101 protein-coding genes, 1 other RNA gene and 3 pseudogenes (2 of these 105 only partly in view) are annotated in these 112,304 nt (G+C 72.0%); 55 read left to right on the forward strand and 50 right to left on the reverse strand.

Translation table 11 applies throughout. The features are described 5' to 3' along the window. Positions 1–333: the final stretch of an FAD-dependent oxidoreductase gene (locus tag ACGFRF_RS33515; RefSeq protein ID WP_393746466.1), read on the forward strand. It extends 1,314 nt beyond the left edge of the window; the window shows 333 of its 1,647 coding nt (coding positions 1,315–1,647); its start codon lies off the left edge, out of view; the stop codon is at positions 331–333. 73 nt (positions 334–406) lie between these two features. On the opposite strand, the gene ACGFRF_RS33520 is transcribed toward ACGFRF_RS33515, so the two are convergent. Then, positions 407–877 carry an RDD family protein gene (locus ACGFRF_RS33520; protein WP_393746467.1) on the reverse strand — a complete coding sequence of 157 codons (471 nt, stop codon included), beginning with the start codon at positions 875–877 and terminating at the stop codon, positions 407–409. Positions 878–1,089: 212 nt separating this feature from the next. Between ACGFRF_RS33520 and glnA (ACGFRF_RS33525) the strand changes: the two genes are divergently transcribed. From glnA (ACGFRF_RS33525) to ACGFRF_RS33540, 4 genes are all read left to right on the forward strand, one after another. Then, positions 1,090–2,499: a type I glutamate--ammonia ligase gene (gene glnA, locus ACGFRF_RS33525; RefSeq protein WP_208031859.1), complete on the forward strand. Its 1,410-nt coding sequence runs from the start codon at positions 1,090–1,092 to the stop codon at positions 2,497–2,499. 362 nt (positions 2,500–2,861) lie between these two features. Next, complete coding sequence (locus ACGFRF_RS33530) at positions 2,862–3,119, forward strand: hypothetical protein (protein ID WP_393746470.1); 258 nt, start codon at positions 2,862–2,864, stop codon at positions 3,117–3,119. A gap of 139 nt (positions 3,120–3,258) precedes the next feature. Then, positions 3,259–4,188 (forward strand): zinc metalloprotease HtpX, encoded by a 930-nt coding sequence (htpX, locus tag ACGFRF_RS33535; protein ID WP_393746472.1) that lies wholly within the window; start codon positions 3,259–3,261, stop codon positions 4,186–4,188. An 83-nt stretch (positions 4,189–4,271) separates the two neighbouring features. After that, on the forward strand, positions 4,272–4,856 hold the full coding sequence (locus tag ACGFRF_RS33540; protein WP_393746474.1) for a hypothetical protein: 585 nt from the start codon (positions 4,272–4,274) through the stop codon (positions 4,854–4,856). A gap of 16 nt (positions 4,857–4,872) precedes the next feature. On the opposite strand, the gene ACGFRF_RS33545 is transcribed toward ACGFRF_RS33540, so the two are convergent. Continuing rightward, on the reverse strand, positions 4,873–5,148 hold the full coding sequence (locus ACGFRF_RS33545; protein WP_393746476.1) for a hypothetical protein: 276 nt from the start codon (positions 5,146–5,148) through the stop codon (positions 4,873–4,875). An 837-nt stretch (positions 5,149–5,985) separates the two neighbouring features. Continuing rightward, positions 5,986–6,297, reverse strand: a complete 312-nt coding sequence (locus ACGFRF_RS33550; RefSeq protein ID WP_393746477.1) for a hypothetical protein — start codon at positions 6,295–6,297, stop codon at positions 5,986–5,988. A 220-nt stretch (positions 6,298–6,517) separates the two neighbouring features. Here ACGFRF_RS33550 and ACGFRF_RS33555 point away from each other — a divergent pair, with 220 nt between their 5' ends. Beyond that, positions 6,518–6,886, forward strand: a complete 369-nt coding sequence (locus tag ACGFRF_RS33555; RefSeq protein WP_393746479.1) for an arsenate reductase family protein — start codon at positions 6,518–6,520, stop codon at positions 6,884–6,886. 119 nt (positions 6,887–7,005) lie between these two features. After that, positions 7,006–7,719: a hypothetical protein gene (locus ACGFRF_RS33560; RefSeq protein WP_393746481.1), complete on the forward strand. Its 714-nt coding sequence runs from the start codon at positions 7,006–7,008 to the stop codon at positions 7,717–7,719. 3 nt (positions 7,720–7,722) lie between these two features. Here the strand turns inward: ACGFRF_RS33560 and ACGFRF_RS33565 are convergent, their stop codons facing one another. Next, the gene (locus ACGFRF_RS33565) at positions 7,723–8,610 is read right to left on the reverse strand and encodes an alpha/beta fold hydrolase (RefSeq protein WP_393746482.1); all 888 of its coding nucleotides are present in this window, start codon (positions 8,608–8,610) and stop codon (positions 7,723–7,725) included. A gap of 68 nt (positions 8,611–8,678) precedes the next feature. Between ACGFRF_RS33565 and ACGFRF_RS33570 the strand changes: the two genes are divergently transcribed. The 7 genes from ACGFRF_RS33570 to ACGFRF_RS33600 all read left to right on the forward strand — a co-directional run bounded on the left by ACGFRF_RS33570 (position 8,679) and on the right by ACGFRF_RS33600 (position 16,218). Continuing rightward, positions 8,679–9,143 (forward strand): MarR family winged helix-turn-helix transcriptional regulator, encoded by a 465-nt coding sequence (locus ACGFRF_RS33570; RefSeq protein WP_393746484.1) that lies wholly within the window; start codon positions 8,679–8,681, stop codon positions 9,141–9,143. Positions 9,144–9,339: 196 nt separating this feature from the next. Then, positions 9,340–10,371, forward strand: coding sequence for a glutamine synthetase (gene glnII, locus ACGFRF_RS33575; RefSeq protein WP_393746486.1), 1,032 nt, complete (start codon positions 9,340–9,342; stop codon positions 10,369–10,371). A 457-nt stretch (positions 10,372–10,828) separates the two neighbouring features. Further along, positions 10,829–11,422: a winged helix-turn-helix domain-containing protein gene (locus tag ACGFRF_RS33580; protein WP_393746488.1), complete on the forward strand. Its 594-nt coding sequence runs from the start codon at positions 10,829–10,831 to the stop codon at positions 11,420–11,422. Between the two features lie 62 nt (positions 11,423–11,484). Then, the gene (locus tag ACGFRF_RS33585; RefSeq protein WP_393746490.1) at positions 11,485–12,531 is read left to right on the forward strand and encodes an NAD-dependent epimerase/dehydratase family protein; all 1,047 of its coding nucleotides are present in this window, start codon (positions 11,485–11,487) and stop codon (positions 12,529–12,531) included. A 31-nt stretch (positions 12,532–12,562) separates the two neighbouring features. Continuing rightward, positions 12,563–13,849 carry a sensor histidine kinase gene (locus ACGFRF_RS33590; protein ID WP_393746492.1) on the forward strand — a complete coding sequence of 429 codons (1,287 nt, stop codon included), beginning with the start codon at positions 12,563–12,565 and terminating at the stop codon, positions 13,847–13,849. Continuing rightward, positions 13,834–14,487, forward strand: a complete 654-nt coding sequence (locus ACGFRF_RS33595; protein WP_393746494.1) for a LuxR C-terminal-related transcriptional regulator — start codon at positions 13,834–13,836, stop codon at positions 14,485–14,487. The genes ACGFRF_RS33590 and ACGFRF_RS33595 overlap by 16 nt, the downstream gene beginning before the upstream one ends. 174 nt (positions 14,488–14,661) lie before the next feature. Continuing rightward, the gene (locus ACGFRF_RS33600) at positions 14,662–16,218 is read left to right on the forward strand and encodes a DUF1996 domain-containing protein (RefSeq protein ID WP_393746496.1); all 1,557 of its coding nucleotides are present in this window, start codon (positions 14,662–14,664) and stop codon (positions 16,216–16,218) included. A 79-nt stretch (positions 16,219–16,297) separates the two neighbouring features. On the opposite strand, the gene ACGFRF_RS33605 is transcribed toward ACGFRF_RS33600, so the two are convergent. Beyond that, complete coding sequence (locus ACGFRF_RS33605; RefSeq protein WP_393746498.1) at positions 16,298–16,690, reverse strand: hypothetical protein; 393 nt, start codon at positions 16,688–16,690, stop codon at positions 16,298–16,300. A gap of 136 nt (positions 16,691–16,826) precedes the next feature. Here ACGFRF_RS33605 and ACGFRF_RS33610 point away from each other — a divergent pair, with 136 nt between their 5' ends. The 4 genes and pseudogenes from ACGFRF_RS33610 (at position 16,827) to ACGFRF_RS33625 (ending at position 20,688) form a co-directional block, all read left to right on the forward strand. Beyond that, positions 16,827–17,351, forward strand: coding sequence for a tetratricopeptide repeat protein (locus tag ACGFRF_RS33610; protein WP_393746500.1), 525 nt, complete (start codon positions 16,827–16,829; stop codon positions 17,349–17,351). A gap of 48 nt (positions 17,352–17,399) precedes the next feature. Then, a complete protein-coding gene (locus ACGFRF_RS33615) occupies positions 17,400–19,310 on the forward strand; it encodes a hypothetical protein (RefSeq protein ID WP_393746502.1) in 1,911 nt (636 codons plus the stop codon). Positions 19,311–19,366: 56 nt separating this feature from the next. Further along, positions 19,367–19,935: pseudogene (locus ACGFRF_RS33620) on the forward strand (flavin reductase family protein); the annotation flags it as partial. A gap of 36 nt (positions 19,936–19,971) precedes the next feature. Next, entirely contained in the window at positions 19,972–20,688 is a 717-nt protein-coding gene (locus ACGFRF_RS33625; protein ID WP_393746504.1) for a TetR/AcrR family transcriptional regulator, read from the forward strand. A 7-nt stretch (positions 20,689–20,695) separates the two neighbouring features. Here the strand turns inward: ACGFRF_RS33625 and ACGFRF_RS33630 are convergent, their stop codons facing one another. The 7 genes from ACGFRF_RS33630 to ACGFRF_RS33660 form a co-directional block, all read right to left on the reverse strand. Continuing rightward, positions 20,696–21,058: a 5-carboxymethyl-2-hydroxymuconate Delta-isomerase gene (locus ACGFRF_RS33630; protein ID WP_393746506.1), complete on the reverse strand. Its 363-nt coding sequence runs from the start codon at positions 21,056–21,058 to the stop codon at positions 20,696–20,698. 32 nt (positions 21,059–21,090) lie between these two features. After that, the gene (gene pulA, locus ACGFRF_RS33635; RefSeq protein WP_393746508.1) at positions 21,091–26,490 is read right to left on the reverse strand and encodes a pullulanase-type alpha-1,6-glucosidase; all 5,400 of its coding nucleotides are present in this window, start codon (positions 26,488–26,490) and stop codon (positions 21,091–21,093) included. A gap of 162 nt (positions 26,491–26,652) precedes the next feature. Then, positions 26,653–28,029 carry an alpha-amylase family protein gene (locus ACGFRF_RS33640; protein ID WP_393746510.1) on the reverse strand — a complete coding sequence of 459 codons (1,377 nt, stop codon included), beginning with the start codon at positions 28,027–28,029 and terminating at the stop codon, positions 26,653–26,655. Between the two features lie 133 nt (positions 28,030–28,162). Then, positions 28,163–29,848 (reverse strand): glycoside hydrolase family 13 protein, encoded by a 1,686-nt coding sequence (locus ACGFRF_RS33645; RefSeq protein ID WP_393746512.1) that lies wholly within the window; start codon positions 29,846–29,848, stop codon positions 28,163–28,165. A 168-nt stretch (positions 29,849–30,016) separates the two neighbouring features. Continuing rightward, positions 30,017–30,922, reverse strand: a complete 906-nt coding sequence (locus ACGFRF_RS33650; protein ID WP_393746514.1) for a sugar ABC transporter permease — start codon at positions 30,920–30,922, stop codon at positions 30,017–30,019. Positions 30,923–30,941: 19 nt separating this feature from the next. Then, entirely contained in the window at positions 30,942–31,946 is a 1,005-nt protein-coding gene (locus ACGFRF_RS33655) for a carbohydrate ABC transporter permease (protein ID WP_393746516.1), read from the reverse strand. A 106-nt stretch (positions 31,947–32,052) separates the two neighbouring features. Further along, the gene (locus ACGFRF_RS33660; RefSeq protein ID WP_393746517.1) at positions 32,053–33,327 is read right to left on the reverse strand and encodes an extracellular solute-binding protein; all 1,275 of its coding nucleotides are present in this window, start codon (positions 33,325–33,327) and stop codon (positions 32,053–32,055) included. A 345-nt stretch (positions 33,328–33,672) separates the two neighbouring features. Here ACGFRF_RS33660 and ACGFRF_RS33665 point away from each other — a divergent pair, with 345 nt between their 5' ends. Beyond that, positions 33,673–34,707, forward strand: a complete 1,035-nt coding sequence (locus tag ACGFRF_RS33665) for a LacI family DNA-binding transcriptional regulator (protein ID WP_393746519.1) — start codon at positions 33,673–33,675, stop codon at positions 34,705–34,707. A gap of 68 nt (positions 34,708–34,775) precedes the next feature. Continuing rightward, a complete protein-coding gene (locus ACGFRF_RS33670) occupies positions 34,776–35,654 on the forward strand; it encodes a phosphatase PAP2 family protein (protein WP_393746521.1) in 879 nt (292 codons plus the stop codon). Here ACGFRF_RS33670 and ACGFRF_RS33675 read toward each other — a convergent pair. Next, positions 35,636–38,635, reverse strand: a complete 3,000-nt coding sequence (locus tag ACGFRF_RS33675; RefSeq protein ID WP_393746523.1) for a bifunctional [glutamine synthetase] adenylyltransferase/[glutamine synthetase]-adenylyl-L-tyrosine phosphorylase — start codon at positions 38,633–38,635, stop codon at positions 35,636–35,638. The genes ACGFRF_RS33670 and ACGFRF_RS33675 overlap by 19 nt on opposite strands. Positions 38,636–38,928: 293 nt before the next feature. Further along, positions 38,929–39,816, reverse strand: a complete 888-nt coding sequence (locus tag ACGFRF_RS33680; protein WP_393746524.1) for a DUF72 domain-containing protein — start codon at positions 39,814–39,816, stop codon at positions 38,929–38,931. A gap of 131 nt (positions 39,817–39,947) precedes the next feature. Here ACGFRF_RS33680 and ACGFRF_RS33685 point away from each other — a divergent pair, with 131 nt between their 5' ends. From ACGFRF_RS33685 to ACGFRF_RS33715, 7 genes are all read left to right on the forward strand, one after another. Then, positions 39,948–40,835, forward strand: a complete 888-nt coding sequence (locus ACGFRF_RS33685; RefSeq protein ID WP_393746526.1) for an alkaline phosphatase family protein — start codon at positions 39,948–39,950, stop codon at positions 40,833–40,835. Position 40,836: 1 nt separating this feature from the next. Further along, positions 40,837–42,090, forward strand: a complete 1,254-nt coding sequence (locus ACGFRF_RS33690; RefSeq protein ID WP_393746528.1) for an MFS transporter — start codon at positions 40,837–40,839, stop codon at positions 42,088–42,090. Beyond that, on the forward strand, positions 42,087–43,106 hold the full coding sequence (locus tag ACGFRF_RS33695; RefSeq protein WP_393746530.1) for a TolB family protein: 1,020 nt from the start codon (positions 42,087–42,089) through the stop codon (positions 43,104–43,106). The genes ACGFRF_RS33690 and ACGFRF_RS33695 overlap by 4 nt, the downstream gene beginning before the upstream one ends. A 140-nt stretch (positions 43,107–43,246) precedes the next feature. After that, positions 43,247–45,631 (forward strand): Orn/Lys/Arg decarboxylase N-terminal domain-containing protein, encoded by a 2,385-nt coding sequence (locus ACGFRF_RS33700; protein WP_393746532.1) that lies wholly within the window; start codon positions 43,247–43,249, stop codon positions 45,629–45,631. 197 nt (positions 45,632–45,828) lie between these two features. Next, the gene (locus ACGFRF_RS33705) at positions 45,829–46,638 is read left to right on the forward strand and encodes a hypothetical protein (RefSeq protein ID WP_393746534.1); all 810 of its coding nucleotides are present in this window, start codon (positions 45,829–45,831) and stop codon (positions 46,636–46,638) included. A 58-nt stretch (positions 46,639–46,696) separates the two neighbouring features. Beyond that, positions 46,697–47,062 carry a phage holin family protein gene (locus tag ACGFRF_RS33710; protein ID WP_393746536.1) on the forward strand — a complete coding sequence of 122 codons (366 nt, stop codon included), beginning with the start codon at positions 46,697–46,699 and terminating at the stop codon, positions 47,060–47,062. Next, entirely contained in the window at positions 47,038–47,691 is a 654-nt protein-coding gene (locus tag ACGFRF_RS33715) for a DUF3618 domain-containing protein (RefSeq protein ID WP_393746538.1), read from the forward strand. The genes ACGFRF_RS33710 and ACGFRF_RS33715 overlap by 25 nt, the downstream gene beginning before the upstream one ends. 215 nt (positions 47,692–47,906) lie before the next feature. Here ACGFRF_RS33715 and glnA (ACGFRF_RS33720) read toward each other — a convergent pair whose 3' ends face one another. Further along, on the reverse strand, positions 47,907–49,268 hold the full coding sequence (glnA, locus tag ACGFRF_RS33720) for a type I glutamate--ammonia ligase (protein ID WP_393746540.1): 1,362 nt from the start codon (positions 49,266–49,268) through the stop codon (positions 47,907–47,909). Positions 49,269–49,573: 305 nt separating this feature from the next. On the opposite strand from glnA (ACGFRF_RS33720), the gene ACGFRF_RS33725 reads away from it, so the two are divergent. After that, positions 49,574–50,758: a globin domain-containing protein gene (locus ACGFRF_RS33725; protein ID WP_393746542.1), complete on the forward strand. Its 1,185-nt coding sequence runs from the start codon at positions 49,574–49,576 to the stop codon at positions 50,756–50,758. A 290-nt stretch (positions 50,759–51,048) separates the two neighbouring features. On the opposite strand, the gene ACGFRF_RS33730 is transcribed toward ACGFRF_RS33725, so the two are convergent. After that, the gene (locus tag ACGFRF_RS33730; protein ID WP_393746544.1) at positions 51,049–51,495 is read right to left on the reverse strand and encodes an RrF2 family transcriptional regulator; all 447 of its coding nucleotides are present in this window, start codon (positions 51,493–51,495) and stop codon (positions 51,049–51,051) included. Between the two features lie 179 nt (positions 51,496–51,674). On the opposite strand from ACGFRF_RS33730, the gene ACGFRF_RS33735 reads away from it, so the two are divergent. The 4 genes from ACGFRF_RS33735 to ACGFRF_RS33750 all read left to right on the forward strand — a co-directional run bounded on the left by ACGFRF_RS33735 (position 51,675) and on the right by ACGFRF_RS33750 (position 55,778). Further along, on the forward strand, positions 51,675–52,352 hold the full coding sequence (locus tag ACGFRF_RS33735; protein WP_393746546.1) for a DUF3105 domain-containing protein: 678 nt from the start codon (positions 51,675–51,677) through the stop codon (positions 52,350–52,352). Then, positions 52,349–52,981 carry a DUF305 domain-containing protein gene (locus tag ACGFRF_RS33740; RefSeq protein WP_393746548.1) on the forward strand — a complete coding sequence of 211 codons (633 nt, stop codon included), beginning with the start codon at positions 52,349–52,351 and terminating at the stop codon, positions 52,979–52,981. Before ACGFRF_RS33735 ends, ACGFRF_RS33740 begins: the two co-directional genes overlap by 4 nt. 210 nt (positions 52,982–53,191) lie before the next feature. Next, complete coding sequence (locus ACGFRF_RS33745) at positions 53,192–55,132, forward strand: protease pro-enzyme activation domain-containing protein (RefSeq protein WP_393746550.1); 1,941 nt, start codon at positions 53,192–53,194, stop codon at positions 55,130–55,132. Between the two features lie 322 nt (positions 55,133–55,454). Beyond that, a complete protein-coding gene (locus tag ACGFRF_RS33750) occupies positions 55,455–55,778 on the forward strand; it encodes a hypothetical protein (RefSeq protein WP_393746552.1) in 324 nt (107 codons plus the stop codon). A gap of 145 nt (positions 55,779–55,923) precedes the next feature. On the opposite strand, the gene ACGFRF_RS33755 is transcribed toward ACGFRF_RS33750, so the two are convergent. The 4 genes from ACGFRF_RS33755 to ACGFRF_RS33770 all read right to left on the reverse strand — a co-directional run bounded on the left by ACGFRF_RS33755 (position 55,924) and on the right by ACGFRF_RS33770 (position 60,773). After that, positions 55,924–57,150, reverse strand: coding sequence for an MFS transporter (locus ACGFRF_RS33755; protein WP_393746554.1), 1,227 nt, complete (start codon positions 57,148–57,150; stop codon positions 55,924–55,926). Positions 57,151–57,245: 95 nt separating this feature from the next. After that, entirely contained in the window at positions 57,246–58,160 is a 915-nt protein-coding gene (locus ACGFRF_RS33760) for an endonuclease/exonuclease/phosphatase family protein (RefSeq protein WP_393746661.1), read from the reverse strand. Positions 58,161–58,480: 320 nt separating this feature from the next. Continuing rightward, complete coding sequence (locus ACGFRF_RS33765) at positions 58,481–59,110, reverse strand: TetR/AcrR family transcriptional regulator (RefSeq protein WP_393746556.1); 630 nt, start codon at positions 59,108–59,110, stop codon at positions 58,481–58,483. 76 nt (positions 59,111–59,186) lie between these two features. Next, positions 59,187–60,773: an MFS transporter gene (locus ACGFRF_RS33770; RefSeq protein ID WP_393746558.1), complete on the reverse strand. Its 1,587-nt coding sequence runs from the start codon at positions 60,771–60,773 to the stop codon at positions 59,187–59,189. A 216-nt stretch (positions 60,774–60,989) separates the two neighbouring features. Between ACGFRF_RS33770 and panB the strand changes: the two genes are divergently transcribed. From panB to ACGFRF_RS33785, 3 genes are all read left to right on the forward strand, one after another. Continuing rightward, positions 60,990–61,856: a 3-methyl-2-oxobutanoate hydroxymethyltransferase gene (gene panB / locus ACGFRF_RS33775; protein ID WP_393746560.1), complete on the forward strand. Its 867-nt coding sequence runs from the start codon at positions 60,990–60,992 to the stop codon at positions 61,854–61,856. 227 nt (positions 61,857–62,083) lie between these two features. After that, the gene (locus ACGFRF_RS33780) at positions 62,084–63,109 is read left to right on the forward strand and encodes an ATP-binding cassette domain-containing protein (RefSeq protein WP_393746562.1); all 1,026 of its coding nucleotides are present in this window, start codon (positions 62,084–62,086) and stop codon (positions 63,107–63,109) included. Next, positions 63,106–63,915 carry an ABC transporter permease gene (locus tag ACGFRF_RS33785; RefSeq protein WP_393746564.1) on the forward strand — a complete coding sequence of 270 codons (810 nt, stop codon included), beginning with the start codon at positions 63,106–63,108 and terminating at the stop codon, positions 63,913–63,915. The genes ACGFRF_RS33780 and ACGFRF_RS33785 overlap by 4 nt, the downstream gene beginning before the upstream one ends. 13 nt (positions 63,916–63,928) lie before the next feature. Here the strand turns inward: ACGFRF_RS33785 and ACGFRF_RS33790 are convergent, their stop codons facing one another. Both ACGFRF_RS33790 and ACGFRF_RS33795 read right to left on the reverse strand, forming a co-directional pair. Next, complete coding sequence (locus ACGFRF_RS33790) at positions 63,929–67,180, reverse strand: BTAD domain-containing putative transcriptional regulator (RefSeq protein WP_393746565.1); 3,252 nt, start codon at positions 67,178–67,180, stop codon at positions 63,929–63,931. Positions 67,181–67,194: 14 nt separating this feature from the next. After that, the gene (locus ACGFRF_RS33795) at positions 67,195–67,683 is read right to left on the reverse strand and encodes a DUF6578 domain-containing protein (RefSeq protein WP_393746566.1); all 489 of its coding nucleotides are present in this window, start codon (positions 67,681–67,683) and stop codon (positions 67,195–67,197) included. Between the two features lie 109 nt (positions 67,684–67,792). Here ACGFRF_RS33795 and ACGFRF_RS33800 point away from each other — a divergent pair, with 109 nt between their 5' ends. Continuing rightward, entirely contained in the window at positions 67,793–68,593 is an 801-nt protein-coding gene (locus ACGFRF_RS33800; protein ID WP_393746567.1) for a site-2 protease family protein, read from the forward strand. Here the strand turns inward: ACGFRF_RS33800 and ACGFRF_RS33805 are convergent. Next, positions 68,583–68,834 carry a hypothetical protein gene (locus ACGFRF_RS33805; protein ID WP_393746568.1) on the reverse strand — a complete coding sequence of 84 codons (252 nt, stop codon included), beginning with the start codon at positions 68,832–68,834 and terminating at the stop codon, positions 68,583–68,585. The genes ACGFRF_RS33800 and ACGFRF_RS33805 overlap by 11 nt on opposite strands. 13 nt (positions 68,835–68,847) lie before the next feature. Next, positions 68,848–69,561, reverse strand: a complete 714-nt coding sequence (npdG, locus tag ACGFRF_RS33810; RefSeq protein WP_393746569.1) for an NADPH-dependent F420 reductase — start codon at positions 69,559–69,561, stop codon at positions 68,848–68,850. Positions 69,562–69,780: 219 nt separating this feature from the next. Between npdG and ACGFRF_RS33815 the strand changes: the two genes are divergently transcribed. Both ACGFRF_RS33815 and ACGFRF_RS33820 read left to right on the forward strand, forming a co-directional pair. Further along, on the forward strand, positions 69,781–70,377 hold the full coding sequence (locus tag ACGFRF_RS33815; protein ID WP_393746571.1) for a hypothetical protein: 597 nt from the start codon (positions 69,781–69,783) through the stop codon (positions 70,375–70,377). 99 nt (positions 70,378–70,476) lie between these two features. Then, on the forward strand, positions 70,477–71,745 hold the full coding sequence (locus ACGFRF_RS33820; RefSeq protein WP_393746663.1) for an MFS transporter: 1,269 nt from the start codon (positions 70,477–70,479) through the stop codon (positions 71,743–71,745). Positions 71,746–72,235: 490 nt separating this feature from the next. Here ACGFRF_RS33820 and ACGFRF_RS33825 read toward each other — a convergent pair whose 3' ends face one another. Beyond that, entirely contained in the window at positions 72,236–72,469 is a 234-nt protein-coding gene (locus tag ACGFRF_RS33825; protein WP_393746573.1) for a hypothetical protein, read from the reverse strand. 58 nt (positions 72,470–72,527) lie between these two features. Between ACGFRF_RS33825 and map the strand changes: the two genes are divergently transcribed. Continuing rightward, positions 72,528–73,385: a type I methionyl aminopeptidase gene (map, locus tag ACGFRF_RS33830; protein WP_393746575.1), complete on the forward strand. Its 858-nt coding sequence runs from the start codon at positions 72,528–72,530 to the stop codon at positions 73,383–73,385. Between the two features lie 116 nt (positions 73,386–73,501). On the opposite strand, the gene ACGFRF_RS33835 is transcribed toward map, so the two are convergent. Together ACGFRF_RS33835 and ACGFRF_RS33840 are read right to left on the reverse strand one after the other, a co-directional pair. Beyond that, positions 73,502–74,161, reverse strand: a complete 660-nt coding sequence (locus ACGFRF_RS33835) for a PhzF family phenazine biosynthesis protein (protein ID WP_393746577.1) — start codon at positions 74,159–74,161, stop codon at positions 73,502–73,504. Next, the gene (locus ACGFRF_RS33840; RefSeq protein ID WP_393746579.1) at positions 74,154–75,041 is read right to left on the reverse strand and encodes a hypothetical protein; all 888 of its coding nucleotides are present in this window, start codon (positions 75,039–75,041) and stop codon (positions 74,154–74,156) included. Before ACGFRF_RS33840 ends, ACGFRF_RS33835 begins: the two co-directional genes overlap by 8 nt. Positions 75,042–75,222: 181 nt before the next feature. Here ACGFRF_RS33840 and efeO point away from each other — a divergent pair, with 181 nt between their 5' ends. Genes efeO through ACGFRF_RS33860 form a run of 4 tightly spaced genes read left to right on the forward strand, consistent with a single transcriptional unit; the run spans position 75,223 to position 79,471 of the window. Next, positions 75,223–76,368 carry an iron uptake system protein EfeO gene (gene efeO / locus ACGFRF_RS33845; protein ID WP_393746581.1) on the forward strand — a complete coding sequence of 382 codons (1,146 nt, stop codon included), beginning with the start codon at positions 75,223–75,225 and terminating at the stop codon, positions 76,366–76,368. A gap of 15 nt (positions 76,369–76,383) precedes the next feature. Next, positions 76,384–77,643, forward strand: a complete 1,260-nt coding sequence (gene efeB, locus ACGFRF_RS33850) for an iron uptake transporter deferrochelatase/peroxidase subunit (protein WP_393746583.1) — start codon at positions 76,384–76,386, stop codon at positions 77,641–77,643. Between the two features lie 3 nt (positions 77,644–77,646). After that, the gene (efeU, locus tag ACGFRF_RS33855) at positions 77,647–78,519 is read left to right on the forward strand and encodes an iron uptake transporter permease EfeU (protein ID WP_393746585.1); all 873 of its coding nucleotides are present in this window, start codon (positions 77,647–77,649) and stop codon (positions 78,517–78,519) included. Beyond that, the gene (locus ACGFRF_RS33860) at positions 78,479–79,471 is read left to right on the forward strand and encodes a hypothetical protein (RefSeq protein ID WP_393746587.1); all 993 of its coding nucleotides are present in this window, start codon (positions 78,479–78,481) and stop codon (positions 79,469–79,471) included. Before efeU ends, ACGFRF_RS33860 begins: the two co-directional genes overlap by 41 nt. A 36-nt stretch (positions 79,472–79,507) precedes the next feature. Here ACGFRF_RS33860 and ACGFRF_RS33865 read toward each other — a convergent pair whose 3' ends face one another. The 5 genes from ACGFRF_RS33865 to ACGFRF_RS33885 form a co-directional block, all read right to left on the reverse strand. After that, on the reverse strand, positions 79,508–80,242 hold the full coding sequence (locus ACGFRF_RS33865) for a bifunctional DNA primase/polymerase (protein WP_393746589.1): 735 nt from the start codon (positions 80,240–80,242) through the stop codon (positions 79,508–79,510). 154 nt (positions 80,243–80,396) lie between these two features. Then, positions 80,397–81,011, reverse strand: coding sequence for a TetR/AcrR family transcriptional regulator (locus tag ACGFRF_RS33870; RefSeq protein WP_393746591.1), 615 nt, complete (start codon positions 81,009–81,011; stop codon positions 80,397–80,399). Between the two features lie 31 nt (positions 81,012–81,042). Beyond that, positions 81,043–82,038, reverse strand: coding sequence for a small ribosomal subunit Rsm22 family protein (locus tag ACGFRF_RS33875; protein ID WP_393746593.1), 996 nt, complete (start codon positions 82,036–82,038; stop codon positions 81,043–81,045). A 163-nt stretch (positions 82,039–82,201) separates the two neighbouring features. Next, the gene (locus tag ACGFRF_RS33880; protein ID WP_393746595.1) at positions 82,202–83,383 is read right to left on the reverse strand and encodes a serine hydrolase domain-containing protein; all 1,182 of its coding nucleotides are present in this window, start codon (positions 83,381–83,383) and stop codon (positions 82,202–82,204) included. Beyond that, positions 83,323–84,630 (reverse strand): multidrug effflux MFS transporter, encoded by a 1,308-nt coding sequence (locus ACGFRF_RS33885; RefSeq protein WP_393746597.1) that lies wholly within the window; start codon positions 84,628–84,630, stop codon positions 83,323–83,325. The genes ACGFRF_RS33880 and ACGFRF_RS33885 overlap by 61 nt, the downstream gene beginning before the upstream one ends. Positions 84,631–84,716: 86 nt before the next feature. Here ACGFRF_RS33885 and ACGFRF_RS33890 point away from each other — a divergent pair, with 86 nt between their 5' ends. Further along, positions 84,717–85,739: a Gfo/Idh/MocA family protein gene (locus ACGFRF_RS33890; RefSeq protein ID WP_393746599.1), complete on the forward strand. Its 1,023-nt coding sequence runs from the start codon at positions 84,717–84,719 to the stop codon at positions 85,737–85,739. 39 nt (positions 85,740–85,778) lie between these two features. Here the strand turns inward: ACGFRF_RS33890 and ACGFRF_RS33895 are convergent, their stop codons facing one another. After that, complete coding sequence (locus ACGFRF_RS33895; RefSeq protein WP_393746601.1) at positions 85,779–87,419, reverse strand: alkaline phosphatase D family protein; 1,641 nt, start codon at positions 87,417–87,419, stop codon at positions 85,779–85,781. 144 nt (positions 87,420–87,563) lie between these two features. On the opposite strand from ACGFRF_RS33895, the gene ACGFRF_RS33900 reads away from it, so the two are divergent. Beyond that, positions 87,564–88,334 (forward strand): SDR family oxidoreductase, encoded by a 771-nt coding sequence (locus tag ACGFRF_RS33900; protein ID WP_393746603.1) that lies wholly within the window; start codon positions 87,564–87,566, stop codon positions 88,332–88,334. Between the two features lie 276 nt (positions 88,335–88,610). Here the strand turns inward: ACGFRF_RS33900 and ACGFRF_RS33905 are convergent, their stop codons facing one another. From ACGFRF_RS33905 to ACGFRF_RS33915, 3 genes are all read right to left on the reverse strand, one after another. Then, complete coding sequence (locus tag ACGFRF_RS33905) at positions 88,611–89,798, reverse strand: D-alanyl-D-alanine carboxypeptidase family protein (RefSeq protein WP_393746605.1); 1,188 nt, start codon at positions 89,796–89,798, stop codon at positions 88,611–88,613. A gap of 103 nt (positions 89,799–89,901) precedes the next feature. Then, positions 89,902–90,885, reverse strand: coding sequence for an aldo/keto reductase (locus tag ACGFRF_RS33910; protein WP_393746607.1), 984 nt, complete (start codon positions 90,883–90,885; stop codon positions 89,902–89,904). A 58-nt stretch (positions 90,886–90,943) separates the two neighbouring features. Next, positions 90,944–91,270: a nuclear transport factor 2 family protein gene (locus tag ACGFRF_RS33915; protein ID WP_393746609.1), complete on the reverse strand. Its 327-nt coding sequence runs from the start codon at positions 91,268–91,270 to the stop codon at positions 90,944–90,946. A 128-nt stretch (positions 91,271–91,398) separates the two neighbouring features. Between ACGFRF_RS33915 and ACGFRF_RS33920 the strand changes: the two genes are divergently transcribed. Together ACGFRF_RS33920 and ACGFRF_RS33925 are read left to right on the forward strand one after the other, a co-directional pair. Further along, positions 91,399–91,953: a DoxX family membrane protein gene (locus ACGFRF_RS33920; protein WP_393746665.1), complete on the forward strand. Its 555-nt coding sequence runs from the start codon at positions 91,399–91,401 to the stop codon at positions 91,951–91,953. Positions 91,954–92,381: 428 nt separating this feature from the next. Next, a complete protein-coding gene (locus ACGFRF_RS33925) occupies positions 92,382–92,759 on the forward strand; it encodes a MazG-like family protein (protein WP_393746611.1) in 378 nt (125 codons plus the stop codon). Between the two features lie 300 nt (positions 92,760–93,059). On the opposite strand, the gene ACGFRF_RS33930 is transcribed toward ACGFRF_RS33925, so the two are convergent. Then, positions 93,060–93,233 (reverse strand): NADPH-dependent FMN reductase, encoded by a 174-nt coding sequence (locus tag ACGFRF_RS33930; RefSeq protein WP_393746613.1) that lies wholly within the window; start codon positions 93,231–93,233, stop codon positions 93,060–93,062. 346 nt (positions 93,234–93,579) lie between these two features. On the opposite strand from ACGFRF_RS33930, the gene ACGFRF_RS33935 reads away from it, so the two are divergent. Further along, the gene (locus tag ACGFRF_RS33935; protein ID WP_393746615.1) at positions 93,580–94,746 is read left to right on the forward strand and encodes a hypothetical protein; all 1,167 of its coding nucleotides are present in this window, start codon (positions 93,580–93,582) and stop codon (positions 94,744–94,746) included. Here ACGFRF_RS33935 and ACGFRF_RS33940 read toward each other — a convergent pair. The 7 genes and pseudogenes from ACGFRF_RS33940 to ACGFRF_RS33970 form a co-directional block, all read right to left on the reverse strand. Beyond that, positions 94,722–95,339 (reverse strand): hypothetical protein, encoded by a 618-nt coding sequence (locus ACGFRF_RS33940; protein WP_393746617.1) that lies wholly within the window; start codon positions 95,337–95,339, stop codon positions 94,722–94,724. The two genes, ACGFRF_RS33935 and ACGFRF_RS33940, sit on opposite strands and share 25 nt — an antisense overlap. A 182-nt stretch (positions 95,340–95,521) precedes the next feature. Further along, positions 95,522–96,337, reverse strand: coding sequence for a hypothetical protein (locus ACGFRF_RS33945; protein WP_393746619.1), 816 nt, complete (start codon positions 96,335–96,337; stop codon positions 95,522–95,524). Then, positions 96,334–96,756, reverse strand: coding sequence for an ATP-binding protein (locus tag ACGFRF_RS33950; RefSeq protein ID WP_393746621.1), 423 nt, complete (start codon positions 96,754–96,756; stop codon positions 96,334–96,336). Before ACGFRF_RS33950 ends, ACGFRF_RS33945 begins: the two co-directional genes overlap by 4 nt. A 511-nt stretch (positions 96,757–97,267) precedes the next feature. After that, positions 97,268–97,687, reverse strand: an RNA gene (rnpB, locus tag ACGFRF_RS33955) — RNase P RNA component class A. A gap of 115 nt (positions 97,688–97,802) precedes the next feature. Beyond that, positions 97,803–98,582: pseudogene (locus ACGFRF_RS33960) on the reverse strand (DMT family transporter); the annotation flags it as partial. Between the two features lie 19 nt (positions 98,583–98,601). Then, complete coding sequence (locus ACGFRF_RS33965) at positions 98,602–99,438, reverse strand: helix-turn-helix domain-containing protein (RefSeq protein WP_393746623.1); 837 nt, start codon at positions 99,436–99,438, stop codon at positions 98,602–98,604. 130 nt (positions 99,439–99,568) lie between these two features. After that, a complete protein-coding gene (locus ACGFRF_RS33970; RefSeq protein WP_393746625.1) occupies positions 99,569–101,002 on the reverse strand; it encodes an RNB domain-containing ribonuclease in 1,434 nt (477 codons plus the stop codon). Between the two features lie 74 nt (positions 101,003–101,076). Between ACGFRF_RS33970 and yaaA the strand changes: the two genes are divergently transcribed. Together yaaA and eda are read left to right on the forward strand one after the other, a co-directional pair. After that, on the forward strand, positions 101,077–101,859 hold the full coding sequence (gene yaaA, locus ACGFRF_RS33975) for a peroxide stress protein YaaA (RefSeq protein WP_393746667.1): 783 nt from the start codon (positions 101,077–101,079) through the stop codon (positions 101,857–101,859). Between the two features lie 75 nt (positions 101,860–101,934). Then, positions 101,935–102,597 (forward strand): bifunctional 4-hydroxy-2-oxoglutarate aldolase/2-dehydro-3-deoxy-phosphogluconate aldolase, encoded by a 663-nt coding sequence (eda, locus tag ACGFRF_RS33980; protein ID WP_393746627.1) that lies wholly within the window; start codon positions 101,935–101,937, stop codon positions 102,595–102,597. Here the strand turns inward: eda and ACGFRF_RS33985 are convergent. From ACGFRF_RS33985 to ACGFRF_RS33995, 3 genes are read right to left on the reverse strand one after another with little or no spacing between them, the layout of a single operon-like run. After that, positions 102,569–104,122: a bifunctional RNase H/acid phosphatase gene (locus ACGFRF_RS33985; RefSeq protein ID WP_393746629.1), complete on the reverse strand. Its 1,554-nt coding sequence runs from the start codon at positions 104,120–104,122 to the stop codon at positions 102,569–102,571. The two genes, eda and ACGFRF_RS33985, sit on opposite strands and share 29 nt — an antisense overlap. A 19-nt stretch (positions 104,123–104,141) precedes the next feature. Continuing rightward, positions 104,142–104,885 (reverse strand): zinc ribbon domain-containing protein, encoded by a 744-nt coding sequence (locus ACGFRF_RS33990; protein ID WP_393746669.1) that lies wholly within the window; start codon positions 104,883–104,885, stop codon positions 104,142–104,144. Continuing rightward, complete coding sequence (locus ACGFRF_RS33995; RefSeq protein WP_393746631.1) at positions 104,882–105,721, reverse strand: Nif3-like dinuclear metal center hexameric protein; 840 nt, start codon at positions 105,719–105,721, stop codon at positions 104,882–104,884. Before ACGFRF_RS33995 ends, ACGFRF_RS33990 begins: the two co-directional genes overlap by 4 nt. A 187-nt stretch (positions 105,722–105,908) precedes the next feature. On the opposite strand from ACGFRF_RS33995, the gene ACGFRF_RS34000 reads away from it, so the two are divergent. Further along, positions 105,909–107,159 (forward strand): hypothetical protein, encoded by a 1,251-nt coding sequence (locus tag ACGFRF_RS34000; protein WP_393746633.1) that lies wholly within the window; start codon positions 105,909–105,911, stop codon positions 107,157–107,159. A 96-nt stretch (positions 107,160–107,255) separates the two neighbouring features. Continuing rightward, positions 107,256–107,423, forward strand: a complete 168-nt coding sequence (locus tag ACGFRF_RS34005; RefSeq protein ID WP_393746635.1) for a hypothetical protein — start codon at positions 107,256–107,258, stop codon at positions 107,421–107,423. Positions 107,424–107,624: 201 nt separating this feature from the next. Here ACGFRF_RS34005 and ACGFRF_RS34010 read toward each other — a convergent pair. Then, positions 107,625–107,849 (reverse strand): annotated as a pseudogene (locus tag ACGFRF_RS34010) (short chain dehydrogenase); the annotation flags it as partial. Positions 107,850–107,937: 88 nt separating this feature from the next. After that, positions 107,938–108,795, reverse strand: coding sequence for a MaoC/PaaZ C-terminal domain-containing protein (locus ACGFRF_RS34015; RefSeq protein WP_393746637.1), 858 nt, complete (start codon positions 108,793–108,795; stop codon positions 107,938–107,940). 320 nt (positions 108,796–109,115) lie between these two features. Between ACGFRF_RS34015 and ACGFRF_RS34020 the strand changes: the two genes are divergently transcribed. The 3 genes from ACGFRF_RS34020 (at position 109,116) to ACGFRF_RS34030 (ending at position 111,986) form a co-directional block, all read left to right on the forward strand. Further along, a complete protein-coding gene (locus ACGFRF_RS34020; RefSeq protein WP_393746639.1) occupies positions 109,116–110,417 on the forward strand; it encodes a sensor histidine kinase in 1,302 nt (433 codons plus the stop codon). Between the two features lie 194 nt (positions 110,418–110,611). After that, positions 110,612–111,163, forward strand: a complete 552-nt coding sequence (locus ACGFRF_RS34025) for a putative immunity protein (protein ID WP_393746641.1) — start codon at positions 110,612–110,614, stop codon at positions 111,161–111,163. 181 nt (positions 111,164–111,344) lie between these two features. After that, on the forward strand, positions 111,345–111,986 hold the full coding sequence (locus tag ACGFRF_RS34030) for a response regulator (RefSeq protein ID WP_393746643.1): 642 nt from the start codon (positions 111,345–111,347) through the stop codon (positions 111,984–111,986). Between the two features lie 21 nt (positions 111,987–112,007). On the opposite strand, the gene ACGFRF_RS34035 is transcribed toward ACGFRF_RS34030, so the two are convergent. Then, on the reverse strand, positions 112,008–112,304 hold the end of the coding sequence (locus ACGFRF_RS34035; protein ID WP_393746671.1) for an MFS transporter. It continues 1,140 nt past the right edge of the window; the window shows 297 of its 1,437 coding nt (coding positions 1,141–1,437); its start codon lies beyond the right edge, outside the window; the stop codon is at positions 112,008–112,010.

A 112,304-nucleotide genomic window follows, 5' to 3' on the forward strand; every position in this document is an offset into this window, starting at 1 on the left:
GAACGGCTCTCCACACTCGATCTCTACGAGCGGTCGCTGGTGCTGCTCAGCGACGCCGGGTCCGGCGCGGGCGCCGCCTGGCACGCCGCCGCCCGCCGCATCGCCGACACCGACGGGGTACGACTGGACGCGTACCGGATCGGTGCGGGAGCGGACGCCGAGCTGGCGTACGACGCGGAGGGCGACGACTGGGCGGCGGTCCACGGCACGACGGCCGACGGGGCGGTGCTGGTACGCCCGGACGGGTTCGTGGCCTGGCGCTCCCCCGGCGCCGTCCAGGATGCGGAGGCCGAGCTGCGGGAGGTGCTGGCGGCGGTCCTGCGGACGCGCTGAGCTGCGTTCACAGTCCTGCAACACGGCGAAGGCCACCCGCACCGGACGGTGGGGGTGGCCTTCGGGCCGTGCGTCAGATCCGTACTTCGACCGTCTTGGCGAGCCGGTCGTGCAGACCGCGGCCGTCCCGGTCCCAGATGAGGGCGGGGAGCGCGAGGCAGAGCAGGACCGTGCGCAGCAGGGAACGCAGCGGATTGACCGTGCCGGTCTCCAGGGCGACGACCCGGATGCCGAAGAGGCGCTTGCCCGGGGTGAAGCCGATCGTGCCGACGGTCAGGACGCTCATGACGAAGAAGACGCCGAGCGCCCAGTTACTCGTCGCGGGCACCTCGTCGCCGTTGGTGATCAGGCTGTATGCGATCAGCAGGCTCAGGGCCCAGTCCACGGCCAGTGCGCCGAGCCGCCGTCCGGGCCGTGCGATCGAGTTCGGGCCGTCCTCCGGGAGACCCAGCTGCTCGCCCCGGTACCCGAAGTCGGTACCCGCCTCTTCCAGGGCCGCACGCGGCCCGGAGAGCCACGATCCGATTGCCTGCCTGTTGTCCACCCGTCCACGGTACTGTGCCCGGTTCCGGGCAGTACACCGAGGGGTGCGTCGGGGCTACGGTGGACACGTGGCCGGTTAACTTCTGCGAAACAAACGGGTCACGCCCGAGAAATCACCCGTCCCTAGGGTCGAGACCAGCGTGTGCCACCGCACTGGCCGCACGAACGATCTACCACCCCGGTCAAGGAACGGTCGGGAGTAGGAGGAGCTGGATGTTCCAGAACGCCGACGAGGCCAAGAAGTTCATCGCGGACGAGGACGTCAAGTTCGTCGACGTCCGATTCTGCGACCTGCCGGGCGTCATGCAGCACTTCACGGTGCCCGTTGAGGCGTTCGACCCGGACGAGGAGCTGGCCTTCGACGGATCGTCGATCCGTGGTTTCCAGGCCATCCACGAGTCCGACATGGCTCTGCGTGCCGACCTGTCCACCGCCCGTGTCGACCCGTTCCGCCGGGACAAGACCCTCAACATCAACTTCTTCATCCACGACCCGATCACGGGCGAGCAGTACTCCCGTGACCCGCGCAACGTGGCCAAGAAGGCGGAGGCCTACCTCGCCTCGACCGGTATCGCGGACACCGCGTACTTCGGTCCCGAGGCCGAGTTCTACGTCTTCGACTCCGTGCGCTTCGCGACCAGCGCGAACGAGTCCTTCTACCACATCGACTCCGAGGCGGGCGCCTGGAACACCGGCGCCCTGGAGAACAACCGTGGGTACAAGGTCCGCTACAAGGGCGGCTACTTCCCGGTGGCCCCGGTCGACCACTTCGCCGACCTGCGCGCCGAGATCTCCCTGGAGCTGGAGCGGTCCGGCCTGAAGGTCGAGCGCCAGCACCACGAGGTGGGCACCGCCGGGCAGGCGGAGATCAACTACAAGTTCAACACGCTGCTCGCCGCCGCCGACGACCTGCAGCTCTTCAAGTACATCGTGAAGAACGTGGCCTGGCGCAACGGCAAGACCGCGACCTTCATGCCGAAGCCGATCTTCGGTGACAACGGCTCGGGCATGCACGTGCACCAGTCGCTGTGGAGCAACGGCGACCCGCTGTTCTACGACGAGGCCGGTTACGCGGGCCTGTCGGACACCGCCCGCTACTACATCGGCGGCATCCTCAAGCACGCCCCGTCGCTGCTGGCCTTCACCAACCCGACGGTGAACTCGTACCACCGCCTGGTGCCGGGCTTCGAGGCCCCGATCAACCTGGTGTACTCGCAGCGCAACCGCTCCGCGGCCATGCGTATCCCGATCACCGGCTCGAACCCGAAGGCCAAGCGCGTCGAGTTCCGCGCCCCGGACTCCTCCGGCAACCCGTACCTGGCCTTCTCCGCCCTGCTCCTCGCGGGTCTGGACGGCATCAAGAACAAGATCGAGCCGGCCGAGCCGATCGACAAGGACCTCTACGAGCTGGCTCCGGAGGAGCACGCGAACGTGGCCCAGGTCCCGACCTCGCTGAACGCCGTCCTCGACGCGCTCGAGGCCGACCACGAGTTCCTCCTCCAGGGCGACGTGTTCACGTCCGACCTGATCGAGACTTGGATCGACTTCAAGCGCACCAACGAGATCGCGCCGCTGCAGCTGCGTCCGCACCCGCACGAGTTCGAGCTGTACTTCGACGTGTGACAGACGGACCCTTCCGGGTCCCTCGGGTTCGGCAGGCCCCTCGGCGCTCTCCCTCTGCGGGGAGGGCGGCCGGGGGGCCTTCGTCGTGTCCGGGCGCCATCGTGCCTCGGGGGCTCGGGCGACCTGGCCGACCGGGTGGACGCCGCCGGACACCAGGACCGGGTGATCGGCGGCTTCATGACCCACGCCTCCACGGCGTCGTCGTACCGTCCGCCGCCGGCCATCGGCATCCCGCCGGGCTTCACCGTCCCCGCGTCGGCCGCCGTCCCGGATGCATCGTGCAACCTTTTCCGCTTCCCAGACTTCCTATTGTCGGAGGATCATTCCTCCTGACTCTGCCGGACGAGAGAGGTTGAACGGGGATGGCGGAACAGGACGACTGGCAGCACGAGTTCGATCATGCCTGGGCGAACTCGGCCGAGCACAAGGAGCCCTCGGCCCGGGCCCGGATGCTGGCCGCCCGCTGGCGGGAGAATCCACCGGCCCCGGCGCCGTTCCGCGCCGACCCGGACCCGGTGCCGCGGCGCCGGTCCTCGTGGGCCTCGACGGCCGTGGTGATCGGCTGCGTGGCCGCGGTGACGATCCTGATCGGGTATGTGCAGCTGCGCTCCTCTTATTAGGGGGCGGCCCCGTATGAGGGAGGCGGCCTTGGCAGGTCGGAGGCTTTGCTGCTCCTAGGGCCGATCGCGACCTTCTCATGGCGGTCGGCAGGTGCACACTGGACAGCGGGACGAGTGCCTGACTGCGGGGTGATGCAAGATGCAGAGCCGCTTCCGAAGCGATCGGCGACTGACCGTGCGTATGGGTCTCACGCTGTTCCTGCTCGGGCTGCTGTACGTGGGATTCGTCGCCGCGCTGATCGTGCTGCTGAGGTCCTGGCTGCTGGTCGTCGTCCTGATCGGGGCGATGTTCGTGGCGCAGTTCTGGTTCTCCGACCGGATCGCCATGTTCGCGATGCGCGGGCGGGTGGTGGAGCGGGAGGAGTATCCGGAGCTGCACGCGGTGGTGGACCGGCTGTGCGCGATCGCGGACATGCCGAAGCCGGTGGTCGCCGTGTCCGAGATGGACATGCCGAACGCGTTCGCGACCGGACGCAATCCCGACCATGCCGTGGTCTGTGTGACCACGGGCCTGCTGAGGCGGCTGGAGCCGGCCGAGCTGGAGGGCGTGCTCGCGCACGAGCTGTCGCACGTGGCGCACAAGGACGTCGCCGTCATCACGATCGCGTCCTTCCTCGGGGTGATCGCGGGGCTGCTCGTGCGGTTCGCCTTCTACTCGCAGATCTTCGGCGGGGGCCGCAGGGACCAGAACACCGCCGCGGTCTTCGCCGCCGTGCTGGGCGTCTCGGCCGCCGTGTACGCGATCAGCTTCCTGCTGATCCGGGTGCTGTCCCGGTACCGGGAGCTGGCGGCCGACCGGGCCGCCGCGCATCTGACCGGCCGGCCCTCGGCGCTGGCGTCGGCGCTCACCAAGGTCTCCGGGGACATCGCCCGGATCCCGACCAAGGACCTGCGCACGGCCCAGGCGTTCAACGCGTTCTACTTCACCCCGGCCAGCGGCAAGGAGCCCGGCATCGAGCGGTTCTTCTCCACGCACCCGACCCTGGAGCAGCGGCTGGACCAGCTGGGCCGGATCTCGGCGGAGCTGGGCGAGGCGGCCGCCGGCGGACGGCGGGCCCAGGAACGCTGAGGACGGTGGTCCGAGAAGTGCTGACGAGGGCGGGCCGGGGAACGCCGAAGAGGGACACGGCACTGCGGAAGGCGGGCTGAGCGTTGGGGCTGCTGGACATTCTGCTGGGGCGTACGAAACCGGTCGCGCCCGACCTCGACCAGCTGTTCGCGCTGCCCTCGGCGGCGATCACCCTGCAGGCGGCGGCCGGTTTCACGCCGACCGGATCCGGGGCGGTCTGCTTCGCCACGGTGGAGGGCGCGGCCTTCGAGCAGACGCACCGGGAGGTCCAGGCGCTGCTCGACGCGGACTCCGACCGCACCGGCCCACCGGTGGAGCTGCGGCAGGACGACTACGGCTACTCCTGGCTGGTGTCCCGGCGGGCCCCCGACGAGCTGGCGCAACTGGTCAACGACCTGCACGCGGTCAACAGCTCCATGGAGGTCAACGGGTTCGGCCCCCAGCTGCTGTGCTCGCTGGCCGGGTTCACGGACGACGCCGGCCGGCGGCTGGCGCTCGTCTACCTCTACAAGCGGGGCACCTTCTACCCGTTCGCTCCGGTGCCCGGTGCCGCCGAGCGGCGGGACAACGCGCTGGAGCTGCGGGTGAAGGCGGCGCTCGGGAACGATCTGCGGATCGAGCAGGACCTGAGCCGCTGGTTCCCGGTGTGGGGCGCCCCCGGCCTGTGACCGGGGACGCCGTGGCTCACCTGCTCTTGTCCTGCTGCTGGCGCCGGGCCTCGAAGGGACGCTCACGCCGGTAGCGACGCTCCCACTTCGCCTGCCGGTCCCGGCGCTCGCGGTAGGCCCGGTAGCTGTCGGGGACGGCACCCGCGCCGGCGGGCGGGGGTGGCGCGCCGGGCGAACCGCGCCCGTGCGTCGCGCACAGATAGAGCAGCGCGACGGCGGCGAGCCACCAGAGGTGGTTTCCGAATCCGAGAATCACCAGGACGACGGTCCCGGTAGCGACGATGGTGCGCATGTCGGACCTCCGTAGGGTGAGTGCGCAGGGGCAGTGGTGTGGTGTGGTGTGCGTGTGGCAGGGGGTGGAGGGTGTCGGCTTCGCGCCGTTTGTTCAGCGTAGGGAGGCCGCTACCGCGGCCGCATCCCGTTTTTCGGGGGGCCGGGCGGCCGTGAGTGCACCCACCGAAAGCCGGTCTGCTGGGCCGTCTTGCGGAGCCGGATGAGCCGGAGGCTGGTGGCCGGGCGAGAAGGCGGCGCTTCGGAACCGGGCGAGCCGGGGGCTGGGGGCCGGGCGAGAAGGCGGTGCTTCGGAGCCCGGCGAGCCGAGGGGCTGGGCCCGAAAGAGAGGGCCTTACTTACGGTGCCCGCCGAGCCGGGGGCTGGGCCCGGGCGGGAGGCGGCGCTTCGGAACCCGGCGAGCCGGGGGCTGGGGCCCGAAAGAGAGGGCCGTGCTTGCGGAGCCCGCCGAGCCGGGGGGTAGGGGCCGCGCCAGCGGGGCGTGCTTGCGGAGCCGGGTGGGCTGGGGGCCAGGTGGAAGCCGCGGTTCGTTCTAAGCCCGGTGAGCCGCGGGGTGAGGACCGGGCGAAAGGGCGCGCTTCGGAACCCGACGAAGCCAGGGGGCTGGGCCCGGGCGGGAAGGCCTGCTCCGGAGTCCGGTGAGCCGGGAGCGGGGCCCGGCTGGAGCGGCGTTGCTCGCGGAGTCCGGTGAGCCGGGAACGGGGCCCCGCTGGAGCGGCGTTGCTCGCGGAGTCCGGTGAGCCGGGAACGGGGCCCCGCTGGAGCGGCGTTGCTCGCGGGGTCCGGTGAGTGAGGGGTGCCGGGTGCCCTGGCGGTCGCAGGGCACCCGGCGCCGGTGTCACCGGCTGTAGCGCATGAACGCCCGCACCATGTGGCACGTCGTGTCGGACGGCGGACGCATCCCGATCTCCTCCGCCGTGCTGCGGATCGTCTCGTTCCGGGCCTGGCCCGGCAGGTGGATCCCGGAGTCGAGCAGGGCTATGGCGAGGCGCATGGCCTTCAGGCGCCGGTTGTGCGTGACGTACCACTCACGCGGCCGCCCGGCCGGCAGCGGCCGCTTCACCACGGGCTCGTAGGGCGAGTCGAACGGCACGGAACGCTTGGCGGTGGACTGGGTCGGCAACGGCTTCGTCAGGGCGGCAGCGGGCACAGGCATCCTCCTGTCGCGGTCAGGGCAGCCCTCCGGGGTTCCGGCGACTGTCTCGAACACTGCATCCAGTCTACCGGCGGGCACTGACAATCGGGGGTGCCGAGGCGCGGCCAAATGCCCAGGTGAGCAAGGACATTGCGGCCATGTGACAGCCGGTCGAGAAGGGACTGCCGAGACACCAGAAATTCGAACAACGCCGCTGCCGGGTACCGTGTGCCGCATGGAAATCTGGATCAATCCGGCCTGCTCCAAGTGCCGTAGCGCGATCAGCCTGCTCGATGCCGAGGGGGCCGAGTACACCGTCCGCCGGTATCTGGAGGACGTGCCGAGCGAGGACGAGATCAGGGCCGTGCTCGAGCGGCTGGGCCTCGAGCCGTGGGACATCACCCGCACCCAGGAGGCGGTCGCCAAGGAGCTGGGGCTCGGGGACTGGGCGCGGGACGAGAGCGCGCGGGACCGGTGGATCACCGCGCTCGCCGAGCACCCCAAGCTCATCCAGCGCCCGATCATCACCGCCGACGACGGAACGGCCCTGGTGGCCCGCTCCGAGGAGGCCGTGCGGGAGGCCCTCTCGCACAGCAAGGGCTGAGCGGACGCCAACTCCACTGTGACCGAGGTTACTTCGATGACTCCAAGAACCGCTGAGTAACCCCGTTCGGTATCTCGTACATAGCGGCGTACGCTCCCCTACCTCTTCAGGAGGCGCGCATGTCGCGTAGGCGAACGCTCAGCACGAAGAAGAAGCTCGCGCTGCTCGTCAGTGCCGCGGCGGTGGCGGGCGGCGGGGCCTTCGCGCTGGCCGCCACCTCGAACGCCGCGCAGAGTCCGCAGAACGCGAAGACGCTGTCCGCCGGTGACTCGACCGTCTGCCAGGGGCTGGCCACGGCCCTCGGCAACAACGAGAAGTTCATCGAGGGCCAGAAGGCGAACCCGGACGCGCAGTCGACGGCCCGGATCGCCAACCGCCAGGCGGTCATCGAGCAGATCAAGGTCCAGCAGAAGGCGTCCGGTTGCACCGTTGGGGAGTCGGCTCAGGGCTCCCAGGCGGCGCAGGGCGACGCGGGTCAGCAGGACGGGGCGCAGCAGGGCGGCCGGCAGGCCGGGGGCGCCCAGGAGACCGCCCAGCCCGCACAGACCGGTGCCGCGGGCGACAACGGCGGCGCCGCGGCCTCCGGCCAGCAGGTGTGCAACGGCTCCACGGTGACCCTCTCCGGCGAGGGCGGCGCCCCGGCCGCGTCCAGCAACCAGTTCCCGGCCGGGACGACCCTGAAGGTCACCAACCTGGACAACAACAAGTCGACGACCGTGAAGGTCACCTCGGTCTCCGGCAGTTGCGTCCTGCTCAACAACGCGGCCTTCGAACAGGTCAGGGAGCCCGGCAAGTTCCTCATCCGCCGTGCGGTGATCGAGAAGGTGGGGTGAGGCTCAGGAACCGGACAGGAAATCGATGAGGTGGCGGGTCAGCTCGGGCGGTGCCGCCTGCGGCAGCGCGTGATGGGAGACGCCCGGCAGTACGGCCGTCTCCACGCACGGCAGCGTCGCGCGGGCCCGGTTCGCCACCATGGTGGGGTCATGGGTCCTGCTGTTCGCGGCCACGAGCAGCAGGACCGGCACCCGCAGGGCGCGCAGTGCGTCCGGCGCCGGGCGCGGGCCGGTCACCGGCCGCGTGGCCGGGAAACCGGCGGCGGCCTCCTGGAGGTGCAGCCAGTCGGGGTCCAGGGCCTCCCCCACTCCCGGCTTCGCCGAACCGGCCCTCACCCCGGTCTCCCAGGCGAGGAACGCGCGGACGCGGCGGGGCGTGGGGCGCAGCAGCATCGGCAGGGCGTGGAGCAGGTACGCCGCTTGGAATCCGGCGAAGCACTGGGTCGGGTCCAGGAGGAACAGGCGGCGTACCCGGCCGGGGTTGCGCAGGGCGTGGTGCAGAGCGATCCAGCCGCCGTAGGAGTGGCCGCCCACGTCGGCCGTGGTGATCCCGAGACCGTCCAGGACGGCGTCCAGCCAGTCGGCCAGGTCGGCGACCGTACGGGGGTGGCGGTCGCCGGCCGGTGCGTTCAGGCCCGGGGCGCCGATCAGGTCGACGGCGTGGACGCGGCGGAGGCGGGAGAGGGCGGCGGCCTGGGCGTACCAGGAGGCGGAGGTGGCTCCGCCGCCGCCCGGGAGCAGGAGCAGCGGGGGCGCGTCGCGGGGACCGCAGGCGTGGACGCGGGTCTCGCCGAAGGGTGTGGGCACGGTGCGGGTCTCCCGGTCGCCCGGCCACTTCGCCATGACCTTGTCGTACGCAACCCGGAACGCGTCGCGGTCGTATCCGGTCATGGAACCGCCCCCTATTATCTCGTTCAGCAAGATATTCGCTGAGCGAGATAGTATCCCGGAGGGCCCTCATGTCCACCCCGCCCGACCCCGCCCCGGCGCCCGAGCTGGAGATCGTCCATCTGCTGCGGGCCGTCACCGTGGAACTCGGCCTGCACAGCGCCCGGTTCGCACAGCGCCACGGCATGCACCCGACGGACGTGCGCGCCCTGATCGCGCTGATGGACGCCCGGCGGGCGGGTGAGGAGATGAGCGCCGGGCGGCTCGGGGCCGTGCTCGGGCTGAATTCGGCGGGTACGACCGCGCTCGTCGACCGGCTGGAGCGGGCCGGGCAGGTGCGCCGGGTACGCGGCGCCCAGGACCGGCGGAAGGTCGTCGTGGAGGTTCAGGACCGCGCCGTGGAGCTCGGCTGGGCGTTCTTCGGCCCGCTGATCGAGCGCTCGGTGGAGCTGCTGCGCGGTTACGACGAGCACCAGCTGGCCGCTGTCCGGGGCTTCCTGCACGGGGTGCGGGAGGCCGCGGCAGGGGCGGAGTGAGCTGTCGTACTCCGCGCTCGGTGACCTCACAAGGTGAGCCCGGCCACAGAACGACCAGGTAACACGGGGTTCACATATGAGCAATGGACGGGAAACCGCCTGTTGACAAGCTGCCCGGCAGATCGAGCGGCGCCAAAGTGCCGCAGCGCCGCAGCACCCCGAGTGCGCCGAAACCACCCCCGAAGGATGTGGCCCCGTGACCTTCAAGGCTGAGTACATCTGGATCGACGGCACCGCGCCGACGGCCAAGCTGCGTTCCAAGACGAAGATCATCACGGGTGCCCCGGCCGGTCTCGACGCGCTGCCGATCTGGGGCTTCGACGGCTCCTCCACCAACCAGGCCGAGGGGCACTCCTCGGACTGCGTGCTCAAGCCGGTCTTCACCTGCCCGGACCCGATCCGCGGCGGCGACGACGTCCTGGTGCTGTGCGAGGTCCTGGACACGGACATGACCCCTCACCCGTCCAACACGCGGGCAGCGCTGGCCGAGGTCGCCGAGAAGTTCGCCGCGCAGGAGCCGATCTTCGGCATCGAGCAGGAGTACACCTTCTTCGACGGCTCCCGCCCGCTGGGCTTCCCCGAGGGCGGCTTCCCGGCCCCGCAGGGCGGCTACTACTGCGGTGTCGGCGCCGACGAGATCTTCGGCCGCGAGATCGTCGAGGCGCACCTGGAGAACTGCCTGAAGGCGGGACTCGGGATCTCCGGCATCAACGCCGAGGTCATGCCGGGCCAGTGGGAGTTCCAGGTCGGCCCGCTGGCCCCGCTGGAGGTCTCCGACCAGCTGTGGGTGGCCCGCTGGCTGCTGTACCGCACCGCCGAGGACTTCGGCATCTCCGCGACCCTCGACCCGAAGCCGGTCAAGGGCGACTGGAACGGCGCGGGCGCGCACACCAACTTCTCCACCAAGGCCATGCGTGAGGGCTACGACGCGATCATCACCGCGTGCGAGTCGCTCGGCGAGGGCTCCAAGCCGCTGGACCACGTCAAGAACTACGGCGCCGGCATCGACGAGCGTCTGACGGGCCTGCACGAGACCGCCCCGTGGGACAAGTTCTCCTACGGCGTGTCCGACCGCGGCGCCTCCGTCCGCATCCCGTGGCAGGTCGAGAAGGACGGCAAGGGCTACATCGAGGACCGCCGCCCGAACGCCAACGTCGACCCGTACCTGGTGACCCGCCTGCTGGTGGACACCTGCTGCACCGCCCTGGAGAAGGCCGGCCAGGTCTGACCCGACTCCGCGAAGGGGGCGCCCGCCACATCGGCGGGCGCCCCCCTTCCGTATGCCGAGACGGCGTTTCGGACACGTGAGCCGTGCGGAACCCGCTGGTCGGCGGCCGTACGGTCGCCCCGCGGCCACACGCAGCGTCAACTTCACGCCAAGGAAGCGTCCAAGCAGTGAGAGGAGGGTCCTGTCCGGTGGACTCGTCTGCTTCAATGGGCGCATGGCCAGTTTCCAGAAGTGCACCGCGACGGGTCGCCATGACCTCGAGCCCTTCTGGCCTTCCCGTCAGCACCACGACTTCGACCGGGTGTGTTGCCGCGCGATGAACGCGCGGGCCCTCTAAAGCCGTGACCCCCGGCCTTCGGCCAGCGCGAAACGACGTACGTCCCCTCGGCGCGCCCGACCACGAATCGCGGCCGTCGCTCCTCCCGACGAACTCCTCGCGCGAAAGAGCTGACCTCTCATGGCGACCACTCGTTCCGTCTCCACCGCCACCCTGACCGCCCCCGCCGCGAACGGCACCCGGCACCGGCTGCGCGCCGTCGACCGGGACGAGGTGGTCGACGTCGCGGACTTCCTGCCCCCGGGCGCCACCTGGCTGCCCGCGCCGCAGCACGCCCTGCCCACCCTGCCCGGTCAGCCGCCGATGGTCGGCTACCTGGTGCTGGTCCCGGCCGACCAGCGGCCGCCGTTCCTGCCGGTCGCGGTGCCGGAGCAGCCCCACCTGGCCGAGGCCGCGCAGGCCGAGCCGGAGGCGGGCACCGAGCCGCTGGTGCGGATCGACCCCGTGCGGCGCACCGCCGGTGTCGACGGCCGTGAACTCGACCTGACCTACCTGGAGTTCGAGCTGCTCGCGCACCTGGTGGCGCACCCGCACCGGGTGCACACCCGCGACCAGCTGGTCACCACGGTGTGGGGCTACGGCCACGTCGGCGACGGCCGCACCGTCGACGTGCACATCGCCCGGCTGCGCCGCAAGCTGGGCGCACAGCACCGCCAGGCGATCCAGACGGTGCGCCGGGTCGGCTACAAGTACGCGCCGCCGACCGGCCGCTGACCGGCTCTGCCCTCGGCAGATTCCCGCACCGGTCCGCGCCGCGAGCGGGCACGATCACCGGCATGAGACTTCTTGTGCTGGGTGGTACGGAGTTCGTGGGGCGGGCCGTCGTGGAGGCCGCGCTGCGGCGCGGCTGGGAGGTGACCGTCTTCCACCGGGGACGGCACCGACCTCCCTCCGGCGTACGGTCCCTGCACGGTGACCGGACCGATCCCGACGGCCTCGCCGCCCTCGCCGCCGACGACGGCACCTGGGACGCCGTCGTCGACACCTGGTCGGCGGCGCCGCGCGCGGTGCTGGACGCGGCCCGGCTGCTGCGGGGCCGTGCCGGGCGGTACGTGTACGTCTCCAGCCGGTCCGTGTACGCCTGGCCCTGGCCTCCCGGGGCCGGCGAGGACGCTCCGCCGGTCGAGGGTGCCGCGGCCGGCGCCGGGGCGACCGACTACCCGCGGGACAAGCGGGGTGGCGAGCTGGCCGCCCTGGAGGTCTTCGGCGCGGCGGCCTCGCTGCTGGTCCGGGCCGGGCTGATCCTCGGCCCGTACGAGAACGTCGGCCGGCTGCCCTGGTGGCTGACCCGGATCGCCGGGGGCGGCCCGGTCCTCGCCCCCGGACCCCAGGATCTGCCGCTCCAGTACATCGACGTGCGCGACCTCGCCGACTGGGTCGCCGGCGCGGTGGAGAAGGAGCTGAGCGGGCCCTACAACCTGGTGAGCCCGCCCGGCCACACCACCATGGGCGAACTGCTGCGCGCCTGTGTCCGGGCCACCGGCGCGCGGGCCGAGCTGCGCTGGACCGACCCGGCGGTGATCCTGGACGCCGGGATCGAGCCGTGGACCCAGCTGCCGGTGTGGGTTCCGCCGGGCGGCGAGATGTACGACGCCGTGCACCGGGCGGACGTGTCCCGGGCGGTGGCCACCGGGCTGGTGTGCCGGCCGGCCGGTGAGACCGTCGCCGACACCTGGCGGTGGCTGACGGAGATCGGCGGCGTCGCGCCGCAGCGGCCCGACCGCACGGTGAAGGGCGTCGACCCCGAGGTGGAGGCGAAGGTGCTGGCCGGAGCAGGGGGTGTACCTGGCACCACCCCCGAAGAGGGGGCCCCGGACGACTGACCCGCGCGCGGGGGTCGGTGAGACTGACACCATGAACACCGACACCAGCAGCGACAGCGTCCGGGCCCGCGTACGGGAGGTCGTACTCGCCGCCGTACGGGGGCTCGTGCTGGCGCTGGCGATGCTGCCCATCGCCGTACTGTGCTTCACGCTGACCCTCGTGTCCGTCGCGCTCATCCCGCTCGGCCTCGGCATCCTCACGACCCCCGGGATCCTGGGCGGGGTACGGGACTTCGCGGACACGCGGCGGCGGCTCGCGGCCGAGTGGTGCGGGGTCCCGATCCGATCGGCCTACCGGCCGGTCCCGGAGGGCGCCAACCCCTGGACCCGCACCGTCCTGATGCTGGGCGACCCCGCGACCTGGCGGGACGTGCGGTGGCTGCTGGTCGACATGACGGCCGGGTTCGTCACCGCACTGCTCCCGGCCGTGCTGCTGCTCTACCCTTTCGAGGGCTTCGCGCTGGCGGCCGGGCTGTGGCGGACCATGACCGGTGGCCCGTACGGGACGTACGGGCCGTACTGGTACGGCTTCGTCCCGGTCAGCGGACAGGCGACGGCCTTCGCGGCCGCCGTTCTCGCAGCCGTGCTCCTCGTCGTCGCCTACCGCTTCACCCCACGGCTGCTCACCGCGCACTTCCAGCTCACCCGGGCCGTGCTCGGCGGCGAGCACGGTGAACTCGCCGAGCGGGTACGGGTGCTGACCGAGACCCGGCGGGACGCGGTGGACACCTCGGCAGCCGAACTGCGCCGAATCGAGCGGGACCTGCACGACGGCGCCCAGGCCCGGCTCGTCGCCATGGGCATGGACCTCGGCACCATCGAGATGCTGGTCGAACGGGACCCGGCCCAGGCGAAGAGGCTGCTCGCCCAGGCCCGCCGGAACTCCGCCGAGGCCCTGGAGGAACTGCGCGACCTGGTGCGCGGCATCCATCCGCCGGTCCTCGCCGAACGCGGACTGGGCGATGCGGTACGGGCGCTGGCGCTGCGGCTGCCGCTGCCCACGGAGGTGACCGTGGAGCTGCCCGGGCGGGCGGACGCGCCGGTGGAGTCGGCCGCCTACTTCGCGGTCAGCGAGCTGCTCACCAACGCCGTCAAGCACTCCGGCGCCGACCGGGTCTGGGTCGACGTGCACCACACCGACGGCACGCTGCGGATCACGGTCACCGACAACGGCAGGGGCGGCGCGGCGATCACGGCCGGCTCGGGCCTCGCCGGGGTCGAGCGGCGGCTCGCTACATTCGACGGCGTCCTGGCCGTCAGCAGTCCCGCCGGCGGCCCCACCATGGTGACCCTGGAGATGCCGTGCGTGTTGTCCTAGCCGAAGACCTCTTCCTGCTGCGGGACGGTCTGGTCCGGATGCTGGAGGCCTACGGCTTCGAGATCGCGGCCGCCGTCGAGTCCGGGCCCGAACTCACCCGCGCGCTGGCCGAGGAGCGGCCGGACGTCGCCGTGGTCGACGTCCGCCTGCCGCCCACGCACACCGACGAGGGCTTGCAGTGCGCGCTCGCGGCCCGCCGGGAGCGGCCCGGGCTGCCGGTGCTGGTCCTGTCCCAGCACGTGGAGCAGCTGTACGCGCGCGAGCTGCTCGCCGACGGCAACGGCGGGATCGGCTATCTGCTGAAGGACCGGGTCTTCGACGCCGAACAGTTCGTGGACGCCGTACGACGGGTGGCCGCGGGCGGTACGGCGATGGACCCGCAGGTGATCCAGCAGCTGCTGTCCCGGCGGGCGGGCGAGGACCGGCCGCTCGGCCGTCTCACCCCGCGCGAGCGGGAGGTGCTGGAACTGATGGCGCAGGGCCGGTCGAACGCCGGCATCGCGGCGCAGCTCGTGGTGACGGAACGGGCCATCGCCAAGCACACCTCCAACATCTTCACCAAACTGGGTCTTGAGGTGTCGGACGACGACAACCGGCGCGTTCTGGCCGTGCTCGCCCACCTCGACCACGATCGCTGAGTTCCGCCGAACTTCCGCTGCTCAAGCGGCTGTTGGGGCTGACGTGACGCGGTGGGCCCGGGACGAATTCGTGAGACCGCTGAACACCTCCGGGGCGGCGTCCGTATGGAAGGACGCCGCTTCACTCCTGTCGGGCGCCTCGATGCTGCCCCGCAAGGAAGTCAGAGGAGTTCCATGGGACGCAACACACGAAAACGCCGTACGCCGCTGGCCACCAAGGCCATAGCCGCATCGGCGGCCCTAGCGCTCGGTGGGGGCGGGCTGATCTGGGCGAACTTCTACGCCTCGGCGCACGAGTCGAACCACCAGACGTGGGGAGGCAACCAGACGAAGGCCGCGACGGCTCAGGTCGCGACGATCTCCTGCCCGGACGTCGGCCAGAAGCTGACGAACGTGCCGAACGCGGCCCGTCAGGGCGTGGCGACGGAGCTGGCGAACCTCGACAAGCAGATCACCGAGGCCTACGCCCGGCTCGCTTCCACCCGGCAGTCGCAGACGAACGACGCGAGCTTCGTGCAGAACGCGATCGTCGGTCCCCTCAAGGAGAAGCGTGCCGCGACGATCGACCGGATCCGCATCGACATCCAGCGCGTCGGCGGCACCTTCGACAACGCGTTGAAGCAGCTCGCCGCCTGCACGACGCAGACCGCCAACCAGACCACCGCCGGCGGACAGCAACAGGACGGCGGACAGCAACAGAACGGCGGTCAGCAGCAGAACGGCGGTCAGCAGCAGGGCGGCGGTCAGCAGCAGGGCGGCAACGGCCAGCAGGGCGGCGCCGGTCAGCAGCAGAACATCGGCGGGCAGGCCGGCAACGGTCCGGTCGCGGCGGACTTCGTCGACATCACGAAGGTCGCACCGAACGTCCAGGGCAAGCCGGCCAGGACCGGCAACGCCTCGAAGGGCACGTTCACCACGCGCTGCGGGGTGAACGCGAACAAGAACTTCAACACCGACAACGTGATCGTGGCACCCGGTGTGACCAACGGCGCCCACCACCTGCACGACTACGTCGGCAACCAGAAGGTCAACGCGTTCTCCAGCAACAACACGTTCCTGCAGGGCGGCACCAGCTGCCAGAACCGGAACGACCTGTCGTCGTACTACTGGCCGGTGGTCCGTGTCCAGGACGGTACCCAGGACTTCGACCAGAACAAGGACGGCGGCGGCAAGGAAGGCAACGTCGGCAAGATCCTGACCCCGGTGCAGGCCCAGATCAAGTACGTGGGCAACCCGGCGAGCAAGGTCGTCGCCATGCCGCAGTTCCTGCGCATCATCACCGGTGACGCCAAGACCACCACCAACGGTCTGGCGAACGCCAACGCGCACTGGAGCTGCACCGGCTTCGAGAACAAGGTCCAGCTGACGACGCAGTACCCGATCTGCCCGCAGGGCAGCAAGGTGGTGCGCACGTTCGCCTTCCAGAACTGCTGGGACGGGCAGAACGCCGACAGCGCCAACCACCGCACGCACGTCGCGTTCGCCGACCCCGCGAGCGGCGTCTGCGGGAACGGCTTCAAGGCGATCCCGCAGCTGACGATGCGCCTGGTGTACGACATCACCCCGCCGACCATCGAGAACGGCCAGGTGAAGAACGCCTACGCGGTGGACGGCTTCCCCGAGCAGCTGCACAAGGCGGCCACGGACCACGACGACTTCATCAGCGTCACGCGCAACGGCCTGGCCAACAAGATCGCCAACTGCATCAACCGAGGTCAGAACTGCTCCTGACCCCCGCAGTGGGCGCATGACAGAAGGCCGGTGACGGACCCCCCTCCCGTCACCGGCCTTCGCCGTGGGTACGAGCGCGTCAGCCGCTGTGCGCGTGATGGTCGACGCCGGTCTCCACATCGCCGCCGAGTGTGCCGCGCAGCGCCTCGACCACACCGTCGTCGCCGACGGCCACCCACTTGCGGCCGACGAGGTAGTGACCGCCGTAGTCCTTCGCGTCGTTGATCCACTCGCGCTGGCCGCGGTCGGTGGCGAAGGTGGCGAGGATGAACCTGCCGTCGCCGTTCTTGCAGATGGCCTGGCGGATCTCGTCGGCGTCGGTCTGCATGTTCGGCTTGCACTTCACCTCGGCCGCAAGGCTCTCCAGGCTGCCCGTCGCGGTGGGCGGCACCGCCTCGGTGTGCCCGCCCGAGCTGCAGCCCGCCAGCGCCAGTACGGCCGCGGCGCCGAGCAGCGGTCCTGTCAACCTCATCTGTTCCTCCGGTCCTGGTGGGCCAAGCATGCCGCGTGGAGCCCCGGCACGGGACCCCGTCCAACGGATACGGCTCCCGTGCGCGCCGCGCTCAAATCCGCTGACCGGACACGCACACGCGTGCGAAGCTGACCTGGTGAACCAGAACTGGGAAGACCGCGTGGCCGCCGCCTGGGCCTCCTTCGACGACTATCCGGAAGAGCGCGCGCACGAGTTCCGCGCGGTGATCGACGCGCTCGTCGCCGAGCTGCCGGACGACAGCCCGCTGGGTCCCTTCGAGCGGGCCTGCGCCTGGGACTCGACCGGGCACTCGGACCGGGCGGTGCCGCTCTACCGGGAGGCGCTCGCGCGGGGACTCGGTGGTTACCGGGGGCGGCGGGCCAGGATCCAGTTGTCGAGTTCGCTCCGCAACATCGGGCAGGCCGAGGAGGGCGTGAAGCTGCTCACGCCCGAACTGGACGCCCCCTCCGACGAGTTGGACGACGCCGTCCGGGCGACCCTCGCGCTGTGCCTGTCCAGCCTCGGCCGCGACCGCGAGGGCCTGTCCCTCGTCCTCGGCGCCCTGGCTCCCCATCTGCCGCGTTACCAGCGGTCGATGGCCAACTACGCGCGCGCACTGGTCGAACCGGAGGCCAATCCGGATGCGGAGCCGAAGGCGTAACCACCCATCCGGTGGTGACCTCCCACCGGTTCGCTCGTTCTCCCGGACGTGCAGTCACAGGATGTAGCCCAGCGTCACGCACCCGCCCCCGCCGGACCGGTCGACGTCGAGCAGGCCGAGGCCGCGCTCGTCGAGCACTATCCCCGACTGGTCCGGATCGCCTACCTGGTACTGCCGCCGGGCCTCGGCCGCAGCCGCCGGGTGCTGACCGCACACGCCCTCACCCAGCGCGCCCTGCCGCGGGGCCGCAAGCAGCCCTCCGTGCTCCCGGCCCAGCCCTCGGGCCGGGAGGGCGACCCCGGGTACGCCTACCTCCGCGAGCGCGTCCTCGGTGCGGCCCTGGAGGCGGCCCGCCCCCGCACGGGCCTGCCCCGGCTCTCCCAGCTGCCGCCGCTGCTGCCCCAGGTGTGGGGGCTGCGGCTGTTCCCCCGCTCGGGCGGCGCCGACGAACTCGCCCTGGACCAGCGGCTGTCGGCCCTGTCCGGCCCGGCCCGTGCCGCGTATGTGCTGCGTGGTCTGGAGGGGCTGCCCGACGCCGACGTCCGCACGATCCTGGAGGCCGCCGGCGTCGACGACCCGGGCGGTGCGCTGGCCGCCGCGAACGGGGTGCCCGCGCAGCCCGCGCTGCTCTCCTCCCCGGAGTTCGATCCCTGCTCGCTGCAGGCCCGGCCCACCGACCTGATGCGGCGCCGCCGGCACACCAAGGCCGTCCTCGCCGCGGCCGCCGCGCTCGCGGTGTGCGGGGCGCTGGTCACCCTGCCGGGCGGCGGCTGGGGGCCCGACGGCGCCGCCGCGCCCGCCTACGCCGAGAACCCGGCCGCCGAGGCCGCCCTCGACCCCGGCAAGCTGACCCGCGTCCCCGCCACCGCCTGGAAGTCCGCGGCGCGCACCGACTTCTCGGTCTGGCCCGCGCGCGGCTCGCTCACCGGCGACCGGGCCCTGCTGCGCCGCGCCCTGGCCGTCTGGGCCCGCCCCGGCGGGACGGTCCGCGTCTCGGCGACCCCCGGCACCCAGACCGGCGGCCCGGCCGGACCGCCCCAGCTGCTGTACGCGGGCGTGGTCGACAACGCCCGCGTGGTGATCCTCTACGACGGCCTGCGCATCGCCCGTTACGCCGAGGCGAAGAACGGCACCCAGGGCGCGGCCCTCGACTTCGCCCGCGTCGACGGCGCGACCGGCGCCGAGGCGAGCGCGCTGGTGCTGGGCCGCACCGACGGCAACGTCCGCTATCTGGTCGCCCCTTGGGTGAAGAAGGCGGCCGCGCGTGATGTGCTGAAGCCGGACGCGGCGGCGACGCCGCTGGCCCTCGCCGACGGCGTCACCGCACCGCTGGCCGGCCCCGCGCCGCGGCCCGGCGCCTGCACCTCGTGGACCGTGCTCCAGCTGACCGACGCCTCCCGCAGCCGGCTCGCCACCGACCTGGGCGAGCTGGTCCCGGCCCATCTCACCGTCGGCCGTCCCGGCTCGACCGGAGAGGCGTCCGATGCGGAGGGGCTGCGGGCGTGGGCGCCGTTCGCCTGCTCGCTGGCGGCCGAGCGGTCGGCGGGCGTCCGCAGCGTCAACGCCTGGGCCTACGCCCGGCAGCCGCTGCCCGACGGCAGCGGGTCGGGCGACTGGGTGTGCACCCGGGCCGAGACCTGGCGCGGTGACGGTACGGCCACGCTGGCCCAGTTCCGTACTCCGGGCGGCGCGGCCGGGGCGGTCGTCGCCAAGGGCACGGACGTGCCGGCGTGCGGGCCGCGCGATCCCCATGTGCTGGCCGGGGTGCTGTGGAAGTCCGGCGCCGGCAACTGGTACCTGCTGGCGGCCGGCAGCGAGGGGACCTCGTCGATCCGGGCGACGGGTGGGGTGAGCGCGTCCGGGCAGGGCCGGTTGCTGGCTGCCCGGGCCGGGCAAGGGGCTCGGGCCGACTTGTCGGGGACCTTGGCGGACGGACGGGAGATCGGCGGCTTGCGGTAGGGACGGCACCGGCGGGCCCGGACCGGCTTGCTGACACTGACGTAAACAAGCTTCACCCGGTCCTGCCGATGCTGCGGGCCCTGCCGGACGGCACCGCGTGGCGGCTGCTGTACGGCGGGCGGACGCGGGCGTCGATGCCGTTCTTGGAGGAGGTCCACGAGCTCGCCGGGGACCGGCTGACGCTGGTCGCCGAGGACGAGGACGGACGGCCGGACCTGGAGGCGCTGTTCGCGGACGCGCCGGCGGGGACGGCCGTCTACTGCTGCGGACCCGAGGGCCTGACGGCGGCGGTCGAGGCACGCCTGCCCGAGGGCGCCACGCTGCACCTCGAGCGGTTCGCGCCCCGTACGGCGGCCGACGGGAACGCGGAGTTCGAGGTGGAGCTGCGGCGCAGCGGACGGACGTTCACGGTGCCTGCCGACTCCACCCTGCTGGCCGCCGTGCGGCGCGAGCTGCCGAACACCGCCTACTCCTGCGCGCAGGGCTTCTGCGGGACCTGCCAACAGCACGTGCTGGAGGGCGAGATCGACCACCGGGACGAGCTGCTGACGGACGCGGAACGAGTCGACTCCCTGCTGATCTGCGTGTCGCGGCCAGGAGTGATCGCTTGGTGCTCGACATGTGAACCCGGGCGGCCGGATCCGATCGGTAAGGTGTTCGCATGAGTACCGGGGTTCGCCGCAGGATGGGCGTCGAGGAGCGGCGGCAGCAGCTCATCGGCGTCGCCCTCGACCTGTTCAGCAGGCGCTCGCCCGACGAGGTCTCCATCGACGAGATAGCGTCGGCGGCGGGCATCTCGCGCCCCCTGGTCTACCACTACTTCCCCGGCAAACTCAGCTTGTACGAAGCCGCGTTGAAGCGTGCCGCTGAGGACCTCGCGGGGCGCTTCGCCGAACCGCGCGAGGGCCCGCTCGGCGCCCGGCTGCTGCGCGTGATGCGCCGCTTCTTCGACTTCGTGGACGAGCACGGCCCCGGTTTCTCGGCGCTGATGCGCGGCGGCCCGGCGGTCTCCGCGGACGGCGTCCACGCCAAGGACCACGTCTCGGCCACCAACGCGCTCATCGACTCCGTACGGCAGGCCGCGTACGACCAGATCCTGTCGCACCTGGGCGTGACCGACGCCTCCGCCCGTCTGGAGCTGGTCGTCCGCTCGTGGATCTCGCTCGCCGAGTCCACGGCGCTGCTCTGGCTGGACGGCCGGCGCGTCCCGCGCGCCGAGCTGGAGGTCCAGCTCGTGCACGACTTCGCCGCGCTGGCCGCCGTCAGCGCCGCCCACGACGAGGACATGGCGGCCCTGCTGCGCACGATGGTCGAGGACGAGCCGGCCGACGGCCCCTTCGCGGAGCTGGTCGGCCGGCTCATGTCCCTGGCGCCCTGAAGCCCGCCTACCGCTCGAACTTCCGGTACGACGGGTCGAGTTCGCGGATCTCGGCGGAGGCGTGCAGGGTGAACGCCACGTCCGCCACGTGCGCGCGCAGCAGCTCCAGCGCCCTCTCCGTCAGCCTCGCCTTCGTCTCGTCGCCGCGTCCGGCGAGGAGCCCGATCGTCACGTGCACGACGGCGTGCCCGCGCGCCTCGGGGTCCTCGTACCCGAACACCGTGTACGCGCTCGGCCGGAACTGCGTCTTGCAGGCCTCCGGCTTCGCCGCCGCGATCTCCACGGTCGCCTCGTGCAGCGCCCGGGCGAAGCCCTCCCGGTCGAAGGCGCTCTCCATGGTGTCGGAGTAGTCGATGGTGATCTGCGGCATGCGCACTCCTGTTCTACGGCAACGGCCTCACCCTAGTTCCCCGCTCGGCTGAACACCGCCACGGTCCGCGCCGGCACCGTGAACGTGCCCGAGTCCGCCGCGTAGGAGGAGGTCTTCACCACCGCGTCGGCGCCCGCGGCCTGGACCGGGTGCAGCCGGTAGTGCGCCCCGGCGAGGGTGCCGATCCGCTGCTCCTGCTTCTCGGGCGTGGCGTTGAACACGACGACCAGGTCACCGAGGGTCATGGTGATCACCCCCGGCGTCTCGTCCTTCCCCGACAGCGGGAAGGCCAGCCGGTCCTGCACCCGCGCGGCCGTGCCCAGCGAGAACGCCTGCTCGCCGGTACGGATCCGCAGCAGGTCCCGGTACGCGGCCGAGGCCCCGGTGATCTGCGGGCAGCCCACCTCGACCGTGCTCAGCAGCGGCTTGGCGTAGTCCCACTTGGACCGGTTGTCGGCCGCCGGGGGCAGCCCGCGCCCGAAGCCGTTGCCGTCGGCGCAGTTCCAGTGGATGGCGTTGAACCAGTCCCCGCTGTCGAAGGAGTTGCGGTCCAGCGACTTCGAGCGCAGCAGGTCGGTGCCCGCCTGGGACAGGGACGGCCCCTGCGAGAGCGCGGCCGTTGCCATCGCGAGCACCTGCATCCGGGCCCGGTCGGACGCGGACGTACCCGCCGGGAGCTTGTAGGCCAGCGCGTCGAACAGCGCCTCGTTGTCGTGCGCGTCCACGTAGGCGAGGGCGTCGCCGGGGACGTCCGCGTATCCGGCGGGCGAGCCGTTGTAGTCCACCTGCGCGCCGGTGACCTCCTTGCCGCCGGTGTCCGTGAAGCGGTACCGGGCGAGGTTGCCGGTCAGCCCGACCTTGATCAGGTCCTGGTAGTGCAGCAGCCGGGCCTTCTGCTCCTCCTTCGTGCCGTTGGCCGGAGACGTGTTGGGGTCGGTGTACAAGCCGGACGCGAAGCCCTGGACGCCCGGGTCCGCGTCGAAGGGGCTGCCGCCGCGCACGGCGTCACGGGCGCGGTCGGAGAAGGTGGCGATCCCGGTGCCGGCCATGTTCTGCTGCGTCGCCTGCACGAAGCGGGCGTCGTTCGCGACCTCGCCGAAGTTCCAGCCCTCGCCGTAGAGGATGATCTTCTTGCCGTCGACGCCGTCCTCGGCGAGGGTCAGCGCGTCCAGGGCCTTGCGGACGGCCAGGATGTTGGCCTTCGGGTGGTGGCCCATGAGGTCGAAGCGGAACCCGTCGACCTTGTACTGCTTCGCCCAGGTGACGATCGAGTCCACCACCAGCTTGCCCATCATCGCGTTCTCGGGCGCGGTGTTGGCGCAGCAGGTGCTGTTGGCCACCGAACCGTCGGCGAGGAGCCGCTGGTAGTAACCGGGCACGATCCGGTCGAGAACGGAGGTGTCCGCCTGGCCGGCGGCCGCCGTGTGGTTGTAGACGACGTCCATGACGACCCGCAGACCGTCCTGGTTGAGGGCCTGCACCATCGTGCGGAACTGGACCGTTCGGGCCGTGCCGTCGGGGTCGGTGGCGTACGAACCCTCCGGGACCGTGTAGTGGTACGGGTCGTAGCCCCAGTTGTAGGCGTCCTTCGCGGCGATCTTCGCCACGCACTCCTGCTGCTTGTCGGAGTCGGCGGGGTAGGAGGCCAGGTCGCAGTCCGTGGTCGCCTGGTCGGCCTTCTTCTCGGGGATCGTGGCGATGTCGAAGGCGGGCAGGAGGTGGACGTACGACGTCCCGGCCCCGGCCAGCGCCCGCAGGTGCTTGGAGCCGTCGCTGTTCTTGTCGGTGAAGGCCAGATAGGTGCCCGGGTGCTTCGCGGTGCGGTCCTCGACGGAGAAGTCGCGGATGTGCAGCTCCTGGATCTGCGCGTCCTTCAGCGGTACGGCCCTGGGCTTGCGCAGCGTCGACCAGCCGGCCGGGGCGAGGGACGGGTCGTCCAGGTCCACGACCAGGCTGCGCTCGGAGTTCGCGGTGAGCGCCACCGAGTACGGGTCGGTGACCTTGTTGGTGACCAGCTTGCGGACGCTGGGCGCCCACACCGTGACGACGTACCGGTAGGGCTTGCCCTTCCAGGACGCGGGGCCGGTGACGGACCAGACGCCGGTGGCGGCGTTCCGGTGCATCTTCACGGCCTTGCCGTCGAGGTCGAGGTGCACCGACTGGGCCGTCGGCGCCCAGACGGAGAGCGTGGGCCTGCCGTCGTGGAAGACCGGGCCGAGCTTCGCCCCGGTGGCGCCGGGGTAGAGGTCGTCCAGCACACCGGCGATCTGCACGCCGGTCGCCGCGAGCACGGCGCCGTCGGCGGCGCGCTGCGAGGCCACGAGCTGGCCCTCCACCGCCTCACGGACCCGGTCGCGGTCGCGCGGGTCGACGGACCAGGCGGTGTAGTCCTTCAGATGCGGGAACCTCGCCTTCTGCGCGTCGGTCAGCGCGGTCTTCTCCAGCCGGATCCAGCGTTCGTCGTCGCTGGTCAGCGTCCCGCCCTTGACGGTGATCGAGCCGTCGCGGGAGTACAGCAGCTGGGTGGAGGCGGCGCCGTCGACGCCGTTCCAGGCGAGGGTGTTCCGGTCGATCCAGACCGCCTTGGAGGTGGTCAGGTCCAGTGCGGCGGCACTGCCGGCCGGCTGGGGCAGCAGGTACTGCTCCTGGCCGTTCAACAGCCAGACCTCGTTGCCACTGGCCTTGAGGTCCAGGGACTGGTCGGCCGCAAGATCCTTCTCGTCGCCCTTGTGGAGGATGTAGCTGAGGCTGGTGGCACCCTCGGAGAGCGGCACCTCGAAGACCGCGCCATAGGCATCAGTCTTCACCGGCCTCAGCGGGTTCGACCAGTCGGTGGGGTTCGCCGCACCCGTCCAGACGTGCAGGCCCCAGCCGTCGTAGTTCCCGTCGGCGCGGTGGTAGTGCAGGACCGCCTTGGTCCTGTCCTGGGCGGGATGGTCGGGCCGTTCCGTCCGTACGTCGGCCTTGCCCTGCTCGATCCAGACCTCACCCGTCCTGGTGACGTCGATGGACCGGTCGGCCGAGACGTCCTTGGTGCCGTCCTTGTCGATGACCAGGAAGCCGACGCTGGAGGCGCCGGGCTTGAGCTTGACGTAGGCGAAGGCGCCGTAGGCGTCCCGGCCGGTGAAGGGGTGGCCGGCGGGCCAGTTCGTGGCCTCGCCGTCGGCGAGGTCGCCCCAGGCGTACAGCCCCCAGTCGGCGTAGTCGCCGTCCGCGCGCTTGTAGTGGACGATCGCGTAGTCCCGGGAGGAGGCCGTGGGGACCTCGGGCGCGGGCGGGGTGCCGGTGGTGCTGCTCGCCGTGGCGCTCGCGGTGCGTCCGGCCGAGTCGATCACGACGGCCTTGTAGCGCAGGGCGGTGCCGGCGGGCACGTCCTTGCCGAGGGTCTGGGTGACCTGGTAGGGGGCGTGGTCGGCGGAGCCGAGCGTCTTCCACGTGCCGTTGCCGACCTGGGCGGCGAAGACGACCCGGTTCAGCTGACCGCCGTCGACGTCGGCTTCCAGACCGACCGTCCCGGTGGCTCCGGCGGCGGGCGCCTTCAGGGTGAGGGTCGGCGTGGTGGCGGGCTTCTCGAGGGCGCCGGCGGCCTGGTAGACGACGGCGGAGCCGGCCGGGACGGTGACGGTGAGCTTCTTGTCCCCGTCCGTCCTCGCGGAGTCGGTGGTGCCGTAGATCCCCCGGTACGGCATGCCCGCCGAGCCGGTCGCGAAGGTCGCCGTCTTCGCCTCGTCGGCGTTGTTGAACGCGACGACGTACTCCTGGCCGGTCGAGGCGTCCGTACGGGTGAACGCGTACACGCCCGCGCCGTCGGCCGCGTACCGCTCGATCTGCACTCCGTCGGTCAGGGCCGGGTTGGCCTTGCGGAGCTTCGCGAGCGCGGCGATCTGCCGGTACAGCGGGGCCTTCGTGTCGTAGGCGGCGCTCGCGTGGGTGCGGTCGGTTCCGATCTCGTCGTCGTCGAGGTAGTCGGCGACCTTGGAGGCGAACATGGTCTGGCGGGCGTCCTTGTCGCCGCCGGAGCCGGTGAAGCCCTGCTCGTCGCCGTAGTAGACGACCGGGTTGCCGCGGCTGAGGAACATCAGCTCGTTGGCGAGCCTGTCCTTGGCGAGGATCTCGGCGTCGGTCGCCCCGGGGTTGTCCTGCTTGAGGAAGTACCCGATGCGGCCCATGTCGTGGTTGCCGAGGAAGGTGACCTGCTCGTACGCGTTGGCCTTGTCGGTCGTGTACCGGTAGTCGTCACCGAAGACGCTCGCCAGCTTCCGCGCGCTGCCGCCCTGGGAGGCGTAGGCGCGGGCCGCGTCCTGGAAGGGGAAGTCGAGGGTGGCGTCCAGGCGGCCCTGGGTGACGTACGGGGCGGTGACGGAGGTGTCGGCGGAGTAGACCTCGCCGAACATGAAGAAGTTCTTCCGCCCGTGCGCCCCCGCGTACGCGTCCAGCGCGGTCGCCCACTGGGTCCAGAACTCCATGTTCACGTGCTTGACGGTGTCGATGCGGAACCCGTCGATACGGAAGTCCTTCACCCAGCGCTGGTAGATCTTCTCCATGCCGTGCACGACCTCGGGACGCTCGGTCCACAGGTCGTCGAGGCCGGAGAAGTCTCCGTACGTGGTGGACTCGCCGGCGTACGTCGAGTCGCCGCGGTTGTGGTACATCGCCGGGTCGTTGAGCCAGGCCGGGACCTTGCTCCCGCTCGTGACCTTCGGGGTGTAAGGGAAGGAACCGGCGTCGACGGTCGGGAACGTGCGGCTGCCGTCGGCGTGATCGGCGTCGTCGAACGGCTTGCCGTCCTTCGTCAGGTAGGGGAAGGCCCCCTTGGACAGGTAGCCGTAGGACTTCTCGTTGTAGTCCACGACGTCGGCGGTGTGGTTGGTGATGACGTCGAAGAAGACCTTCATGCCCTTGGCGTGCGCCTTGGAGATGAGGGACTTGAGGTCGTCGTTGGTGCCCAAGTGCGGGTCGACCCGGGTGAAGTCGGTGATCCAGTACCCGTGGTAGCCGGCGGAGGCGTTGGCTCCGGTGCCCTGCACCGGGCGGTTCTCGAAGATCGGGGCCAGCCAGATGGCGGTGGTGCCGAGCCCCTTGATGTAGTCCAGCCGCTTCGTCAGGCCCTTGAGGTCACCGCCCTGGTAGAAGCCCTTGTCGGCGGGGTCGTAGCCGGTGCTGAGGCGTGAGCCCGTGAGTCCGCCCTTGTCGTTGGTGGTGTCCCCGTTGGCGAAACGGTCCGGCATGACGAAGTAGAACTGCTCGCGGGTGTCGTCGTGCCGGGCGGGTGCGGCGGCGAGTTTCGCGTCGGACGGGGGCGCGGGCGGGGCGGCGGCATGCGCCGCGAGGGGCTGCACGAGGGCGGCCGTGAGGGCGGCGACCGTGACGGCCGCGGCCCTTCTGCGATGCGGGGTACGGCGCGTGCGGGGCGCCGTCCATCTCGGTATCACAGGCGGTAACTCCTTGCGATCTACGGCTCTTTCGGGTCCGACCCCATCGCCGCGGCACGGCTGCGCTGCCGGGCGCCCGCGCGACCGTACCGCCGACGAAAGGATTTCAGCAAGAGGCTTGAAACCATCGGAAAGAGGTTTCACGCCCGTCCAGCGGGCCGCTCAGCAGCTCGACTTGCCGGCGTAGACCGCCAGAGCCGTGTCGGCGCCCAGGGTGGCGGTGAACTGTCCGCTGGAGTTCACGGTCACCGTCGTGTTGTTCTGGACGTTGCAGTACGTGCCCGCGGGCAGGGACGTCTGGTACGTCCTGGTCAGGCTGCCGTTCTCGTGGTTGATCGCCACGAAGCCCTTGCCGCCCCGGCCGAACGCGATCGCGTTGTTGCCGTTGTCCCACCAGTTCGAGACCGCCTGGCCGCGGGTCGCGTTGCGGAAGGCGACCATGGACCTGATCTCCGGCCAGGCGTGCTGGCACTTCCAGCCGTCCTGCCAGCAGGCGTTGACCTTGCCGCCGTTGGGCGGGCCCGCGTCGGCGTCCGACCACTCGTAGCCGGAGTTGATGTCGGGAGCGCCGTAGGGCCAGGCCAGCATGAAGACGTTGGCGAGGGTGTAGTCGGCGCCGGACTTGTAGTTCAGGGTGCTGCCGTTGCGCTCGGTGTCGTGGTTGTCCACGAAGACCCCGGCCGCCGCGCTGCTCAGGTAGCCCCAGCCCTCGCCGTAGTTGCTCAGGTACGCCAGCTTCTCGCTGGTGAGGACCCGCTTGAGGTCGTAGGCGTAGCGGAACTCCTGGACGTCTCCGTTGCCGGTGTACTCGGACGGCTGGACGGCCTCGTTCGCGCCGTAGATGACCTCCTGCTTCCAGTAGGCGGCGGGGTTCGACAGGCGGCTCTTGATGTTGGCGAGGTCGGCGGCCGGGATGTGCTTGGCCGCGTCGATGCGGAAGCCGTCCACGCCCAGCGTCAGCAGGTCGTTCATATAGCCGGCGATGGTCTTGCGGACGTACTCCTCGCCCGTGTCCAGGTCGGCCAGGCCGACGAGTTCGCAGTGCTGGACGTTCCAGCGGTCGGCGTAGTTCGTCACCTGGGAGGTGCAGTCGTCGAAGTCGTAGCCGGAGTACAGGCCCGGGTAGTCGTACTTCGTGTACGACGAGCCGCCGGTGCCCGTGCCGCTGCCCGCCGACATGTGGTTGACGACCGTGTCGACCACGACCTTCACCCCGGCCGCGTGGCAGGTGTTCACCATGTTCCGGAACGCCGCGCGGTCGCCGAGGCGGCCCGCGATCTTGTAGGAGACCGGCTGGTACGACGTCCACCACTGCGCGCCCTGTATGTGCTCGGCGGGCGGGGAGACCTGGACGTATCCGTAGCCGGCCGGGCCGAGGGTGCTGGTGCACTCCTTGGCGACCGAGGCGTAGTTCCACTCGAAGAGGACGGCGGTGACGTCCTTGGTGCCGGGCGGTGAGGCCTCGGCGGCAGTCGGGTTCATGCCAACCAGGGCGACGGCCGTGAGGGCGACCGCCGTGGGGAGGATGCTGCGCGCCATGTGGGGTCCTTCGACGTTGAAGGCGCTTGCTGCAATGTTTCAGCAAGCTTGCGGTGACGCAGATGTTAAAGGCCCGCCGCCTGAAAGGCAGCGGGCCGGTGTGAAGTTGATGCAAGAAGTTTCAGCGGGACGGTCAGCCCGCGGTCGACCACCAGACAGTGGTGTCCGCGGGGACCTTCGCCTCGCCGTCGGCTTCCGTCACCTCACCGCTGGTGAGCAGGACGCGGCCGTACGCCGGGGTCGTCACCGACTCGCCCGTGGTGTTCGCGACGCACACGAACTCCCCGCGCCGGAAGGCCAGGACGCCCCCCGGCGCCCGCAGCCACTCCACCGCGTCGCCCGCACCCAGGTCGGGCTGCGACCGGCGCACGCTCAGCGCGGCGCGGTACAGCTCCAGGGTCGAGCCGGGCGCTCCCGTCTGTGCCTCGACGCTCAGCTCGGCCCAGGCCGACGGCTGGGGCAGCCAGCTTCCGCCGCTGCCGAAGCCGTACGACGAGCCCGTACGGGTCCACGGGATCGGCACCCGGCAGCCGTCGCGGAAGCCGTCCTGGCCCGCGCCGCGGAAGTAGGCCGGGTCCTGGCGCACCTCGTCGGGCAGGTCCACGACGTCCGGGAGGCCGAGTTCCTCGCCCTGGTAGATGTACGCCGAGCCGGGCAGCGCCAGCATCAGCAGCGTGGCGGCCCTGGCCCTGCGCAGGCCCAGTGCGCGGTCCCCCGCGGTGCGGATCTGGGTGCCCAGGCCCGGGGGGTTGGCGAAGCGGGTGGCGTGGCGGGTGACGTCGTGGTTGGAGAGCACCCAGGTGGCGGGGGCGCCGACCGGGCGCATGGCCTCCAGGGTGCGGTCGATGACCGTGCGGAGTTCGTCCGCGTCCCACTCCGTCGACAGGTACTGGAAGTTGAAGGCCTGGTGGAGTTCGTCGGGGCGCACGTAGTGTGCGGTGCGCTCGACCGTCGGGGTCCAGGCCTCGGCGACGAAGATGCGCTCGCCCGAGTACTCGTCCAGGATCCGGCGCCACTGGCGGTAGATCGCGTGCACGCCGTCCTGGTCGAAGAACGGCATGACATCGTTGCCCAGCAGCTTGAGCTGGTCGTGGCTGCCGAGGTCGGGCAGGCCGTCGGCCTTCACCAGGCCGTGGGCCACGTCGATGCGGAAGCCGTCCACGCCGATGTCCAGCCAGAAGCGCAGGATGGAGCGGAACTCGTCGCCGACGGCCGGGTGGTCCCAGTTGAAGTCGGGCTGCTCGGGGGCGAAGAGGTGGAGGTACCACTCGCCGGGCCTGCCGTCGGGTTCCGTGACCCGGGTCCAGGCCGGGCCGCCGAAGATGGACTCCCAGTCGTTGGGCGGAAGTTCACCCTTCTTCCCCTTGCCGGGGCGGAAGTGGTAGCGCTCGCGCAACGGGGAGCCGGGGCCCTCGGCGAGGGCGCGTTTGAACCACTCGTGCTGGTCGGAGGAGTGGTTGGGGACCAGGTCGACGATGATGCGCAGGCCCAGCTGGTGGGCGTCGCGGATCAGCGCGTCGGCGTCGAGCAGGTTGCCGAACATGGGGTCGACGGCGCGGTAGTCGGCGACGTCGTAGCCCGCGTCGGCCTGCGGGGAGGCGTAGAAGGGGCTGAGCCACACGGCGTCGACGCCGAGGTCGCGCAGGTAGGGCAGGCGGGAGCGTACGCCCTCCAGGTCGCCCATGCCGTCGCCGTTGCTGTCGGCGAAGCTGCGCGGATAGACCTGGTAGATGACCGCGTCCCGCCACCAGTCGCGGTGCGAGGCGACGGTGGCGACGGCGGAGTCGGTGGCCGGGGCTGCAGGGTGCTGCTGGCTCATGGCGTCCTTGGTGCGTAAAGAGGTTCGGGTCATGGTGGACATGGGTACGGCGGCGGATGCGGGGACCGGGGTGTGCGAGGCGGCCGCGGTGTCGGCGGGGTCGGATGGGCACCGCGGCCGCCTACCCGCGCGGTCGGGCGCGCGGGAGCCTCTTTCCTCGGGAGGGCGTCAGCCCTTCGTGCCGCCGGCGGTGAGACCGGTGACGAGGTTCTTCTGGACGAGGTAGAAGAACACGGACACGGGTATCGCGATCAGCACCGCGGTGGCGGCCATGTAGTTCCACTGGGCGTCGTGCTCGCTGACGAAGCTCTGCAGACCGACGGCGAAGGTGTACTTCGAGTCGTCCAGCAGGAAGGTGGTCGCGAAGGCCACCTCGCCGACGGCGGTGATGAAGTTGTAGAAGGCGGCCACGGCCAGCCCCGGGCGGGCCAGCGGGAGGACCAGCCGGAAGAAGGTGCCGAAGGGGCTGAGCCCGTCCACGCGTCCCGCTTCGTCGATCTCGAAGGGGATGGTGTCGAAGTACCCCTTGAGCAGCCAGGCGCTGTAGGGCACGGCCGTGGTGCAGTTGATGACGATCAGCGACCAGTAGGTGTCGATGAGGCCGAGTTCGCTGAAGATCTCGTACATCGGCACGATCAGGATGGCGATCGGGAAGGCCTGGGTGAGCAGCAGTACCCACATCAGCGACTTGTAGCCCGGGAAGCGCATGCGCGAGACCGCGTAGCCGGTGGTGGCGGCGACGAGGACACCGATCAGGGTGGTGCCGAGGGCCACGATCATCGTCGACTTGAACCAGTCGAAGAAGGCGGTGTGCTGCAGCACGAAGCTGTAGTTCGAGAAGGTCAGCTTGCCCGCGATCTTGCCGGGGTGCAGGTAGTCGTCCTTGTCCGGGCCGAGGGACAGGAAGAACAGCCAGGCCACCGGGGCCAGCGCGATCAGGCTCGCCACGGCGAGGCCGCCGTGCAGGAGGGCGGCGCCGAGCGGGCCGCGCTCGCCCCGCCGGCGGGTGCGGCGCCGGGGCTGCGGGACGGGGGCCGGCTCCGTCCGTGTCTTGTCGAGGGTCGTGGTGCTCATGGCGGCGGCTCCTGCGGCGTCAGACGGCGAGCTGGTCATTGCGCTTCAGCCAGCGGAAGTAGAAGGAGGTGAACACGGTCAGGATCGACAGCAGCAGCACGCCGTACGCGGCGGACTGGGCGAAATCACGCGGTTGCTGTCCGAAGCCCAGGTAGTAGGCCCAGGTGACGAGGATCTGGGCGTCGGGCGCGCTGGTGGGGCCGAACAGCAGGAAGATGATCGCGAACTGGTTGAAGGTCCAGATGATGCCCAGCAGGACGACGGTGGAGCTGACCGAGCGCAGACCCGGCAGGGTCACGTGCCGAAAGCGCTGCCAGGCGCTCGCGCCGTCCATCTCGGCGGCCTCGTACAGCGAGGAGTCGATGGACTGCAGTCCGCCGAGCAGCGAGAGCATCATGAAGGGGACACCGCACCAGGTGTTGACCATGATCGCGGCGAACCGCTGCCAGAAGGTGTCCTCCAGCCACTGCGGCTGGGGCAGGTGGAGGGCGTCGAGGAGCTGGTTGATCACGCCGGAGTCGGCGAGCATGATCCGCCAGGAGAAGACGGTGACGAAGGTCGGCACGGCCCAGGGCAGGACGAGGATCAGCCGGTAGAAGGTGCGGCCGCGCAGCTTCTGGTTGAGCATGAGCGCGAGGCCGAGGCCGATCGCGTAGTGCAGGACCACACAGGCGGCCGTCCAGAAGACGGTCCACAGAAAGTGCGACCAGAACCGGTCGTACGCCGTCGGGCCGAACAGGATGTCCTGGTAGTTGTCCAGGCCGATGAACTTGTAGGTGGCGTCGATGTGGTTGACGCCGATCGTGCGCGCCGAGTTGAGGCTGTTGGCGTCGGTGAGGGTGAGGTAGAAGCCGCGCAGCAGCGGATAGCCCACGAGCCCGCCGAGCACGACGACCACCGGGGCGATCATCGCGTAGGCGTACCAGTGCTTGTGGAAGCCGTTCTTCAGGCGCTGCCCCAGCCCGGGCCGAGGCGCGCGGTCACCGCGGCGCTTGCCGGTCGCGCGGTCGATGGCGACTGTCATGGTTCGACACCTTCATTGGATCAAGGAGTTGGGCTGGGCGCAGGGCGGTGGCCGTCGGATCCTTCCCCCCCTTCTTCTACAGGGAGGATCCGACGGCCACCCGGGCTCACTTGCTGAAGCCGGACACCAGCTTGGCGATGGCCAGCTCGGCGTTGCTCAGGCCCTTGTCGAGCGACTCCTTGCCGCCGGCGATCTTCGGCAGCTCGGTGTCGAGCGGACCCCACAGGGAGCTGTACTCGGGCAGCGCCGGGCGGGGCTGGGCGGCGGCGAGGACGCCCTGGTAGCCGGCGATGCCGGGGTCGGCCTTGACCTGGGCGGTGTAGGCGTCGTCACGGGTGGGCAGCGTGGAGTTCTTCAGGGCGATGGTCTCCTGGGACTTCGCCGAGGTCATGAACTTCAGGAACTTCAGCGCCGCGGCCTGGTGGGCCTGGTCGGAGCCGGCGTAGACCGAGAGGTTGTGGCCGCCGGTCGGGGCGCCCGCCTTGCCGGTGGAACCGGCCGGGACGGTGGCGATGCCGAGGTTGGACTTGTCCTTGAAGGCGCTGCCCTTGTAGAAGTTCGTGATCTCCCAGGGGCCCTGGATGATCGCGGCGACCTTGCCGTTGACGAACGCGTCCTGGATGTGGGCGTAGGCGTCGGCGGTGGTGTCGGCCTTGTGCAGGCCCTTGCCGGAGAACGTGCTCAGCCAGGTGCCGTACGCCTTCTTGGCGGCCGGCGAGTCGACGGTGATCTTCTTGGCGGAGACGTCGACGGTGTCGGTGCCCTCGCCGTAGAGGAAGGTCTGGGCGTAGTAGGCCTGGGTGGAGCCCCAGTAGCCGTCGACCTTGGCCTTGGCGGCGATCTTCGCGGCGTCGGACTTCAGCTCGTCCCAGGTCTTGGGGGCCTCGGCGATGCCGGCCTTCTTGAACAGGGCCTTGTTGTACACGAGGGCCAGGGTGTCGGTGACCAGCGGCACGCCGTAGGTCTTGCCCTCGTACTGGGCCTGCTTGATCAGGTTCGGCTGGAACTTGGCCTGGTCGGCGAGGGCCTCGGTGCCGTCCAGCGGCAGGAAGTAGCCCTTCTTGGCGAAGGCGGGGGTCCAGCCGACCTCGGAGCGCAGCACGTCCGGGGCGCCCTTGGCACCGGCGGCCGTGTCGAACTTGTTCTGCGCCTGGTCGAAGGGGACGTTGACGTACTTGACCTTGATGTCCTTGTTGGCAGCCTCGAACTGCTTGACCAGGGCCTGGTACGTCGGTGCCTCATTGGTGGCGTTGGAGGTGTCCCACCAGGTGATGGTGACCGGGCCGTCCGACTTTCCGCTGTCGCTGTCGCTCCCGCCGCACGCCGTCGCCGTGAGGGCGAGGGACGCCACCAGCGCGGAGGCCGCTATGCCACGCCGCATGAGTTCTCCTTGAGGGTTAAGCCCGAGTGATGCCGACTGCGCCTTTGCGGCCGCCGGGCGAGTGGGAACGTAACAGCCATGTAAGCGTTGCGAAAGACCTTGCAGAAAAAAAGCGCAAGGGAACACGATGGTTACCCGCCCGTGATCGGTCGGCGACCGTGACGAAACCGCTCAGTGACGGTGTTGAGCGGTGAGTGCGGCAGTTGTGCAAGACTCTGCAAGCTCTTGCCACCATGAATCCGAGGGAGCGCGATGAGGCAGCAACCCACGGCAGGCCGTTCGGCCGCCCGCGCACGGCGTCCGGTCGGTGTGCAAGGAGGCAGGCGACCGGTACAGTCCAGTGCCGTGACCACACGGCTTGCGGACATCGCTGCGCAGGCGGGGGTGAGCGAAGCGACCGTCAGCCGCGTCCTCAACGGGAAGCCGGGCGTCGCCGCCACCACCCGCCAGTCCGTGCTCGCCGCGCTGGACGTGCTCGGCTACGAGCGCCCGGTACGGCTGCGGCAGCGCAGCGAGGGCCTGGTGGGCCTGATCACACCGGAGCTGGAGAACCCCATATTCCCGGCCCTGGCCCAGGTCATCGGCCAGGCGCTGACCCGCCAGGGCTACACACCGGTGCTCGCCACGCAGACCCCGGGCGGGTCGACCGAGGACGAGCTGACCGAGATGCTCGTGGACCGCGGGGTCGCGGGGATCATCTACGTCTCCGGACTGCACGCGGACACCACCGCCGACATGCAGCGCTACGACCGGCTGCGCGCGCAGGGCGTGCCCTACGTGCTGGTGGACGGGTTCTCGCCGAAGGTGCAGGCGCCGTTCATCTCCCCCGACGACCGGGCGGCGATGACGCTCGCGGTGACCCACCTGGTGTCCCTGGGGCACACCCGGATCGGGCTCGCCCTCGGGCCGAAGCGGTTCGTGCCGGTGCAGCGCAAGATCGAGGGCTTCGTGCGCGCGATGCAGGACCAGCTGGGGCTGGCCGCGCAGACGGTGGAGACCGAGCTGGTCCAGCACTCGCTGTACACGCTGGAGGGCGGTCAGGCGGCCGCGACCGCGCTGATCGAGCGGGACTGCACGGCGGTGGTCTGCGCCAGCGACATGATGGCCCTGGGGGCGATACGGGCGGCCCGGCAGCGGGGCCTGGAGGTGCCGCGGGACGTGTCGGTGGTCGGGTTCGACGACTCCCCGCTCATCGCCTTCACCGACCCGCCGCTGACCACGGTGCGCAAGCCGGTCCCGGCGATGGGGCAGGCGGCGGTGCGCACGCTGCTGGAGGAGATCGGCGGGACGCCCGCGCCGCACAGCGAGTTCGTGTTCATGCCGGAACTGGTGGTGCGCGGTTCGACCGCTTCGGCGCCGCATGTCGTCCGTACGTCGTAGAAGGTGCACGGCGGACCCGACCTTGGGATGATCGGGCCAGGAAGCCTTGTCTGGCAGACTTGATGCCTATGAGTGACTCGACCGTGACAGAGCCGGAAGGTCGCGAGGAGGTGGCCGATCCGCGGGCCGTCACGGGCGAGGTCGGACAGGGCGTGCTGGTCCGGATGCGCCGTCCGCGGCGGCCCAGGTTGTGGTTCGAGATCCTTCTGATCGCGGTGAGTTACTGGACGTACTCACTGATCCGCAACGCCGTCCCGGAGCAGCGGGGCGCCGCGCTGCGCAACGCGGACTGGATCTGGCGCGTCGAGCACGATCTGGGCATCGCCGTCGAACGATCGGTGAACCACAGCCTCAACTCGGTGAGTTGGCTGATCGTGGGCATGAACTACTACTACGCCACCTTGCACTTCGTCATCACGCTGGGCGTGCTGGTGTGGCTGTACCGGTGGCATCCCGGCCGGTACGCGGCGGCCCGACTGGTCCTGTTCGCGACCACGGGTGTGGCCCTGGTCGGTTACTATCTGTTCCCACTCGCGCCGCCCCGGTTGATGCGCGGCGGGCACTTCGTGGACACCGTGATGGTGCACCACACCTGGGGCTCGATGGCCTCCGGCGACCTCAAGCACATGTCCAACCAGTACGCGGCGATGCCGTCGATGCACATCGGCTGGTCACTGTGGTGCGGGCTGACGATCTTCGCGCTGGCGTCGGTGCCGTGGGCGCGGGTGCTGGGCCTGCTGTATCCGGCGGTCACCCTGCTGGTGATCGTCGCCACGGCCAACCACTTCTGGCTGGACGCGGTGGGCGGCGTCCTCTGCCTGACCTTCGGCTTCGCGGTCGCCCGGCTCTGGTACGGCGCGCTGCCCCACGCCCTGCCGAGGCCGGCGCCGGCCCGGACGCCGCGGCCGGCTCAGGCCCCGTCGCCGGCTCAGGCCCCGTTGCCGTAGAACAGCTCCTCCACCACCGTCCGCGCCCGGCGCGTGGTACGGCGGTAGGCGTCCAGCATGTCGCCGGCGTGCCCGGCGCCGTAGCCCAGGTAGCGGCCCACCGCGGCCAGCTCGCGGGGCTCGGTGGGGAACGTGTCCCCGGCCCGGCCGCGGACCAGCATGACCGCGTTGCGCACCCGGGTGGCCAGCACCCACGCCTCGTCCAGGATCTCCGTCTCCTCGGTGCTCAGCAGCCCGGCCGCCCGCACCGCGGACAGGGCCTGTCGGGTGCGGGCGGTGCGCAGGCCGGGCACCTGGTGGCCGTGCCGGAGCTGGAACAGCTGCACGGTCCACTCGACGTCCGACAGGCCGCCGGGGCCCAGCTTGGTGTGCAGCTTGGGGTCGGCGCCGCGCGGCAGGCGCTCGGACTCCATACGGGCCTTCAGCCGGCGGATCTCGCGGACGGCGTCCTCGTCGAGCCCCTGCGCCGGATAGCGCAGCGGGTCGATCAGCTCGGTAAAGCGGCGGCCGAGGTCCTCGTCACCGGCGACCGGCTCGGCCCGTAGCAGCGCCTGCGACTCCCAGACCAGGGACCAGCGGCGGTAGTAGGCCTCGTACGACTTCAGGGTGCGTACCAGCGGACCCGACTTGCCCTCCGGGCGCAGGTCGGCGTCGATGAGCAACGGCGGGTCGGCGCTGGGCAGTTGCAGCAGGCGGCGCATCTCGGCGACGACCTTGTGGGCGGCGGCGGACGCCTCCTGCTCGTCCACGCCGTCCTGCGGCTCGTGCACGAACAGCACGTCCGCGTCGGAGCCGTAGCCCAGCTCGTGGCCGCCGAAGCGGCCCACCCCGATGATCGCGAACCGGGTGGGCAGGGTGTCGCCCCAGCCTTCGCGTACGACCGCGCGCAGCGTGCCGGCGAGGGTGGCCGCGGTGAGGTCGGAGACGGCCGCGCCGACCCGGTCCACCAGGGCGCCCTGGTCGGCCTCGACCGGGCTCGCCTCGGTGCCGTAGGAGCCGACGATGTCGGCGGCGGCGGTGCGGAACAGCTCGCGGCGGCGCACGCCACGGGCCGCGGTGACGCCCTGCTCGGCATTCTCCGCGCGGCCGACGGCGGCGAGGATCTCCTGCTCGAGCTGGGCGCGGCCGCGGGGCTCCAGTCCACCGCCGTCGCCCTCGCCGAGCAGCGCCACCGCCTCGGGGGCGCGCATCAGCAGGTCGGGGGCGAGGCGGCCCGCCGACAGCACCCGGGCCAGGTTCTCGGCCGCCGCGCCCTCGTCCCTGAGGAGCCGGAGGTACCAGGGGGTCTTGCCGAGGGCGTCGGAGACCTTGCGGAAGTTCAGCAGGCCCGCGTCGGGCTCCGCCGAGTCGGCGAACCAGCCCAGCAGCACCGGCAGCAGGGTGCGCTGGATCGCCGCCTTGCGGGTCACTCCGGAGGCCAGCGCTTCGAGGTGGCGCAGGGCCGCGGCCGGGTCGGCGTAACCGAGGGCGACCAGGCGTTCGCGGGCCGCCTCGGGGCGCAGGCGGGCCTCGCCGGGCGCCAGCTGGGCCACCGCGTCGAGCAGCGGGCGGTAGAAGAGCTTCTCGTGCAGCCGCCGTACGACACCCGTGTGCCGCTTCCACTCGCGGTGCAGGCCGGCCACCGGGTCGGTGCGCAGGCCGAGGGAGCGGCCGAGGCGGCGCAGGTCCGGTTCCGCCTCGGGGACGAGGTGGGTGCGGCGCAGCCGGTAGAGCTGGATGCGGTGCTCCATGGAGCGCAGGAAGCGGTACGCCTCGTCGAGGCGGGCGGCGTCCTCGCGGCCGACGTAGCCGCCGGCGGCCAGGGCCTGGAGGGCGTCCAGGGTGGTGCCGCTGCGGAGGGAGGGGTCGGTGCGGCCGTGCACCAGCTGGAGGAGCTGGACGGCGAATTCGACGTCGCGCAGGCCGCCCGGGCCCAGTTTGAGTTCTCTTTCGATCTCGGCCGCGGGGATGTTCTCCACCACCCGGCGGCGCATCTTCTGGACGTCCGCGACGAAGTTCTCGCGCTCCGCCGCCTTCCACACGAGGGGTTCCAGCGCGTCGATGTACGCCTGGCCGAGGTCCGGGTCGCCGGCCACCGGGCGGGCCTTGAGCTGGGCCTGGAACTCCCACGTCTTGGCCCAGCGCTGGTAGTAGGCGAGGTGGCTGCTGAGGGTGCGGACGAGGGGGCCGTTGCGGCCCTCGGGGCGGAGGTTGGCGTCCACCGGCCAGATGGAACCCTCGACGGTCGTCTCGGAGCAGATCCGCATGAGGTGCGAGGCGAGCTTCGTGGCGGATCCGAGCGCCTTGGCCTCGGCGGTGCCGTCGGCTGCCTCGGCCACGAAGATCACGTCCACGTCGGAGACGTAGTTCAGCTCGTGGCCGCCGCACTTGCCCATCGCGATCACCGCGAGGCGGCAGGCCGCGGCGTCCTCCGGGGCCGCGGCCGTCGCGATGGCCAGGGCGGCGCGGAGGGTGGCGGTGGCGAGGTCCGCGAGTTCGGCCGCCGTCTCGGCGACGTCCGTGGTGCCGCAGACGTCCCGGGCCGCGATGGACAGCAGGCAGCGGCGGTAGGCGACGCGGAGGGAGACGGGGTCGGTGGCCTCGGCGAGGCCGCGCTCGAACTCCAGCACGCCGGGGTGGAGGTCGCGGGGCTCGTAGGTGACCAGGGCCTGCCAGTCCGTGGGGTGGCGGGTGAGGTGGTCGGCGAGCGCGGCGGAGGCGCCGAGAACGCCCAGGAGGCGGTCGCGGAGGGGCTTGGCCGCTATCAGGGTGTCGAGCAGTTCGCGGTGGGCGGTGGGGCCGTTCTGGGCCTCCAGGAGGCGGACCAGGCCGTGCAGGGCGAGGTCGGGATCGGCGGTGGCGCCGAGGGCCTCCAGGAGGACCGGGTCGTCGCGGACGGGGGCCAGCTCGGGGCTGTCCAGGAGGCGCTCGGCGGCGGAGGGGTCGGTGAAGCCGTGCCGGAGCAGACGGGTGAAGGTGCTGCTTCGGCGCCCCGGCGTCATGCTCGGCCTCCCCTTGTACGTCGGATCAAGGTCGTCCTGGCCAGAGCCTAACCGCAGTGGGGGCGGGGAGCTGGGGGTGGCTCCGGGTGACTTCCGGTGGCGCCCCCGGTTCCGGGCCGCCGCGGGTCACTCCGTGGCGGCTCCGGGGCGTGCCGGGGGTTCCTGCGTGGTTCCGGGGCGTGTCGGGCTCCGGCCGCTGCGGGCGGACACCACCCGGCACGCCCCTTCCCGCCGTACGCGACCGCACCGTGCCCGAGGCGGAGGGCCGTTCGGGTGACGCACCCGCCGTTGCCTCAGGTGCCGGCCGAACTGGCCCGCGCGGCGTCGTGGTTGCGCTGGTGGGGCAGCGTGGCCAGGAGGTGGTGCATGGTCTGCGCCGCCTTCGGTGCCGCGTCGGCGCAGCAGTTGTTGAACAGGATGTGGATCTCTTCGGTCGCCTCCGCCAGGGCGCGGACGCGGGGCAGCCAGGCCCTGAGTTCCTCAGGGGCGTAGGTGTGGCGGAAGCGGTCCTCCTTGGTGCCCGTGCCCCAGTGGGGGCTGCGGCCGTGGAAGCGGATCAGGGACAGGTGGGGGGTGGTCACGGGGGTGACCGGGGGGAGGGAGGTGGGCAGGCCCTGGGGGGTGTCCACGGCTACGGCGGTGGCGTTCAGGTCCCTGAGGAACGCGGTCGTGCGGTCGGTGCGCCACCAGGCGGGGTTGCGGAACTCCACGGCGAACGGCCAGTCGCGGGCGCGTTCCCGGGCGGCACGGATGAAGGTCTCCGCCGCGGGGCCGGGGGTCAGGGAGGGCGGGTACTGGAAGAGGAGGGTGCCCAGGCGGCCGGACCGGCGGAGGGGGGTGAGCGCTTCGGCGTAGCGGGTCCAGGTCTCCGTGAGCAGGCCCTCGTCGCGGGGGTGGCCGCGGAGGTCCGCGGGGAGGGCGGACGGGCGGGTGGGGTGGCCGGTGAGGAGGGAGAACGCCTTGACGTCGAAGCGGAAGCCTGGGGGCGTGCGGTCCGCCCAGAGCTGGGTGGTGCGGGCTGTCGGGAGGGCGTAGTAGGGGGAGTCCGCTTCGACCGCGGGGAAGCGGGTCGCGTAGTGGCGCAGGCGTCCCTCGGGGGTGCGGTGGCCGGGTGGGTACCAGCCGCTCCGGAGCAGTGCCGGGTCGGTCCAGCCGCATGTGCCCACGAGAATCCGCGTCATGCGGGCGTGAGTACCCGCCGTTCATCGGGTCTTCACCCACGGGGTCGGCTCACGTCGGCCACCGGAATGTTGGCGTGCGCATGCTCTGTCCGCACCGCCCGCCCCGTATCTCCCCCACCCCGGAGGTTGATGTGTCCGGCAGTTCCGTGTACCGCCGTGCCCGTACCGTCGTGGCGTCCGCAACGGCCCTCGCCGCAACCGCAATCGGGCTGTGGGCCGGGCTCGGCGGCGAGTCCGCGCACGCCGCGGGCTCCGTGCCCAGTCCTGATCACGTCGTCGTGGTGGTGTTCGAGAACCACGCCTACAGCCAGGTCATCGGCTCCTCCAGCGCGCCGTACATCAACTCGTTGAAGTCCGGCGGCGCCAATCTCACCCAGTCGTACGCCCAGACCCACCCGAGCCAGCCGAACTACTTCGCCCTGTTCTCCGGTTCGACGCAGGGCGTCACGGACGACAGCTGCTACACCCCGGGCTTCTCGTCCGCGCCCAATCTCGCGTCCGAGGTGATCGCCGCCGGGCGCAGCTGGGCCAGCTACAACGAGACCCTGCCGAGTCAGGGCTCCACCACGTGCAGCAGCGGCACGTACGCGCGCAAGCACAACCCCTGGTTCGGGTTCGGCAACGTACCGACGTCGAGCGCGAAGACGTTCGCCCAGTTCCCGACGGACTACTCGACCCTGCCCCAGATGTCGTTCGTGGTCCCGAACCTGTGCAGCGACATGCACGACTGCTCGGTGTCCACCGGTGACACCTGGCTGAAGAACAACCTGGGCGCGTACGCGACCTGGGCCAAGACCCACAACAGCCTGCTCGTCGTCACCTTCGACGAGGACAACCGGCTCAGCGGCAACCGGATCCCGACGGTCCTGTACGGCCGGCCGGTCACGCCGGGGTCGTCCGGCTCCACCACGTACAACCACTACGACCTGCTGCGCACCCTGGAGGACACCCAGGGTCTGACCACGCACGCGGGCAACGCGGCCAGCGCCAAGGACATCACCGGCATCTGGGCGTCCTGACGTGTACGTAGCGGACAGCCGCGCGCGTACGTCCGCTGACGGTGCCGTCCGGCCTCCCGCCGGGCGGCGCCGTGCCGCGGTCGCGCCCACCGTCCTCGCCCTCGGGACGGTCAGCCTGGTCACCGACGTCTCGTCCGAGATGGTCACGGCCGTACTGCCGTTGTACCTGGTGACCGGGCTCGGCCTCTCCCCGCTGGGCTTCGGGCTGCTGGACGGCGTCTACAACGGGTTCTCGGCACTCGTCCGGCTCGTGGGCGGGCATCTCGCCGACCGGGGCGGCGGACGGCACAAGTGGGTCGCGGGATTCGGGTACGCCGTGTCCGCGGTGTGCAAGCCGCTGCTGCTGGTCGCTCATTCGCTCACCCCGATCGGCCTGGTCCTCGCCGCCGACCGGACGGGGAAGGGGCTGCGGACGGCTCCACGGGACGCGCTGATCTCGCTGGCGAGCACGCCCGAGTCCCGTGGCCGGGCCTTCGGGGTGCATCGCGCGATGGACACCGCGGGCGCCCTGTTCGGCCCGCTGGTGGCGTTCCTGATCCTGCGGGCCACCGTGGACGGCTACGACGCGGTGTTCACCGTCAGCTTCTGTGTGGCCGTGCTGGGAGTTCTGGTGCTGGTGCTGTTCGTCCCGGGAGGCAGGGGCGGGCCGGCTCCGGCCGAACGGCCCACCCTGCGGGCCGCCGTGGGGCTGCTGCGCCGCCGTGAGCTGCGCCGGATCACCGTCTGCGCGCTGCTGCTGGGCCTCGCCACGGTCAGCGACTCCTTCGTCTACCTGCTGCTCCAGCGCCGGCTCGGCGTTCCCGACCGCTGGTTCACGCTGCTGCCGCTCGGCACGGCGGGCGCGTTCCTGCTGCTCGCGGTACCGCTCGGCCGGCTCGCGGACCGGGTGGGCAGGTGGACCGTCTTCCTGTCCGGGCACGGCGGTCTGCTGCTCGCGTACGGGCTCCTGCTCACCTCCTGGCACGGCACCGCCCTGCCGTACGTCGTCCTCGCCCTGCACGGGGGCTTCTACGCGGCCACCGACGGGGTGCTCATGGCGGCGGCCTCGGACGGGGTCCCGGAAGCCCTGCGCTCCTCGGGTCTCGCCCTGGTGCAGACCGGGCAGGCGCTGGCGCGGTTCGCCTGCTCGCTGCTGTTCGGCGCGGCCTGGACGGCGTGGGGCGACCGGGCGGCACTGGCCGGGGCGGCGGTGGCACTGACCACGGGTGCCGCGTACTCCCTCACCCTGCGTCCGAAGGAGACGGTGACCGCATGACCGTACGCAGCCGCATCCTGATCCTGGTCTCGGCCGTCGCCGTGCTGGCGGCGGTCGGGCTGGCCGCCGTGCTGCACGCCTCGGCCCGGGCCGACCGCCGCGACCACGCCCGGGCGGGCGGCCCGCAGGTCACGCCGGGGACGGTGACGCTGAGCGGGCAGGGGCGCATGCTGTTCCGCTCCATGGCGTGGGGTCCGCACCGGGACGAGGTGACGAGCGTCCCGGCGGCCGACCCGGCCGGCCCGCGCACCGCCTCGGGCGTAACGTGCCTGCGCTTCCACGCCGCTTCGGGCACCGGAGTGTGCCTGCAGGCGGTGCACGGGCCGGTCTCGGACACCTACCGCGCGCTCGTCCTCGACGCGCGCCTGCGGACCGTGGCCCGCTACGACGTCCCGGGCATCCCGTCCCGCGCCCGGGTCTCCCCCACCGGGCACTTCGCCACCTGGACGGCGTTCGTGGGCGGTGACTCGTACGCCGGTACGCACTTCTCCACGCGCGCGGCGATCGTGGACGTTCGCAGCGGTGCGCTGATCCCGTCCCTGGAGGCCTTCCGGATCGTCAAGGACGGACGCCCCTACCGGGCGGCGGACGTGAACTTCTGGGGGGTGACGTTCGCGTCGGACGACCGCACGTTCTACGCGACGCTGGCGACGAAGGGGCGGACGTATCTGGTCCGCGGGGACCTGCGCGGCCGTACGGTCACCACGCTGCACGTGAACGTGGAGTGCCCGTCCCTGTCCCCGGACGGCACCCGGGTCGCGTACAAGAAGCGGGTCGAGGGGCTGCCGGCGGACGCCCCCTGGCATCTGTACGTGCTCGACCTGCGGACGATGCGCGAGACTCCGCTCGCCGAGCCGAGGAGCGTGGACGACCAGGTGGTGTGGCGGGACGCCCGTACGCTCGTGTACGCCCTGCCGGGCGACTACGGCGCCGACCTGTACGAGGTTCCGGCGGACGGGTCGGGGGCGGCTCGGCGGATCACCACGGCGGCCGTGTCGCCCGTGTATCTGGGGTAGCCGCGCCGCGGGTCAACGCCCGGACGGGGGTTTCCGTCATCACGGTGGTTTCGGCCGAAGGCCGCCGCCCGCCTGGGTGGGCCGCCCGGACACTTGCCGGGAGGTGGCCGGGTGGCCGCCGGGAAGGGCGAGGGTGCGCGATGGCCGACAGCAAGATCCTGGTAGCGGTACCGGAGCATCCGCGCGCCGAGGGCGCAGGGGCCGAGCAGCTGCAAAAGATCCGGGACGCCGTGGAGGCGGGCGGTTTCGGGGTGCGCTGGGCGGTCACCGCCGAGGACGCGGACGCGGTGCTGCGTACCGAGGCGGGGCTGGCGGCGGCGCTGGTCGCCTGGGAGCTGCCCGGCTCCGGTGCGGCGCGCACCGCCGGTGACGGGCCGGGGGCCGCGCTCGCCGCGCCCGGGGGCGCGCCGACCCCGGGCACCGGGGCCGAAGGGTTGCCCGGCGGGGCCGCCGTACTGCGGCGGATCGGGCGCCGTTTCCGGGACCTGCCGGTCTTCCTGGTCATGGCCGGCGAGGGCGTGCGGGATCTGCCGCTGTGGGTGTCGGAGACGGTCGTCGGGTACGTGTGGCCGCTGGAGGACACGCCGGGGTTCATCGCGGGCCGGATCACCAGTGCCGCCCGCGCGTACCGGGAGGACGTCCTGCCGCCCTTCTTCCGGGCGTTGCGCCGCTTCGACGACGCCCACGAGTACTCCTGGCACACCCCGGCCCACTCCGGTGGCGTCGCCTTCCTCAAGTCGCCGGCGGGGCGCGCCTTCCACGACTACTTCGGCGAACGGCTGCTGCGCAGCGACCTGTCGATCTCGGTGGAGGAACTGGGCTCGCTGTTCGAGCACACCGGCCCGATCGGTGAGGCGGAGCGCAACGCGGCCCGGGTCTTCGGGGCCGATCTCACCTACTTCGTGCTGCACGGCGACTCCACCTGCAACCGCCTGGTCGGCCACTTCAGCGTCACCCGGGACGAACTGGCGCTGGTGGACCGCAACTGCCACAAGTCGGTGCTGCACGGGCTGGTGGTCTCCGGGGCCCGGCCCGTCTATCTGGTGCCCACCCGCAACGGGTACGGCCTCGCCGGACCGCTGCCCCCGGCCGAGCTGGCGGCGGACGCCATCGCGGCCCGGATCGCCGCGCACCCGCTGGCCGAGGCGGCAGTGTCCCGGCAGGCGCAGTACGCGGTGTTCACCAACTCCACCTACGACGGCCTCAGTTACGCCGCCGTGCCGGCCGCGCGGGCGCTCGCGGCGAGCACCCCCCGGGTGCACTTCGACGAGGCGTGGTTCGCGTACGCCCGTTTCCACCCGCTGTACGCCGGCCGGTACGGCATGTCGGTGGACGCGGAGGCCTTCCCCGGCCCGGACCGGCCGACGGTGTTCGCGACCCAGTCGACGCACAAGCTGCTGGCCGCGCTGTCGCAGACGGCGATGGTGCACGTGCGGCCCGCGCCCCGGGCGCCGGTGGAGCACGACCGCTTCAACGAGGCGCTGATGATGCACGGCACCACCTCGCCGCTGTATCCGATGATCGCCTCGCTGGACGTGGCCACGGCGATGATGGACGGCCCGCAGGGCGAGTGGCTGGTGGACGAGGCGGTGACGGAGGCGATCCGCTTCCGGCAGGAGATGGTGCGGCTGCGCCGTCGAACGGAGAGCGCCGGGGACCGTCCGCCGTGGTTCTTCGGTGTCTGGCAGCCGGAGGAGGTCACCGATCCGGCGACCGGCGAGCGCCTGCCCTTCGACGAGGCCCCGCCGGAGCTGCTGCGCACCGCGCAGTCCTGCTGGCTGCTGGAGCCGGGCGCCGCCTGGCACGGCTTCCCCGGGCTGACCGAGGGCCACTGCATGCTCGACCCGATCAAGGTCACCGTGACCTGCCCCGGCATCACGGCAACCGGCGAAATGGCCGAGGAGGGCATCCCGGCGCGTGTCCTGACGGCGTACCTGGCCACCCGGAACATCGTCGTGGAGAAGACCGACAGCTACACCACGCTGATCCTGTTCTCCATGGGCATCACGAAGGGCAAATGGGGCACGCTGCTGGACGCCCTGATGGACTTCAAGGCCCTCTACGACGCCGACGCCCCGCTGGACCGCGTCCTGCCGGAAGCCGTCGCCGCGCACCCCCGCCGCTACTCGGGCCTGACGCTGCGCGAACTGTGCCGGCAGATGCACGACCAGTTGCGCTCGGCGCGCCTGGTGGAGCTGCTGGACACCGCGTTCCAGCAGTTGCCGGAGCCGGTGTTCCCGCCGCAGCACTGCTACCAGCGGCTGGTGCGGGGCGGCACGGAGCGGATCAGGATCGCCGACGCGGCGAACCGGGTGGCGGCCGCCATGGTCACCGTCACCCCGCCCGGCATCCCGGTCCTGATGCCGGGCGAGTCCACCGGTACCGCCGACGGCCCCCTCCTGCGCTACCTCACCGCCCTGGAGACCTTCGACCGCCGCTTCCCGGGCTTCCGCAGCGAGACCCATGGCGTGACGCTCGACGAGGACACCGGGGACTACGAGATCGAGTGCCTGCGCCGGGACTGACGCGGTGTTCCGGCAGGCGTCCCCTCAGGTCGAGAACGCGCCACCTAATATCCCAACACACGTGTTAAATACGGACAAATGGCCACTCGAGGCGGGACGGACGGTCCCGTGCGGTGCCCGGCGCGGGCTCGCGGCCCACGCCCGGGCGGCGCACGCACGAGACCGCACGCGAACCATCCGATGAGGAGAAGTCGCCGATGAGTGAGTCCATACAGACCGGCACCGGGGCCACCGGGGCCACCGGGGAGAAGGTCATAACGGAGGCCGGCGCGACCGCCGGCCAGGCCAAGCAGGCGGCGACCGACGTCGCCGGGACCGCGGCGGAACAGACCAGGGCGGTCGCGGGAGAGGCGCGGCAGCAGGTGGGAACCGCCATCGACCAGGTGTTCAGCCGGGTGGTGGACGAGGCCGAGGATCAGACCAGGCGTGCGGCCGACGCGCTGCGGCAGTGGGCGCACGACCTGTCCGGGCTCGCCGAGAACGCCCGGCAGGACTCCCCGGCCCGCAGCCTCACGGCCCAGGCAGCCGACAAGGGACACCGGGCGGCCGACTATCTGGAGAAGCAGGGGGCCCAGGGCGTCGTCTCCGACCTCCAGCGATTCGCGCGTCGGCGCCCCGGCACCTTTCTGGGCGGCGCGCTGCTGGCCGGACTCGCGGTGGGACGCCTGGCGAAGGCGGCGGGAACCGCCTCCCGGTCCGATGGATCCGGGCGGGAGCAGGCCGCAGCCCGGCCGGACCGACCGGTGACGGACGCGGCAACTCCCCAGCCGCTGCCGCCCGCCGCCGCGGAGCCCGCGCCCGGGACCTCCCCGCAGCCGTTCCCCGCGTCCACCGCGGAGCCCGCCTCGGCCCCGGCGGCGCCAGCACCCGGAACCTCCCCGCAGACACCGCCGGGGCCCCCCGCCGAGCCCGGCACGGGAGCGGCGGTGCCACCACCGCCGCAGGTCCCGCCGGTGGTCGGTGTGCCGCCGGAGGACACGCCGGGCCGGACCTTCCCGGAGGTGTGAGATGTCCGCCGCCTCGCCCACGCCCGGCGTACCCCGGCCGCCGGAGCGGGATGTCTCCGTGGGACAGCTCCTGTCCGAGGTGACCTCGGATCTGCAGACGCTCTTCCGTCAGGAGGTGAAGCTGGCCAAGGCCGAGATCAGGGAGGAGGGGACCCGAGCGGGCAAGGCCGCGGGCATGTACGGCGGAGCCGGGTTCGCCGGCTACCTGGTCCTGCTGTTCCTGTCGCTGGCCGCCATGCTCGGCCTGTCCAACGTGCTGGACGGGGGATGGGCCGCCCTCATCGTCGCCGCGGTGTGGGCGGTCGTCGCGGCCGTGCTCTACCAGCGGGGCCGGAACCGGATGCGCGCCGTCTCCCCGAAACCCGAGCGAACCGTCGAGACCTTGAAGGAGAACGCGGAATGGGCACGTCACCCGACCAAGTGAGGACTGAGATCGAGGCCACGCGTGACCGGCTGTCCTCGGACGTGGACCGGCTCGCCGACCGGACCAGTCCCCGGCGAGTGGTCCGCCGTCGCACTCAGCGCATGCGTGGCGCGGTGTCCGGCATCCGTGAGCGGGTCATGGGCAGCGCGTCCCAGACCGCGCAGAGCATGACGGACACCGCGCAGTCGGCGGCCGGCTCGTTGCAGGAGGGCACGGGACGGGCGGTCGACGCGGCACGCGACGCGGCCGGCGAGGCGGGACAGGCCGTCCAGCGGGCACCCGAGCTGGCCCGGAGCCAGACGCGGGGCAACCCGCTGGCCGCCGGGCTGATCGCCTTCGGCGTCGGCGTCCTGGCGTCCTCGCTGCTGCCTGCGACGCAAGCCGAGCAGCAGGCGGCGTCCGATCTCATGCAGAGCGAGGCCCTGGAACCGGTCAAGCAGGCCGCCGTCGAGTCCGCGCACAACCTGAAGGAAGGCGCCCGGGAGGTGGCGCAGAGCGCGGCCACGGAGGTGCAGGAGAGCGCGGCCCAGGCGGTCCGCGTCACACAGGAGGAGGCGCGCGACCGGACCGGCGAGGTCGCCGAGCAGGCACGTGAGTCCGGCCGGCATCTGACGGACGAGACGCCCTGAGGACGGATCACGGCGCTGTCCGGTACGGCAACGCCCCGCGACCCCGTGGTCGCGGGGCGTTGCCGTACCGGACATCCGGGCGGACGGTCAGCGACGGAAGATCATGATCAGGACGACGGTCGCCACCACGCTGATGAGCAGCGAGCCGAGGCATCCGATCCGGTTGCTGAAGAAAAACATGCTTCCCCGGTACCCCGATCCGCCCGGACCGCCGCCTACAGCACCGGCAGATTCTTCCGCAGCTCGAACGCCGTCACCTCGGACCGGTACTCCTCCCACTCCTGCCGCTTGTTGCGCAGGAAGAAGTCGAAGACGTGTTCGCCGAGGGTCTCGGCGACGAGGTCGCTGCCTTCCATGAGGGTCAGGGCCTCGCCGAGGTTCTGCGGGAGGGGCTCGATGCCCATCGCCCGGCGCTCGGCGTTGGACAGCGCCCAGACGTCGTCCTCGGCGCCCGGCGGCAGCTCGTAACCCTCCTCGATGCCCTTCAGGCCGGCGGCCAGCAGGACGGCGTACGTCAGGTACGGGTTGGCGCCGGAGTCGATGGAGCGGACCTCTACGCGGGCCGAGCCCGTCTTGCCGGGCTTGTACATCGGGACGCGGACCAGGGCGCTGCGGTTGTTGTGGCCCCAGCAGATGTAGGAGGGGGCCTCGCCGCCGGCACCCGCCGTTCGCTCGGAGCCGCCCCAGATGCGCTTGTAGGAGTTCACCCACTGGTTGGTGACCGCCGAGATCTCCGCCGCGTGCTTGAGCAGGCCGGCGATGAAGGAACGGCCGACCTTGGAGAGCTGGTACTCCGCGCCGGACTCGTAGAAGGCGTTGCGGTCGCCCTCGAAGAGGGAGAGGTGGGTGTGCATGCCGCTGCCGGGGTGCTCGGAGAAAGGCTTCGGCATGAAGGTCGCCTGCACCCCCTGCTCCAGCGCCACCTGCTTCATGACCAGGCGGAACGTCATGATGTTGTCGGCCGTGGAGAGCGCGTCGGCGTAGCGCAGGTCGATCTCCTGCTGGCCGGGGGCGCCCTCGTGGTGGGAGAACTCCACCGAGATGCCCATCGACTCCAGCATGGTGATCGCCTGGCGGCGGAAGTCCATGCCGACGTTGGTCGGGGTGTGGTCGAAGTACCCGGAGTTGTCGGCGGGGGTCGGGCGGGAACCGTCGAGGGGGCGGTCCTTCAGGAGGAAGAACTCGATCTCCGGGTGGGTGTAGAAGGTGAAGCCCAGGTCGGAGGTGCGGGCCAGGGCGCGCTTGAGGACGTAGCGCGGGTCGGCGAAGGACGGGGAGCCGTCCGGCATCAGGATGTCGCAGAACATGCGGGCGGTGCCGGGCGTCTCCGCGCGCCACGGCAGGACCTGGAAGGTGGACGGATCCGGCTTGGCGATCATGTCGGACTCGTAGACCCGGGCGAAGCCCTCGATGGCGGAGCCGTCGAAGCCGATGCCCTCGTCGAAGGCCTGCTCCAGCTCTGCGGGAGCCACGGCCACGGACTTGAGGAAGCCCAGCACGTCCGTGAACCACAGGCGTACGAACCGGATGTCGCGCTCCTCCAACGTCCGGAGCACGAACTCCTGCTGCTTGTCCATCTTCCGCTTCCCCATCCTTGCTGGTCAGGCCGCCTGTCCCCCGTACCACTGAAGGCGGTCGGGCACCTGAGCATCCCACCACAACACCATTTCATGCGCGTTGCGGGCCCCGATCGCCCGAGCGTCCTCGGCCTGAACGCCTCTCGTACGGCAGGTGTACCGCGCTCTTGTCCATCTTGCCTGCTCGGGCCGACATCCGTAATGGCCGGTCCGGTTCGCCGAGTGAGCGACACCACGTTCTTTTAATTTGCATCTCAGATGCAAGTTTTCATAGCGTGCGATCAGTCGAGTCGTGAGGAGTCCCGATGCTCTCCGAGCAGTCCGCCGCCACCGTCCGCGCCACCCTCCCCGCCGTCGGAGCCGCCATCGGCGAGATCACCGAGCGCTTCTACGCCCGGCTCTTCGCCGCCCACCCCGAGCTGCTCCGAGACCTGTTCAACCGCGGCAACCAGGCCGCCGGCACCCAGAAGCAGGCCCTCGCGGGCTCCATCGCCGCCTTCGCCACACACCTGGTGAACCACCCGGACCAGCGGCCCGACGCCCTGCTCGGCCGCATCGCGCACAAGCACGCCTCCCTCGGCGTCGCCCCCGCGCAGTACGCGGTGGTCCACGAGCACCTCTTCGCCGCCATCGCCGAGGTCCTCGGCGAGGCCGTCACGCCCGAGGTGGCGGCCGCCTGGGACGAGGTCTACTGGCTGATGGCGAACGCGCTCGTCGCCATCGAGAAGCGGCTGTACGAGGAGAGCGGCGGCCGCGGCCCGCGGGAGTGGGAGGTCGTCGAGCGGATCGAGGAGACCGCGGACGTCGCCACCTTCCGGCTGCGGCCGGTGGACGGGGGCCCGGTGGCCGGCTTCCGTGCCGGGCAGTACGTCTCCGTCCGCGTCACCCTGCCCGACGGGGCCCGGCAGATACGGCAGTACAGCCTGTCCGGAGCACCGGACGAGACGGTCCGCCAGATCAGCGTCAAGCGCGTGCACGGCGGTACGACGCCCGAAGGCGAGGTCTCGAACCACCTGCACACGCGCGTGCGGGCCGGTGACGTCCTGGAACTGTCCGAGCCGTACGGCGACCTCGTCCTGGACGCCGGCCCGGACGCCCCCCTGCTGCTCGCCTCGGCGGGCATCGGCGTGACCCCCCTGGTCGCGATGCTGGCCGATCTCGCCGGCACCGGCCACCAGGGCCCGGTCACCGTCGTCCACGGCGACCGCTCCCCCGCCGACCACGCCCTGCGCGGCGACCACGAGACGTACACCGGAAAGCTCCCCGACGCGACCGCGCACTTCTTCTACGAGCGGGACGCCGAGCCGGGCCACCGCACCGGCCTGGTCGACCTGACCGGCATCACGGTGCAGCCCGGCACGCGCGCGTACCTGTGCGGGCCGCTGCCCTTCATGCGCGCGGTCCGCGCCCAGCTGATCGAGAAGGGCGTGGCACCGGCGGACGTGCACTACGAGGTGTTCGGCCCGGACCTGTGGCTGGCACACGGCTAGAAGCGGCCGGCGCGCGGCCGGGAAGAAAGCCCCAGGCGCCGAGGCGGAGGATGCCCGCGCGGCGGGCCCCGGGGCTCTCGGCCCCGTAGGGACACGCTCCGTGCCGGTGCTCGAGGGCGGCGCGGTGACCTGCGCCGCCCTCGAGCACTCCCCGGACCTGGCAGGCCGGGGAGAACGGAGACGTCGGTCGCGGCGCCCCCGTCCTGCGGCGGGCGGGGCACGATCCAGCGGGCGCCGGCCGTCCGCCCGCGGGAACCACTGGTGCTCGACGGCGGTTTCCGGTCGGCGGTTCAGCCGTCCCCGGCCGGGCCCCGGGAGATGCCCAGCAGCAGCGGGCCGGTCGGGTCGGTGACGATGTCGGACACCGTGACCGGGTCCAGTGCCGCGAAGAACGCCTCCTGGGCCCGGCGCAGGGCACCGCGCAGCCGGCAGCCGGAGTTCAGCGGGCAAGGGGTCGCACCCTCGCAGTCCACGACGTCGCCTTCGCCCTCGAAGGTGCGGACCACCGCGCCGACCGACGCCGTACGGCCCCGTTCGGTGAGGGTCAGTCCGCCGCCCCTGCCGCGGCGGGCGTCCACCAGGCCCAGATGCCGGAGTTCGGCGACGACCTTGGCGGCGTGCGTGTAGGGCACGTCCATGTCCGCCGCGACCTGGCGGGTCGTGGGGGTGGCGGCGGCGGACACGGCGAGCCGCATCAGGACGCGCAGGGCGAGGTCGGTGGAGCGCAGCAGCCGCATACCGCGAGCGTAGGTAATACGCATCCCAGGTTCAACTTATCCAGGTCGCCGACGCTTCCCCCGTGCCACGCCGAGCGGCCCGTTTTCTGTGCCCTGTCTACGGAAGGGCCCCCTTCCCCATTACGATCAGCGAGCCCCACCCCTCCCGCCCGTCCCCTTTCCCCAGAAGGACACGCCTCATGGGTTCCGCCAAGAACAGCAGCACCGCGGCGCGCAAGGCGCGCATAGAGGAGATGCGACGCGCCGAGCATGCCCGTGAGCGCCGCAACCGGGTGCTCACCATCGCCGCGAGTGTGGTGGTCGTCGCGGGTCTCGTCGTCGGCGGTGTGGTCCTGGTGAACTCGCAGTCGGACAAGAAGGACTCGACCGCGAGCGGTGACGCCAAGAACTCCGGGGACTCCGGGCACTTCACCACCGGCAAGGACGGGGTGCGGACCTGGTCCGGCAAGCTGGCGCGCACGCACGTGACGAGCAAGGTGTCGTACCCGATGCACCCGCCGGTCGGCGGCAACCACAACCCGGTCTGGCTGAACTGCAACGGCGACGTCTACACCAAGGCGGTGCCGGACGAGAACGCGGTGCACGCGCTGGAGCACGGCGCGGTCTGGGTGACGTACACCGCCAAGGCGAAGAAGGCCGACGTCGACGCGCTCGCGGCGAAGGTGAAGAAGACGCCGTACTCGCTGATGAGCCCGTACGAGAACCAGGCCGCACCGCTGATCCTGTCCGCGTGGGGCCACCAGCTGACCGTGAAGGGCGCGAGCGACCCCGCGGTGGACAAGTTCTTCGCCACCTACGTGCAGGGCAAGCAGACGCCCGAGCCGGGCGCCTCGTGCACCGGCGGGGTCATGAAGTGAGGCGGCGGCACATCGGCTGGGCCGCGGGGGCCGCGGCGGCGGTGCTCGTCGCGGCCGGCGCGATCACGTACGCGGTCGCCGAGGACGGCGGCGGAACGGACGCGAGGACGCCGGGGGCGGAGTCCGCGGACGCCGGGTTCGCGCGGGACATGGCCGTGCACCACCAGCAGGCCGTCGAGATGTCGTACATCGTCCGGGACCGCACGAAGAACGAGGAAGTGCGGCGGCTCGCCTACGACATCGCGCAGACCCAGGCCAACCAGCGCGGCATGCTGCTGGGCTGGCTGGACCTGTGGGAGCTGCCGAAGGTGTCCGCCGAGCCGCCGATGACCTGGATGGGCATGGGCGACATGGCCGCCGGCAAGGACGGTGCGCTGATGCCGGGCATGGCGACCAATACCGAGCTGAAGAAGCTCCAGTCGCTGAGCGGGAAGCAGGCGGAGATCCTCTACCTCCAGCTGATGACGGACCATCACAAGGGCGGCGTGCACATGGCCGAGGGATGTGTCGCCAGGTGCACCGTCGGCGTGGAGAAGCGGCTCGCGCAGGGCATGGTCGAGTCACAGCAGTCGGAGATCGAGTTGATGGCCGACATGCTCGAGGAGCGCGGCGCACAACCCCGTCCGTAACACCGCCGTAAGACGGAAAGCCGCAAATCGCCCCACTCGGCGGTTACTTGAGCTTCTCTTGACTTTCACCTTCCCCTGGCATGAACGGTTCATCGAGAGAGTGGCCCCCGTCGTGTGATCCATTCGCCGGCCGACACCGCCGCGAGCCGGCGCGCACGTCCACGACGCGCCAACCACTACATGCATGCGAACCGCATCGCAGGGGGTTCTATGAGATCCAACCGCGCCACGATGCGTGCCGGTGTGAGCATGGCAGCGACACTGCCCATGATCGCCGGCGCGCTGGCGCTCGGCATACCCACGGCGCACGCCGCGGACTCCCCGGCCCGTGACGCGCTGACGGGCACCAAGCCCGCCTGGGCCACGGCCACGGCGGACAGGGGCGCGACCTCGAACAGCGCCCAGGTCAAGGCCCGCGTCTACCTGGCCGGCCGGGACCGGGCCGGACTCGCCGCCTACGCCAAGGCGGTGTCCGACCCCAGCTCGCCGCTGTACGGCAAGTACCTGAGCGCCAAGAAGGCGCAGGCCCGCTTCGGGGCCACCAAGGCCCAGGTGGCCGCCGTCACGTCCTGGCTGCGGTCGGCCGGTCTGACGGTCACCCAGGTCACCACGCACTACGTCGCCGTCTCCGGTGACGTGGCCGCCGCCGAGAAGGCCTTCGGCACCCAGCTGCACAACTTCGCGAAGGGGTCGAGGACTTACCGCGCCCCCGCGCGGACCGCGTCCGTGCCGGCCGGCCTGAAGGGCGCCGTCCTGACCGTCACCGGCCTGGACAACGCGCCGCACAAGGCGAGCCACAAGGACCAGCTGCCGCCCCCGGACGCCGTGTTCAAGAACGCCGGGCCGTTCTCCTCGTACTTCGGCTCGAACATCGCGACCACCCTGCCGGACGCGTACGGCACCAAGATCCCGTACGCGATCAAGGGCTACACCGGCAAGCAGCTGCGCGCCGCGTACGGCGCGGGCACGTACACCGGCCGCGGCGTCCGCATCGCCATCACCGACGCGTACGCCTCCCCGACCATCGCCTACGACGCGGACAAGTACGCGCTGAAGAACGGCGACGCGGCCTGGAAGAGCGGCCAGCTGCACCAGGTGCTGCCGAAGAACTACACGAAGACCGAGGAGTGCGGCGCGGCCGGCTGGTACGGCGAGGAGACCCTCGACGTCGAGGCCGTGCACGCGGTCGCGCCCGCCGCCGACGTCACCTACGTGGGCGCCTCGTCCTGCTACGACGACGACCTGCTGGACTCGCTCGGCAAGATCGTCGACAACCACCTGGCCGACATCGTCTCCAACTCCTGGGGCGACATCGAGGCCAACCAGACGCCGGACCTCGCGGCCGCCTACGACCAGGTCTTCCAGCTGGGCGCGGTGCAGGGCATCGGCTTCTACTTCTCCTCCGGCGACAACGGCGACGAGGTCGCCAACACCGGTACGAAGCAGGTCGACACCCCGGCCAACTCGGCGTGGGTGACCGCGGTCGGCGGTACCTCGCTGGCCGTCGGCAAGGGCGGCACGTACCAGTGGGAGACCGGCTGGGGCACCGAGAAGGCGACCCTGTCGGCCGACGGCAAGAGCTGGGCGGGCTTCCCCGGCGCGTTCACCTCGGGCGCGGGCGGCGGCACCAGCAGGACGGTCGCCGCGCCGTACTACCAGAAGGGCGTCGTCCCGGACTCGCTCGCCAAGGCCAACAGCGCCACCGGCAACCGCGTCGTCCCGGACATCGCGGCCATCGCCGACCCCAACACCGGCTTCCTGGTCGGCCAGACCCAGACCTTCCCGGACGGCACCGAGCAGTACAGCGAGTACCGCATCGGCGGCACCTCGCTGGCCGCACCGGTGATCGCGGCGGTCCAGGCCCTCGCCCAGGAGGCACGCGGCGGCAAGGCGCTCGGCTTCGCCAACCCGGCGATCTACGCCAAGTACGGCAAGAAGGGCGTCTTCCACGACGTCACGGACAACCCGACGGGCTCCGGCCTGGCGGTCGCCCGCGTGGACTTCGCCAACGGCTACGACGCCGCCGACGGCCTGCTGACCTCGGTCCGCAGCCTCGGCAAGGACAGCTCGCTGTCCGCGGTGAAGGGCTACGACGACGTGACGGGGGTCGGCTCGCCGGCCAACGGGTACGTGCAGTCCTTCCGGCGGTAAGCAAGCGCTGTCGTCGCTCCGCTGACGGGGCGTGGGGTGGTGGACACCTCACGCCCCGTTCGCGTCGGGGGGCCTCGAGCGCGTCACCGAAGTCGATCCGGTCGGTCGCCACGGCATGACCCTCCCCTCCCTCCGCGTCGACCTGCCGGGCTTCGCGGGTACGTACGCCCCGCCGCCGGACCCGTCACGCTCGGGAACCGCGGCGCGGCCACGGCGCGGGCCCTTGACTCACCTCGCGGAAGCACGACACTGGCCGGGAAACGAGCGGACCGACGGTTGCCTTGGCGGCTCGGGCAGGTGGACCAAGCCGTACGGGGGTGCCGTGGGTATCGAGCTGGAGCTGCGGGTCAGGCAGGCCTCTCGGAACAAGGGGCGCCGGGACACCGTCGTCCGCCGTTCCCATGCGCACGGTGACGCCCTCGCCCGGGCCCTGGACGGGGTGAGCCACGGGCGGCTCGCGCAGGTCGATCCCTACCGGGACACCCGGTTCACCGAGCAGGACGCCCAGGCCGCCCTTCCCGAGGTGGCCGCCCTCCTGCGGGAGCGCACGCTCCCGTCCGAGCAGGCCGCCCTCCTCGACCTCGCCGCGATGCTGGAGGTCTGCGTGACCACGCCGGGGAGTTCTCTGTGGTTCATCGGTGACTGAAGAACCGTCCGGCACATGGTGCCTGGGCTACCTCGGACGTGGTGGGCCGCCTGGATCCGGGCCTGACCAGCGGGGCGGGCCGACCCCCCGGCCAGACCTGGGCCGGCCCGCTGACCAGCCCCCCGGACCAGCCCGCCGCCGCCCCTCAGTGGTGCAGCGCGCCCGATCCCTCCGCCTCCGGCTCCGGGACGTGGGAGGTGATCACTCGGCCCGCTGACGGCGTCTCCCGGCGGCGGTCCACCGCGTACGCCACGGCTGCCACACCCAGGCCCAGGACGGCCAGGGCCGCGCCCGCGAGTGCGGGGGACGTCACGCCGAAGCCCGCCGCGAGGGCCAGGCCGCCGATCCAGGCGCCGCCGGCGTTCGCCAGGTTGAAGGCCGCCTGGTTGGCGGAGGAGGCGAGGGAGGGGGCCGTCGCGGCCTTCTCCATGACCATCAGCTGGAGCGGGGAGCCGGTGATGAAGGCCGCCGTGCCGAGGAGGGTCACGGCGACGGCCGAGCTCCACTCGGCGCGCATCAGCAGCGGGAAGAGCAGGAGTACCGCCGCCAAGGAGACCAGGCCGCCGAAGAGCGTGCCGCGCAGGGAGTGGTCCGCGAGGCGGCCGCCCAGCAGGTTACCGGCGGTGGCGCCGACGCCGAAGAGCGCGAGGAGCAGCGTCACGTCGGTCTCGGCGAAGCCGGCGGAGTCCGTCAGCATCGGGGTGACGTAGCTGTAGGCCGCGAAGAGCGCGCCGAAGCCCGCCACCGTCGTACCGAGGGCCAGCCAGACCGGCAGGGACTTCAGGGCGGCGAGTTCGCCGCGCAGGCCGGTCGCGGAGGCGTGGGTGTGGTCGTGCGGGATCAGCAGGGCCAGCGCGGCTATCGCCGCCAGGCCGATCACGCTCACGCCGAGGAAGGTGGCCCGCCAGCCGAGGTGCTGGCCCATCAGCGTGGCGGCGGGGACGCCCGCGATGTTGGCGACCGTCAGGCCGAGGAACATCAGGGACACCGAGCGGGCCTTGCGCTCCGGCGGGACCATGTTCGTGGCGACGACCGCGCCGACGCCGAAGAAGGCGCCGTGCGGCAGGCCGCTGACGAAGCGGGCGGCCAGGAGGGAGCCGTTGCCGGGGGCGAGCGCGGAGAGCGCGTTGCCCGCGACGAACAGGGCCATCAGGGCGATGAGGACCGTGCGGCGGGACATGCGGGCCGTCACGGCGGCCAGCAGCGGGGCGCCGATGACGACGCCCAGCGCGTACGCCGAGACCAGGTGCCCGGCGGCGGGGATGGAGATGTGCAGATCGTCCGCGACGTCGGGCAGCAGGCCCATCATCACGAACTCGGTGGTACCGATGCCGAAGGCACCCACGGCAAGGGCGAGCAGGGCCAGGGGCATGAAGGGACCTTTCAGAGCGGAGTGCCGTACAGGTGCGAGTCTCGCAGTATGTTCCCGGACGGAACAAACGCTCTCAGGTCCAGTATTCCAGCGGGTTAAGAGCCTGTGTCGAGCTTCACACGGGCCGCCACCGGCAGATGGTCGCTGTCGGTGCGCGGAAGCGTCCAGGAACTCTGCGGCTCGACGCCCTTGACCATGATCTGGTCGATCCGCGCCATCGGGAACGACGCCGGCCAGCTGAACCCGAAGCCGCTGCCCGCCGCGCCCTGTGTGGAGCGCATCTGGGCGGTGACGGCGTTGAGCGAGCGGTCGTTCATCGTGCCGTTGAGGTCGCCGAGGAGAATCACCCGCTGGACGGTCTCGTCGGCGATCGCCTCACCGAGCGCGTCGGCGCTCTTGTCACGCTGCCGGGCCGTGAACCCGGCCTCCATCTTCACCCGCACCGAGGGCAGGTGCGCCACGTAGACCGCGACCGGGCCCCGCGGGGTGGCCACGGTGGCACGCATCGCGCGCTTCCAGCCGAGCTTGATGTCGACGGCCCTGACACCGCTCATCGGGTACGTGCTCCACAGGCCGACCGTGCCGACGACCGCGTGGTACTTGTACGTCCGCGAAAGCGCCTTCTCGTAGACGGGGACGGCGGAGGCGGGCAGTTCCTCGAGGGCCAGTACGTCGGCGCCGGACGCGGCCACGTCGGTGGCGGTCGCGGCCGGGTCGGGGTTGTCGGCGTTGACGTTGTGGGTGGCCACCACCAGGTCGCCGCCGCTGCCCGACTTGTCGGTGAGCAGCCCGCCGAAGAGGTTCAGCCAGACGATCGCCGGGAGCAGGAGCGTGATCAGGGCGGTCGCCGACTTCCGGATCAGGGCGAGGACCATCAGCACCGGGATGGCCACGCCCAGCCAGGGCAGGAAGGTCTCGGTGAGACTGCCGAGGTTGCCCACCCGGTTGGGGATGCGGGAGTGCACCAGCATCACCAGGGCGAGCAGCAGGCCCAGGGCGGCGAGGACCATGCCGCGGCGCCAGACCCGCCCGTCGCCGCGCCAGCCGTCGAGGAGGCGGTGCGCCAGGCGCCGAAGCCGGGAAGCCGGTCGCTCGGGCTCCGAGCCGCCGTTGTCCGTCTCCGTCATGTACGCCTGCTGCGCCATACCGTCTGCCTCACTGCCTGCCGTGCACACCGTTCGTCCCCCTGCTCTTCCGACCCTAGGGGATGATCGGCTCCGATCCGCCGTCCCATGACGGCCGTACGGAAGACGAGGACGAACGGAGCGGGACCGGGGTTCCTGTTACCCCCGGGAGCAGCGAGGTCTGTGACGAAACGCGCACATTGGTGCTATGCGGCCGTCGAGCTGACGGGTCGTAGGCCTTCGAGGACCGTGTCGACGATCTGCTCCGCCAGATCCTCGGGCAGATCGGCGTCGGGGCGCATGATGGTGCGGACGAGGATCGGCCCGACGAACAGGTCGTTGGCCAGTTCAACGTCGATGTCCGGCCGGAGTTCGCCGTTGCGCTGCCCGCGGCGCAGCACTTCGAGTCCGAGGTTGCGCCGGGGCATTATGACGTTTTCGTGGTAGGCCGCCCAGATCTTGGGACTGCTCTTCATCTGGGCGTGGGCGCTGTGCAGCAGCGCCGAGGAGCGGTTGGCCAGCCCTCGTTGCCGCAGGGACTCCAGGAGGGCGACGAGGTCGTCGCGCACGGAGGTGCCGGGGAGTACGGGGTCGGGGGGTTCGGCGGCGCGTACGACGTCGACGAACAGTTCCTCCTTGCCGCTCCAGCGGCGGTAGATGGTGGCCTTGCCGACCCCGGCCGTGCGCGCGACCCGCTCGATGGACAGCTCGGCAAGGGGCACGCCCTCCTCCAGGAGCTTCATCACGCCTTCCAGGATGGCGCGTTCCACGGCTTCACTGCGCGGCCGGCCCCGCGCGGGCCCGTCCGGTCGCGGCCGGCTGTCGGCAAGGCTCACGGCACTCCGTCCTCTCACTGTGCTGCGGGGATTGTCCCGCAGCGGCCTCCTTCCCCCGTGGAGTTCCGGTCGAATCTCAGTCCGTGGCGCCGACCAACTCGTGTTCCTCCCTGCCCTTCTGACCGGCCGGCGGCTTGCCCGGCAGGAAGACGGCGACCACCACGGCGCCGATCAGCGCGACGCCCGTACCGCACAGGGCGGTGACGTGCATGGCGTGCAGGAACGCGTCGTGGGCGGGGGTGACCAGGGCCTTGCCCTGCGGGCCGAGCTTGTCGGCGATGCCGAGGGTGGCCTCGATGGACTCGGCGGCGGTGTCGCGCAGGCCGGGCGGCAGCGAGCCGAGCTCGCCCTCGATGCCGTTGCGGTACGCGGTGGAGAGCACCGAGCCGAGGACGGCGATGCCGAGGGCGCCACCGACCTGGCGGAAGGTGTTGCTGAGCGCCGAGGCGGAGCCGGCCTTCTCGCGCGGCAGGGCCTGCATGATGACGACGGAGGTCGGCGTCATGATGTGCGCCATGCCGGTGCCCATGAGGAAGAAGACCACCTCCAGCAGCCAGATCGGCGTGTCGGCCTCGAAGCCGGCGAACGCGGCCAGCGTCGCCGCGATCAGCACCAGGCCCCCGGTGGTCGTGGCCTTGTTGCCGAACCGATCGACGACGAGCCGGGCGCGCGGCGCGAAGATCAGCTGGGCGACGGCGAGCGGCAGCATCAGCACACCGGACTCCAGCGGGGAGTAGCCCCGCACGCTCTGGGTGTAGAAGACGCCGAAGAAGGTGACGCCCATCAGCGCGAAGAAGACCAGCGCGATGGCTCCCATGGCGGCCGAGAAGACCTTGTTCCTGAAGTAGGTGACGTCCAGCGACGGGTGGTCGCTGCGCTTTTCGAAGACGATGAAGACGGCCAGCACGACGAGACCGGCGATGACGGTCGCCAGCACCTTGGCGTCGGTGAAGTCGGCCAGCTCGCCGCCCTTGATGATGCCGTAGACCAGCAGCACCAGGCCGACGACGGACAGGACCACGCCGATGGGGTCCAGCCGGCCGGGGTTCGGGTCGCGGGAGTCGGGCACCAGCCAGACCATCAGGGCGAGCGCGACGATCACGATCGGCACGTTGATGAGGAAGACCGAGCCCCACCAGAAGTGGTCGAGGAGCGCGCCGCCGGTGATCGGGCCGATGGCGATGGCGAGGCCGACGCCGCCGGCCCAGATGCCGATGGCCTTGGGCTGCTCCTCGCGCTCGAAGACGTTCATCAGCACGGCCAGGGTGGCGGGCATGACGAAGGCGGCACCGAGGGCCATCAGAGCGCGGTAGGCGATCAGCTGGCCCGGGGAGCCGGACTCGGCGGCGAGCGCGGAGCCGATGCCGAACACGGCGATGCCGCCGAGCAGCACCTTCTTGCGGCCGAGGCGGTCGCCGACCAGGCCGGCGGTGAACAGCAGGCCGGCGAAGACGAGGGTGTAGGCGTTGATCGCCCACTCGATCTCGCTCTGGGTGGCGCCGAGGCCGGTCGGCGCCGGGGTGGAGATGGTCTTGATGGCGACGTTCAGGATCGAGTTGTCGAGCACCACGATCAGCAGGCTCAGCATCAACACGCCGAGGATCGCCCAGCGGCGCCGGTGCACGGCTTCCGGTATCCGGGGGGCAGGGGCGGGACTTGTCATGTGTTCGAGCCTAAGGTCATTTCGATACGGAACCGTCTCGTATCGAATTTCTTTACCAAGGCCTTACACGTGTTCGAGTCAGGGCCGTGGGCGGCATTCGGCCACGGATGGGGATCACAGGGGGTCCCCCTGGCCGTGACTGGCACGAGGTGCCACCATGGAGACGATCCGGGGACGCCGTGAGGGCGCCTCGAGATGACTGAAGGAGCCGTTGCCATGACGCAGCTTTCGGCTGCCCAGAACAAGCCTTCCGACGGCAGCAAGGCGCTGTACGGGGGGAAGGGCACCCGCCGCATCACCGTCCGCGACATCGCCCTCGCCAAGGAGCGGGGCGAGAAGTGGCCCATGCTCACCGCCTACGACGCGATGACCGCGTCCGTCTTCGACGAGTCCGGCATCCCGGTGATCCTCGTCGGCGACTCGGCGGGCAACTGTCACCTCGGGTACGAGACCACCGTGCCCGTCACCCTCGACGAGATGACGATGCTGTCGGCGGCCGTCGTCCGCGGTACGAACCGCGCCCTCATCGTCGGCGACCTGCCCTTCGGCTCCTACCAGGAGGGTCCGGTGCAGGCGCTGCGCTCGGCGACCCGGCTGGTGAAGGAGGCCGGGGTCGGCGCGGTCAAGCTGGAGGGCGGCGAGCGCTCGCACGAGCAGATCCGGCTGCTGGTCGAGTCCGGCATCCCGGTGATGGCCCACATCGGCCTGACCCCGCAGTCCGTCAACGCGATGGGCTACCGCGTGCAGGGGCGGGGCGAGGAGGCGGCGCAGCAGCTGCTGCGCGACGCGAAGGCCGTGCAGGACGCGGGTGCGTTCGCGGTCGTGCTGGAGCTGGTCCCGGCGGAGCTGGCGGCCGAGGTGACGCGAGTGCTGCACATCCCGACCGTCGGCATCGGTGCCGGGCCCGAGACGGACGCGCAGGTGCTGGTGTGGACCGACATGCTGGGGCTGACGTCCGGGCGGGTGCCGAAGTTCGTCAAGAAGTACGCCGACCTGCGTGAGGTCATGGGCAACGCGGTGAAGGAGTTCGCGGAGGACGTCGTCGGCGGGACCTTCCCGCTGGAGGAGCACTCCGTCCACTAGACCAATCCGGAAACACCGGGCAGCCCGCCGATCATCCCCCGTCGGCGGGCTGCCGCCTTTTGCGCCTGGGCCGGCGCCGCTCTCGCGAAGGTGGTGCGCGCCGCTCGTGGTTCCTCGATCGATGGTTGCGGTGCTCGTCGGGGACGTGTCGGTGGTGTCGGCGGTACGTCGGCCGGTGTCGGTCGGCTGTCGGTGGTTTGTCGGTGGGCCCTGGCACTGTCCTCCTCATGACACGCATCGACGACAACCCCGCCGGCGGAGGCCACGCCGTGACCGTACGGGGGCTGGTCAAGCACTACGGCGAGACCAAGGCGCTGGACGGTGTCGACCTGGATGTGCGCGAGGGCACCGTGATGGGTGTGCTCGGGCCGAACGGCGCCGGCAAGACCACCCTCGTACGGATCCTGTCCACCCTGATCACCCCGGACGCCGGGCAGGCCGTCGTGGCCGGCTACGACGTCGTACGGCAGCCCCGCCAGCTGCGCCGGGCCATAGGGCTCACCGGCCAGTACGCCTCGGTGGACGAGAAGCTGCCGGGCTGGGAGAACCTGTACATGATCGGGCGGCTGCTGGACCTGTCCCGCAAGGACGCCCGCGCCCGGGCCGACGAGCTGCTGGAGCGGTTCTCCCTCACCGAGGCGGCGAGGCGCCCGGCGGGCACCTACTCCGGCGGTATGCGGCGGCGGCTGGACCTCGCCGCCTCGATGATCGGCCGGCCTGCCGTCCTCTACCTGGACGAGCCGACGACCGGTCTTGACCCCCGTACCCGCAACGAGGTGTGGGACGAGGTGAAGGCGATGGTCGGGGAGGGCGTCACCGTGCTGCTCACCACCCAGTACATGGAGGAGGCCGAGCAGCTCGCCTCCGAGCTGACCGTCGTGGACCGCGGCAAGGTCATCGCGAACGGCGGCATCGAGGAGCTGAAGGCCCGCGTCGGCGGACGCGCGCTGCGGGTGCGGCCGGTGGATCCGCTGCAACTGCGGCCGCTCGCCGACATGCTGGACGAGCTGGGCATCACCGGGCTCGCGGCCACCACCGTGGACACCGAGACGGGGACGCTGCTGGTACCGATCCTCAGCGACGAGCAGCTGACCGCCGTGGTCGGCGCGGTCACCGCGCGCGGCATCACCATCTCCTCCATCACCACCGAACTGCCCAGCCTGGACGAGGTGTTCCTGTCCCTCACCGGCCACCGTGCCAGTGCCCCGCAGGACACCACGGCCGCCGACACCCGCGAGGAGGTCGCCGTATGAGCGCCACGACCGTGACTTCGACCGACGTCCGCATCCCGCTGCGCGGGCATCTGCGGCACACCGGGGCGCTCATCCGGCGCAATCTGCTGTGGATCCGCCAGGACCCCGAGTCGATGTTCGACGCGATCCTGTTCCCGGTGATCTTCACTCTGCTGTTCGTGTACGTCTTCGGCGGCTCGATCGGCAAGGCCATGGGCGGCGGCCAGGACGAGTACGTGCAGTACATCGTGCCCGGCCTGATGGCCATGATGGGCATGAACATGGCCCAGGGGGTGGGCACCGGCTTCAACCAGGACTTCAACTCCGGTGTCATGGACCGCTTCCGCTCCCTGCCCATCGGCCGGGGCTCCGTGCTCTTCGCGAAGATCGCGGTGGAGCTGATGCGGATGCTGTTCGCGACCGTGGTGCTGATGGTGGTCGCCGTCCTCGTGGGGTACGACATCAAGCACTGGAGCGGTCTGCTGGTCTCCGTGGGGCTGTCGGCGGTGTTCGGCTCGGCGCTGATGTGGGTGTTCCTCACGCTCGGCGTGATGATGAAGAGCGCGCAGTCCGTGCAGGCCATGGGCTTCCTGGTGCTGATGCCGCTGCAGTTCGGCTCGTCGATCTTCGCGCCGACCGCCTCGATGCCGGGCTGGCTGCAGAGCTTCACCGACTACAACCCGCTCTCCGCGCTGGCCGACACCGCCCGCGGCCTGATGGAGGGCGGCCCGGTCGCGCACGACCTGTGGGTGACGCTGATCTGGTCGGTGGGGCTCACCGCGGTGATGGCACCGGTGGCGATCCACAAGTTCCGTACCAAGTCCTGACGTTCACCGAGGGTCAGACCAGGGCGGTGGCCTCCGCGAGGGAGAGGCCACCGCCCTCCGCGTACGCGGCCTCGTACCCGGGGCCGTCGAGCGTCTCCCGGATCCGGGCCTCGGCCATGTCGTACGTCCGGCGCTCGATGCCGGAGGGGACATGGCCGGGCGGCAGCAGGGCGACGGAGGCGGCCAGGCAGCGGGCGGCGTCGGCGACGCGGCCGTCGGCGCGGGCGAGGGCCGTCGCGGCGACGGTGAGGCAGATCGAGTTCAGGTGTGGGGTGATGGCCTCGGTCAGCGGGTCGGTGGCGAGCCGCAGCGCCTTGCGCACCCGGGCCAGCGCTTCCTCGGTCCGGTCGTCGAGAGCGTCCACCCAGGCCTCCTGGCAGAGGATCACGGCGTCGAAGACGACGAAGTGGGCGATCTGGAACTCCTCGCGGAGCAGCCCGAGTTGCCGGCGCGCCTCGGCGGTGCGGCCGGTCAGTCCCAGCAAGCCGGCAAGGAAGAGCCGGGCGGCGGGCATCGCCTCGTTGAGGGTGCCGTCCTGGCTGGCGATGACGTCACGGAGCAGCCGCTCGCCACGTTCGGTCTCACCCGCCTCGATGTACACGCTGCCGAGGCGGGCGCGGAGCACGGCCACCTGGGCGCGGGCGCCGAGGCGTTCGGCGTGCTCGATGGCGTCCCGGTAGTCGGCGGCGGCCGCACGGTAGGCGCCCTTGCGTTCGCGGGCCTCACCGCGGGCGGACAGGGCCTCGGCGGTGCCCCAGTCGTCGCCGAGGCTGCGGTAGATCTCCAGCGACTCGTCCGCGTCACGGCCGGCGTCGCCGGCCCAGGCGGTGCGGTTGGAGAGGAGGTTGGCGCGCAGCCGCAGGGCGCCGGCCAGCTCCCACGCGTAGCCGGGGGTGTCCCGGCACGTCTGCACGGTGGCGTCGATGATGGTGTGCAGCCGGTCCACACCGGTGGTCAGCATCTCGGCGAAGAACCACAGCATGCCCGGGGCGCGGCAGGTCTGCGGCATGCCGGGCTCGTAGACCTGGGTGATGGCCCGGAGCTTGGCCTGTGCCTGGGGCGTCTGCCAGGCCTCCAGCTCGGTCTCCATGACGGCGAGATGGCCCAGGTGGACGCCGCGCCGGGCCTCGAGCAGCACCTCGCCGGTGTACGGGGGCGGGGTGTCGGTCACGCGCTGCCACACCGGTTGGGCGCGGCGGACCGGTTCGGTGAACGGGTCGGGGCCGAGCGCCATGACCTCCTGGCACCAGGTGCGGATCTCGATGCGCTGGTCGCGCATCTGCCAGTACCACTGCAGGGACAGCACCAGGCACAGCGCCTCCTGTTCGTCGCGCAGGGCGACGGCGTGCCGGAGGGCGGTGCGCAGGTTCTCGTACTCCAGCTGGATCCGGTCGATGGCGGTGCGCTGTTCGGGGCCGCGCAGCAGTGGGTCGCTGGTGCGGGCGAGTTCGCGGTAGTAGGCGAGGTGGGCGCGTTCGGCCTCGGTGCGGCATCCGGCCTCGCCGAGCCGTTCGGCGGCGTACTCGGCGACGGTCTCCAGCAGCCGGTAGCGCATCCCGCCCTCGGCCGCGGGCGCGGCCACCACCAGGGACTTGTCGACCAGGGAGCCGAGCGCCTCCAGGGCGACCGGGCCGCACACGGCCTCGGCGGCGGCCAGGTCGCAGCCGCCGGCGAAGACCGACAGACGGGTCAGGACGTCGCGTTCGTCCTCGTCCAGCAGGTCCCAGGACCAGTCCACGACGGCTCTGAGGGTCTGCTGGCGGGGCAGCAGGGTGCGGCTGCCGGAGGTGAGCAGCCGGAAGCGGTCGTCGAGCCGGTCCGCTATCTGGCGCGGGGTCAGCATGCGGAAGCGGGCCGCCGCGAGTTCGATGGCGAGGGGCAGTCCGTCGAGCCGCCGGCAGATCTCGGCGCAGGCCTCGGGATCGTCCTCGACCCGGAACCCGGGCCGGGCCGCCGCGCCCCGCTCGGCGAGCAGCCGCAGCGCGACGGGTTCGGGCAGCGGCTCCACCGGCCGTACCAGCTCGCCGGGGACCCCGAGGGGTTCCCGGCTGGTGGCGAGGACGGTCAGCTCCGGGCAGCGGGCCAGCAGCCGCTCGGCCAGCCGGGCGGCGGCCTCGACGACATGTTCGCAGTTGTCGAGGATGATCAGCATCCGGCGCCTAGCGCAGTGCTCCACGAGCCGTTCGAGGGGGTCGTCGTGCCGGTCCGCGACCGCGCGCATGCCGTCGACCCCGGCGCCGTGCAGGACGGTCTCGCGGGCGCCGATGGCGGTGAGCACGGCCTGCGGTACGGCGTCCGGGTCGTCCACGGGAGCCAGTTCGGCCAGCCACACCCCGTCCCGGACGGTGTGCCGTACCGCCTCGGCGGCCTCCTGGGACAGCCGGGTCTTCCCGGCGCCGCCGGGCCCGAGCAGGGTGACGAGACGGGCGGCCGCGAGATCGGCGCCGATGGCCTCGATGTCGGCTTCCCGGCCGATGAAGGAGGTGAGCCGGGCGGGCAGGTTGCCGGGCCGTGCGGCGGGCTGTACGTCCGGGGGCGCTTCGCTCAGCAACTCGGTGTGCAGGGCGCGCAGTTCGGGGCCGGGGTCGGAGCCGAGCCGGTCGGCGAGCAGCCGGCGCACGTCCTCGTAGCCGGCGAGCGCCTGGGCCGGGCGGCCGGCGTCGCGCAGGGCGCGCAGCCGCAGTGCCTGCAGCGGCTCGTCGAGCGGGTGGGTGTCGCACAGGGCGGTCAGCTCGGGCAGCGACTGCTCGGCCTGCCCGAGGGCGAGGGCGGCGGTGTGCCGGGCGCGCAGGGCGTCTAGGCGGCGGGTCTCCAGACGGGCCGCCTCGGCGGTGTGGCCGGGCAGGTCGGCGAGGGCGGGGCCGTGCCACAGGGCGAGGGCGTCGTCGAGGACGGCGGCGGCCTTGGCCGGGTCTGCGTCGGCGAGGGCGCGCAGTCCGTCGCCGGTGAGCCGGTCGAAGCGGGTCAGGTCGACGTCGTCGGGTGCCGCGGTGAGCCGGTAGCCGCCCTCGGCGGAGGCGACGGCGTCCGCGCCGAGGGCCCGCCGCAGCCGGCCGACGAGCGCCTGGAGCGCACCACCGGCGTCGGCGGGCGGGTCGGCGTCCCACACCTCGTCGACCAGCACGCCGACGGGGACGGTCCGGCCGGCCCGGAGCGCGAGCACGCTCAGCAGGGCACGCAGCCGCGCCCCGCCGACCGGGACGGGCGTACCGTCGGGGCGGATTGCCTGGGTGGTGCCGAGCAGCCGATAACGCACGGGGTCCATTCTCTCCGGAGCGGTCAGCGGCGGTCACCGGGTTGCGGCGGCGTGCCGTCCGGAACCTCCAGGGTGACGAGGACGCCGACGGCACGGCGGACACGGTACGGGACCCGCCGCGGGGGCTGTTCCTCGTCCTCGAACTCGTCGAACCATTTCGGGCAGCTGTCGACGGGCTCCAGGGTCCGTGCGCCGGGGACGGCCTCCAGTGCGCGCCCGGTCCCGCGGAAGACCACCGTCCCCGGTTCGGGGGCGGGGGGTTCGACGGGGCGCGGGTCGTGGTGGGCCAGGAACTCCTGGTGCACCAGGTCGATGGAGCGGACACGGCCGACCGTCTCCCGGTCGGGGCCTCCGTGGTTCTCCACCCGGGCCACGGCTCCGGGGCAGCCGTCCTCGCCGGCGGTGTCGCAATCCACGGGGACCAGCCGCCGGCCGACCTCGTCGCCCACCGCGAAGGGCGTGCCGCAGCACCCCATCTGCCAGTCCTGGTAGAACACCCTCATCCGTGCCATTCCTTCACCTTCCAGGAACCGGACGGCCACCGCGAGACGTTTTCCCCAGGCGTGCGCGGCCGGTACGGTCGCAGTCCCCGACCGTTGCCTGCCGTACAGGAGTCCGCCCATGGCCACCGCCACCACCCAGCACGGCGATCGCCGGGTCAGTCCCGTGTTCGTCGGAATCCTGGCCGTGACGGCGGTGGCCGGCTGGGCCACCTGGACGGGGTTCGCGGCCCAGCCGGGCGTCGCGGTGTTCCTGTTCGTGACCGCGGCCTGGATCGTCTCCCTGTGTCTGCACGAGTACGCGCACGCGCGCACCGCCCTGCACAGCGGGGACATAACGGTCGGCGCGAAGGGCTATCTCACGCTGAACCCGCTGAAGTACACGCACGCGCTGCTGAGCATCGTGCTCCCGGTGGTGTTCCTGCTGCTGAACGGGATCGGTCTGCCGGGCGGCGCGGTGTTCATCGAGCGCGACCGCATCCGGGGCCGCTGGCGGCACAGCCTCATCTCGGCGGCGGGCCCGCTGACGAACGTGCTGTTCGCGGCGGTGTGCACGGCCCCGTTCTGGCTGCACGCCCTGGACGGGGTCCCCCGCGACTTCCGGTACGCGCTGGCGTTCCTCGCCCTGCTCCAGGTGACGGCGGCGATCCTGAACTTCCTGCCGGTGCCGGGCCTGGACGGCTACGGGGTGCTCGAGCCGTGGCTGTCGTACCAGGTCAAGCGGCAGGTGGAGCCGTTCGCGCCGTTCGGTCTGCTGTTCGTGTTCGCGCTGCTGTGGGTGCCGTCCGTCAACCAGGTGTTCTTCGACGTGGTCTACGCGATCCTCGACGGCCTGGGTGTCGAGCCCGTGCCGCGCTACTGCGGCGAGGCGCTGTACCGCTTCTGGCAGGACACCCCCGAGGGCTGCCTGATCAGCCCGTGACGGACTTGCCCGGTCCGGCACCGGTCCGGGCGCGCTTCACGTAGTACCAGGTCATGTTGGACGACAGGCCCGCCAGCAGCACCCAGACGATGCCCAGCCAGCTGCCCTGGACGAAGGAGACGACCGCGGCGGCCACGGCCAGGAGGCAGACGGTCAGGGTGTAGAGGGCGATGCGGGGCATGACGGGTGGCTCCTGTCGGGGACACTGCTCGGGACTGCTTCGCCGACCAGTGTCCCCCATCGCCCCGCCCGGCTCACACGTCGGTGACGCGGAGCCCGGCGTGTGCCTTGTACCGGCGGTTGACGGAGATCAGGTTCGCGACCAGGGACTCGACCTGGTGGGCGTTGCGCAGCCGGCCCGCGAAGACGCCGCGCATGCCGGGGATGCGCCCGGCCAGCGCCTGCACGATCTCCACGTCGGCCCGCTCCTCGCCGAGCACCATCACGTCGGTGTCGATCTGCTCGATCTCCGGGTCCTGGAGCAGGACGGCCGACAGGTGGTGGAAGGCGGCGGTGACCCGCGAGTCCGGCAGCAGGGCGGCGGCCTGTTCGGCGGCGCTGCCCTCCTCGGGCTTGAGGGCGTAGGCGCCCTTCTTGTCGAAGCCGAGCGGGTTGACGCAGTCCACGACGAGCTTGCCGGCGAGTTCCTCGCGCAGCGACTTCAGCGTGTCGCCGTGGCCGTCCCACGGTACGGCGACGATCACGATGTCGCTGCGGCGCGCGGTCTCGGCGTTGTCGGCGCCCTCGACACCGTGGCCCAGTTCCCCGGCGGCGGCCCGGGCGCGCTCGGCGGCCCGGGAGCCGATGATCACCTTCTGGCCGGCCCGGGCGAGCCGGTAGGCGAGACCCTTGCCCTGCGGCCCGGTGCCGCCGAGGACGCCGATGACGTACCCGGAGACGTCGGGCAGGTCCCAGGGGTCCTTGGCGGGGGCCTTCGCGGGGGTCTGTGCGCTGTCGGTAGAGGTCATGGGCCGACTCTACGTCCGTGGCGCGGGCGGCACCGGGTCAGGGCGCCGCGTCGCGGGTACCCGGCGCAAGGTGATCGTCTCGTACGGCGCGTCACGTCGGGCATGGGGCGGGCTCCTCGTACATGCGCGGACGTGGATGGGCGGTCACCGTCCCCGGGTTGGGCGAATTGGGGCTGAACTCCGCGTCCCGCGGGCCCGGTTAGGGCAGGATGCGGGCCCATGGACGCCGTACGGGTCGCGTTGCTGCGGGAAGTGCTCACCGGGACCGAGTGGCTGGGGGCCACCCGGAGGTTCGCGGGGGTGCTGCGCGGGTCGGTGGTGGCGCACGGGGGCGGGCTGCTGCTGGTGGGCACGCCCGCGTACGAGCCCTGGCACCTGGCCGCGCATCTGGTGGACGAGGCCGCCTGGTCGGGCACGCCCGAGCTGGCGCCCACCCTGGTGCGGCATCACGCACGCCCTTCCGACCCCGCGCACCTGGCGGTCGGGCCGGGCCGGATCGCGGCGGCGCGGCGCGGTGAGACCCTGCTGGTCGTGGCTCCCGAGGAGCCCGCGCCGCTGCTGGACCATGTGCATGCGGCCCGGCGGGCCGGGGTGACGGTGCTGGCGCTGGGGGCCGGCGGGGGCGAGCTGGCCGCGATGGCCCATGACACGCTGGCCGTGCCGGAGGGGGCGGAACTGGACCTGGACAGCGTGCAGCACCTGGTCAGCGCGGCGGCCGGGGAGAACGCGGGCTCTCCGAGGGCCCGCCGGGGTTTCCGTGACCGCCTGTCCAGGCTGGCGGAGATCCTGACGGCACCGCCCCCTGCTCCCTGGTGACCGGCCGCCGGCCCGACGCCCGCACGGGAAGCCGGCAGGCCGGCGGCGGTGAAAAGCAGTTGCCCCGCCCCTGCCACGAGCCGAGCATGGCACGTTGTGCTGCGCGATCTCCTGCCCGACCTGGCCCCCTGGAAGGCCTCCGTGGACTTCCGGCGTCTGTGGAAGTCCGGGCTGATCAGTAACTTCGGCAGTTTCCTGACCTTCGTCGCCCTCCCCGTCCAGCTGAAGGACCTCACCGGCTCGGCGGCGGCCGTCGGCGCGATCGGTGCCGTGGAACTGCTGCCGCTCATCGTGTGCGGCCTCTACGGCGGCGCGCTCGCCGACGCCCTCGACAAGCGGAGGCTCATCGTCTGGACCGAGGCCGGCCAGGGCCTGCTCAGCGCCGCCCTGCTGTGCAACGCCGTGCTGCCGCGCCCCGCGGTGTGGCCGCTGTACGCCGTCGCCGCCCTCTCCTCCGCCCTGGTCTCCGTCCAGCGCCCGGCCCTCGACTCCCTGTGGCCCCGGATCGTCGCCCACGACGACATGCCCGCCGCGGCCTCCCTGAACTCGCTGCGCTGGACCGTCGGCGGTGTCGCGGGCCCGGCGCTCGCGGGCGTGGTCGTCGCCTACGCGGGCCTGGGCTGGGCGTACGCCGTCGACCTGCTGACGTTCGCGGTCTCGGTGGCGTACATCGTGCGGATCGCTCCCTCCCCGGCCTCCGAGGCGGCCGTCAAGCCGTCCTTCCAGGCGATCGCGGAGGGTGCCCGGTACGCGTGGAGCCGCAAGGAACTCCTCGGCACCTACGTCGTCGACCTGGCGGCGATGTTCCTGGCGATGCCGCTCGCCGTACTGCCGTTCCTCGCCGACGAGCTGGGCGCCGACTGGTCGCTCGGCCTGATGTACGCCGCCGTCCCGGCCGGGGCCCTGCTGGTGAGCCTGACCAGCGGCTGGACCTCCCGGATCCACCGGCACGGGCTGCTGGTGGTGCTGTCGGCCGCGGGCTGGGGCCTGGCGGTCGCGGCGGCCGGGGTCTGCGGGAACGTGTGGCTGGTCCTCGTCTTCCTGACCGTGGGCGGTGGCTTCGACATGGTCAGCGGCATTTTCCGGGCCGCCATGTGGAACCAGACGATCCCGGACGAGCTGCGCGGCCGGCTCGCCGGGATCGAGCTGCTGTCGTACTCGGTCGGGCCGCAGCTGGGGCAGGTCCGAGCGGGCGGTCTGGCGGCCTGGGCGGGCGTGCGGACCTCCGTGGTCTCCGGCGGGCTCGCCTGCGCGGGCGCCATGGGGCTGCTGGCGCTGTGCCTGCCGGGGCTGATGACGTACGACGCCCGGACCAACGAGCACGCCCTGCGGGTCCGCGAGCGCCGCACGACCACCGCACAGGCCTGACCTTCACTCCCCGACCGCCCAGAACGGCCCGGCGCTTCCCGACCGCCCGAAACATCCCGGCGCTTCCCGACCGACCGAGGCGGAACGCTGCCTCCCGACCGACCGGGACGGACCGATGCTTACCGACCGCCCGACACGGACCGGGCCGACCGACACGGGCCGGCGCTTACCGACCGACCGACCGAGACGGACCGATGCCTCCGACCAACCGACACGGACCGGCGCCTCCCGACCGCCCGAGACGGACCGGAGCTCACCGGCCGACCGGGACGGACCGATGCTTACCGGCCGACCGACACGGACCGGGCCGACCGACCGACACGGGCCGGCGCTTACCGACCGCCCGAGACGGACCGGCGCTCACCGGCCGCCCGGACGGACCGGCGCTCACCGGCCGGCCGGGGCGTATCGGTGCCCAGTCGGCAGGGCGGATCGGTGTTTCCCAGTCGGCCGGGACGGGCGGGTGGGGAAGGAAGAGGGGAAAGGACAGTCAGTCCTCGTCGGTCTTCCCGCCGGCAGGCGCGTCGTGCCAGCGGGGGTCGTTCTCCCACTGGAGGTTGCGCTCGGCGGCCGTCTCCATGGCGTGCCGGGCCTCCTCCGGGGAGGCGTACGGCCCGAAGCGGTCCTTGCCCGGGCAGTCCGGGCCCTCCTCGACCTTCTTGTGCTCCAGGCAGTAGTACCACTCGCCCGGCTTGCCGGCGGTGCGCTTCTTGAACAGGGCCATGGACAGCTCCTCTCGCCACCGACATGTTCCCCCATGTCCGCTGGATAGACTCGCTGGCATGTCTGGCCAGTCGCTGCTCGTACCGGGGGAGCTGTCCCCCACCCGTTCCGTGCCCGGAAACGTCCGCCGCCCCGAGTACGTCGGCAAGCCCGCGCCGGCGCCGTACACCGGGCCGGAGGTGCAGACCCCGGAGACCATCGAGGCCATGCGGACCGCCGGCCGTATCGCCGCGCAGGCGATGGAGGAGGCCGCGAAGATCATCGCGCCCGGGGTCACCACGGACCAGCTGGACAAGGTCGCCCACGACTACATGTGCGACCACGGCGCCTATCCGTCCACGCTCGGCTACCGCGGTTTCCCGAAGTCCCTGTGCACCTCGGTCAACGAGGTCATCTGCCACGGCATCCCGGACTCGACGGTCCTCAGGGACGGCGACATCGTCAACCTGGACGTGACCGCGTACATCGGCGGGGTGCACGGCGACAACAACGCCACCTACCTGGTCGGGGACGTGGACGAGGAGTCCCGGCTGCTGGTGGAGCGCACCCGCGAGGCCCTGAACCGCGCGATCAAGGCCGTCAAGCCCGGCCGGCAGATCAACATCATCGGCCGGGTCATCGAGTCTTACGCCAAGCGGTTCGGCTACGGGGTCGTCCGTGACTTCACCGGTCACGGCATCAACTCGTCCTTCCACTCCGGGCTGATCATCCCGCACTACGACAGCCCGCACGCGACGACGGTCATGCAGCCGGGCATGACCTTCACGATCGAGCCGATGCTGACGCTGGGCACGCACGAGTACGACATGTGGGACGACGGCTGGACGGTCGTGACGAAGGACCGCAAGCGGACCGCCCAGTTCGAGCACACGCTGGTGGTGACGGACACCGGCGCGGAGATCCTGACCCTGCCCTAGGTGTATTGACCCGCAGGGTTGTTCACACGGCTGATGGGTGGCCGGCCGCCGAGTGCGGTGTGGCAGCGGTGGTGGTTGTAGGGGAGGTCCGGCGGTCGCCCGGGGGCCGGTGTCCGTCAGCGCTCGAGGTGGACGCGTCCGCCGACCTCGATCCACCCGTGCGGTTGGGGGGCGGTGAGGATCTGTGAGCCCGCGCCCTGGGTGATGTTCAGCGCCCGGCCGAGCCGGTCGGTCAGCAGCAGGGCGGCCGCGCCGGTGACCTCGTCCTCCTCGATGCCGTCGTCCCGGCCGGGGAAGGCGCGGGCGCGGATTCGGCCGGCCGCCTCGTCCTCCCAGGCCCAGGCGTAGACCCTCCCCCGTACTCCGTCCTCGCCCGGCGGCGGCACCTCGAGGGCGTCGACCTCGGCGGCGCTCCGGTACTGACGCAGGGTGCGCGGCGGGGCCCACTCCGCGCGGGCCTCGATCCAGCTGAACTCGCCGTCCAGCCGGCCCCCGACGACTCCGGCGGGGGTGACGAGTTCGGGGACGTCGAGCAGCCAGGCGGTGCCGACGCAGGGGTGGACGGCGAAGGGCAGACGCACCGTGGGCGTGTAGATGTCGATCACCCCGCGCTCGGGGTCGTCCACGAACACGGTCTCGCCGAAGCCGAGCTTGCCCGCGAGCGCCTGCCGGTCCTCCCGCTCGGGCAGCACCGACCCGTCACGGACGACCCCGAGTTCATGGCCGTAGCCGCCGCGCGGTCCGCAGAAGACGCGGAGTACGTCGTAGTCAGTCACCCGGGCATTGAAGCATCGCGGCCTGCGCGAGCGCGTCCCAGGCGGGGGCGCCGCCGGGGAGCGGCCAGGAGCACATACCCGATGGCTCGTAGGGAAGGTCGGCGAGGGCATCGCCGTAACCCCGTTCCAGGGCCGCCCGCCGGCGCTCGGTCGCCGGGGTGGCGGGGCGGGTCGCCAGGTGCTCCATGTGCTGCCGGTGGCCTTCGGTCACGGCCTCTGCGTCCCGGCGCCACAGCTCCTCGTCCCGTAGCCGGGTGAGCACCACGCACTCCGGGGTCCGCCCCTCCGCCAGCGCGGCCACCGCGCGGTCATGGCCGTCCAGGATCACCCAGCCGTCCAGGAACGGCACCCACCACAGCAGGACGGGCGCGAGGCTGCCCTCGCGGACGTGCTTGCGATACGCCTTGACGCGGGCGGTGTCCGGCGGGGAGAGCCGGCGCAGGGGCAGGATGCCGTGCCAGCCGCCGCCGCAGTACAGCTCGAGGCTGCCGCCGGGCCAGTCGCGGACGAAGTCGCAGGTCCAGATCGGCAGGGCCAAGGCAGGGCGCAGGGAGACCTCCCAGCGGCCGCCGTACAGCGGCGCACCGTCGGCCTCCTCCAGCCACCGCGCGTACCGGTGGGGCCAGTTGACGGCCGAGTCCCGCTGCGCCGAACGGATGGGCGGCAGTGGTGAGCGGTAGGAGTCGAAGCGATGCAGATGGAGGTCGTGGCAGCAGCCGTCGCCGGTGAGGCGGCCGAGCAGCACGGCCCGTTCCCCCTGCCGCAGCACCGTCAGCCGCCCCTCGTCGGCGTCCTCGAAACGGAGGGGTGGCGGGCCGGGGCGGCCGCGGATGTCCAGCACCAGCCGCCTCGGCCCCAGAAACTCCCTGCGCGCGCCCATACCGTCCACCCTCCCACCCCTTGACCTGCCCTATGCGATCTATTGGCGCGCCTTTTGAGGCAGTGAGATCAAGCTGTGTCTGTGATCTCTGTTGAGAGCTGAATCACGGCTCCCATGGGTATGGGTGAGGCAAGCCTCATGTAAGTTAGGGCAGCCTCACCACACCAGACTTGGAGCCTGCATGCGAGCCGTCCGACTGACCGTCACCGCCGCCGCCACCGCGGCCGCTCTGACCGCCCTCTCGGCCTGCACCGCGAAGAGCGACGCGAAGGACGGCGACGCCATCCAGGTCACCGCGGCGGATTCGACGTGCGACACCTCCGCCAAGTCCGTGCCGGCCGGCCAGGTCACCCTGAAGATAGCGAACAAGGGCTCGAAGGCCACCGAGGTCGAGATCCTGTTCCCGGACGACCGGATCGTCTCCGAGAAGGAGAACATCGGCCCGGGCACCAAGTACACGCTGACCGCCGAGGTGAAGGCCGGGTCGTACGAGATCGCCTGCCGCCCCGGCATGAAGGGCCACGGCGTCCGGCAGAAGCTCACCGTGACCGGTGGCGGCACGACCGCCCAGCGCGACCCCGCCCTGGACAAGGCCGTCGCCGAGTACCGGCAGTACGCGCAGGAGCAGGCCGACGAGACGCTGCCGCGCGTCGAGACCTTCGTGAAGGCCGTCAAGGACGGCGACCTGGACGCCGCGAAGAAGGCGTACGGCCTCTCCCGCCTCGGCTGGGAGCGCACCGAGCCGGTCGCCGAGTCCTTCGGTGACATCGACCCGAAGGTCGACGTCCGCGAGGACGGCCTGGAGGACGGCCAGAAGTGGACCGGCTGGCACCGGCTGGAGAAGGCCCTCTGGCAGGACAAGAAGATCGGCGCCGAGGAGAAGACCCTCGCCGACCAGCTGGTGACGGACCTCAAGGACTGGCAGAAGCGGGTCGGCACCGCCGAGATCACCCCGACCTCCATGGCCAACGGCGCCAAGGAGCTGCTGGACGAGGTCGCCACCGGCAAGGTCACCGGCGAGGAGGACCGCTACGCGCACACCGACCTGGTCGACTTCAAGGGCAACGTCGAGGGCGCGCAGAAGGCGTACGAGCTGCTGAAGCCGGTCGCCGTGAAGAACGACCCGGCGCTGACCAAGGAGCTGGACACGCAGTTCACGGCGCTGAACAAGCTGCTCGACAAGTACCGCTCGGGCACGACGGGAGCGGCGCAGTACGACTTCGTCTCCTACGACAAGGTCACCAAGGACCAGCGCAAGGAGCTGTCGGACGCGGTGAACGCGCTCGCGGAGCCGCTGTCCAAGCTCGCCGCCGCGGTCGTGAAGTAAGCAAGGGGCAGGGCGATGACCGAGAACCAGGGGAGCACCCCGTCGCGTCGTGCGCTGATCGGCTGGGGCGGGGCCGGGCTCGCGCTCGGGGCCGCCGCGGCCGGCGGCGCGGTGGCGATGACCAAGGCGGGCAACGACGTGGACCCGGTGGCCGCCGAGACCGGCGGCGCGGTGGAGTTCCACGGCGCCCACCAGGCCGGCATCGCCACCCCGGTGCAGGACCGCCTGCACTTCGCCGCGTTCGACGTGAAGACCGAGGACCGCGCCGCGTTCGTCCAGATGCTCAAGGACTGGACGGAGGCGGCCCGCCGGATGACCGCCGGGAAGGCGGTCGGCGAGGGCGCCTACGGCGGGCTCGCCGAGGCCCCGCCGGACGACACCGGCGAGGCTCTCGGGCTCAAGCCGTCCCGGCTGACGCTGACGATCGGGTTCGGGCCGTCGCTCTTCGACAAGTTCGGGCTGGGGGACAGGCGGCCCGAGGCGCTGGTCGACCTGCCCAAGTTCCCCGGCGACAACCTGGACAAGTCCCGCACCGGCGGCGACCTGTGCATCCAGGCCTGCGCCGACGACCCGCAGGTCGCCGTGCACGCCATCCGCAACCTGGCCCGCATCGGCTTCGGCAAGGTCGCCGTGCGCTGGTCCCAGCTCGGCTTCGGCAAGACCTCCTCGACCACCCCGCACGCGCAGACCCCGCGCAACCTCTTCGGCTTCAAGGACGGCACCCGCAACATCGCGGGCACCGAGACCGACCGGCTGAAGAAGTTCGTGTGGGTCGGGGACGGGGACGTCAACGGGAGGTCGGACTGGATGACCGGCGGGTCGTACCTGGTGGCCCGGCGCATCCGCATGAACATCGAGACCTGGGACCGGACCCCGCTGCAGGAGCAGGAGGACATCTTCGGCCGGGACAAGGGCGAGGGCGCACCGGTCGGCAAGGCCAAGGAGCACGACGCGCCGTTCCTGAAGGCGATGAAGCCGGACGCGCACGTGCGGCTCGCACACCCCGACTCCAACGACGGGATCACCATCCTGCGCCGGGGCTACTCCTTCACGGACGGCACCGACGGCCTCGGCCGTCTGGAAGCGGGCCTGTTCTTCCTGGCCTACCAGCGGGACGTGCGCAAGGGGTTCATCCCGCTGCAGCGCCGGCTGGCCGCGCACGACGCGCTCAACGAGTACATCCAGCACGTGGGTTCGGCGGTCTTCGCGATTCCCCCCGGCGTCCGGGATTCCGGCGACTGGTGGGGACGCACGCTGTTCTCGAAGGAGGCGTAGCCCGTGTTCTCCAACTACCTGATCGGCCTGCGCGAGGGTCTGGAGGCGTCGCTCGTCGTCTGCATCCTGATCGCCTACCTGGTCAAGACCGGCCGCAGGGACGCCCTGAAGCCGATCTGGGCGGGCATCGGGATCGCGGTCGCCATCGCGATGGGCTTCGGCTGCGCCCTCGAATTCGGCTCGCAGGAGATGACGTTCCAGGCCCAGGAGGCGCTCGGCGGCTCGCTGTCCATCATCGCCGTCGGCCTGGTCACCTGGATGGTGTTCTGGATGCGGCGCACCGCCCGGCACCTGAGGTCGGAGCTGCACGGCAAGCTGGACGCGGCCCTCGCCATGGGCACGGGCGCGCTGGTCGCCACCGCGTTCCTCGCGGTGGGCCGGGAGGGCCTGGAGACCGCGCTGTTCGTGTGGGCGTCGGTGCACGCGGCCTCCGACGGCACCCCGCGCCCGCTGATCGGTGTCGCGCTCGGTCTCGCCACCGCGGTCCTCCTCGGCTGGCTGTTCTACCGGGGCGCCCTGAAGATCAACCTGGCCAAGTTCTTCACCTGGACCGGCGGCATGCTGGTCGTGGTCGCGGCGGGTGTGCTGGCCTACGGCTTCCACGACCTGCAGGAGGCCGACTGGGTCCCGGGCATCACCGATCTCGCCTTCGACATCAGCGGCGCCATTCCGCCGGACAGCTGGTACGGCACCCTGCTCAAGGGCGTGTTCAACTTCCAGCCGGACCCGACGGTCGTCCAGGTCACGGTGTGGCTGCTGTACCTGGTCCCGACGCTCGCGGTCTTCTTCGCCCCGGTAGGGTTCGCCTCCGGGAAGGGGAAGGTGAAGGAGCCCGATGACCAGGGAACGCAGCCGTCGACGACTTCGCAGGCGTGACCGTAACGCACTCATAGCGGCCTCGCTGACCGCTTTGTCGCTGACGGCCAGTGGATGCGTGGTGGTGCACGGGGAGCGCGTGCTGCTCCCCGCCGCCACCCGCGCCGAGGCCGCCAAGGCGCTCACCGCCTTCACGGACGCGTACAACAAGGCCGACAAGGCCTACGACAGCTCTCTCGACGCGCCCTATGTCACCGGCGCCCTCTCCGACATCGACTCGGCGCGGTTGAAGGCGGGCCAGGTCAACAGCCCTTCGGGCAACGCGAACCACACTCCGCTGAAGCTGACGGACCCGACGTTCACGATCCCCAAGAAGGCCGGCTGGCCCCGCTGGTTCGTCGCCGACGCCAAGGGCAACAAGGGCGGCGACTTCCGCTGGCTGCTGGTGTTCACCCGCAACGGGCTCGGCGAGCGCTGGCAGGTGACGTATCTGACGCTGGTGGCGCCCGGTGCCGTACCGCGGTTCAAGACGGACAAGGACGGCTGGGCCGAGGCCGTACCGGCGAACGCCGCGCAACTGGCCGTGCGGCCACAGGAGTTGAGCGAGAAGTACACGGCCTACCTCAAGAGCGGCGGGACAGACTTCGCGGACGGCCGGAACACCAGCGACCTGCGCACCCTCCGCGAGAAGGCGTCCAAGAAGCCGGGACTGGTCCGGCAGTTCATCGACGAGCCGCTCACCCACGGCGCCTACGCGCCGCTCGCGCTGCGCACGACGGACGGCGGGGCGCTGGTGTTCTTCACCACGCACCACTACGAGAAGCAGACCGCCGCCGCGGGCACCTCGGTGCCGGTCCCGAACAAGGACGTGCAGGCCCTGACCAAGGGCGAGGTGAAGCAGTCCCTGACGCTGGAGTCCATCGCCAACGAGGTCGCGCTGGACCCGGCCGGCAGCGGTCCGGTACGGGTGCTGGGGCGGGTTCAGGGACTGACGTCCGCACAGGGCGATTAACCCGCCGGCCCGGCGAGTGAGCCGCCGGTCCTGCTCTCAGTGGCGCAGGGGCCAGGTGGCACCCGCCTGATCGGCGTCCGTGCCGGCGTGCCGGGCGCAGGCGTCGGTCAGCAGCTCCAGCAGGCTCAGCGGGTCCGGCAGCGGGTGCTCCGGGCCGCGGACCCAGCGCACCGACTGCTCGTCGCCGGGCAGCCGGGCGGGCGGTACGAGGACGTAGGAGCCGCGGCAGTGCCAGCGCAGGCCGGGGTGCTCGTCCATGGTCTCGGGGTGGCAGTCCAGCTCGCAGGGCCACCACTCGTCCTCGTCCTCGGGGGTGCCGCGGGTGAGGGTGAAGAACAGCATGCGGCCGTCGTCGCTCTCGGCGACCGGGCCGACCTCGACACCGGCGCCGAGCAGTCGCTCCAGGGCCTCGCGGCCGGCCTCCAGGGGGACGTCCAGGACGTCGTGGACCATGCCGGTGGCGGTGATGAAGTTGGCCTGCGGCTGGTGCCGGGCCCAGCGCCCGATCTGGTCGAGGTCGGTCGTGGACTGCGTCTGCCAGGCGAACGACACCGGGTGCCGGGCCGGGGTGGGGCAGCCGACGCGGTCGCAGGAACAGCGGTAGTCGGGAGCGGGGTGCGCGGCGGGGGCCAGCGGCAGGCCCGCGCCGGCGGCGGCGAGCAGCAGGGCCTCACGGCCGCCGTCGTCGGCGGCCTCCTTCGGGCGGCGTCCGAGCAGCCACTGGGAGAGTTTGCCCTGCCGGCCGGTCCGGCCGCCGAACGTCGCGCTCATCTATCCCCTCGGTTTGGTGGTCGCCTCGCTGGTGTGCGGACAGCATGCCCCATCGTCCCATCTTCTTCGGCTTCGGGGGGCCCGGGAGCGGATGCGGAGGAAGCGGACGAGACGTGCCTCACACGCCGGCGATCCGACCGAGGCGGGTGGGAGATCAGCGCGGTGCGATGCCGTGCAGGGCGTAGTCGACCAACGTGTCCGTGTACGCGTACGAGATCGGCCCGGTGCGTTGCAGCCAGCGCTGCGCGAGGGGCGAGACGAACAGCTCCAGCGCGATACGCGGGTCGACGTCGGCCCGCACGTCCCCGGTGTCCTGCGCGGAACGCAACCGGTCGACGTACAGCTGGAGCTGGGGTTCGAGGAGCTTCGTGACGAACACCCGCCCGAGCTGATCGTTGACCAGCCCCTCGGCGGCCAGCGCGCGCGAGGGCGCCTCGAAGCGGGGGTCGAGGAGTTCGTCCACCGTGGCCCGCAGCACCGCCTTGAGGTCGGCGGCGAGATCGCCCGTGTCGGGGAGGGCGTGGGTGTCCTGCCCGGCCGCCTGTGCCGCCTGCTCGGCCAGGTCCAGGAAGGCCTCCAGCAACACGTCCGCCTTGGAGGACCACCACCGGTAGATGGTCTGCTTGCCGACCCCGGCCCGGGCGGCGATGCCCTCGACGGTGGTCTTCGGGTAGCCGACCTCACCGACCAGGGCGAGGGCGGCGGCGTAGATGGCCCGGCGGGACTTCTCGCTGCGGCGGGTGGCGTCGGGAGCGGGCTTGTTGACCATGGGGTCGAAAGTAACAAGCGGCGGCAGCGAGCTACGACACGGCGTCGTGCGGCGGCCAGGCATCGCCCCAGTCGGCGTCCCGGGCCGCCTTGTACAGGTCGCCGTGGCGCTTGGTGACCGTCGTACGGCGCAGCCGCTCGTCGGCCTCGCACAGGTCGAGCAGCACCTGTCCCTTGCGGATCTGCGGGCGCCGCACCACCCGGGCGGGGGCCGGTTCGACGGGCAGCCGGGTCGCGGCGACGTAGCTGAACTTCTCGTCCTCGTACGCCAGCGAGCCGCCCTTGACCTGGCGGTGCAGGGAGGAGCGGCCGACCCGGGCGGAGAAGTGGCACCAGTCCTGGCCGGGCACGATCGGGCAGGCGGCGCTGTGCGGACAGGGGGCGGCGACGCGGAATCCGGCCCGGACCAGGCGGTCGCGGGCCTCGATGACGCGGGCGTAGCCGGCGGGGGTGCCGGCCTCCACGATCACGACGGTCCGCGCGGCGGTGGCGGCGGCGTCGACGAGGGCGGTGCGGTCGGGCTCGGCCAGTTCGTTGAGGACGTACGACACCGTGACCAGATCGGTGGTGTCGAGGGTCAGGCCGGAACCGATCCGGGCGCGCTGCCAGCGGGTCCGCGTCAGGGCCGGGTTGGCGGCGGCGATCTGGCGGCCGAGGTCGAGCGCGGGCTCCGCCCAGTCCAGCACGGTGACGCCGCGCTCGCCGGGCCAGGTCGCCGTGACGGCCCAGGTGGCGGCGCCGGTGCCACCGCCGACGTCCACATGGCTGCCGGGCGCCCAGCCGGGTACGGCGTCCGCGAACGCGGCGAGCGCCGAGCGGACCGCCTCGAAGGTGGCGGGCATGCGGTAGGCGGCATAGGCGGCCACGTCGGCGCGGTTGCGGAGGATCGGCGCGTCGGTGGGGGTGGCTCCGCGGTAGTTGGCGATCAGCCGGTCCACGGCGGCGGCCACCTCCGTGGGGGGCAGACCGTCGAGCAGCTCGGCCAGTGCGGTGCGGAGTTGCTCCGCCGGGCGTACGAGGTCGTTCACCCGGTGATTCTATGGCGCCCCGTGCCGGTGCCGGCCTCGCTGCGGCCTCCGCCTGCGGACCCCCGGCCTGTGCCCCGCACCCACCCGTCCCGGTCGGCGGGAGAGGCACCGCGACGGGTCCGGCTCGGCCCGCTGAGTGGGGGCCTCTGATCACCGCCTGTCCTCAGATCACCGCCCGCGCCAGATGTGTCGCCAGTGCGGCCCGCGGCCCGCTGTCCGCCGGGCGGCGTCTGGGGTGGACCGTGTTGGCCAGCAGGACCAGGAACGTGTCCGTCGCCGGGTCCAGGACCAGGGAGGTGCCGGTGAAGCCGGTGTGGCCCGCCGCGCCCCGGCCCGCCAGCTCGCCCATGAACCAGGGCTGGTCCAGGACGAAGCCGAGCCCCGGCGGGGTGAACAGCAGCTCCACGAAGTCGGGGCCGAGGATGCGCGCGGGGCCGTAGGAGCCGCCCGCGAGCAGGGCCCGGCAGAAGACCGCCAGGTCGTGCGCGGTGGAGAACAGCCCCGCGTGCCCGGCGACCCCGCCGAGCGCCCAGGCGTTCTCGTCGTGGACCACGCCCCGCAGCAGGCCCCGGTCGGCCTTGGCCCACGGCCGCCGCTGGTCCTCGGTGGCCGCCGCGCCCGGGCAGGGTCCGAAGGCGGTGGCGGTCATGCCGAGCGGCCGGGTGATGCCGTCCTCGACGAGGACGTCGAGGGTGCGTCCGGTGACGCGCTCCAGCACGTACTGCAGCAGGAGCATGTTCAGGTCCGAGTACAGGTACGTGCCCGGTTCCGCGGTCGGTTCCTCCGCCTGCAGCATGGCCAGCCTGGTCTCGTCGTCCCGGCAGTCGTACAGGGGCAGTTCCGGGCACAGCCCGGAGGTGTGGGTGAACAGTTGCCGTACGGTGATGCCATGGGTGGCGGCGCCGCGGAAGTCGGGCAGGTAGTCGCCGATCCGGGCGTCCATGCCGAGGGTGCCGCGTTCGATCTGCTGCACGGCGGCGACGGACGTGAACAGCTTGGTCAGGGAGGCCAGGTCGAAGCGCGTGCCGACGGTGGCCGGGACCCGGGCGGCGGGCGGCAGTTCGACGCCGGTGTCGGTCTCGGCGTCGTAGGAGGCGTAGCGCACCGCCCAGCCCGCGGCCTCGGCCACGGCGATCACGGGTCCGCGGCCGGCCAGCACGACGGCGCCGGCCGCCCAGGGGCGTGCTCCGGCGGTCAGGGCGTGCACCTCGCCGACCATGTGCCCGAGTTCCACGGGGTCGAGCCCGGCCCGTTCCGGTGTGCCGGCGCGCAGTCTGGGTGCGCTCAGTTCTCGTCTCCCTCCGGCCCCGCGTGTGCGATCCCGCGTGTGTTCCAGGGACGGCACATTCCCACGAAGCAGGCCGCCGCGACCAGTGATCCGGAAAGTTGGACGACGGCCATGGGTACGGCGGTGTGCTCTCCGGCGATCCCGACCAGGGGGGAGGCGAGCGCGCCGACGAGGAAGGAGGAGGTGCCGAGCAGCGCGGAGGCGGAGCCGGCGCCGTGCCGGACGCGCAGCAGGGCGAGGGACTGGGCGTTGGGCAGGGTGACGCCCATCGCGGACATCAGCACGAAGAGCGCGGCGGCCACGGGGGCGAGGCCGGTCTCGCCGAAGACGCCGGCGGACATCAGCAGCAGGGCGGCCGAGGCGAGCACGATCACCGCCAGGCCGGCCGCGAGCACCTTGTCGAGGCTGACCCGGCCGACCAGCATCTTGCCGTTGACCTGCCCGGCGGCCACCAGTCCGACGGAGTTCAGGCCGAACAGCAGGCTGAAGGTCTGCGGGGAGGCGCCGTAGATCTCCTGGATCACGAAGGGGGAGGCGCTCACGTAGGCGAACAGCGCGGCGAAGGCGAAGCCGCCCGCGAGCATGTAGCCGGTGAAGGGCAGGTCGGCGAGGAGGCCGCGCATGGCGCGCAGGGCCTCCCCCACTCCCCCGCTGTGCCGTTCGGCGGGCGGCAGGGTCTCCGGCAGCCGTACCCAGACCAGCGCGGCGAGCACGGCGCCGACCACCGTGAGCACCACGAACACGCCCCGCCAGTCCGTCACCCTCAGGATCTGCCCGCCGATGAGCGGCGCCACGATGGGGGCGGCCCCGGAGATGAGCATCAGGGTGGAGAAGAAGCGGGCCATGGCGACCCCGTCGTACAGGTCGCGTACGACGGCCCGCACGATGACGACTCCGGCCGCGCCGGCGAGGCCCTGCACCAGCCGGAAGGCGATCAGTGTCTCGGCGGTGGGCGCGAGGGCGCACAGGGCGGTGGCGGCGAGGTAGACGAGGAGGCCGGCGAGCAGCGGGCGGCGGCGGCCCCAGCGGTCGCTCATGGGGCCCACGACCAGTTGTCCGAGCCCCAGTCCGGCCATGCAGGCGGTGAGGGTGAGCTGGACGGTGACGGCGGGGGCGTGCAGGGAGCGGGTGACCTCCGGCAGGGACGGGAGGTACATGTCCATCGCGAGCGGGGTCGTCGCGGTGAGGCTGCCGAGCAGGAGGGTGACGAGCGGGCCGGTGCGGTGCGGGGCGCGGGCCGGCGGCGGTGCGGAGGTGGTGCCGTGTTCCCTTTCCGGTGTCGGTGCCGTCGCGTGCTCGGGCATGTGCCCCTCCCTCTCCCGCTGAACCGGCACCTATGCTCTCAGCTCGTACAGGCCGGCGAGGCACATATGAGCGAGGGTGGGGCGGGATGACGGAGCAGAGCGTGCGGTGGGGGATCCTGGCGACGGGTGGGATCGCGGCGGCGTTCGCGGCGGATCTGGTGGATCTTCCGGATGCGGAGATCGTGGCCGTGGCCTCGCGCAGGCCGGAGTCGGCGCGGGCGTTCGCCGAGCGGTTCGGGGTGGAGCGGGCCTACGGCGACTGGGAGTCCCTGGCCGCGGACGCGGACGTCGACGTGGTCTACGTGGCCACCCCGCACGCGGCGCACCGGGCGGCGGCCGGGCTGTGCCTGGAGGCGGGCCGGCATGTGCTGTGCGAGAAGCCGTTCACGCTGAACCTGCGCGAGGCGGAGGAACTCGTCGCGGTGGCGCGGGAGCACGACCGCTTCCTGATGGAGGCGATGTGGATGTACTGCAACCCGCTGGTCCGGCGGCTGAAGGCGCTGGTCGACGACGGGGCGATCGGCCAGGTGCGGACCGTGCAGGCCGACTTCGGGCTGGCCGGGCCCTTCCCGTCGGCGCACCGGCTGCGGGACCCGGCGCTGGGCGGCGGGGCGTTGCTGGACCTGGGTGTGTACCCGGTGTCGTTCGCGCAGCTGCTGCTGGGCGAGCCGGACGAGATCGCCGCGCGGGCGGTGCTGTCGCCGGAGGGCGTCGATCTCCAGACGGGCGCGCTGCTGTCCTGGGAGAGCGGCGCCCTGGCCTCGGTGCACTGCTCGATCGTCGGGGGTACGGGCGGCACCGCCTCGGTGACCGGTTCGCTGGGCCGGATCGACGTGCCGTCGGGCTTCTTCCACCCGGAGCGGTTCGTGCTGCACCGCGACGGCAAGGACCCGGAGGAGTTCACCGCCGACCCCGCCGACGGGCCGCGCACCAGCCTCCGGCACGAGGCCGAGGAGGTCATGCGGGCGCTGCGGGCCGGCGAGAAGGAGTCTCCTGTGGTGCCGCTGGACGGCACGCTCGCCGTGATGCGGACGCTCGACGCGATCCGCGACCGCGTCGGCGTCCGCTACCCGAGCGAGGCGGCCGAGGCCGAGCCGCTGCCGGCCTAGGGCCTGTCTGACCCTAGGGCCGCCCGCTCTCCCCGGGGTTCAGGCCGGTGTGAGCCCCGGGTTGCCGGCCTCCGTGACGAAGGAGGCGGCGGTCGTGACGGGCGCGCCCGGCCTGGTCACGTAGGGCACGGTCCGGAAGTCGGCGCGGGCCTGCTGCCGGTCGAGCGCGACGGTCGCGTAGCCGCGCCGCCCGTTGTAGAACTTCAGGTGCGGGTTGGCGGTCAGGTACGTGTTCCAGTTGGCGGGTTTGTCGGAGCCGTCCTTGCCGCTGGTGATCGACGTGGCCACGATCTCCGTGCCGAGGGTGCGGGAGGCCGGGTCGTCGAAGTCGTCCTTGATGTCGAAGGCGTACCCGACGTGCACGTCGCCGGTGAGCACCATGAGGTTGTCGATGCCGGTGGACTTCACTCCGTCGAGGATGCGGCGGCGGGAGGCGCGGTAGCCGTCCCAGGCGTCCATGGACAGCTTGGCGACCGGGTTCAGGTCGAGCTTGCGCTGCGAGAAGGTGACCTGCTGCGGGACGACGTTCCACAGCGCCCGCGAGCTGCGCCAGCCGTCGATGAGCCAGCGCTCCTGGGTGGCGCCGGTCATGGTGCGGGACGGGTCGTCGATGTCGGGCCCGGGCGGCTGGGCGCCGTCGCCGTAGGCCTGGTCGGAGCGGTACTGGCGGGTGTCCAGGACGTCGAACTGGGCGAGCCGGCCCCAGTGCAGGCGGCGGTAGAGCCGCATGTCGGAGCCGGAGGGCAGCTGGGGGCGGCGCAGCGGCTGGTTCTCCCAGTAGGCGCGGTAGGCGGAGGCGCGGCGCAGCAGGAAGTCCTCTGCGGGCCCGTTGTCCTCGGGGGTGTCGTCGGCGTAGTTGTTCTCGGTCTCGTGGTCGTCCCAGGTGACGACGAAGGGGTGCGCGGCGTGCGCGGCCATCAGGTCCGGGTCGGACTTGAACAGGGCGTAGCGCAGCCGGTAGTCCTCCAGCGTCACGGTCTCGCGGTTGTAGAGGGCCGGGAGGGTGCGGTCGGTGTAGTTGCGGGCGTTGCCGGTGGCGTTGACCGCGTACTCGTACAGGTAGTCGCCGAGGTGGAAGACGACGTCCACGTCCTCCTCGGCGAGGTGGCGGTAGGCGGTGTAGTAGCCGTCGGCATAGGCCTGGCAGGAGACGGCGGCCAGGGTGAGCGCGGCGGGGCGGCTGCCGGGCAGCGGGGCGGTGCGGGTGCGGCCGGTGGGGCTGACCCAGGTGCCGGCCCGGAACCGGTAGAAGAAGACGCGGTCCGCTTCCAGGTGGGGGACCTCGACGTGGACGGTGTGGCTGAACTCGGGGTGGGCGGGGGCGGTGCCGCGTCTGACGATCCGGCGGAAGTGCTCGTCGTGGGCCAGCTCCCAGTGCACGGTGACGCGCTGCGCGGGCAGTCCGCCGTCGGGCTGGTACGGCTTGGGGGCCAGTCGCGTCCAGAGCAGGACCGAGCCGGGCTGCGGGTCGCCGGAGGCGACTCCCAGCGTGAAGGGGTTGTCGGTGATCTTGCGGGCGTCGAACTCGGCGGCGGCCGCGGTGCCGGCGGCGGGCAGGTTCACGGCGAAGGCGAGCGCGGCGGCGGCGCCGGTGACGGTGAGGAAGCGGCGCCGGCCGATGTGGCGGGCGGCGGCGCGGAGTTCGGGAGCGTGCTGGGACGGGTGTGCTGGGGGTGTCATCCGGTCCTCCCCTGTCGCGGTGGATGCAGGGGAAGTTGACAGGCCCGGAACAACCTCGACGGGGCAGGCGCCTGGCAGGCTTATGACGTTCGCATGGCGGAATGATGAGTTCCGGATTCTGGACCCTCCCCTACGCTACGGATCATGACTACCGAGCGAACTGCCCCGCCCTCCCGTGTCGCCGTCGTCACCGGCGCCGGATCCGGCATCGGCCGCGCGGTCGCCGTCGAGCTGCTGCGCGCGGGCTGGTCGGTGGCGCTGGCCGGCCGGCGCACCGAGACCCTGGAGGAGACGGCGGCGCTGGTACCGGAAGGTGCCGCACTGGCCGTACGCACCGACGTGTCCCGGCCGGAGGAGGTGGAGGCGCTGTTCGCGGCGGCCGAGGAGCGGTTCGGGCGGGTGGACCTGCTGTTCAACAACGCCGGCACGTTCGGTCCGGGCGGGGTCCCCGTCGAGGAACTGCCCTACGACGCCTGGCGGCACGTGGTGGACACCAACCTCAACGGGGCGTTCCTGTGCGCGCAGGCGGCGTACCGGCGGATGAAGGAGCAGGACCCGCAGGGCGGCCGGATCATCAACAACGGCTCCGTCTCGGCCCACACACCCCGCCCGCACTCGGTGGCCTACACCGCGACCAAGCACGCGCTGACCGGCCTGACCAAGTCGCTGTCACTGGACGGGCGGCCGTACCGGATCGCGGTCGGGCAGATCGACATCGGCAACGCGGCCACGGACATGACGGCGCGGATGCGGACCGGTGCGCTCCAGGCGAACGGGGAGGTGGCCCCGGAACCGGTGATGGACGTGGCGGACGTGGCGCGCACCGTGCGGCACATGGCCGAGCTGCCGCTGGAGGCGAACGTCCAGTTCGCGACGGTGCTGGCGACGGCGATGCCGTACATCGGGCGGGGCTGAGGGCGGGCCCGGCGGCGGGGTCGGGGGCGTGAACGGGTCCGACTCCCCGGCTCTCACAAGCGGAATTTGAACATCCGGGCCATTGCGGCCGGTCGAGGGCGTATGCTCAACTTTCCTCCACAAGAGCTTCACAGTTGGAGCGCTTGGGTTCCGCAGCCACACCGAGGGGGGAAGGCGGCGGCCGTTCCACCGGACCGGAGTTGGGGGTGGACCTCGCGGGACGCGGGGTACACGCCGGTGGGTGGAACGGCCGCCGCACACATGGCCCGGCCGGGCTCAGCGCCGGTGCCTGCCGCCGGGCCCCGGGACGTCCTCCACCGCGTCCGCCGCCGTCCGTGCGCGCCGCCTGCGCAGCCTCCAGACCCCCGCCCCCAGCAGCGCGAACGTGCCGGCCGCGCCCGCCGCGAGGTGCCACGGCGAATCGCCCCCGGACATCGCACCGGGGGTGCCGGCCGCCGCCCGGACCGTCTTCCGCGCGGGCGACGGACTCGCGCTCGCGCCGCCCTCGCTGAGCGGATCGACGAGCAGCCCCACGGCCTGTGCCGAACGCCCGTGGCCGAAGCCCCAGTCGAGCAGCGCCGCGGCCTGCTCGTAGACGGCGTTGCCGCCGGTGGCCGGGTGCATGACCGTGACCAGCAGGGTGCGCCCGCCGCGGACGGCAGCGCCGGTGTAGGTGTTGCCGGCGTGGCTGGTGTAGCCGTTCTTGACGCCGATGAGGCCGTCGTACGTCTTCAGGCCCCACGCCCCGGTCAGCAGGCGGTCGGTGTTCTGGATCTGGAAGGTCTTCTTGGCGCCCGCCGGGAAGTCGGCGGTCCTCGTGCCGCAGTAGCCGCGGAAGTCGCCGTCCTTCAGGCCGTGGCGGGCGAAGAGCGTGAGGTCGTACGCCGAGGACAGCTGGCCCTTGTGGTCGAAGCCGTCCGGGCTGACCACGTGGGTGTCCAGGGCCTGCAGGTCCGCGGCCCTGGCCTGCATCTGCGCGACCGTCCTGGCGATGCCGCCGTTCATGCGGGCGAGCACGTGCACGGCGTCGTTGCCGGAGCGCAGGAACACGCCCTGCCACAACTGCTCGACGGTGTACGTGATGCCGGGCCTGATACCGACGAGGCTGGAGCCGGCCGGGATGTCGGCGAGGTCGGCGTCGGTGACCTTGTACCGCTCGGTGCGGTCGAACTTCTTCAGCACGGTGTCCGCGAACAGCATCTTCAGCGTGGACGCGGGCGCGAGCCGCCGGTGCGCGTTGAACGAGGCGATGACCTCTCCGCTTCCGCAGTCGGCGACGAGCCACGAGCGGGCGTCGAGCTTCTCGGGCAGTCCGGTGGCGCCGCGCACCTGGACGCCGCTGCGGGCCAGACGCTCGCCCCCGATGACGGTCGTCGCAAAGGCCTCGGTGGCCGTGGACAGGGGAAGGGCGGCGGCCGTCAGCCCGAGGGCGGCACGCCGGCTGAGCCGGGAACATTCACGCACCCGGGGACGGTACACCGCTTCGAGCAGGGACTTCCCGGCCGGGGAGCGGGTACCGCCCGGAATTTACTGGGTCATGAAAATCCCTTACGCCCGTCGGCGCGGCTCACCTGCCGAGCACCCGGTCGATCTCGGCCAGCCGGCCGGGACTGAGCGGCCCCTTCGCCATCGCCCCCGCGTTCTCCTCGGCCTGCGCGACGGTCCGGAAGCCGGGGATGGGAACGGTGCGCGGGCTACGGGCCCACAGCCAGGCGAGGGCGCCCTGGGCGAGGGTACGGCCGTCGCTGGTGAGGAGGGAGCGCAGCGCGTCGATCCGGGCCAGCCACGCCGGATCGGCTCCGGAGCCGTCGCCCTCGTAGCCCTGGAGCCAGGCGGGCGGCCGGCTCCGGATGTCCCCGGCCGGAAGCGTCCCGCTCCGCCGGCCGGCCAGCAGGCCCATGGCCAGCGGACTGCGGTTGACGCTCGCCAGCTCCGACCGCTCGCACAGCTCCAGGAGTCGCGGCGCGTCGTTCAGCACGTTGAGCGCGTGCTGAACGGCCGTGCAGTGCGGGCCCGCGGCGAAGACGGCGGCGCGCTCGGGGTCGTCGGTGCTCCAGGCGTAGGCGCGGACCAGCCCTTCCCGGACGAACTCCTCGCACAGATCGCGCAGTTCGGCCGCCCGCACCGGATCGGCGTCGGCGAGGTGGAACTGGTACAGGTCGATGTGGTCGGTGCCCAGGCGGCGCAGGGATGCGGTCAGGGCATGTCGGGCGTACTCCGGGGTGTCGTCGGTACCGATGAGGGTGCGCGTGTCGGGGTCGAAGACGTTGCCCCATTTGGTGGCGAGGACGACCTCGTCCCGTCGCTTGCCGAGCGCGCGGCGCAGGATCTCCTCGCTGTGCCCGGTGCCGTAGCTGTCGGCGGTGTCGAAGAAGGTGACACCGAGGTCGAGGGCACGGCGGATCGCCCGTACGGACTCGTCGTCGTCCACCTTCCCCCAGCCGACGGGCTGCCCGTCGGCGGTCTGGTGCTCACCCCCGATGGCCCAGCATCCGAAGCCGAGCGCGCTCACATCGATCCCACTGCGTCCCAACGTCCTGGTGTTCTCCATGCCTCGGGACGCTAGGAGTTGAAGCGCACGCGAGGGCAAGTCCCGTGGTGCCGCCTCGTCACGCCTGCCCGGTCTCGAACCGGGAGATCCGGCCGTCCTCCTCGACGGTGAAGGTCCACTTGGTGCGCATCTCGCCCCAGGTGTCGTTGCTGTAGCGGGCGAGGAGGGTGTGGCCGCCGTCGGACTCGTTGTCGACCTCCATGTGACCGTGGGACTGGAAGATCTCCTCGTCGATCCATGCGGCGAGGTCGCGGTCCGAGCCGTCGTCGGCCATGGTCGCGCCGGGGGCCAGAAGGGCCATGAAGGCCTCGCGGTCGTGGGAGTTGACGGCGGTGACGAAGGCCCGGACGGCCGGATCGCTGAGTTTGGCTGGCTGAATCGTCATGGCGTCAGGCTCACACCGCTCCCCCGGCCCCGCCACCCGAACGCCATCCAGGACGGGCCCGCCGGTGTGCGGGGTGCCACGGTGGAGACGCGGGAGGGACCTGTCCGCCTGGCTGCATGGGAGTCACCGTGACCTGTTACGACCGACGTGATCTGGGCCTGCTGCTGCTCCGGCTGAGTACCGGCGGGGTGCTGGCCGCGCACGGCACGCAGAAGCTGTTCGGCTGGTTCGGCGGGCACGGTCTGGAAGGGACCGGCCAGTTCATGGAGTCCGTCGGCTACACGCCCGGCAAGGCGAACGCCGCGGCGGCGGGCCTGGCGGAGACGGGCGGCGGCCTCCTGCTGGCCCTGGGCCTCGCGACCCCGGCGGCGGGCGCGGCGGCGGCCGGCGCGATGGCGGGGGCCTCGGCGGTCCACGCGCCCAACGGCTTCTTCGCCCAGGAGGGCGGCTACGAGCACGCGGCGAGCCTCGGCCTGGCCGCGGCCGGCCTCGCGGTGACCGGCCCCGGCCGCCTCTCCCTCGACCACGCGCTCGGCCATGTGGTCAACCGCGGCTGGATGGTGCCGGTGGCGCTGGGCGTCACGGCGGCGGCAACGGCCTTGGTCGTGGGCGCGCGCAACCGGCGACTGCGGGGGCGGACGGAGGGGGAACAGGGGGCGCTGTTCGAGGAGTTCGAGGAGTAGGCCGGGGTACGCCGCCGGGCGATGTCCGGCGCGAGGCCGTGCGGGATGGCGTTCGCCGGGTGCGGGACGGTATGCCGCGCCGAGTGCCGGACGGACGCCGAGTGCCCGGACGGTCTCGGCGAGCGCGGGACAGTATGCGGCGAGTGCCCAGACGGTATGCGGCGAGCACGGGACGGTATGCGGCCGCCGACGGCATGGCGGGCTGCGGGCGGGCGGTATGGCGGCCGTCGGGTCGGCGGCGTGACAGGCCCCCGGCGGGCGGTACGACGGCCGTCGGCGGCAGGCAGGTTAGGGACGGGGGTACTGCGGCCGTCGGCGGCAGGCAGGCTGCGGACGGACGGTACAGCGGCCGTCGGCGTCGGCGGCAGGCAGGCTGCGGACGGGCGATACAGCGGCCGTCGGCTTCCCCGGCATGGCAGGCTGCGGGCATGACCGATCAGGACACCGCCGTCCCTGCCCCTGACCCTGCCCCCGTCCCCGCGGCCGACGCCGCCCTCTGGCCGACCATCGACGACCTCTGGTCCCGCCTGGAGTCGGCCCGCACCCGCACCGGCACCGAAGGGGTGCTTTTGCGCGTCCTCAAGCTGTCGGAGGAGGTCGGTGAGGTCGCCGAGGCGATCATCGGCACGACCGGCCAGAACCCCCGCAAAGGCATCACCCACACCTGGGAGGACGTCCAGTCCGAACTGTGCGACGTGGCCATCACGGCGCTGGTGGCCCTGCGCACCCTGACACCGCAGGCGCGAGAGGTGTTCGAAGGACACCTGAAGGGGGTCAGGGACCGCCCGCTCGGTCCCTCGTCGTGAACAGGGTGTCCTCGCGGCGAACGGGGACCCCGGTGGGTCAGGAGGCGAGGTGTCCTCACGGGCGTTGGCCACGGCGTCGGCGAGGGCGCGCAGGGCGGCCAGGGTCGGCTCGTCCGTGATCCGGCCGTCCGCGATCTTCCCCGCGGCCCGCGGTATGCGCAGGTCCCGCGGGATCACCTGAGCCCCCATCACGGTGAGGGTCTCGGCCAGCCAGTCCGGGGTCCGGTCGCCGCCGGAGTACGCGGGGGACGGGCTCGCCAGGGCTACCGGTCTGCCGACGATCTCGCCGCCGCCCACCAGCTACTCCAGGGCGTTCTTCAGCACGCCCGAGGTGCCGTGGGCGTACTCGGGGATCACGATCAGCAGACCGTCCGACGCGCCCACCGCGGACCGCAGTTCCGCCACGACCGCAGGCAGCGCGCTCTGCCCGACATCGGCGCTGAAGAAGGGCGACCCGGCCCAGGTCGGGACCACATACTCGGCGCCCCGGGCATCGGTTTCCGTGAGCCCACCGGAGAATTCGATCTCGAAGTCGCCGACATCGACACCTTCCTTGACATCTTGCCAGTCTTGGCATGCCTTGCGCCCAGGCTAGACGCGCGTTTCGTGACCCACAGTTACGTTGCGCAAGCTTTGAGAGGGCAAATGTCACACATTGCGAACGGAGGGATGTCTGCGGCGAGGACGGGCCACATTGGGTGACGCAGTAACGGTGGCTGAGAACGGTTCCGTGGCGGGACGCGCTCTTGTGGCCGTCGTTCCACGGCTCTGACAGTGAGGACCAGCTGGGCGGCCTGGTGACCGTGAGGGGGACGATCTCGTGGGAGCAGGGACGGGAGACGGGATCGAGGGCATCGACGAACTGTTGCGGGACCGTTTGCTCATCATGGTCAATGATCGGTCGGCGATCGACGTGCTGCCGTATGTTCCACCCCGCACGGGTGGGCTGGTACTGACGGGCGCCGCCGCACCGGTCAGGTGTAGGGAGATCCGCAATGCCCTAGCGGAGACGGTCGTGGTAATGGACTACGGAAGCCATACACAGCGGATAGCCACCCCCGATGCAGCTTTCGGGTTGGGCTCCGGGCAAGGCTGGCGCAACCTGGACGTCACTGGGCTCGATGAGATTCTGGACGGTCAGCGCGACAACAAGGCGTCGTACGCCGTGACACCGACGTGCTTCATCCCTGCTGATGAAGCGGGAGGCGCGTCGGTGCTCAGTGCTGTGATCGGTCAAGCGAACCAACTACGCCGCGAGGACACGGTGGTATTGCTACCGTGCAGTTGGCGATGGTTGCGGCGTTCCTCCGTGCCGCTCCTCGCCCAGCAGATCCGGGCCTGTCGGCATCCTGTGGCTCTCATCATGCAAGCGTACGGTGACCCGCTCGAACGCGCTCAGGCCGCGGAAGGGCTGCGTCAGTTATGCCGTTCCTGCCCCCGACTCGTACTGTGGCGGACCGACCTGGCTGCCTTCGACGCGATGGCGCACGGGGCACTGGGTGCGGCGGTCGGAGTTTCGGCCGTGCTCCGGCACGGTGTGGCTCCGCAGCCGGGGAACGGAGGAGGCGGCCATAAGCCGCATCCGGTAGTCCTGATACGGCGCCTTCTGCGCTACCACCGTGTGGCGACGCTCCAGGACTGGTTCGCCCACGTCGATCCGTGGACGTGCGACTGCGCGGTGTGCAAAGGAGCGCCGCTCACTCGCTTCACGGACCGCAACGCCGATGTGGTCGCCGCCCTGCAGCACAGCGTCTGCGAACTGTATGCGCTTCACGAGGAGTTGGACGCGACACTGGCCGGCGACGAGCGCATCGGCTGGTGGCGTCAGCAACTCGCGGACGCCTGGGAGTACCACCGCCTGCTGGCCACCCAAACGGGGACGGAGGTTCCGTTCCCGAAGGTCCTTCAGGCGTGGCGGCACCAGAGTCCGGTGGCACTCACCACGTCTGAGGAACAGCAGGATCAGGAACGGTCCGGGCCGAGCTGACGCCAGGCCTGCTCGTGGAAGAGCCACTGAGCGGCTGAGTGCCGTTCGGGCCGGTAGGGAGCGGGTTCGAGTAGCCAGCGCAGCGGCCCCGTTGGCTGGTGCACGGCGACGCCGACGCCGTAAAAGCGAGCCTTGAGGAGGAGTAAGTCCATGTCGGGGAGCAATCCCCGCTCCGGCGCTGGGGGCGATACAACGACCCCGCGGGCGCAGAACGGCGCGAACTGCGAGGCGTCCCGGACGGCAGCGTCCCAGTCGCGGGAGGAGATGCCGTGCGGCCCGTGCACGAGGACCAGCTCGACACGCACAGCGGGCACGAGGCACCGCACGACGACGCTCTGTTCGTCCTCCCGCAGGTCCACGACGCCGGGCGGCGCGGTGTGCAGTGTCCGCAGGGCGTGGGCGTCGAGCGTGGACCTCGGTACCGGCAGGTCTACGGGCAGGTCATGGAGGACGGTGAGCAGCGTCCGGCTGTCGACGGCGCCGAGGCCGGCTGAGGAGCGGCGACGGACCTCATCGGCGAAGACGGTAACGGCGGTCTGCACCTGCTGTCCGCGCAGTCTAAGCCCGACGAGCGCCTGCTCGGCCAGCAGCATGTCTCGTGTCCTCGTTCTGGTCGATCGGGCGGGTGCGGTCGGTGTTGCGTGCTTCTGTTGTCTATCAGCCCCGCCCGTTGCGAGCACATCCGCCGGCGTAATCCGACCGCCCGGCCGTCGGCTGCTCTAGGATGCGCTCTCGTCCAGCGGTCCTGCAAACGACCTCCGGCGTAGGCTCGGACTCATCGTCCTCCGGGAGTCGGTGGCGGGGTCAAAGGCTCCGCGAAGGAGTCGAGCACGGTCACGCCGAACCGGCGCGCGAGGGGTGCGGCGGCCATGGCCAGCGCAACGACAATCGGTGCGGTGAACTCGCCTGCGACGCCGGTGAATCCGAGTCCGATGGTGATGGCCACAAGGGCGCCCAGGAAAAGCAGCGGGGCGAGGACGCGGGCCTTCGGGGAGGGCACCGCGGTCACGTCGGGGACCGTCTCCGGCACGTCGGCGAGCCGGTCCGCGTTGACCACGCGGAAGTCCACGACGTCGGCGCGCGGGCGGCTGCTGTACGTGAGTAGGTCGCAGACAAGCGACAACAGTTCGCGCTCGTGAGTCGTCCGTTCCTCTTTGGTGACGTTGCTGTGGACGAGTGCGGTGCGGTGACGCAGAGCACGGACGGTGGTTGCGGTGCTCTGCGCCATGGTCAGGCGGCTTCCCGGTACGGCTCCGCCGGACTCCCGGTGAGCACGTCGCACCAGAGCCCTGCACAGCTGTTCGACCATCTGGCTCTGCCAGGCTGCCGGCGTCGACTTGGGGGGAGCCTGGTCGGCACGGGTGGTGAAGCTTTCCAGGAGGCCCACGGCCACCGCTGTAACCGTGCCTGCCGAGTCGGCGTTGCGCACGGCCCAGATGTCGGGAATGGAGTAGGCAGTCTGGGCAGACTCCGTGCGGACCTCGTTGGAGACCATGGACACCACCAGCCCGATCCTGACGGCGATGGCTCCCAGGAGCCCGCTGCCGGCGGTCCCCCCGTCGGCTTCCAGCATGCGGTGGCGACCAGTCATTGGTCGTCGACCTTGATCGCGATCTCGGCCCACACCCGCTTACCCCAGGGAAGGAGATCGGTTCCCCAGCGGCCGGAGAGGGCGTCGACCAGGAGGAGGCCACGGCCACCGATGGCGTCCTGTCCAGCGATGTGCAGCTCGGGCATGCGGCGGGACTTGTCGACCACGGCGACACGGAGCCGGTCAGGGCACGGCCGCTCGGCGATCACCCGGACGCTGTGAGAGTGACCGTGGCGGACTGCGTTGGTGACTATTTCGGAGATCAGGAGCGTGCTGGTCTCTACGGCGTCCTGGTCCTTGCCCCACTCCGCGCACGCCTCGCGCACTATCTGACGCGCCACCGGAACGGTGGCGGCCTCGCTCGTGAGGGTGGCGCTCTGGCGCGGGTATTGCCCTGGTCTCACTCGCTCGTTGGTCATGGTCGTCGTCACGCCTTGGTCTGGGCGGCTGGGGAGGCCCCCGTCCGCGTGCCTCGGGGGGAGGGACCTGCGGGCGGGGCGACGCCGAGGTGCGCTCACGGGTGCGCTTCCCGGCGGCTGACAGCCAGTCAACGGCTCGCGTTCATATTCGACGGCGGCACCCTGGAAGAGGACCAAGCCGACCGGCTACGGCCACGAGACGACGAGCTGTCCGAAGCCGCCTTCGTCACGGCCGCCGAAGCCGCCGGTCGCCTCCGGGACCGCATCCGGCGCCGGTTCGAACACGCCCTGAAGGCACTGGACGCGGGACGGCCGCTGTACCTCCGCGACGGCGCACCCGTCATGTGATCAACACCCGTCAAGCGCTCAACGCGGTTTTCCACAGAGCCGGAGGTTGGCGACTGGCGCGGGCACAAGCGGGCCGCTGCGGCCGCCTCCGTGCGGCGTACATGGCCACGCGCTTCCGTTCGGACCGGGGTCCAGCGCGGCCCGCCGATAGGCGAGAGGGCGGCAGACGAGTCGGGCTGTACGCCGGGTTCTGTTCCCCGGTGTCCTCGCGGACGCCGGGGCGACGGCCATCCATCTAGGGCCGGCGTTGCCGCCGGCCTCGTGCGGTCTACCCGCGGACTCGGGCGGGCAGCCCTCGATCGTCCGCGCAGAGCGCTTTTCACGGCGCTCCTCTTGACCTTGCTCCGGGTGGGGTTTACCTAGCTGCCCAGGTCACCCTGGGCACTGGTGGTCTCTTACACCACCGTTTCACCCTTACCGAGACCGCTCTCTCGAAGAGAGCGCAGCCTCGGCGGTCTGCTTTCTGTGGCACTGTCCCGCGGGTCACCCCGGGTGGCCGTTAGCCACCACCCTGCCCTGTGGAGCCCGGACGTTCCTCGGGAAGCCCCTCAAGGGGACTCCACGCGGCCGCCCGCCCGGCTCGTCTGCCGTGCCGACCATGGTACCGGGCGTGCGCCGCGTCGCGGACCGGCGGCCGTCGCCAGCACCGAGCCGGCCAGGATCAGGGCGAAGGCCACCAGGATCGTCGGGGTCAGCGGCTCGTGCAGGAACAGCGCCCCGGCCGCCACCGCCACCGCCGGGTTGACGTACGTGATCACGGTCGCCCGTGTCGGGCCCGCCTCCTTGATCAGCTCCAGGAAGGCGACGAAGGCCACCGCCGTGCAGATCACGCCCAGGCCGGCCAGCGCGGCCAGCACCGGCGTGGAGGGTACGGCGGACGGGTGGGTGAGGGCGGCGACGGGGGCGTAGACCAGGGCGGCCAGGGACAGGCAGGCCGCCGTCAGGTGCAGGGACGGTACGTCCTTGAGGTGGCGCGCGGCTATCAGGGGCGCCGTCGCATAGCCCAGGACGGTCAGCAGGACCTCGGCCAGGGAGCGGGCGTCGCCGCCGGTCAGGTGCGGGAGGGTCAGGACCGAGACGCCGGCCAGGCCCAGGGCGAGGCCCGTGACGCGACGGGCTCCCAGGTGTTCCGTGTCGCCCAGGAGGCGGGCCCCGATGACGCCCACGATCGGCACGCCCGCGATCAGCAGGCCCGCCGTCGAGCTGGACAGGTGCCGTTCGGCGTCGGTGAGCGTGAACCAGGGGACGACGATCTCCAGGCAGGCGAAGGCCAGCAGGGGGCGCCAGTGGGTGCGTACCGTCCCGGGCAGGCCGCCCTGGCGGAGGGCGAACGGGAGCAGCAGGGCCGCGCCGAGCGCGCAGCGCGTGAACACCACCACCGGCGGGGAGACCTCGTCCACCGCCACCTTGATCATCAGGTAGGGGATGCCCCAGACCACTCCCATCAGGGAGAACAGGAACCAGCCGCGTGCAGTCATGCGGTGAGTCTCCGCCGCCTCACGCTCGGCTGTCTTGAACGCTGTTGCGGTACGCCGCCGGGGTCACTCCGAGCACCCTGCGGAACCAGCGGGTCAGGTGCGCCTGGTCGGCGAAGCCGACGAGGGGGGCCACCTCGGCGGGGCGCAGGCCGGAGTCGAGCAGCGCGCGGGCCCGGGTCACCCGGTACTGGGCGAGCCACGCGTAGGGCGGTATGCCCATCGTCGTACGGAAGGCTCGCAGCAGCTGGTAGCGGGACAGGCCCAGGTCGGCGGCGAGGGAGGACAGCGTGGGCGGGGCGGTGAGTTCGTCGGCCAGGCGGTCGCGGACCGTCAGGGCGATCATGCCCGCGCCGGGGATCAGGTCGGACACGGGCCGCGCAGTCGAGTGGCGGCGGGCGAGGGCCGTCAGCAGCCAGGGCAACCGGGACTCGGCCTCCAGGGGGTCGGGGCAGGCGCTGAGGTCGGTGTGGGCGAGGCGGAGCGCGGCGGCGAGTTCGGGGTCGTCGAGGAGCGGTTCGCGGAAGTACGGCAGGTCGCCGAGGGTGCCGTCGGCGAGCAGGGACGGTTCGGCGTACAGGGCGCGGTAGGCGTAGCCGCCGCTGGTGTCGCCCGGGCCGCCGGTGTGCATCTCGCCGGGGTCGAGCACGACGATGGTGCCCGGTCCCGTGCGGATGTGGCCGCCCCGGTAGTCGATCACCTCGGAGCCGCCGACGCAGACGCCGACGGTGTACTCCTCGTGGGCGTGCGGGGCGTAGACATGCCGCCGGAAGCTCGCGGTCAGGAGGTCGAGCGGAGGGCCGCACCGGCCCAGTCTCGCCCTGGTCCACAGCGCCTGTTCGACCACCTGTTCCCCCATCGGACTCCCCCTTGCCGTGTGCTGCCCGACGGGTGCAACGCCCGCAGACCCCGCTTCCATGCCGCGGCCGGGGCGGCGTAGCCGGGGCGGCGGCTGCACGCCGACGGCGCCGGCATCCTCGTCGAGGCCCTCACGCCGCGGTGAACAGGATCTTCGCCGTCGCCGGGTCGGCCCGGACGAGCCGTACCCGCAGGTGTGCGCCGAGCGGCAGCCGCTCGCCCTCGACGCGGCCGATGACCGCCGGGGACAGCACCTGTACGGTCCCCACGGTCGGCCGGCGCTCGTCGACGTCGACCACACAGCCGTCGAAGACCTCCCCGACCCGGTCCTTCAGCAGGGCGGCCTCCACGAGGTCGACGCACTCCCGCTCGACGGTCCCCGCGCGCCGGGACCCTTCGGCCATCCGGTGCGGCAGCGCGTCGAGGGCGGCGAGGACCCAGTCGGGTGGGGACTGGGCGGCGACGGCCGCGAGACAGATCTCTGAGGCGTACCGGTCGGCCAGGCGGCGCAGCGGGGCAGTGCAGTGGGCGTAGGGCGCGGCGACGGCGGCGTGGGTGGTGATCGCGGGCAGGTCGCCGTCGCGGAAGACCGTGTATCCGGCGCCGCGCAGCAAGGTCGTGCACTCCTGGAGGAAGGCCGCGTGGCGCGGGTCGTGCGGGTCGAGGTCGCGGATCAGGGCCGCGTACGACACATGGTGCGGCCAGTCGATGTGCAGGGCGGTCGCGGTACGGCGGAGCCGGGCGACGGCGCCGTCCGGGGCGGCCGGGAGGGTGCGCAGGATGCCGGTGCCGTGGGCGAGCATCAGATCGGCGGCGGCCATGCCGGTGAGCAGGGAGAGCTGGGCGTTCCAGCCGTCGGCGGGCAGCGGGGCGCGATAGCTCAGCTCATAGGTGTGGTCGTGCTCGGTGATCTCCTGTTCGGGGACGTGCAGGGAGATGCCGCCGCGCTCGGTCTCCAGCCGCTCCCGCGCCTCGCCGATCTCCTGGAGCAGGGCGACGGGTTCCTCGGCCGTCCCGGCGTCGATGTCCTTCTGCACGCCCGCGTAGTCGAGCTTGGCACGGCTGCGGACCAGGGCCCGGCGTACGTCGACGGCGGCGGTCCGGCCGTCCGCGTCCAGGTCTATGGTCCACAGCACGGCCGGCCGGGTCCGGCCGGGCAGCAGGCTCGCGGTGCCCTCGCTGAGCACGGTGGGGTGCAGGGGCACCTTCTCGTCCGGGAAGTAGAGGGTGTTCACCCGCCGGTGCGCCTCCGCGTCCAGCGCGCCGCCGGGGGCGACGAAGGCGGCGACGTCGGCGATGGCGTACCGGACCCGGTAGCCGGTGCCCCGCCGGGACAGGTGGGTCGCCTGGTCGAGGTCGGTGGAGGTGGGCGGGTCCAGGGTGAAGAAGGGGACGTCCGTGGCGTCGTACGCCGGCGGCGTGGGCGCCTTCGCCGCGCGCTCGGCCTCCTGCAGGACCTCCGGCGGGAAGGTCTCGGGGATGCCGAGTGCGCTGCGCAGGGCGGCGAGCGCGGCCCGGAGGGGGGCTTCGGGGGCGCCGGTCACACGGATCTTGCGGCGGGGCATACAGCGAGCGTAGGTCGAGGCCGCACCGGGGGCACGCCGTACCCTGGCGCGGAGGTCTACGTGAGGAGTACGTGTTGCTGGTCCTGCTGCCGCCCTCGGAAGGCAAGGCGAACGCGGGCGGGGGCGCCCCGCTGGAGCTGGGGTCGCTGTCGTTGCCGGGGCTCACCGCCGCGCGGGAGGCCGTGCTCACCGAGTTGGTCGAGCTGTGCGCGGGCGACGAGCAGAAGGCGCGTGAGGTGCTCGGGCTGAGCGAGGGGCTGCGCGGCGAGGTCGCGAAGAACGCCGGGCTGCCGACGGCCGGCGCCCGCCCGGCCGGGGAGATCTACACCGGTGTCCTGTACGACGCCCTCGGCCTGGCCACGCTGGACGCGGCGGCGAGGCGACGCGCGGCGGACTCGCTGCTGGTCTTCTCGGGGCTGTGGGGCGCGGTGCGGGTGACGGACCGGATCCCCTCCTACCGCTGCTCGATGGGCGTGAGGCTGCCGGGGCTCGGTGCGCTGGCCGGACACTGGCGCGGGTCGATGGCGGAGGTGCTGCCCGCGGCGGCCGGGGACGGCCTGGTGCTGGATCTGCGCTCCTCCGCGTACGCGGCGGCCTGGAAGCCCAAGGGTGAGGTGGCGGGGCGGACGGCGACCGTACGGGTGCTGCACGCGCCGACGCGGAAGGTCGTCAGCCACTTCAACAAGGCGACCAAGGGGCGGATGGTACGGAGCCTGCTGTCGGCCGGGGCCGCGCCGAAGGACCCCGCCGAGCTGGTGGAGGCGCTGCGCGAGCTGGGGTACGTCGTGGAGGCCGAGGCGCCGGGCAGGGCGGGCAGGGCGTGGTCGCTGGACGTGCTGGTGGAGGAGATCCACTGAGGCCGCCACGCGGCACCCATTGCAGCATGCGCAACGCGCATTGCACGTAACACACTCGCTGGGCACGATGAGGGCATGACCTCGCCGCTGCCCTCCTCCCCCGCTGCCTCCGTACTGGATCTCGCGCCCGTCGTGCCCGTGGTGGTGCTCTCCGACGCCGCCGACGCCGTACCGCTGGCGCGGGCACTGGCGGCGGGCGGGCTGCCCGCGATCGAGGTGACGCTCCGGACCCCGGCGGCGCTGGAGGCGATCCGCGCCATCGCCGGTGAGGTGCCGGATGCGGTGGTCGGGGCGGGCACGGTGATCACGCCGGAGCAGGTGGACGCGTGCGTGGCGGCCGGCGCGCGGTTCCTGGTCAGCCCGGGGTGGACCGACGCGCTGCTGCGGGCGATGCGCGGGTCCGGGGTGCCGTTCCTGCCCGGGGTGTCGACCACCTCGGAGGTCGTCGCGCTGCTGGAGCGCGGGGTGCGGGAGATGAAGTTCTTCCCCGCGCAGGCGGCGGGCGGCACGGCCTATCTGAAGTCCCTGGCCGGACCGCTGCCACAGGCCCGCTTCTGCCCCACGGGCGGCATCGGCCCGGAGACCGCCCCCGAGTATCTGGCGCTGCCCAACGTGGGCTGCGTGGGCGGCAGTTGGATGGTCCCGGCGGACGCGGTGGCCGCCGGGGACTGGGCCCGCGTCGAGGAGCTGGCGCGGGCCGCCGCCGGGCTCAGGGACGCAGGTGCGAGGTGTCGTTGAACAGGCGGACGCTCGCGTTGCCGTCCGCGTAGTACGCCACCGCCGACAGGGACGCCGCCGAAAGCTCCATGCGGAACAGGGACTCGGGCGGGGCCCCGAGCGCCAGCCGGACGAAGGTCTTGATCGGCGTGACGTGGGTGACCAGGAGGACCGTGCGGCCCGCGTAGGCCGCGGTCAGCTTGTCGCGGGTCGCGGCGATCCGGGTGGCTGTCTCGGCGAAGCTCTCGCCGCCGCCGGTGGGGTGGGCCTCCGGGTCGGCGAGCCAGGTGTTCAGGTCGTCCGGGTAGCGCTCGCGGACCTCGCCGAAGGTCAGGCCCTCCCAGGCGCCGAAGTCCGTCTCCCGCAGGCCCTCCTCGATCGCCACCTCCAGGCCGAGACGGGCGGCGACGATGCCGGCGGTCTGCCGGGTACGGGTGAGCGGGGAGGCGACGACGGCCTGGATCGTGCCGCGCCGGGCGAGTGCCTCGGCCACGCGGTGGGCCTGCTCCTGGCCGGCGTCGGAGAGGGAGGGGTCGGTGCCGCCGCTGCCGGAGAAGCGTTTCTGGGGTGTCAGCGGGGTCTCACCGTGGCGGAGGAGGACGAACGTGGCGGGGGCGCCGAGGTCGGGCCCGGCGCTCCAGCCCGGCGTCGACAGGCGCGACTCTCCGGGGGCGGGCGCAGTCTCCCCGCCGGCGCCCGAAGAGCGCCGCTCGCTGGGGGTGGGCGCAGTCTCCCCGCCGGTCGGGCGCTGCGCGCCGGAAGGTGCCGCTTTCTGTGGGACGGGCGCCGCACCAGCGGCACGGCTGCCCGCGGCTGCGGCGGCTGCGTCACCCGCGGCGGTATGGCGGTCCGCAGCCGCGGCGGTACCCCTGTCCCCTGCCGCGGCGGCTGCGTCACCAGCGGCGACACGGCTGCCCTCGGACGCGACGGCTGCGTCACCCGCGGCGGCACGGCTGTCCGTTGCCGCGACGGCCGCGTCACCCGCCGCTGCCGTCGGATCGGCGGCTCGGCCCTGCGCCAGCGCCGCACGGGCCTTTGCCGCGCCCGCTGCCGCGTCCCCGGGCGGGCCGGACGGCTCGGGCACGGCCGGCGGGGTGTCCAGGGCCGCCCGGGACGTCGACGGCGACCACTGCTCCCCCTTCGCGCCCGCGTCCATCGCCTCGTTGGCCAGGCGGTCGGCGTGCTTGTTGCGGTCGCGGGGGATCCACTCGTAGGTGACCTGGTCGGGCGGGAAGATTGTCCTCGCCTCGGTCGCCAGCGGCTTCATGGCGGGGTGCTTGATCTTCCAGCGGCCCGACATCTGCTCGATGACCAGTTTGGAGTCCATCCGGACGTGGACCGTCGCGGTGGCGTCCAGTGCATGCGCGGCGCGCAGGCCGGCGAGGAGGCCGCGGTACTCGGCCACGTTGTTCGTGGCGATGCCGATGTACTCGGCCGCCTCCGCCAGCGTCTCCCCCGTCGCCGCGTCGCTCACCACGGCGCCGTAGCCGGCCGGCCCCGGATTGCCCCGCGAGCCGCCGTCGGCCTCGACGATGAACTCCCTCACCCCTTGACCCCCCTGCCCCTTACAGACCCGACTCGGCGGTACGTACCAGGATCCGGCGGCAGTTCTCGCAGCGGACCACCGTGTCCGGTGCCGCCGCGCGGATCTCGTTCAGCTCGGTGATGGCCAGTTCCTGGCGGCAGCCCTGGCAGGTGCGGGCGTACAGCTTGGCCGCGCCGATCCCGCCCTGCTGCTCGCGCAGCTTGTCGTACAGCTTGAGCAGGTCCGCGGGGACGGAGCCGGCGACGACCTCGCGCTCCTTGGTCACCGAGGCGGCCTCGCCGTCGATCTCCTCGAACGCGGCGTTCCGGCGGCCGGTCGCGTCGTCGATCTTCGCCTGGACGGAGCCGACCCGCTCGGTCAGTTCGGTCACCCGCTCCTGCGCGGCCTCGCGGCGCTCCATGACCTCCAGGACCACGTCCTCCAGGTCGCCCTGCCGCTTGGCGAGGGAGGCGATCTCGTGCTGGAGGTTGGACAGGTCCTTCGGCGAGGTGACCGCGCCGGAGTCCAGGCGCTGCTGGTCGCGGGCGGCACGCTGGCGCACCTGGTCCACGTCCTGCTCGGCCTTGGTCTGCTCGCGGGCGCAGTCGCTCTCCTCGGTCTGCGCGGCCACCAGCAGGTCGCGCAGCTGCGTGAGGTCCTTGTTCAGCGACTCGATCTCGGCGTGCTCCGGCAGGGACCTCCGCTTGTGCGCGAGCTGCTGCAGGCGGACGTCGAGGGCCTGGACGTCGAGGAGTCGGATCTGGTCGGCGGGCGCGGCGTTCAGTTGGGGGCTCCAAGGGAAGGGGAGTGGCTGGTCCATGGGTCGGTGACCGTCTTCGAGACGTGGACGCGCAGGTCCCAGCCGTGGCGGTCGGAGATCTCGTCGAGCTGGGCTGCGGCCAGCTCGCACCAGGGCCACTCGGTGGCCCAGTGCGCCGCGTCGAGCAGCGCGAGGGGACTGTGGGCGACGGCCTCGCTCGCCGGGTGGTGGCGAAGGTCGGCGGTGAGGAAGGCGTCGACGCCGGCCGCGCGGACCTGGTCGAAGAGGCTGTCGCCGGAGCCGCCGCTGACGGCGATCGTGCGGACGACGGCCTCGGGGTCGCCGGCCACCCGGATGCCCTGCGCGGTGGCGGGCAGCCGCTCGGCGGCGCGGGCGGCCAGCTCCCCCAGGGTGAGCGGATGGTCGAGTTCGCAGACGCGGCCCAGGCCCCGGCGGCCCTCCGGGTCGGTGGGGTCCGGCACGAGGGGTCGTACGACGCGGAGGTCGAGGGCGCCGGCGAGGGCGTCCGAGACACCCGGGTCGGCGGTGTCGGCGTTGGTGTGGGCGACGTGCAGCGCGATGTCGTTCTTGATCAGCGTGTGCACGACCCGGCCCTTGAAGGTGGACGCCGCGACCGTGGTCGTCCCGCGCAGGTAGAGCGGGTGGTGGGTGACCAGCAGGTCGGCGCCGAGCCGCACGGCCTCGTCGACGATCTCCCGCACGGGGTCGACGGCGAACAGGACACGGGTGACCTCATGGTCGGGGTCTCCCACGACCGTGCCGACCGCGTCCCAGGACTCGGCACGCTCGGTGGGCCACAGGGTCTCCAGCGCGGCGATGACTTCAGACAGACGGGGCACGGGGAAAGGCTACCTGGCTGTTCGGCGGGGCTGTACCGCATCCGCCTGCCCTGGTCCCCGTCAGCACAGACGTCCCGGTTTCCTCAGGGGAATCGCTTCTGCGCCACCCGTATGTGTGAAGCCGTGGAAGGGCGGTCCCACGCCTGTGCGTGCGAAAACTAGCTTCGTCGCCGGAGGTGACCGAATCATGACGGCCTGTGCGATCGAACCCCCGTCGGCGGGTGGCTCCGACCGTGCGCCGACGACGGGGTGCGCGCTCACGGCGGACGGCGCGTACGCCGCCCGGCTCGCGTCGGACGGTGAGTCCTGGTTCCCCGAGCGCTGGACGCTGGACGGCCCGGAGCCGTACGCGGTGCCGCTGCCCGGCAACCAGCCGGAGGAGCCCGGCACCGAGGTGCAGCCCATGGGCGACGGCCGGGTGCTGATCCACCGGCTGGTGGAGCGGCGGCACGTCTTCGCGCTGCTGTACCCGACCGGTCCCGGCACCGGCGAGTTGCCGCTGGGCGCGGTGGAGTGTCCCGAGCCCGGTACGCGGCTGACCCTGCTGCCGTCGGCGCCGGGGGGCGCGCGGGCGTACGCCCTCGCCGTCGGCCCGCGCTCCAGCGTGGTGTGGCTGGTGGCGGGCGGGGCCTTCGGCCCGGAGCGGCTCGCCGAGGTGCCGGGGCGCTGCGCGGGCGGGGTGTGGCTGGACGGCACGGGGCGGATGCTGGCGCTGGACCGGGAGCTGGGCGGGCGCACCAAGACCGTCGTGGTGGACCTGGAGCGCGGCGCGGTCTCGCCCCTGCTGCAGATCACGGAGCGCAGCGACGACCGGCTGCTGCTCGCCGATCCCGGCAGCGGGCTGCTGCTGATCTCCTCCGACGCGCCCTCGCCGGGGCAGGAACGATTGGGCTGGGGCGTGCTCGGCAGCACGCTGCCGGTGCGCTTCCCGGAGTGCCTGCGCGTGCCGGAGTGCGCGGTGACGCCGTTCGCGATCCAGCCGGGGCAGGTGCTGATGCCGGAGACCTGCGCGGTGGCGCTGCGCATCGACGGCGCGTTCGGCACCTGGGTGGGCACCTGGCGGCCGACCGAGCGGCAGCTGACGCATCTTCCCGCGCCCGAGGGGTGGTTGGCGGGAACCGGGCTGTGGACGCGGTGCGGGGTGCTGCGGCTGCCGTACGCCACGGCGGTCGTCCCGTGCGGCGTGGCGGAGCTGGCGGCGCCCGGGGGCAGCGGGGACACGGGGGGCGAGGTGACCGCGACCGGTGCCGGGGGTCCGACGGTCGCGGGGGCGGGGGGACCGGGGGAGGCGGGTCTGGAGGGTCCGGTCCGCGACGGCACGTCCGCCGGGGCGCCCGAGGCGTCCCGGCAGGCGGCGGAACCGGGCCCTCCGGGCCCTGTGGCGGCCCGTCCGGTGCCGTTGCAACAGGCGCCCCTGGGGCGTCTTGTAACGAAGTAGTGCCGGTCGGCGTGTGCGCCTGGATTCGGCCCGTGGTGTGCCGGTTAGACTCGCCCGGCTGTACGAAAGATCATGTTGACGGGGTGAATTCTTCCGATGAGCGACACCAGCACCATGGAGCAGCTGTCTGCCGACTCGCAGGAGGCTGCCGGCCACGGCCGGCACCGGGGTCCGGTCGCGGCCCAGGAGAGCGAGACGGCTCCGCACGGCCGGCACCGCAAGCCTGCCGAGGAGACCGCCGAGGCGGCCGCCTGGCGGCGGTGACGGCGGAGGCGGCCTGACGGCTGCAGTGGACGAGGGGGTGCCCGACGGGCACCCCCTCTTCTCGTGCTCGCCCCGACCCGCTCTCGTGCTCGCCCCGACCCGCGCCGGCTCGGCCGCGCTCGAGCCCCGGCACCACCGCCGCCGCGAAGGCCTCCCCCGGCGGCCGGTCCGCGTAGTGCGGGGTGAGCAGCGCGTCGAGTGCTCGGCCACTTCCCGGGCCTGCTGGAAGTCGGCGACGTCCCCGGTGTGCGCGACGGCCTGGCCGCCCTGGTCGCGCTCGGCGGCGACCTGCGCTCTGCGGTGCGCCGAGGCCCCGCCGGTGCCGTCACGGCCGGGCTGCCCGTGGTCGTCGACGACGACGGCCGCACCGAGCCGGGCGAGTTCCAGCGGCGCGGCCCGGCCGAGCCCGCGCCCGGCGCCGGTGGCTCGGCTGCGCCGCCCCCGTCCCGGACGACGTGCACGGCGGCTGCGCGCGTGGTGCGGGTCCCCCTGGGAAACTGTGTGCGGCGTGTGGTCAGGAGTGCTCCACGACGGTGTCGGCGAGCACCGGCGCGTCGTCGCGTTCGAGGGCGCCCACCGCGACGCGCACCCGGCCCTGCCCGCGCCACATGCGGATGCGCAGGGTCTCCCCGGGACGGACGATTCCGGCGAACCGGGCGCGGTAGGCGCGGACCCGGGTCACATCGCCGCCGAGCAACGTGTCGACGACCGCCTTGAGGGTGCAGCCGTAGGTGCACAGCCCGTGCAGGATCGGCCGGTCGAAGCCGGCGAGCTCGGCGAACTCGGGGTCGGCGTGCAGGGGGTTGTAGTCGCCGGAGAGGCGGTAGAGGAGGGCCTGGTCCTCGCGGATCGGCCGGTCGACGGTCCGGTCGGGCTCACCGGCGGGCGGTTCGAGGCGTGCGGAAGGGCCGCGGTCGCCGCCCCAGCCGCCCTCGCCGCGCACGAAGATCTGGGCGTCGCTGGTCCACAACGGACCGTCGGGGTCGGCGACTTCGGTGCGCATGACGAGGACGGCGGCCGTGCCCTTGTCGTAGACGGCGGCGATGCGTCCGGTGGCGGTGGCGGTGCCCGCGGCGGGGATCGGACGGTGGATCGCGAGGCTCTGGCCGCCGTGCAGGACCTTGGCCAGGTCGACGTCGACGCCGGGCATGGACAGCCCGCTGATCACTCCGGGCGAGCCGGCGCCGGCGACGGTGGCGAAGCTCGGCAGGACGTGCAGCCGGGACTCCAGGGTGTAGCGCAGCTCGTCCGGATCGGTGGCGGGGATTCCCGCACCGATGCCGAGGTGGTAGAGCTGGACGTCCTTGGGGGTCCAGCTGATCTCGCCGGAGCGGGGTTCGGCGGCGAGGGCCAAGGCTGCGTCGATGGGCATGAGGCTCCTGACGTGGCGGCAAGGGGGCTTCCGGATCGCCGGAGACCCCGGCACGGCCGTCCGCACCGTCGGCCGCACCGAGGTCGCTACGAGCTGGCCTAGAACGTGTTCCAGTCCGGCGCCCCCTGTATAGCCCAGCGCCCCCACGTTGTGAAGGCCCCTGACACTGTGTCAGGTTCCGGGCTGGGTCGGGACATTTGTACTGTCCGGCTCGGTACACGTGCATCTGCCGCGACGGGGGCCGGTTTCGTACGTTCGATTCGTACGCTGTGCTGTCGCACCGCCGTGGTGCGCGGACCGACCGACCGGGGGACACAGAGATGACGTGGTGGCGGCAACCGAGGTGCCGGACGGCGGCCCGGCAGGCGGAACGGCTGCGGTGGCGGGCGGAGCACCGCCGCTGCAAGGCCGCGCGCCGGACCGCCCGGAAGGACGGCGGGGCGCCCCGCACCGACCATCCGGGGCCGCCGCCCACCGGCTTCGCCCTGCTGCCCTGGCTGCTGATGGGCCTGGGGTCCTTCTCCAACCTGCTCCAGGGCCGGACCCCCAACCCCTGGATCGGCGGCCTGGGCCTGCTGGCCTTCAACTCCCTCTACGTCTACGTCACCTTCCGCTCCTTCGACCGCGACAAGCGCGAGTCGCCGTCCACCCGGGTGGCGCTCGGCCTGATGGCGCTGCTGACCACGGGGCTCGCCCTCGGCTACGGCGGCAACTGGCTGATGTTCTTCCCGCTGCTGGGGCTCGCGACGGGCGCCACCCTGCGCGGCCCGTGGCTGGGCCGCGCAGGACTGCTGCTCTCGGTGTACGCGGCCGCCGTCTCCGGGATGCGGGGCGACTGGGGGGACGCGACGAACATCGGCTACGCCACCTTCCTCTCCAGCATGGTGACCGCCGCGATCCTCAGCCTGTCCGAGGCGGTGCGGGAGCTGCGCGCCGCTCGGGAGGAACTGGCCCGGCGGGCGGTGGAGAAGGAGCGGCTGCGCTTCTCCCGGGACCTGCACGACCTGCTCGGGCACACCCTGTCGGTGATCGTGGTGAAGTCGGAGGCGGCCCGGCGACTCGCCCCGCGCGACATGGACGCGGCACTGGCCGAGATCACGGACATCGAGTCGGTGGGCCGGCAGGCGCTCACCGAGATCCGCGAGGCCGTGACCGGCTACCGGGAAGGCAGCCTGGCCACCGAGCTGACCCGGGCCCGGTCGGCGCTGTCCGCGGCGAGCGTGGAGCCGGTGGTCCGCCAGACCGGGACGCCGCTGAGCCCGCAGGCCGAGGTGCTGCTCGGCTGGGTGGTGCGCGAGGCGGTCACCAACGTGGTCCGGCACAGCGATGCCGGCCGCTGCGAGATCACCGTCGACGGCTCCGCCGAGCGGGTCCGGCTCACGGTCACCGACGACGGCACCGGCAAGGTCGTCAGCCGGCCGTGGGAGGGCATCGGCGGCACGGGCCTGACGGGGCTGACCGAGCGCCTCGCGGCGGCGGGCGGCTCCCTCACGGCCGGCCCGTCACCGCACGGCGGTTTCACGGTCACCGCGGAACTCCCCACGAACACGGAGGAGTTGACGGCAGCCGCAGCCGCAGCCGCAGCCGCGTCCACGGGTACGGCCACGGCGCCCGCCCAGTGAGCACGGCCGCGCTCGCCCCACCGGAAGGCCGGCCCCCACGGACGGCGCCCGACGCTGGGCGGTCCGCGATCCGCGGTCCGCGGGCGGGCGGTCTGCGGTCTGCGGTCTGCGGTCTGCGGTCTGCGGTCTGCGGTCTGCGGTCTGCGGTCTGCGGTCTGCGGTCTGCGGTCTGCGGTCTGCGGCAGGATGGAGCCGTGCCAACCGAATCGGAGCAGATCGAACTGAGCGAACACGAACGTCGTGAGATCGCGGGCTACGCGGCGCAGTGCGCGCGCAGGGTGCTGGTGATCTTCGAACGGAGTCTCCCCGCCGACCAGCGCCCGCGCGACGCCATCGATGCCGCGGACGCCTTCGCCCGGGGCGGCCGGCGCACGGCGGCTCTGCGGCAGAGCGCGTGGGCGGCGTACAAAGCGGCACAGGAAGCCGTCGCGCCCGCCGCGGCCGACGCGGCGCGGGCGGCGAGCCATGCGGCCGCCGCCGCGTACCTGCATCCCAAGGCGAGCGCGCATCAGGTGAAACACATCCTCGGTGCGGCAGCGCACGCGGCACGAGCGGAAGAGCTTGCGTCCGGTGAGGACGGGCGGGGCACCCCGGGAACCGCCGAAGCGGAAACCCTTCGATGGGCGCGCCGTCAGGCACCGGCAGCGGTCACCGCGGTGCTCGGCCGCCTGCCCGCCGCGCCTGCCGGGGGCGGGCGCGTGGGAGAACTCATCCGCGGCCTGGACACCGCGCTCCGGACGGCTTGAGGGCTTCCCCTCCTTGCGTCGACCTCGGTGAGCGGCCGTCCTGGCCGATGCGGCGTGGGCTTCGGCGGTATAGGACGAGACGTGACGTATCGCTTTCTTATCGCTCGCTCGCGCATCGCTCGCGGAAACCGCCGGTTTCCGGCCCGGCGGCGGGTTCGCGGGTCGGCCGTAATCTGAGCGCATGAACGAGTCGCCCCGGGAGCGCCGGCCCGCCAAGTCCGTCCGGGTTCTGCTCGCCGAGGACCAGGGCATGATGCGCGGCGCGCTCGCCCTGCTGCTCGGCATGGAGGAGGACATCGAGGTCGTGGCCCAGCTGTCCTCCGGTGACGCCATCGTGGACGCCGTGCTCACCCACCGTCCGGACGTCGCCCTGCTGGACATCGAACTGCCGGGCACCAGCGGGCTGGACGCGGCGGCCGAGCTGCGGGAGCAGGCGCCCGACTGCCGGGTGCTGATCCTCACCACGTTCGGCCGGCCCGGCTATCTGCGCCGGGCCATGGAGGCCGGGGCGGCCGGGTTCCTCGTCAAGGACGGGCCGGTGGAGGAGTTGGCCACGGCGATCCGGCGCGTGCTCACCGGGGAGACCGTGGTCGATCCGGCGCTGGCCGCCGCCGCGCTCAGCGCCGGCCCGAATCCGCTGACGGCTCGCGAGTGCGAGGTGCTGCAGGCGTCGGTGGACGGGGCGACCGTCGCCGACATCGCCGGGCGGCTCCATCTGTCCGAGTCGACCGTGCGCAACTACCTGTCCTCGGCGATCGGCAAGACCGGAACCCGGAACCGGGCGGAGGCGGTACGGGAGGCCCGGCAGCAGGGCTGGTTGTGACCAGGGCGACTCCGCTCCGGGTCACCTGGCCGCCTGGGCCGACTTCCGGGGCAGCCACAGCCGAATGAGGACCGCACCGGCCAGCAGCACCGCCGTGCTCGTGCGGAAGGCCAGCGCGTAGCCGTCCGTCAGCGCCTCGGGGCCGTTCCCGCTGCCCGTCCCGGCGGCGGCCACGGTCGACATCACGGCGAGCCCCAGCGAACCGCCCATCGTGCGTGAGGTGTTGACGAGCCCCGACACCACGCCGGCCTCCTGCGGCGCCGCCCCGGACGTGGCCAGCGCGGCGAGCGGGGTCGTGGCCAGGCCCGCGCCGAGCAT

The organism is Streptomyces sp. NPDC048521, assembly GCF_043199855.1.
Taxonomy (GTDB): domain Bacteria; phylum Actinomycetota; class Actinomycetes; order Streptomycetales; family Streptomycetaceae; genus Streptomyces.

Bases quoted from the DNA above. Each gene is read 5' to 3' on its own strand.
- glnA (WP_208031859.1), top strand. From the start codon at position 1,090: ATGTTCCAGAACGCCGACGAGGCCAAGAAGTTCATCGCGGACGAGGAC.
- ACGFRF_RS33530 (WP_393746470.1), top strand. From the start codon at position 2,862: ATGGCGGAACAGGACGACTGGCAGCACGAGTTCGATCATGCCTGGGCG.
- htpX (WP_393746472.1), top strand. From the start codon at position 3,259: ATGCAGAGCCGCTTCCGAAGCGATCGGCGACTGACCGTGCGTATGGGT.
- ACGFRF_RS33545 (WP_393746476.1), bottom strand. From the start codon at position 5,148: ATGCGCACCATCGTCGCTACCGGGACCGTCGTCCTGGTGATTCTCGGA.
- ACGFRF_RS33555 (WP_393746479.1), top strand. From the start codon at position 6,518: ATGGAAATCTGGATCAATCCGGCCTGCTCCAAGTGCCGTAGCGCGATC.
- ACGFRF_RS33560 (WP_393746481.1), top strand. From the start codon at position 7,006: ATGTCGCGTAGGCGAACGCTCAGCACGAAGAAGAAGCTCGCGCTGCTC.
- ACGFRF_RS33565 (WP_393746482.1), bottom strand. From the start codon at position 8,610: ATGACCGGATACGACCGCGACGCGTTCCGGGTTGCGTACGACAAGGTC.
- ACGFRF_RS33570 (WP_393746484.1), top strand. From the start codon at position 8,679: ATGTCCACCCCGCCCGACCCCGCCCCGGCGCCCGAGCTGGAGATCGTC.
- ACGFRF_RS33580 (WP_393746488.1), top strand. From the start codon at position 10,829: ATGGCGACCACTCGTTCCGTCTCCACCGCCACCCTGACCGCCCCCGCC.
- ACGFRF_RS33585 (WP_393746490.1), top strand. From the start codon at position 11,485: ATGAGACTTCTTGTGCTGGGTGGTACGGAGTTCGTGGGGCGGGCCGTC.
- ACGFRF_RS33590 (WP_393746492.1), top strand. From the start codon at position 12,563: ATGAACACCGACACCAGCAGCGACAGCGTCCGGGCCCGCGTACGGGAG.
- ACGFRF_RS33600 (WP_393746496.1), top strand. From the start codon at position 14,662: ATGGGACGCAACACACGAAAACGCCGTACGCCGCTGGCCACCAAGGCC.
- ACGFRF_RS33605 (WP_393746498.1), bottom strand. From the start codon at position 16,690: ATGAGGTTGACAGGACCGCTGCTCGGCGCCGCGGCCGTACTGGCGCTG.
- ACGFRF_RS33625 (WP_393746504.1), top strand. From the start codon at position 19,972: ATGAGTACCGGGGTTCGCCGCAGGATGGGCGTCGAGGAGCGGCGGCAG.
- ACGFRF_RS33630 (WP_393746506.1), bottom strand. From the start codon at position 21,058: ATGCCGCAGATCACCATCGACTACTCCGACACCATGGAGAGCGCCTTC.
- ACGFRF_RS33640 (WP_393746510.1), bottom strand. From the start codon at position 28,029: ATGGCGCGCAGCATCCTCCCCACGGCGGTCGCCCTCACGGCCGTCGCC.
- ACGFRF_RS33645 (WP_393746512.1), bottom strand. From the start codon at position 29,848: ATGAGCCAGCAGCACCCTGCAGCCCCGGCCACCGACTCCGCCGTCGCC.
- ACGFRF_RS33650 (WP_393746514.1), bottom strand. From the start codon at position 30,922: ATGAGCACCACGACCCTCGACAAGACACGGACGGAGCCGGCCCCCGTC.
- ACGFRF_RS33655 (WP_393746516.1), bottom strand. From the start codon at position 31,946: ATGACAGTCGCCATCGACCGCGCGACCGGCAAGCGCCGCGGTGACCGC.
- ACGFRF_RS33660 (WP_393746517.1), bottom strand. From the start codon at position 33,327: ATGCGGCGTGGCATAGCGGCCTCCGCGCTGGTGGCGTCCCTCGCCCTC.
- ACGFRF_RS33670 (WP_393746521.1), top strand. From the start codon at position 34,776: ATGAGTGACTCGACCGTGACAGAGCCGGAAGGTCGCGAGGAGGTGGCC.
- ACGFRF_RS33675 (WP_393746523.1), bottom strand. From the start codon at position 38,635: ATGACGCCGGGGCGCCGAAGCAGCACCTTCACCCGTCTGCTCCGGCAC.
- ACGFRF_RS33680 (WP_393746524.1), bottom strand. From the start codon at position 39,816: ATGACGCGGATTCTCGTGGGCACATGCGGCTGGACCGACCCGGCACTG.
- ACGFRF_RS33695 (WP_393746530.1), top strand. From the start codon at position 42,087: ATGACCGTACGCAGCCGCATCCTGATCCTGGTCTCGGCCGTCGCCGTG.
- ACGFRF_RS33700 (WP_393746532.1), top strand. From the start codon at position 43,247: ATGGCCGACAGCAAGATCCTGGTAGCGGTACCGGAGCATCCGCGCGCC.
- ACGFRF_RS33705 (WP_393746534.1), top strand. From the start codon at position 45,829: ATGAGTGAGTCCATACAGACCGGCACCGGGGCCACCGGGGCCACCGGG.
- ACGFRF_RS33715 (WP_393746538.1), top strand. From the start codon at position 47,038: ATGGGCACGTCACCCGACCAAGTGAGGACTGAGATCGAGGCCACGCGT.
- glnA (WP_393746540.1), bottom strand. From the start codon at position 49,268: ATGGACAAGCAGCAGGAGTTCGTGCTCCGGACGTTGGAGGAGCGCGAC.
- ACGFRF_RS33725 (WP_393746542.1), top strand. From the start codon at position 49,574: ATGCTCTCCGAGCAGTCCGCCGCCACCGTCCGCGCCACCCTCCCCGCC.
- ACGFRF_RS33730 (WP_393746544.1), bottom strand. From the start codon at position 51,495: ATGCGGCTGCTGCGCTCCACCGACCTCGCCCTGCGCGTCCTGATGCGG.
- ACGFRF_RS33735 (WP_393746546.1), top strand. From the start codon at position 51,675: ATGGGTTCCGCCAAGAACAGCAGCACCGCGGCGCGCAAGGCGCGCATA.
- ACGFRF_RS33745 (WP_393746550.1), top strand. From the start codon at position 53,192: ATGAGATCCAACCGCGCCACGATGCGTGCCGGTGTGAGCATGGCAGCG.
- ACGFRF_RS33755 (WP_393746554.1), bottom strand. From the start codon at position 57,150: ATGCCCCTGGCCCTGCTCGCCCTTGCCGTGGGTGCCTTCGGCATCGGT.
- ACGFRF_RS33760 (WP_393746661.1), bottom strand. From the start codon at position 58,160: ATGGTCCTCGCCGCCCTGGGCCTGCTGCTCGCCCTGGTGATGCTGGTG.
- ACGFRF_RS33770 (WP_393746558.1), bottom strand. From the start codon at position 60,773: ATGACAAGTCCCGCCCCTGCCCCCCGGATACCGGAAGCCGTGCACCGG.
- panB (WP_393746560.1), top strand. From the start codon at position 60,990: ATGACGCAGCTTTCGGCTGCCCAGAACAAGCCTTCCGACGGCAGCAAG.
- ACGFRF_RS33780 (WP_393746562.1), top strand. From the start codon at position 62,084: ATGACACGCATCGACGACAACCCCGCCGGCGGAGGCCACGCCGTGACC.
- ACGFRF_RS33785 (WP_393746564.1), top strand. From the start codon at position 63,106: ATGAGCGCCACGACCGTGACTTCGACCGACGTCCGCATCCCGCTGCGC.
- ACGFRF_RS33790 (WP_393746565.1), bottom strand. From the start codon at position 67,180: ATGGACCCCGTGCGTTATCGGCTGCTCGGCACCACCCAGGCAATCCGC.
- ACGFRF_RS33795 (WP_393746566.1), bottom strand. From the start codon at position 67,683: ATGGCACGGATGAGGGTGTTCTACCAGGACTGGCAGATGGGGTGCTGC.
- ACGFRF_RS33800 (WP_393746567.1), top strand. From the start codon at position 67,793: ATGGCCACCGCCACCACCCAGCACGGCGATCGCCGGGTCAGTCCCGTG.
- ACGFRF_RS33805 (WP_393746568.1), bottom strand. From the start codon at position 68,834: ATGGGGGACACTGGTCGGCGAAGCAGTCCCGAGCAGTGTCCCCGACAG.
- npdG (WP_393746569.1), bottom strand. From the start codon at position 69,561: ATGACCTCTACCGACAGCGCACAGACCCCCGCGAAGGCCCCCGCCAAG.
- ACGFRF_RS33815 (WP_393746571.1), top strand. From the start codon at position 69,781: ATGGACGCCGTACGGGTCGCGTTGCTGCGGGAAGTGCTCACCGGGACC.
- ACGFRF_RS33825 (WP_393746573.1), bottom strand. From the start codon at position 72,469: ATGGCCCTGTTCAAGAAGCGCACCGCCGGCAAGCCGGGCGAGTGGTAC.
- map (WP_393746575.1), top strand. From the start codon at position 72,528: ATGTCTGGCCAGTCGCTGCTCGTACCGGGGGAGCTGTCCCCCACCCGT.
- ACGFRF_RS33840 (WP_393746579.1), bottom strand. From the start codon at position 75,041: ATGGGCGCGCGCAGGGAGTTTCTGGGGCCGAGGCGGCTGGTGCTGGAC.
- efeO (WP_393746581.1), top strand. From the start codon at position 75,223: ATGCGAGCCGTCCGACTGACCGTCACCGCCGCCGCCACCGCGGCCGCT.
- efeB (WP_393746583.1), top strand. From the start codon at position 76,384: ATGACCGAGAACCAGGGGAGCACCCCGTCGCGTCGTGCGCTGATCGGC.
- ACGFRF_RS33860 (WP_393746587.1), top strand. From the start codon at position 78,479: ATGACCAGGGAACGCAGCCGTCGACGACTTCGCAGGCGTGACCGTAAC.
- ACGFRF_RS33865 (WP_393746589.1), bottom strand. From the start codon at position 80,242: ATGAGCGCGACGTTCGGCGGCCGGACCGGCCGGCAGGGCAAACTCTCC.
- ACGFRF_RS33870 (WP_393746591.1), bottom strand. From the start codon at position 81,011: ATGGTCAACAAGCCCGCTCCCGACGCCACCCGCCGCAGCGAGAAGTCC.
- ACGFRF_RS33885 (WP_393746597.1), bottom strand. From the start codon at position 84,630: ATGCCCGAGCACGCGACGGCACCGACACCGGAAAGGGAACACGGCACC.
- ACGFRF_RS33890 (WP_393746599.1), top strand. From the start codon at position 84,717: ATGACGGAGCAGAGCGTGCGGTGGGGGATCCTGGCGACGGGTGGGATC.
- ACGFRF_RS33895 (WP_393746601.1), bottom strand. From the start codon at position 87,419: ATGACACCCCCAGCACACCCGTCCCAGCACGCTCCCGAACTCCGCGCC.
- ACGFRF_RS33900 (WP_393746603.1), top strand. From the start codon at position 87,564: ATGACTACCGAGCGAACTGCCCCGCCCTCCCGTGTCGCCGTCGTCACC.
- ACGFRF_RS33910 (WP_393746607.1), bottom strand. From the start codon at position 90,885: ATGGAGAACACCAGGACGTTGGGACGCAGTGGGATCGATGTGAGCGCG.
- ACGFRF_RS33915 (WP_393746609.1), bottom strand. From the start codon at position 91,270: ATGACGATTCAGCCAGCCAAACTCAGCGATCCGGCCGTCCGGGCCTTC.
- ACGFRF_RS33925 (WP_393746611.1), top strand. From the start codon at position 92,382: ATGACCGATCAGGACACCGCCGTCCCTGCCCCTGACCCTGCCCCCGTC.
- ACGFRF_RS33940 (WP_393746617.1), bottom strand. From the start codon at position 95,339: ATGCTGCTGGCCGAGCAGGCGCTCGTCGGGCTTAGACTGCGCGGACAG.
- ACGFRF_RS33945 (WP_393746619.1), bottom strand. From the start codon at position 96,337: ATGACTGGTCGCCACCGCATGCTGGAAGCCGACGGGGGGACCGCCGGC.
- ACGFRF_RS33950 (WP_393746621.1), bottom strand. From the start codon at position 96,756: ATGACCAACGAGCGAGTGAGACCAGGGCAATACCCGCGCCAGAGCGCC.
- ACGFRF_RS33965 (WP_393746623.1), bottom strand. From the start codon at position 99,438: ATGGGGGAACAGGTGGTCGAACAGGCGCTGTGGACCAGGGCGAGACTG.
- ACGFRF_RS33970 (WP_393746625.1), bottom strand. From the start codon at position 101,002: ATGCCCCGCCGCAAGATCCGTGTGACCGGCGCCCCCGAAGCCCCCCTC.
- eda (WP_393746627.1), top strand. From the start codon at position 101,935: ATGACCTCGCCGCTGCCCTCCTCCCCCGCTGCCTCCGTACTGGATCTC.
- ACGFRF_RS34000 (WP_393746633.1), top strand. From the start codon at position 105,909: ATGACGGCCTGTGCGATCGAACCCCCGTCGGCGGGTGGCTCCGACCGT.
- ACGFRF_RS34005 (WP_393746635.1), top strand. From the start codon at position 107,256: ATGAGCGACACCAGCACCATGGAGCAGCTGTCTGCCGACTCGCAGGAG.
- ACGFRF_RS34015 (WP_393746637.1), bottom strand. From the start codon at position 108,795: ATGCCCATCGACGCAGCCTTGGCCCTCGCCGCCGAACCCCGCTCCGGC.
- ACGFRF_RS34020 (WP_393746639.1), top strand. From the start codon at position 109,116: ATGACGTGGTGGCGGCAACCGAGGTGCCGGACGGCGGCCCGGCAGGCG.
- ACGFRF_RS34030 (WP_393746643.1), top strand. From the start codon at position 111,345: ATGAACGAGTCGCCCCGGGAGCGCCGGCCCGCCAAGTCCGTCCGGGTT.